90 protein-coding genes and 3 pseudogenes (2 of these 93 cut by a window edge) are annotated in these 115,343 nt (G+C 61.8%); 39 read left to right on the forward strand and 54 right to left on the reverse strand.

What is annotated here, in order from left to right:
- The 4 genes from AB7C87_RS07025 to AB7C87_RS07040 all read left to right on the forward strand — a co-directional run.
- Positions 1–667: the 3' portion of a signal peptidase I gene (locus AB7C87_RS07025; RefSeq protein WP_369728718.1), read on the forward strand. It extends 503 nt beyond the left edge of the window; 667 of the gene's 1,170 nt are visible here — the last part of the coding sequence; its start codon lies beyond the left edge, outside the window; the stop codon is at positions 665–667.
- 135 nt (positions 668–802) lie between these two features.
- Positions 803–1,987, forward strand: a complete 1,185-nt coding sequence (locus tag AB7C87_RS07030) for a DUF5305 domain-containing protein (RefSeq protein ID WP_369728719.1) — start codon at positions 803–805, stop codon at positions 1,985–1,987.
- 338 nt (positions 1,988–2,325) lie between these two features.
- Positions 2,326–2,619, forward strand: a complete 294-nt coding sequence (locus tag AB7C87_RS07035) for a MarR family transcriptional regulator (protein WP_369728720.1) — start codon at positions 2,326–2,328, stop codon at positions 2,617–2,619.
- 354 nt (positions 2,620–2,973) lie between these two features.
- Positions 2,974–3,390, forward strand: coding sequence for a hypothetical protein (locus AB7C87_RS07040; RefSeq protein WP_369728721.1), 417 nt, complete (start codon positions 2,974–2,976; stop codon positions 3,388–3,390).
- A 248-nt stretch (positions 3,391–3,638) separates the two neighbouring features.
- Here the strand turns inward: AB7C87_RS07040 and AB7C87_RS07045 are convergent, their stop codons facing one another.
- From AB7C87_RS07045 to AB7C87_RS07055, 3 genes are all read right to left on the reverse strand, one after another.
- Entirely contained in the window at positions 3,639–4,529 is an 891-nt protein-coding gene (locus AB7C87_RS07045; protein WP_369728722.1) for an NAD+ synthase, read from the reverse strand.
- Positions 4,530–5,026: 497 nt separating this feature from the next.
- Positions 5,027–6,904 carry a PINc/VapC family ATPase gene (locus AB7C87_RS07050; protein ID WP_369728723.1) on the reverse strand — a complete coding sequence of 626 codons (1,878 nt, stop codon included), beginning with the start codon at positions 6,902–6,904 and terminating at the stop codon, positions 5,027–5,029.
- 78 nt (positions 6,905–6,982) lie between these two features.
- Complete coding sequence (locus AB7C87_RS07055; protein ID WP_369728724.1) at positions 6,983–7,783, reverse strand: helix-turn-helix transcriptional regulator; 801 nt, start codon at positions 7,781–7,783, stop codon at positions 6,983–6,985.
- A gap of 534 nt (positions 7,784–8,317) precedes the next feature.
- Here AB7C87_RS07055 and AB7C87_RS07060 point away from each other — a divergent pair.
- Entirely contained in the window at positions 8,318–9,973 is a 1,656-nt protein-coding gene (locus tag AB7C87_RS07060; RefSeq protein ID WP_369728725.1) for a protoglobin domain-containing protein, read from the forward strand.
- A 9-nt stretch (positions 9,974–9,982) separates the two neighbouring features.
- On the opposite strand, the gene AB7C87_RS07065 is transcribed toward AB7C87_RS07060, so the two are convergent.
- On the reverse strand, positions 9,983–12,055 hold the full coding sequence (locus tag AB7C87_RS07065; RefSeq protein ID WP_369728726.1) for an ATP-binding protein: 2,073 nt from the start codon (positions 12,053–12,055) through the stop codon (positions 9,983–9,985).
- 283 nt (positions 12,056–12,338) lie between these two features.
- Between AB7C87_RS07065 and AB7C87_RS07070 the strand changes: the two genes are divergently transcribed.
- Together AB7C87_RS07070 and AB7C87_RS07075 are read left to right on the forward strand one after the other, a co-directional pair.
- A complete protein-coding gene (locus AB7C87_RS07070; protein ID WP_369728727.1) occupies positions 12,339–13,463 on the forward strand; it encodes a M20 family metallopeptidase in 1,125 nt (374 codons plus the stop codon).
- Positions 13,464–13,732: 269 nt separating this feature from the next.
- Positions 13,733–18,364, forward strand: coding sequence for a PGF-pre-PGF domain-containing protein (locus tag AB7C87_RS07075; protein ID WP_369728728.1), 4,632 nt, complete (start codon positions 13,733–13,735; stop codon positions 18,362–18,364).
- A gap of 86 nt (positions 18,365–18,450) precedes the next feature.
- Here AB7C87_RS07075 and AB7C87_RS07080 read toward each other — a convergent pair whose 3' ends face one another.
- Positions 18,451–18,774 (reverse strand): zinc ribbon domain-containing protein, encoded by a 324-nt coding sequence (locus AB7C87_RS07080; protein WP_369728729.1) that lies wholly within the window; start codon positions 18,772–18,774, stop codon positions 18,451–18,453.
- A 47-nt stretch (positions 18,775–18,821) separates the two neighbouring features.
- The gene (locus AB7C87_RS07085) at positions 18,822–19,178 is read right to left on the reverse strand and encodes a hypothetical protein (protein WP_369728730.1); all 357 of its coding nucleotides are present in this window, start codon (positions 19,176–19,178) and stop codon (positions 18,822–18,824) included.
- Positions 19,179–19,309: 131 nt separating this feature from the next.
- Between AB7C87_RS07085 and AB7C87_RS07090 the strand changes: the two genes are divergently transcribed.
- Positions 19,310–20,881, forward strand: a complete 1,572-nt coding sequence (locus AB7C87_RS07090) for a carboxypeptidase M32 (RefSeq protein WP_369728731.1) — start codon at positions 19,310–19,312, stop codon at positions 20,879–20,881.
- A gap of 136 nt (positions 20,882–21,017) precedes the next feature.
- Here AB7C87_RS07090 and AB7C87_RS07095 read toward each other — a convergent pair whose 3' ends face one another.
- Positions 21,018–21,956 carry a DUF7351 domain-containing protein gene (locus AB7C87_RS07095; protein ID WP_369728732.1) on the reverse strand — a complete coding sequence of 313 codons (939 nt, stop codon included), beginning with the start codon at positions 21,954–21,956 and terminating at the stop codon, positions 21,018–21,020.
- A gap of 340 nt (positions 21,957–22,296) precedes the next feature.
- On the opposite strand from AB7C87_RS07095, the gene AB7C87_RS07100 reads away from it, so the two are divergent.
- The 5 genes from AB7C87_RS07100 to AB7C87_RS07120 are packed head-to-tail and all read left to right on the forward strand — an operon-like array spanning position 22,297 to position 25,338.
- Positions 22,297–23,529 (forward strand): translation initiation factor IF-2 subunit gamma, encoded by a 1,233-nt coding sequence (locus AB7C87_RS07100; RefSeq protein ID WP_369728733.1) that lies wholly within the window; start codon positions 22,297–22,299, stop codon positions 23,527–23,529.
- A 23-nt stretch (positions 23,530–23,552) separates the two neighbouring features.
- Positions 23,553–23,939, forward strand: a complete 387-nt coding sequence (locus AB7C87_RS07105; protein ID WP_369728734.1) for a type II toxin-antitoxin system VapC family toxin — start codon at positions 23,553–23,555, stop codon at positions 23,937–23,939.
- Complete coding sequence (locus AB7C87_RS07110) at positions 23,940–24,509, forward strand: DNA-directed RNA polymerase (RefSeq protein ID WP_369728735.1); 570 nt, start codon at positions 23,940–23,942, stop codon at positions 24,507–24,509.
- A 2-nt stretch (positions 24,510–24,511) separates the two neighbouring features.
- Positions 24,512–24,709, forward strand: coding sequence for a transcription elongation factor subunit Spt4 (gene spt4, locus AB7C87_RS07115; protein ID WP_369728736.1), 198 nt, complete (start codon positions 24,512–24,514; stop codon positions 24,707–24,709).
- A gap of 2 nt (positions 24,710–24,711) precedes the next feature.
- Positions 24,712–25,338: a GTP-dependent dephospho-CoA kinase family protein gene (locus tag AB7C87_RS07120; protein ID WP_369728737.1), complete on the forward strand. Its 627-nt coding sequence runs from the start codon at positions 24,712–24,714 to the stop codon at positions 25,336–25,338.
- 142 nt (positions 25,339–25,480) lie between these two features.
- Here AB7C87_RS07120 and AB7C87_RS07125 read toward each other — a convergent pair whose 3' ends face one another.
- Positions 25,481–25,699: a HalOD1 output domain-containing protein gene (locus AB7C87_RS07125; protein WP_369728738.1), complete on the reverse strand. Its 219-nt coding sequence runs from the start codon at positions 25,697–25,699 to the stop codon at positions 25,481–25,483.
- A gap of 611 nt (positions 25,700–26,310) precedes the next feature.
- On the opposite strand from AB7C87_RS07125, the gene AB7C87_RS07130 reads away from it, so the two are divergent.
- Together AB7C87_RS07130 and AB7C87_RS07135 are read left to right on the forward strand one after the other, a co-directional pair.
- A complete protein-coding gene (locus AB7C87_RS07130; RefSeq protein WP_369728739.1) occupies positions 26,311–26,589 on the forward strand; it encodes a ribbon-helix-helix domain-containing protein in 279 nt (92 codons plus the stop codon).
- Positions 26,582–26,845 (forward strand): type II toxin-antitoxin system RelE family toxin, encoded by a 264-nt coding sequence (locus tag AB7C87_RS07135; RefSeq protein ID WP_369728904.1) that lies wholly within the window; start codon positions 26,582–26,584, stop codon positions 26,843–26,845. The genes AB7C87_RS07130 and AB7C87_RS07135 overlap by 8 nt, the downstream gene beginning before the upstream one ends.
- Positions 26,846–27,433: 588 nt before the next feature.
- Here the strand turns inward: AB7C87_RS07135 and AB7C87_RS24245 are convergent.
- The 3 genes from AB7C87_RS24245 to AB7C87_RS07145 form a co-directional block, all read right to left on the reverse strand.
- Positions 27,434–27,610 carry a glycine zipper domain-containing protein gene (locus tag AB7C87_RS24245; protein ID WP_502260076.1) on the reverse strand — a complete coding sequence of 59 codons (177 nt, stop codon included), beginning with the start codon at positions 27,608–27,610 and terminating at the stop codon, positions 27,434–27,436.
- Between the two features lie 186 nt (positions 27,611–27,796).
- Positions 27,797–28,183: a hypothetical protein gene (locus tag AB7C87_RS07140; RefSeq protein WP_369728740.1), complete on the reverse strand. Its 387-nt coding sequence runs from the start codon at positions 28,181–28,183 to the stop codon at positions 27,797–27,799.
- Between the two features lie 260 nt (positions 28,184–28,443).
- Positions 28,444–29,988 carry an ABC transporter substrate-binding protein gene (locus AB7C87_RS07145; protein ID WP_369728741.1) on the reverse strand — a complete coding sequence of 515 codons (1,545 nt, stop codon included), beginning with the start codon at positions 29,986–29,988 and terminating at the stop codon, positions 28,444–28,446.
- A 192-nt stretch (positions 29,989–30,180) separates the two neighbouring features.
- On the opposite strand from AB7C87_RS07145, the gene AB7C87_RS07150 reads away from it, so the two are divergent.
- From AB7C87_RS07150 to AB7C87_RS07160, 3 genes are all read left to right on the forward strand, one after another.
- Complete coding sequence (locus AB7C87_RS07150) at positions 30,181–31,008, forward strand: alpha/beta fold hydrolase (protein WP_369728742.1); 828 nt, start codon at positions 30,181–30,183, stop codon at positions 31,006–31,008.
- Between the two features lie 129 nt (positions 31,009–31,137).
- Complete coding sequence (locus AB7C87_RS07155) at positions 31,138–32,223, forward strand: geranylgeranyl reductase family protein (RefSeq protein ID WP_369728743.1); 1,086 nt, start codon at positions 31,138–31,140, stop codon at positions 32,221–32,223.
- A 157-nt stretch (positions 32,224–32,380) separates the two neighbouring features.
- Positions 32,381–33,811, forward strand: coding sequence for an MATE family efflux transporter (locus AB7C87_RS07160; protein ID WP_369728744.1), 1,431 nt, complete (start codon positions 32,381–32,383; stop codon positions 33,809–33,811).
- A 50-nt stretch (positions 33,812–33,861) separates the two neighbouring features.
- On the opposite strand, the gene AB7C87_RS07165 is transcribed toward AB7C87_RS07160, so the two are convergent.
- From AB7C87_RS07165 to ahaH, 11 genes are all read right to left on the reverse strand, one after another.
- Positions 33,862–35,292, reverse strand: coding sequence for an FAD-binding oxidoreductase (locus AB7C87_RS07165; RefSeq protein WP_369728745.1), 1,431 nt, complete (start codon positions 35,290–35,292; stop codon positions 33,862–33,864).
- Positions 35,293–35,491: 199 nt separating this feature from the next.
- Positions 35,492–35,884: a hypothetical protein gene (locus AB7C87_RS07170; protein ID WP_369728746.1), complete on the reverse strand. Its 393-nt coding sequence runs from the start codon at positions 35,882–35,884 to the stop codon at positions 35,492–35,494.
- 227 nt (positions 35,885–36,111) lie between these two features.
- Positions 36,112–37,647 (reverse strand): stage II sporulation protein M, encoded by a 1,536-nt coding sequence (locus AB7C87_RS07175; RefSeq protein ID WP_369728747.1) that lies wholly within the window; start codon positions 37,645–37,647, stop codon positions 36,112–36,114.
- A gap of 338 nt (positions 37,648–37,985) precedes the next feature.
- Positions 37,986–39,404 carry an ATP synthase subunit B gene (locus tag AB7C87_RS07180; RefSeq protein ID WP_369728748.1) on the reverse strand — a complete coding sequence of 473 codons (1,419 nt, stop codon included), beginning with the start codon at positions 39,402–39,404 and terminating at the stop codon, positions 37,986–37,988.
- 2 nt (positions 39,405–39,406) lie between these two features.
- On the reverse strand, positions 39,407–41,164 hold the full coding sequence (locus tag AB7C87_RS07185; protein WP_369728750.1) for an ATP synthase subunit A: 1,758 nt from the start codon (positions 41,162–41,164) through the stop codon (positions 39,407–39,409).
- A gap of 10 nt (positions 41,165–41,174) precedes the next feature.
- Positions 41,175–41,510: a V-type ATP synthase subunit F gene (locus AB7C87_RS07190; RefSeq protein ID WP_369728752.1), complete on the reverse strand. Its 336-nt coding sequence runs from the start codon at positions 41,508–41,510 to the stop codon at positions 41,175–41,177.
- A complete protein-coding gene (locus AB7C87_RS07195; RefSeq protein WP_369728753.1) occupies positions 41,507–42,583 on the reverse strand; it encodes a V-type ATP synthase subunit C in 1,077 nt (358 codons plus the stop codon). The genes AB7C87_RS07190 and AB7C87_RS07195 overlap by 4 nt, the downstream gene beginning before the upstream one ends.
- Positions 42,580–43,164, reverse strand: coding sequence for a V-type ATP synthase subunit E (locus AB7C87_RS07200; RefSeq protein ID WP_369728754.1), 585 nt, complete (start codon positions 43,162–43,164; stop codon positions 42,580–42,582). The genes AB7C87_RS07195 and AB7C87_RS07200 overlap by 4 nt, the downstream gene beginning before the upstream one ends.
- A gap of 15 nt (positions 43,165–43,179) precedes the next feature.
- Entirely contained in the window at positions 43,180–43,467 is a 288-nt protein-coding gene (locus tag AB7C87_RS07205; RefSeq protein ID WP_149081137.1) for an ATP synthase subunit C-like protein, read from the reverse strand.
- 475 nt (positions 43,468–43,942) lie between these two features.
- Positions 43,943–46,252, reverse strand: a complete 2,310-nt coding sequence (locus tag AB7C87_RS07210) for a V-type ATP synthase subunit I (protein WP_369728755.1) — start codon at positions 46,250–46,252, stop codon at positions 43,943–43,945.
- A complete protein-coding gene (gene ahaH / locus AB7C87_RS07215) occupies positions 46,239–46,571 on the reverse strand; it encodes an ATP synthase archaeal subunit H (RefSeq protein ID WP_369728756.1) in 333 nt (110 codons plus the stop codon). The genes AB7C87_RS07210 and ahaH overlap by 14 nt, the downstream gene beginning before the upstream one ends.
- A gap of 152 nt (positions 46,572–46,723) precedes the next feature.
- Here ahaH and AB7C87_RS07220 point away from each other — a divergent pair, with 152 nt between their 5' ends.
- Positions 46,724–47,347 carry a methyltransferase domain-containing protein gene (locus AB7C87_RS07220; protein WP_369728757.1) on the forward strand — a complete coding sequence of 208 codons (624 nt, stop codon included), beginning with the start codon at positions 46,724–46,726 and terminating at the stop codon, positions 47,345–47,347.
- An 89-nt stretch (positions 47,348–47,436) separates the two neighbouring features.
- On the opposite strand, the gene AB7C87_RS07225 is transcribed toward AB7C87_RS07220, so the two are convergent.
- Together AB7C87_RS07225 and AB7C87_RS07230 are read right to left on the reverse strand one after the other, a co-directional pair.
- Positions 47,437–47,931 (reverse strand): type IV pilin N-terminal domain-containing protein, encoded by a 495-nt coding sequence (locus tag AB7C87_RS07225; RefSeq protein ID WP_369728905.1) that lies wholly within the window; start codon positions 47,929–47,931, stop codon positions 47,437–47,439.
- Positions 47,932–48,108: 177 nt separating this feature from the next.
- Entirely contained in the window at positions 48,109–49,350 is a 1,242-nt protein-coding gene (locus AB7C87_RS07230; protein WP_369728758.1) for a DUF7096 domain-containing protein, read from the reverse strand.
- 157 nt (positions 49,351–49,507) lie between these two features.
- Here AB7C87_RS07230 and AB7C87_RS07235 point away from each other — a divergent pair, with 157 nt between their 5' ends.
- Positions 49,508–50,761: a helix-turn-helix transcriptional regulator gene (locus AB7C87_RS07235; protein WP_369728759.1), complete on the forward strand. Its 1,254-nt coding sequence runs from the start codon at positions 49,508–49,510 to the stop codon at positions 50,759–50,761.
- Positions 50,762–51,016: 255 nt separating this feature from the next.
- On the opposite strand, the gene AB7C87_RS07240 is transcribed toward AB7C87_RS07235, so the two are convergent.
- A complete protein-coding gene (locus AB7C87_RS07240; RefSeq protein WP_369728760.1) occupies positions 51,017–52,012 on the reverse strand; it encodes a radical SAM protein in 996 nt (331 codons plus the stop codon).
- A 156-nt stretch (positions 52,013–52,168) separates the two neighbouring features.
- Between AB7C87_RS07240 and AB7C87_RS07245 the strand changes: the two genes are divergently transcribed.
- On the forward strand, positions 52,169–53,281 hold the full coding sequence (locus tag AB7C87_RS07245) for a DUF373 family protein (protein WP_369728761.1): 1,113 nt from the start codon (positions 52,169–52,171) through the stop codon (positions 53,279–53,281).
- Between the two features lie 2 nt (positions 53,282–53,283).
- Here AB7C87_RS07245 and AB7C87_RS07250 read toward each other — a convergent pair whose 3' ends face one another.
- The 6 genes from AB7C87_RS07250 to AB7C87_RS07275 form a co-directional block, all read right to left on the reverse strand.
- Positions 53,284–54,126: a polyprenyl synthetase family protein gene (locus AB7C87_RS07250; RefSeq protein WP_369728762.1), complete on the reverse strand. Its 843-nt coding sequence runs from the start codon at positions 54,124–54,126 to the stop codon at positions 53,284–53,286.
- 49 nt (positions 54,127–54,175) lie between these two features.
- On the reverse strand, positions 54,176–56,758 hold the full coding sequence (locus tag AB7C87_RS07255; RefSeq protein WP_369728763.1) for a methyl-accepting chemotaxis protein: 2,583 nt from the start codon (positions 56,756–56,758) through the stop codon (positions 54,176–54,178).
- Positions 56,759–56,884: 126 nt separating this feature from the next.
- Positions 56,885–59,515: a methyl-accepting chemotaxis protein gene (locus AB7C87_RS07260; protein ID WP_369728764.1), complete on the reverse strand. Its 2,631-nt coding sequence runs from the start codon at positions 59,513–59,515 to the stop codon at positions 56,885–56,887.
- Between the two features lies 1 nt (position 59,516).
- Entirely contained in the window at positions 59,517–60,788 is a 1,272-nt protein-coding gene (locus tag AB7C87_RS07265; RefSeq protein WP_369728765.1) for an ABC transporter substrate-binding protein, read from the reverse strand.
- Positions 60,789–61,049: 261 nt separating this feature from the next.
- Positions 61,050–62,003, reverse strand: coding sequence for an electron transfer flavoprotein subunit alpha/FixB family protein (locus tag AB7C87_RS07270; RefSeq protein ID WP_369728766.1), 954 nt, complete (start codon positions 62,001–62,003; stop codon positions 61,050–61,052).
- A complete protein-coding gene (locus AB7C87_RS07275) occupies positions 62,000–62,785 on the reverse strand; it encodes an electron transfer flavoprotein subunit beta/FixA family protein (protein ID WP_369728767.1) in 786 nt (261 codons plus the stop codon). The genes AB7C87_RS07270 and AB7C87_RS07275 overlap by 4 nt, the downstream gene beginning before the upstream one ends.
- A 111-nt stretch (positions 62,786–62,896) precedes the next feature.
- Between AB7C87_RS07275 and AB7C87_RS07280 the strand changes: the two genes are divergently transcribed.
- The 7 genes from AB7C87_RS07280 (at position 62,897) to AB7C87_RS07310 (ending at position 70,848) form a co-directional block, all read left to right on the forward strand.
- The gene (locus AB7C87_RS07280; RefSeq protein ID WP_369728768.1) at positions 62,897–63,658 is read left to right on the forward strand and encodes an IclR family transcriptional regulator; all 762 of its coding nucleotides are present in this window, start codon (positions 62,897–62,899) and stop codon (positions 63,656–63,658) included.
- Between the two features lie 346 nt (positions 63,659–64,004).
- Positions 64,005–65,102, forward strand: coding sequence for an amidohydrolase family protein (locus AB7C87_RS07285; RefSeq protein ID WP_369728769.1), 1,098 nt, complete (start codon positions 64,005–64,007; stop codon positions 65,100–65,102).
- A 214-nt stretch (positions 65,103–65,316) separates the two neighbouring features.
- The gene (locus AB7C87_RS07290) at positions 65,317–66,111 is read left to right on the forward strand and encodes an enoyl-CoA hydratase/isomerase family protein (RefSeq protein ID WP_369728770.1); all 795 of its coding nucleotides are present in this window, start codon (positions 65,317–65,319) and stop codon (positions 66,109–66,111) included.
- Between the two features lie 213 nt (positions 66,112–66,324).
- Positions 66,325–67,878, forward strand: a complete 1,554-nt coding sequence (locus tag AB7C87_RS07295) for a class I adenylate-forming enzyme family protein (RefSeq protein WP_369728771.1) — start codon at positions 66,325–66,327, stop codon at positions 67,876–67,878.
- A 108-nt stretch (positions 67,879–67,986) separates the two neighbouring features.
- Complete coding sequence (locus tag AB7C87_RS07300) at positions 67,987–69,213, forward strand: acyl-CoA dehydrogenase family protein (protein WP_369728772.1); 1,227 nt, start codon at positions 67,987–67,989, stop codon at positions 69,211–69,213.
- A gap of 4 nt (positions 69,214–69,217) precedes the next feature.
- Positions 69,218–70,399, forward strand: coding sequence for an acyl-CoA dehydrogenase family protein (locus AB7C87_RS07305; RefSeq protein WP_369728773.1), 1,182 nt, complete (start codon positions 69,218–69,220; stop codon positions 70,397–70,399).
- A 125-nt stretch (positions 70,400–70,524) separates the two neighbouring features.
- Positions 70,525–70,848 carry a hypothetical protein gene (locus tag AB7C87_RS07310; protein ID WP_369728774.1) on the forward strand — a complete coding sequence of 108 codons (324 nt, stop codon included), beginning with the start codon at positions 70,525–70,527 and terminating at the stop codon, positions 70,846–70,848.
- A gap of 301 nt (positions 70,849–71,149) precedes the next feature.
- Here the strand turns inward: AB7C87_RS07310 and AB7C87_RS07315 are convergent, their stop codons facing one another.
- The 3 genes from AB7C87_RS07315 to AB7C87_RS07325 all read right to left on the reverse strand — a co-directional run bounded on the left by AB7C87_RS07315 (position 71,150) and on the right by AB7C87_RS07325 (position 74,565).
- Positions 71,150–72,379, reverse strand: a complete 1,230-nt coding sequence (locus AB7C87_RS07315; RefSeq protein WP_369728775.1) for an FAD-dependent monooxygenase — start codon at positions 72,377–72,379, stop codon at positions 71,150–71,152.
- Positions 72,380–72,497: 118 nt separating this feature from the next.
- On the reverse strand, positions 72,498–73,196 hold the full coding sequence (locus AB7C87_RS07320; RefSeq protein ID WP_369728776.1) for an acetate--CoA ligase family protein: 699 nt from the start codon (positions 73,194–73,196) through the stop codon (positions 72,498–72,500).
- Positions 73,189–74,565 (reverse strand): CoA-binding protein, encoded by a 1,377-nt coding sequence (locus AB7C87_RS07325; RefSeq protein WP_369728777.1) that lies wholly within the window; start codon positions 74,563–74,565, stop codon positions 73,189–73,191. Before AB7C87_RS07325 ends, AB7C87_RS07320 begins: the two co-directional genes overlap by 8 nt.
- Positions 74,566–74,898: 333 nt before the next feature.
- Between AB7C87_RS07325 and AB7C87_RS07330 the strand changes: the two genes are divergently transcribed.
- Together AB7C87_RS07330 and AB7C87_RS07335 are read left to right on the forward strand one after the other, a co-directional pair.
- Entirely contained in the window at positions 74,899–75,072 is a 174-nt protein-coding gene (locus tag AB7C87_RS07330) for a hypothetical protein (protein ID WP_369728778.1), read from the forward strand.
- Between the two features lie 165 nt (positions 75,073–75,237).
- Positions 75,238–76,323, forward strand: a complete 1,086-nt coding sequence (locus AB7C87_RS07335) for a cupin domain-containing protein (protein WP_369728780.1) — start codon at positions 75,238–75,240, stop codon at positions 76,321–76,323.
- A 469-nt stretch (positions 76,324–76,792) separates the two neighbouring features.
- Here AB7C87_RS07335 and AB7C87_RS07340 read toward each other — a convergent pair whose 3' ends face one another.
- Genes AB7C87_RS07340 through AB7C87_RS07350 form a run of 3 tightly spaced genes read right to left on the reverse strand, consistent with a single transcriptional unit; the run spans position 76,793 to position 79,703 of the window.
- Positions 76,793–77,698: an ABC transporter permease gene (locus AB7C87_RS07340; RefSeq protein ID WP_369728781.1), complete on the reverse strand. Its 906-nt coding sequence runs from the start codon at positions 77,696–77,698 to the stop codon at positions 76,793–76,795.
- 6 nt (positions 77,699–77,704) lie between these two features.
- The gene (locus AB7C87_RS07345) at positions 77,705–78,604 is read right to left on the reverse strand and encodes an ABC transporter permease (RefSeq protein WP_369728782.1); all 900 of its coding nucleotides are present in this window, start codon (positions 78,602–78,604) and stop codon (positions 77,705–77,707) included.
- Positions 78,597–79,703 (reverse strand): ABC transporter ATP-binding protein, encoded by a 1,107-nt coding sequence (locus AB7C87_RS07350; RefSeq protein ID WP_369728783.1) that lies wholly within the window; start codon positions 79,701–79,703, stop codon positions 78,597–78,599. The genes AB7C87_RS07345 and AB7C87_RS07350 overlap by 8 nt, the downstream gene beginning before the upstream one ends.
- A 586-nt stretch (positions 79,704–80,289) precedes the next feature.
- Here AB7C87_RS07350 and AB7C87_RS07355 point away from each other — a divergent pair.
- From AB7C87_RS07355 to AB7C87_RS07365, 3 genes are all read left to right on the forward strand, one after another.
- The gene (locus AB7C87_RS07355) at positions 80,290–81,384 is read left to right on the forward strand and encodes an ABC transporter substrate-binding protein (RefSeq protein WP_369728784.1); all 1,095 of its coding nucleotides are present in this window, start codon (positions 80,290–80,292) and stop codon (positions 81,382–81,384) included.
- A 117-nt stretch (positions 81,385–81,501) separates the two neighbouring features.
- Positions 81,502–82,659, forward strand: coding sequence for a thiolase family protein (locus AB7C87_RS07360; protein WP_369728785.1), 1,158 nt, complete (start codon positions 81,502–81,504; stop codon positions 82,657–82,659).
- Positions 82,660–82,797: 138 nt separating this feature from the next.
- A complete protein-coding gene (locus tag AB7C87_RS07365; RefSeq protein WP_369728786.1) occupies positions 82,798–83,871 on the forward strand; it encodes an amidohydrolase family protein in 1,074 nt (357 codons plus the stop codon).
- A 1,353-nt stretch (positions 83,872–85,224) separates the two neighbouring features.
- Here AB7C87_RS07365 and AB7C87_RS07370 read toward each other — a convergent pair.
- From AB7C87_RS07370 to AB7C87_RS07410, 9 genes and pseudogenes are all read right to left on the reverse strand, one after another.
- Positions 85,225–86,301 (reverse strand): amidohydrolase family protein, encoded by a 1,077-nt coding sequence (locus AB7C87_RS07370; RefSeq protein WP_369728787.1) that lies wholly within the window; start codon positions 86,299–86,301, stop codon positions 85,225–85,227.
- 231 nt (positions 86,302–86,532) lie between these two features.
- Entirely contained in the window at positions 86,533–87,270 is a 738-nt protein-coding gene (locus tag AB7C87_RS07375; protein ID WP_369728788.1) for a 3-hydroxyacyl-CoA dehydrogenase family protein, read from the reverse strand.
- 99 nt (positions 87,271–87,369) lie between these two features.
- Positions 87,370–87,819, reverse strand: coding sequence for a MaoC family dehydratase (locus AB7C87_RS07380; RefSeq protein ID WP_369728789.1), 450 nt, complete (start codon positions 87,817–87,819; stop codon positions 87,370–87,372).
- Positions 87,820–88,615: 796 nt separating this feature from the next.
- Positions 88,616–89,458, reverse strand: a pseudogene (locus AB7C87_RS07385) (IS630 family transposase); the annotation flags it as partial.
- Complete coding sequence (locus AB7C87_RS07390; protein ID WP_369728790.1) at positions 89,459–89,602, reverse strand: hypothetical protein; 144 nt, start codon at positions 89,600–89,602, stop codon at positions 89,459–89,461.
- A 931-nt stretch (positions 89,603–90,533) separates the two neighbouring features.
- A complete protein-coding gene (locus AB7C87_RS07395; RefSeq protein ID WP_369728791.1) occupies positions 90,534–91,448 on the reverse strand; it encodes an N-acyl homoserine lactonase family protein in 915 nt (304 codons plus the stop codon).
- 362 nt (positions 91,449–91,810) lie between these two features.
- Positions 91,811–94,678, reverse strand: a pseudogene (locus AB7C87_RS07400) (UvrD-helicase domain-containing protein).
- Complete coding sequence (locus AB7C87_RS07405) at positions 94,675–97,341, reverse strand: PD-(D/E)XK nuclease family protein (protein WP_369728792.1); 2,667 nt, start codon at positions 97,339–97,341, stop codon at positions 94,675–94,677. Before AB7C87_RS07405 ends, AB7C87_RS07400 begins: the two are co-directional and overlap by 4 nt.
- 123 nt (positions 97,342–97,464) lie before the next feature.
- On the reverse strand, positions 97,465–98,430 hold the full coding sequence (locus tag AB7C87_RS07410; RefSeq protein WP_369728793.1) for a TIGR03885 family FMN-dependent LLM class oxidoreductase: 966 nt from the start codon (positions 98,428–98,430) through the stop codon (positions 97,465–97,467).
- Between the two features lie 594 nt (positions 98,431–99,024).
- Between AB7C87_RS07410 and AB7C87_RS07415 the strand changes: the two genes are divergently transcribed.
- Entirely contained in the window at positions 99,025–99,795 is a 771-nt protein-coding gene (locus AB7C87_RS07415; protein WP_369728794.1) for a helix-turn-helix transcriptional regulator, read from the forward strand.
- Between the two features lie 7 nt (positions 99,796–99,802).
- Here the strand turns inward: AB7C87_RS07415 and AB7C87_RS07420 are convergent, their stop codons facing one another.
- From AB7C87_RS07420 to AB7C87_RS07435, 4 genes are all read right to left on the reverse strand, one after another.
- Positions 99,803–100,522, reverse strand: coding sequence for a hypothetical protein (locus AB7C87_RS07420; RefSeq protein ID WP_369728795.1), 720 nt, complete (start codon positions 100,520–100,522; stop codon positions 99,803–99,805).
- 29 nt (positions 100,523–100,551) lie between these two features.
- Positions 100,552–102,300: a cytochrome c oxidase subunit I gene (locus AB7C87_RS07425; RefSeq protein ID WP_369728796.1), complete on the reverse strand. Its 1,749-nt coding sequence runs from the start codon at positions 102,298–102,300 to the stop codon at positions 100,552–100,554.
- Positions 102,297–102,842 carry a cupredoxin domain-containing protein gene (locus tag AB7C87_RS07430; protein WP_369728797.1) on the reverse strand — a complete coding sequence of 182 codons (546 nt, stop codon included), beginning with the start codon at positions 102,840–102,842 and terminating at the stop codon, positions 102,297–102,299. Before AB7C87_RS07430 ends, AB7C87_RS07425 begins: the two co-directional genes overlap by 4 nt.
- A gap of 210 nt (positions 102,843–103,052) precedes the next feature.
- Positions 103,053–103,496 (reverse strand): DUF3054 domain-containing protein, encoded by a 444-nt coding sequence (locus AB7C87_RS07435; RefSeq protein ID WP_369728798.1) that lies wholly within the window; start codon positions 103,494–103,496, stop codon positions 103,053–103,055.
- A gap of 166 nt (positions 103,497–103,662) precedes the next feature.
- Between AB7C87_RS07435 and cyoE the strand changes: the two genes are divergently transcribed.
- Positions 103,663–105,072 (forward strand): heme o synthase, encoded by a 1,410-nt coding sequence (cyoE, locus tag AB7C87_RS07440; RefSeq protein WP_369728799.1) that lies wholly within the window; start codon positions 103,663–103,665, stop codon positions 105,070–105,072.
- Positions 105,073–105,692: 620 nt separating this feature from the next.
- Positions 105,693–107,084: an ATP-binding protein gene (locus AB7C87_RS07445; protein WP_369728800.1), complete on the forward strand. Its 1,392-nt coding sequence runs from the start codon at positions 105,693–105,695 to the stop codon at positions 107,082–107,084.
- A gap of 63 nt (positions 107,085–107,147) precedes the next feature.
- Here AB7C87_RS07445 and AB7C87_RS07450 read toward each other — a convergent pair.
- A pseudogene (locus AB7C87_RS07450) lies at positions 107,148–108,398 on the reverse strand (ATP-binding protein); the annotation flags it as partial.
- 63 nt (positions 108,399–108,461) lie between these two features.
- Between AB7C87_RS07450 and AB7C87_RS07455 the strand changes: the two are divergent.
- Both AB7C87_RS07455 and AB7C87_RS07460 read left to right on the forward strand, forming a co-directional pair.
- Positions 108,462–110,921 (forward strand): heavy metal translocating P-type ATPase, encoded by a 2,460-nt coding sequence (locus tag AB7C87_RS07455; RefSeq protein ID WP_369728801.1) that lies wholly within the window; start codon positions 108,462–108,464, stop codon positions 110,919–110,921.
- Between the two features lie 124 nt (positions 110,922–111,045).
- Positions 111,046–111,954 (forward strand): DUF6159 family protein, encoded by a 909-nt coding sequence (locus tag AB7C87_RS07460; RefSeq protein WP_369728802.1) that lies wholly within the window; start codon positions 111,046–111,048, stop codon positions 111,952–111,954.
- 158 nt (positions 111,955–112,112) lie between these two features.
- Here the strand turns inward: AB7C87_RS07460 and AB7C87_RS07465 are convergent, their stop codons facing one another.
- Together AB7C87_RS07465 and AB7C87_RS07470 are read right to left on the reverse strand one after the other, a co-directional pair.
- Complete coding sequence (locus AB7C87_RS07465) at positions 112,113–112,340, reverse strand: helix-turn-helix domain-containing protein (protein ID WP_369728803.1); 228 nt, start codon at positions 112,338–112,340, stop codon at positions 112,113–112,115.
- A 15-nt stretch (positions 112,341–112,355) separates the two neighbouring features.
- Complete coding sequence (locus AB7C87_RS07470; protein WP_369728804.1) at positions 112,356–112,679, reverse strand: helix-turn-helix domain-containing protein; 324 nt, start codon at positions 112,677–112,679, stop codon at positions 112,356–112,358.
- A 246-nt stretch (positions 112,680–112,925) separates the two neighbouring features.
- On the opposite strand from AB7C87_RS07470, the gene AB7C87_RS07475 reads away from it, so the two are divergent.
- Positions 112,926–114,542 carry a sensor histidine kinase gene (locus tag AB7C87_RS07475; protein WP_369728805.1) on the forward strand — a complete coding sequence of 539 codons (1,617 nt, stop codon included), beginning with the start codon at positions 112,926–112,928 and terminating at the stop codon, positions 114,540–114,542.
- Positions 114,543–114,741: 199 nt separating this feature from the next.
- On the opposite strand, the gene AB7C87_RS07480 is transcribed toward AB7C87_RS07475, so the two are convergent.
- A protein-coding gene (locus AB7C87_RS07480; RefSeq protein WP_369728806.1) for a heme-copper oxidase family protein crosses the window boundary here: on the reverse strand, positions 114,742–115,343 show its 3' end. Its footprint extends 775 nt past the window's final position; the window shows 602 of its 1,377 coding nt (coding positions 776–1,377); its start codon lies beyond the right edge, outside the window; the stop codon is at positions 114,742–114,744.

A 115,343-nucleotide genomic window follows, 5' to 3' on the forward strand; every position in this document is an offset into this window, starting at 1 on the left:
CGGCGCGCTGTTGGTCGGCGCCGGCGTCGCGTTGCTCGGCTTTGGCTTCCTGCTCGAGGGGTTCGGCCCCGCCCGTCGGGAGACCTCCAGGCGCCGCTCGCGCGAAAACGTGATCGGGTTCTGGGTCGCGGTTGGCCTCGTGTTGCTCGTTCTGACGACGTTCGCGACCGCGGCGATGGTGATCCCCGCCGGAACGACCGAGTACGGACTGGTAAGCACTGAATCACCGACCGACGATCCGCAGGTGATCGCACCCGGTGAGACGAGCGACCTCACGCGGACGTCCGACAACGCCGGTTACGTTCCGGTCGTCACCGTCTACGAAGCCGAGAGCGCTGGCGTCGAAATCGATCCCGGCTGGCAGACGGTCGGCACTCGCTCGAGCGCGGAGACGACGGTCTCACTCACCGCGCCATATTCGACGGGCGAGTACACTCGCCACGTGGGCGAGTACCGATATCTCGCCGTTCTCCCGCCGTCGGTGCTCGTTTTCCTCCACGGCGTTCATCCGCTGGTCGCTATCGCGGCCGTCAACGGCGTCGTGGTCGGAATCGTGGTCGTCGTGATGATCGCCGCGTTCGGCACCGCCGACTTCCGTCTGCGAAGCGCTGGCGATCACGTCCCGTTGACGACCAGAGTCCAGCGGAAACTCCGAAAGTGGCTATGAGAGGCGTCTTCGAACCAGTATCGTTATATTGTTCGCTACCTTGCATCGAGTTATACATCGTTTCGCCGACTTATCGACTTCGTAACTCGATCAACCGTCGACCTCGACGGATCGGCGAGCCTGGGGGTGGGAAGAGTGATCGATAATCCGCGTCTCGACCTGTTGCTCGCAAAGCACGGCCGTTCGGTTGCCATTGCACTCGTCGTGATCGGGATCGTCGCGTTCGTCGCGACGGGATGGGTCGTCGCCAATCCGGAGACCGAGACCATCTCTCAGAACGCCGAAACGGAGGTCACCACCGACGTCCGAACGAGTTCCTCGGTCGTCGACGGCGGGAGTCTCTGGGAGGAAGGCGACGAACTCTCCAATAGCGCTGTTTACGTGATGAACGCGTCGCCGGAACTCACTATCGCACCCGAAACGAGGCTGACGAATCAGACCGCCGGCGCACCGATCGACGACGCCGAGGTCACACACCGACTGCGCTTGGAGTTCGAGGCGAGTCGCGACGACGAGACGTTCTGGAACGAAACCCACGAGGAACTACACGCCTCGCCCGACGTTGAAGACGGCGTCGCGCGATCACAGACCACGATCGACGTCGAATCGTATCTCGAGCGCCAGCGTGCCCTCGAAGAGGAGATCGGTACTGTGGGATCGATCTCCCTTCAAGTGACCCTCGTCACGGAGTACGACACCGGAAATATAGCGGGTACGCATACGGACTCGACGACGCTCGTCCTCACTGACGAGGCCTACTGGCTCGAGGAGTCGATCTCGATTTCGGACGAGAACCCTCACACTCACACGATCGGGACTCGAGAGGTATCCGAGCCGCGGAGTCCGGCCCTCGTCGGTGCGCTCTCGTTGTTGGGAACGCTGTCGGTCGTCGGCGGGGCCATCGTTGCGAGGCGCTCGCCGGTCGACGTGGAAGCCGCCAGACGGGCAGTCCACGAACGGCGGTACGCCGAGTGGATCTCGCGCGGGTCGATCCCGATGTGGGTCGGTGATCACCACATCGCACTCGATACCTTGGAGGACGTCGTCGACGTCGCGATCGACGCGAACGAACGGGTGGTCCACGACCGACAGCGGAGACTGTTCGCGGTCGTCAACGGGTCCGTAGTCTACTACTACAGCGAGCGGGGGCTGTGGGAACAGACGACCTGGCCGACGATGGAACTGGCCAGGGGTGAATCCGCGGTCACGCCGGAGCAGGTCCCGTCTGCGACCGATCTCTCGGAGTTCGAGGGGGGCGGGGAGTTCGACGACGGTGACGAGCCCGACTTCGACGACGAGGACGTCTGGGAACGGCTATAGCGGTGTGCAGAGCGGGTGTCTGAGACGAACTGCTGGATCGGTTTCCCGGTCGGACCGCCGCTCGGGTCGTAGTCTGTGAAAGTAACATTCAGATACCAGTACGAATTCGTAATACTTTCGGCTCAGCTATAGTACTCGTCGAACCGATTTCCCCCTCGCCCATCCACGTTCGAGAACCGAACCACGACTCGGAAGCTGACTGCTTGGTCAAAAATAAAAATGGCCGTTTTAGTGGGGTGAGTGCGTAATTTACGCCACGATATTAGTAGAATTATTTTCGCTCGCTCGGAAGGGGTAAGGCTCAACTTTTATACTGCTGGGGGATTTCGATTCGTAATATGGGAGAGACCGACGGGGAGGAAATCGAAGACCTGCCACCGAGCGCGAAACTCGTCTTCAAGGTTCTCGAGTACGACGGCCCGCTGACCCAGAAACAGATCGTCGAGGAATCGATGCTTTCGGCCCGGACGGTCCGATACGCCCTCGAGCGCCTCGAAGAGATCGGAATCGTCGACGAGGACATCTACTTCGCCGATGCCAGACAGAGCCTCTACCGGCTTCAAGAGCCGGTTGCGGCGGACGGAAACGGCGTCGAGGAGTGTGCGAAGAAAGACGCCTGCTGTGCGGAGTAACTGAGTTCGCGGCGATACCGCTTTTTGTAACCGCTCGTTCCGTCGATTCGGTCTCTCCCAGCGGTTGGCTTGCCAGCTGTCGCAGTCGTCGAACGTCACTGCACACCTGATCGAACGAAAGTATAGTAGCCACTGAACGTCATTGCACACCTAATCGCCAGACGTATCGGCGATCAGTGTGTGAATCGTTTCAGTTGTTACTATAGGTGGGTTCGGAGCGTGCGCGGTTCTTGCTCACTCCGTTCGCTCCGAACGGCGACGTCCGAACAACGAGTTAATTGTTACAGCCGTTACACTACTCGGGCGGCAACCGGGAACGGCAGGATTATTTCGCCGCGGTGACCGTCTCCATCCATGGAAAAGGAGCGATTACCGCGCTGGGGCTGGTTGCTGGTCGGGTTGTTCTCGGTGACGATCCTCGCGAATATGCTCAACGTAGCCGTCCTCGAACCCGCAGGTCTGGCCGAAGAGTACCACGTCGTCACCGTTATCGCGGCGATGGCGCTCGTCTTGATATACGTCGGCGTCTGGTACGACGAGGATCGACAGGAGTACTGGGAGTTTCGAACGGAACGGATCGTCGGCGACGTGATTTTCGTCGTCGTCGGAGCGATCGCCGGCTCGGGACTCGCGGTCGTCGCGATCAGCGACTTCGGCTTCTCGCGTATCCTTCAGGATGTCCTCGCGATGGTATCGGGTTTCGTCGTCGCCTGGGGGCTGTTCTGGTGGCGCAATCCCGAACTGTATCGAAGCGAGGACGACGGGCGCTGATACGGATTCCTGTACCGATATATCGGCGCAACCGCCGCACGGGTCGCGGATGCGCCCGAAATGACTGACAATAAACCGTATGAGACAAATTATCGGACCGCTTCGTCGTTCGAACCCATCGCGTGTACACCGGTGTGGACACCAGTCCCCACGAACGTCAGTCTCGCTCGAGTCGGATTTACCGCCGGTCGGACCGGCGACTTCTCCGACGCCCGCCACACTCGAGGCGACGATCACTCACCTCGGCGTCACCGTTTCGGATCGACCCGAGCCACGGCGCCCGGCGTCGGCGAGTGATCTCGCTTGTGGGCCGATTCGATGTATCGGTCCGCGATGCCGGCGGCCGTCTCGCGGTCGAGTCCGAGCGTAGCCGTAGCGTCCTCGAGGTCTTGGCCATCGTCGACGATTCGAGAGAGCAACGGATCGATGACGTCGTACGGCGCGCCGAGTTCGCCGGCATCGGTCTGGCCGGCCCAGAACCCGGCGGTCGGCTCCTTGCAGACGATCCGCTTTGGAACGCCGAGGCGTTTTGCGAGCGCGCGTACTTCCGTCTTGTAGAGATCTCCGATCGGATAGGTGTCAGCCGCACCGTCACCGTGTTTCGTGAAGTAGCCGAGCATCAGTTCCGAGCGATTCGCCGTCCCGAGGACGAGCATCGATCGGCGATTCGCCACGTAGTACGTACAACTCATCCGGAGGCGCGCGATGACGTTTCCGACCGCGTGGTTTCGCTCGTTCGGGCGATCGGTCTCCCAGACCGACTCGAGTGGCTTTGCGAACGTCTCTTCGAACGCCTCGAGCATCGGCCGCAACTGGATCTCGTGGAACTCGATACCCAGTCCGTCGGCGATCGTTCGGGCGTCGTCGACGTGGCTGCGATCCGCCTTGTGACAGGGCAATCCAAGTCCGATCACTCGATCGCTTCCGAGCGCTTCGACGGCGATCGCCGCGGTGACAGTCGAGTCGATCCCGCCACTCATCGCGACGACGATTCCCGTCGCGTTCGCCTCCTCGACGGTCGACTTGACGTCGTCGACGATCCGTGAACGGACGCGCTCGAGCGTCTTCGCGTCGGTCACGAATCGTTCGCTTTCGCCACCGACTCCCTGGTAGACGATTGTCTCGTTGTCAACGCTCATTCGATCCAATCACTGTGTTGTTCACGACATATCCAAACATGTGTCTCGTATAAATCGATTATCCTTAAACAGCTAGTAGCCGTAGTTTGGGCATCAGTCACGTGCCCGATTTTTCCGATCGATCGCACGCGTCCCGTTTTCTCGTCGGGTCCGCTCACGTCGTTCGCGAACCCCTCCTGCAAAAATCTACGCTAAAAAGCCACTCGCTCACGTCGTTCGCTCGCGGTTTGGTATCTTACGACGGAACGACCGTGATCGGGTCCTTCGCGATGCACCTTTTTCCGCTCGGGTTCACTCCGTTCACCCTCACGCAAAAATCTGCACCAAAAACCGCTCGTTCGCTCCGCTCACTCCCGGCAGAACGACTTACGACGGAACGACCGTGATCGGGTCCTTCGCGATGCACCTTTTTCCGCGCGGGTTCACTCCGTTCACCCTCACGCAAAAATCTGCACCAAAAACCGCTCGTTCGCTCCGCTCACTCCCGGCAGAACGACTTACGACGGAACGACCGTGATCGGGTCCTTCCGATCGATCGCGGCCTCGAGTTCGTCCGCGATCGCACTGCCGCGTGAGACCTGAATCTCGCCGCCGCGGCTCACTGTCGCGGTGAAGAGGTACTCGCCGCCGGCCTGTACCTCGACGGTCTCACCGTGATTGCCGTCGACGGGGACGACGATGTGTCTCGAGGTGATCTCCGGCGTGACCATCTGGCCGGCCTGCTTGGCGTTGCTGGCGCCGCCGTCGGCTGTGGTTCCGCTACCCCCGCCGCCGGAGCCGTAGTGGGGATTTTCGTCGTGAGTGCGGACGTCGATGTCGATCCCGAGTCGGTTCTCGATGTCGGTAATTCGACCGCCGCCCTTGCCGATGACCGTCGAGATGTCGTCTTCCTCGACGTAGACGACGGCTCTGTCCTGACTCTTGAGTTGGACGTCGACGTAGCCGCGTGCGACGGAGCGGATCTCGCGTTCGATTTCCTGTTTGGCGATTCGATCGACGCCGCTTTCGCTTCCGGGACCGTTCTCCTCGTCGACGAGCGGAACGGTGACGACCTGGCGGTTGAACGTGTAGATCTCGTACTCCGGCTCGCCGGTCTGGAAGTCGGTGACGAGGATCACGGGCCGGGCGAGGTCTTCCTCGGTGAGTCCGGCGGGCACCTTCACCTCCGTCTTGACGTCGTACACCTTCGCGATCTCCCCGGCGTCGACGTAGACGACCGTGTCGACGACCTGCGGGATCATCCCGAGTTCGACCCGGCCGATGAGCCGCTGAAGCGCGTCGATCGGACGGGTCGCGTGAACGACGCCGATCATGCCGACGCCCGCCAGTCGCATGTCCGCGAAGACCTCGAAGTCGTCGGTCTTTCGCACCTCGTCGTATATGGTGTAGTCCGGTCGAACCATCAACAGCGCGTCCGCGGTCTTGGCCATGTCGCCGCCCAGTTCGGTGTACTGGGTGATCTCGGGGCCGACCTGTAGGTCCCGTGGTTTCTCCATCGTCTTGACCGCGTACTCGTGGCCGTTGAGATAGCGCGCGACCGCCTGGGCCAGCGTCGACTTCCCGGCACCGGGCGACCCGGAGATGAGGACGCCGCGCTGGCGCTCGAGCAACCGCTCTTTGAGTTCGTCGGCGTGTTCGTACTCCTCGAGGTCGGTCTGGGCGATCGGCCGAACGGCGGTGATCTCGATCCCGTCGGAAAAGGGCGGTCGGCCGATGGCGATCCGGTAATCTCGGAACTGGACGATCTTCATCCCCGGCTCCGAGAGTTCGATGAACCCGCCGGCGGCCTCCTTTGCGCCGTCGACGACCTCACGGGCGTACTCGTCCATCGTCTCCTCGTCTATGGGTTCGTCGGCGAGTTCCTCGTAGCGCATCTCGCCGAGTTCGCCCCGTTTGGCCATCGGTACCGCGTCAGTCTTCAGGTGGACGCTCATCGTCGTCTCGTCGAAGAACTCCTCGACGGCGAGCGTCCCGACGTCGCGACTCTCCGGTGAGACGTGGCTGACGTCGAGACCTTTCGCCTTCGCTACTTCGGCTTGGACGATGTCGCTCGTCAGAAACGTCGCCTCGAGATCCTCCGCAATATCGCGGATGAGCGCGTCGATCTCGCCCTCGGAGGCGTGTCCCCGTTCGATCGCGTTTGGTCGCTCGCCGACGTACTCGAGGTCGACGACGCCGTCGTCGGCGAGAGTTGCCAGGCGCTTTAGTTCCTCTAACCCGTCCCAGCCGGTCTCGATGCCGTCGTTGGCCTGCGCCTCGAGTTCCGCGACCACCGCTTCCGGTACCGAAATCGTCGCTCCCTCGAACTGCCCGTCTTCGATCGTCTCCGAGACGCGGCCGTCGATGACCACGCTCGTATCCGGCACGACGTTCATTGTGCCGTGCGTTGGTCGCGTACGCGTAAAAGGGTGCGGGAGATCACCCGGGAACCCGCTGGCGTCGACGGAGCGCGATCACTCCGACGGCTCGAGCCCGGATTGCGGAGCGCCATCGCTCGCCGCCGTCTCGAGTGGAACCCGGGTCGCCCGTTCGCGATAACGGTCGTAGAGGCCGGTCGCCCACTCGCGAAAGGCCGGTTCGGCGCTCTCGATACACGCAACGAACGTTCCGTCGTCGTAGACGCCAACGAGGACGGTCTCGTCGGTCACCGTGACGCCGAAATCCACCGTCTCCTCGAGTGTATAGAGCGTGAACGCCGAGGAGGGGACGTCCTCGGGCGGCGGTGCCGTCTCGAGGACCGACTGCGGCGCCACGACCTCCGTCTCCGTTCCCCCTTCGAGGAGTTCGTGGTGGACTTCGATGAGCAGTTCGCTAAACACGGGGAGGATACCGCGGACGGCGGTCGTGTTCGTCTCGGTCATCGCGTTTCGGTAGTGGATGATCGGATCGTGTGGGCTGTTTGGTTCGGCGACCGAAATCCTGGCGTCGGCGAGCAACAGCGGATCGAACGAGTCGTCGACCGCCGCGAGCGTTCGAACTGCTTCCTCGTGGTTTTCGAGGACCGTCAGCCGGTCGAGAAACGCGGTTGCGGCCTCGCAAACGTGTTCGCCGACCGGCGTGAGTTCGTAGCGCCCGTCGCTCTTCCGAACCCACCCGAGCTCACAACAGCCGTTCGTGTGACGCTGGACGGTGACGCGCGAGATGGAGAGCTCGTCCGTGAGCGCCTTGGTGTCCGCGGGTTTCGACCGAAGCGCTCGAAGCAACTCGAGGCGATGTGGCGAGGAGAACAGCTGTTTCCCCCTGTCGTAACCCATTACGTGTTCCTGGCGTTCACAGTCTATTAGTCCTTCTGGGTCCTCTGGATTGGATATCCGTTCGAACGACGGCGTTTCGGGCGCTGTCGGTAGCTAATTCTTCGTTGGTCGTGGAACTGTTGACGTTCATACATTGTTCGTTCCACCACTCTCGTTCACCTGTTGAATGAACATTCACACGGTAAGGTAAGGTCGATTCGCGGTGACCGATCACGTGCACCACGACAGTCGCCACTCAACGGCTCGAGTGTTGCGTGCCCGAACGATCGAGTTCGTACGGACGTTGGTGATGTCGTGTGCCTCTGACACTGACGTATCCCGGTAGGGCGTTCGAGATTGCCCGATCCGAACGCCTCATCCGCGCGTCGCACTCGTAATCTTACTACATACCGTAACTCTCCCAGCATACGTCGTCCCAGCGACCGCAAGCGACTCGTCACGGCCGACCCGTCGTTCGACTTCGCTCGCGAGATCGTTCCCATCGAGCGGGAAGACACGATTCTCCGAAGGGTATCGGTCGAGCACGTTCCGCTCATGAACCCGGAACGCTCGTTCGGAAACGGGGGGTTGAACCGCTTCGTCGACGTCGACGAACTCATCGGAAATATCGGTCTCGACGACGACGAAATTGCCTGGCGAAAGGAGTTCGTCGGGTTCGACGAAGACGACCAACGACGACTGGCTGACCTCGAGTCACTGCTCGGTGCGAACAGCGATCGAATCGCCGAGGAGTTCTACGAGAACCTCCTCGAGTACGAGGAGACGCGAGCGATCGTCGACCGTTCGCCGAAGGGGGTGGAAGCGTTGAAACGAACCCAGAGTGCGTACCTCGTTTCGCTCGCGACCGGCACGTACGACCGGGCGTATTTCGAAAACCGTGCCAGAATCGGAAAACTTCACGAAATTCTCGATATGCCGTTGAAACAGTACGTGGGTCAGTACGGCGTCTACTACGAACTGCTGTTGACGCGGCTGAGCGACCGCGTCCAGCAACAGGTCGTCGACGCCGTCGAGGAGTGGATCACCGAGCGCGAAGCGGACGAGGCGGAGCCGACTGGTACGATCGACGACCTGATCGGTGCGTTCGGCTTCGGCGGTGGGAGCGACGATCGGTCCGCTGGGGGCGAACTCACCCTCGAGCAGTCGTTCGAGCAGACGATCAGGGCCGCCATCGACGACGGGATGATGGACGTCCTCGCACTGTTGCGAATCATCAACCTCGATTTGCAGGTCGCAGTCGACACGTACGTCGACTCCTACGCGAGGGATCTCGAGCGGGCGACCGAGCGTCGCCGACAGCTTGCCCACGAGGTCGAAGCTGACGTCCGGGACCCGATCGAGGAGTTGTACGACGCGAGCGAACTCGTCGCCAACCGGGCGGAGGCGATCAGCGGTCACGCGTCGAATCAGGCGTCGGCCCTCGGTCGGGTTTCGGGCGAACTCGAGGACCAGAGTGCGGCCGTCGAGGAGATCGCGAGCACCGCCGACGAGGTGCGTGCGGAAAGCGCCCGAACCGAACGACTCGCCGCGTCGGGCGTCGAGTCGGCCGACGGCGCGCTGGCCGACCTCGAGGCGATCGACGAGGCAGTCGAGCGGACCGAGACCGCCGTCGACCGCCTCGAGGAACGAATCGACCGAATCGACGACGTCGTCTCTCGACTCGAGAGCCTCTCCGAACGGACGGAGCTGTTGGCGACGAACGCGAAGATCGAGTCGACTCGATCCGATGACGACGCCACGATGGGCGTGATCGCCGAGGAGGTTCGGACGTTCGCACAACGAACGAAACGCGACGTAACGTCGATCGAGGAGGCTCTCGAGGACGTCCGTGCTGATGCCGTCGAGACGATCGAGGCGACGGAGGAAACTGTCGATCGGGTCGACGCCGGTACGGACCGGGTTCGTGAAACGGTCGACTCACTCGAGGGGGTCCACGAAGCCGCGCGGTCGACGGCGGCTGGAATGGAAGACGTCGCGGCCGCGACCGACCAGCAAGCGCGGAGCCTCGAGGTAACCGTTGAGACGGTCGAAGGCGTCTCGACGGCCGCAGACCGGATCGCCGACGCAACCGAGTCCCTCGCCGCGGCGAGTCAGGAACAGACGGCGAGTCTCGGGGAGGTCGGCGACACCGTCGGCAGGCTCGGCGACGATCCGGAGCCGGAGCCGCCAGTGTACGATCGGATCGAGTAACGACGCGCGTTACTCGGCGGTTCGCTCGAGTTCGACGACGGTCACGTCTTCGAACGTCGCCTCACAGGAGTGGCCGGAGACGACGCTACAGACGACGAGCCCGACGTGGACCGGTGTCGTTTGCTCGATCCGGCGTTGATCGATCGGCGTCCACTCCCGGCCGTCTCGAGAGACGAAACACGTCACGTATCCGTCCAGGAGGTCGACGCGGAACCACTCCGAACGCAACTCCTCTCTGAGCTGTTGGCTGATCCCGTCCTCGCCCCGTCGGGTTCGCCAGAGGACTTCGGTTCCGAACCCGGGCGTCGCCCCGACGAAGCCGTACGTCGACGCGTCGTCGAGCCCGTCACGAATCATGACTCCGGCCTTGCTGAACGCATCAACCTCCTCGATGTCGGCGACGCGGCCGCGGATGCTGACGGGATCGTCGACGGTCGTGTGGACGAAATAGAAGTCGTTCCAGTGGCGCCAGATGTTGGCGCCGTCTGCGTTGACGGTCCATCGGTCGTGTATCGGATCGTACTCCGCGTTTGCGTCGGTCTGGAGCGTCCCGACCTCGGTCTCGTCGGTGAGTTCGAGCACTCCGCCGGGGTGGACGTCGGACCGGCCGTCCGCCACGGGCTCGAGCATCATCGGACAGTTCGTGATCTCGAATCGAGCACCGCCTTCGGGACTCTTCCCGACGTCCAGACGCCATCCGCGCTGGATGCAGACGTCCGCGACGATGTTCAGCCCCATCCCGCTCCCGTCCGACTCGGTCGTATACCCCGACTCGAGAACCGCTTCCCGTTTCGATGTCGGGATTCCCGATCCGGTATCTTCGACGTAGAAGCCGTCCTCGAGCGATCCGACCCGGACGGTCACGTCGGAGCCGCCGTGGGTGACTGCGTTTTTGAACAGGTTCTCGAAGATCGGCCGGATCGTCTCTTTGGCGGTGTAGACGCTGGCAGAGGCCGGAAACTCGTTCTCGAGGGTGGCATTACGCGTATACAGCACGTTCCAGACCGAGTCGGCGATGTCGGCGAGGTCGTTTGCCCCTCGCTCGGGGGCGTTCGACTGGTCTTTCGCGATCGATTCGAGATCGGTGACGATCTCCTCGATCCGCTCGAGTGACTCGAGGACGGCGTCGAAGGACTCGTCGGTTCCGCTCTTTCGGGCGAGTTGGAGGTGTCCCATCGCCACCTGCAACGGGTTCTTGAGGTCGTGTCTGACGTTCGTCGAGAACTTCTCGAACTGATCGCGGAGAATCTCGAGTTCCAGTTCCGTCCGCTTGAACTCGGTGATGTCGACCGTCATGCCGATCAATCCCTTCTGCGTTCCGTCGTCGTCGACCCACGGCACCTTCGTCGTCCGCATCGCGTACGCCGTCTTGCCGTCGCCGTACTGTTCGTCACGTTCGCGTATCGGCTCGCCGGTCTCGATGACGCGAATGTCGTCTTCGTACGTCTGGCGTGCCATTTCCGGATTGGAATCGCCGTAGATCTCGACGTCGGTTTTTCCGAGCGCATCGGCGGGAGCGACGTTGTCGGGAACGGACGCGACGCGGAGATATCGTCCCTGCTGGTCTTTGACGTAGACGTTCGTCTCGATCTCCTCGAGCAGCGTCGTGAGGATCTCGCTCTCTTCGCTCACTTTTCGGCGTCGGTCGTACGCCTCGATCGCATCGTCGACAGCCCGCCGAAACGTTTCGGCGGAATTCGACCGGGTGTAGTATCCGCTCGCACCGGCGTTGAGTGCTTGCCGTACGGTTTCGCCATCGTCGCCAACATCGTCGACGTAGAAGACGACGGGGAGTTCACTCTCGAGTTGGCGAACTCGACGACAGAGATCGACCCCCGTCGTATCCGAAAGCGTCCGATCGGTGACGACGCAGCCGACGTCCTCGCGTTCGTCGATCGTCTCGAGAGCGCTCGCGCTCGTCTCTTCGAACAGAACGTCGGTGGCGGCTCCCTCGAGGAGCGCCTCACGGATTTCTCTCCTTCGGACCGACTCGCCGACGCCCACGACGACCGTCGGCTCCTCGAGCAACGGGCTCATCGGCCCCCCCACCTCGACTCGTCGGTCTCCGCGGCGTTCGGTCATCGTCTCGCGTCGCCACCGGTTGCCGACTGGAATGCGTCGATCTCGTGGCTTGGTAGCGTCGCCGGACCGTCGTGTGCCGTTCCCATCCGTACGAGTACTCTCTCGGGTTCGACGCCATTATCGTTAGCGGCTCCATGGACCGTTTTCCCACTCGTTGTGATTAATACACGAATATGTTCACCCAGTATGCGAGCCACTCGAGTCCGTTCTCGGCCCTTCTACGGACCTCGCCGATTGCTTTCGAACCCGACAGTATCAGGACCCTGGCGACGAATAATCGACTATGAGCGCCCCGGTTGCCGAGTTGACCCGCGAACTGGTTGCCGTTCCGAGCCACGACGACGAAACCGCCGCCGGTGACGTCATCGAGCGCTGGCTCCGCGAGGAGACGACCGCCGGCGTGACTCGAGACGGCGTCGGAAACGTACTCGCGCGCAAGCGTGCGGATGGGGCGCTACCAGAGGAATCGGACGACCGCCGATCGCTCGCGTTCGTCGGTCATCACGACGTCGTCCCGCCGGACGATTCACAGATCCGAGACGCCCCGGAGCCAGGCGAGTACGAGTACGTCGTCGAGGAGCGAAACGGTCGCATCTACGGGCGCGGGGCGGCCGACATGAAAGGTGCCGTCGCGGCCGCGATGCTCGCCTTCCGGGATGCAACGGCGCCCGACGGATCCGATCTCGTCTTCGCGAGTTTCGTCGGCGAGGAGGTCGGCGGCGTCGGCGCGCGCCACGCCATCGAGGAGGGGTTCGTCCCCGACTACGCCGTCGTCGGCGAGGGATCGACGAACTACTCGAAACCCGGCGTCACCGACGTCGTCGTCGCCCACCGCGGTCGCCGCGGGATCACCGTCACCTCCCACGGCGTCGCCTCCCACGCCAGCGAACCAGAAGCCGGCGAGAACGCCATCTACCGCGCCGCCGAGGCCGTCGAGCGCGTCCGCGACCTCGAGTTCCCGTCAGTCGAGGTGGCCGGCGAAAGCCTCTCGGGAAGCGTCGCCGTCACCGAGATCGACGGCGGCTCCGCCATCAACGTCGTTCCTGACCGGTGCTCGTTCACCGTCGACGAGCGGACCGTCCCCGGTGAACGGGCCGACCTCGAGGTCCTCGCGGAGATTCCCGACCTCGAGTGGACCGTCGACCAGGATCTACCGCCGATGCAATGCGACGACGAGGCGTTCGCCCAGGCGGTCCTCGAGTCGGCTCGAGACGTCCACTCCGGCGAGCCCGAACTCGTGACGAAACCCCACGCGACGGACGCCGGCTGGCTCTCTCAGGCCGGGACGGAGTGTGTGATCTACGGCCCCTCCGAACCCGGCGAGGCCCACACGAGAGACGAGAGCGTCTCGATCGCCGTCCTCGAGCGTTGCCAGGAGACCTACCGAGCGATCGCGGAGTCGTGGTGACGTCGAATTCGGTGCGTTCCGAACGACGCTGTCCATCCCGGACCTGCCAGACGACGCGTCCGACGCAGGACGTAGGTCTCACGCATAGTGTGCGCGAAAATAATATCAAGAATAATAAAACAGAAATCTATAAATTAACGCCCGCTGACTGACGGACAGTATGACTGATGGGGATGGGGAAAGTCATCGAATAGAGGGACGAACGACCGAGGGGGGACAGCTTCCGTCCTCGGCGTCTATTCATCGAACTAGTGACACGGTGTGTGTCGATGGGTGACGGCCGCGACGGACATCGGCCGAGCGTCCGAACGCTGGTCTGTCTTTCGGTGCTCGGTCTGTTGGTTCTGACGGCGGGGACGGCGATCGCACATCACGGCTCGGTATCGTTCGAGGACGATACGCCCGATCCGGACAACCGGGGCGTGAAATCGACGTACGTTCTCGAGTTCACCGAAGACGGAAACTGGCAACAGGGGAGCGTGGAGGAAGTTCGTCTCTTCTTCGGCGACGAGGCCGATCTGAGTCACGTCGACGAATCGTCGGTCTCGTTCGACTGGTACCTCTACGATTTCACGGGCGGTTCGTGGCACGAACAAAACGTCGTCGACGTGACCCACGGTTCGCCGACCGCGGCCGAACAGGACGAGACCGACACCGAGTGGGAGCAGGTGCTTCGTATCAGGATTGATCAGAACATCGGGCTCATCAATCCACAGGACTTCCGCGTGACGATCGACGATATCGGAAATCCGACGTCGACGGGAACCCACGAACTGGTGCTCAACACGTACTTTCAGGACGAGATCGTGACCAACCGGGATGGACCGGACGAGTCACACGACGAAAACGAGATTACCGCGTTTACGATCTCCGACTCAGAGGCGACCACCGTCGAGGTCGACGGACAGCCGGGGACGACGGCGGCCGGAGAGCCTATCGCCGGTCCGCCGACAGTGAGCGTGACCGACGCAGCAGGCGATCCCGTCTACGGCGTCGACGTTACCGCAACCGTCGTCGACGGAAGCGTCGACGGCGGCACCGAGACCGTCCCGACCGACTGGGTCGGAACCGCGACGTTCGACGACCTCTCGATCGAAGCCCCCGGCGAGTACGAACTCGAGTTCTCGATCGACGATGCCGATTCGGACGTCGCAGACGGCGACAGCGCTCGAACCGACCGGTTCACCGTCGAGCCCGGTCCCGCGGATTCGGTGATCGCTGACGCTCATCCGACGGCGACACAGACCGCTGGTGAACCGATCGACGGTGAGCCGAGCGCAGTGGTGACCGACTCGTTCGGAAACCCTGTCTCTGCGGTCTCAGTTTCCGTCGAAGCCGTCGTCGCGGACGGAAGCGTCGAGGCGGGGACGACGACGGTCGACACCGACGCCAACGGGACTGCCACGTTCGACGATCTGACGATCGAACACGCAGACGAGGGGTATCGCCTCGAGTTCTCGATCGACGGCGGGGACGGAAACGTCGACGCCAGCGCCAGCGACCGGACCGACGCGTTCACCGTCGAGCCGGCCGACGCGGCGTCGGTGTCGGTCGAAACCCAGCCCGGAAGCACTCAGGTAGCCGGCGAGATAGTCGACGACGAGCCGAGCGCGCTCGTGACCGATCCGTTCGGCAATCCGATCGCCGACGTCGCGGTCTCCGTCGCGAGCGACGGTGATGGCGCGTTAGCCTCCGGCACCACGACCAGAGACACCGACGCCACCGGGACTGCCACGTTCGACGATCTGGTGTTCGAGTTCGCGGCCGACGAGTATCGTCTCGAGTTTACGATCGACGGCGACGACGGTGGCGTCGCGAGCGACGATAGCGCACTATCTGATGTGTTCGCCGTCGAGCCGGCCGATCCGATCGAGTTCGATCTCTCACCGACGACCGCGACGGCGACCGCTTCGGACGAGTTCGGCGACGGCGACGAACTCGCCTACACGGTCGTCGTTCGAGACGAGTTCGAAAATCCCGTCCCCGGCGTCGAGTTCGAGTTCACCGACACCGGGACCGCGATCGCCGTCGATGGCGATCGAACTCTCGAAACTGACGGAGACGGAACTGCAACCGTTCGCCTCCAGTCGACGGTTGCACAGGCGAACGTGACGATCACCGCCACTCCCACGTCGGGAACGGAGCCGACGCTGACCGCCGTTGGAACCGTCGAACCGGCACCGCCCGACCTCCTCGAGGTGAGCAACGAGGTCGAGACTGCTGGCGATTCCGGGCAGATCGCGCTCACGCTCGAAGACGAGTTCGGAAACCGCCTCGCAGACGAGCGGGTCGACGTGGTAGACGACGACGGACTTTCGGGACTCGAGACGCCGATCGAGACGAACGAATCTGGCGAAGCGACCGCGAGTTTCCGGGAGGAGACGGCCGGCGAGTACGACGTCGCGTTCGAGGCGGGCGACGCCGACGCCGCCGCGACCGTACAGGTCGAGGCGGCCGACCCGGTCGGACTCGCGATCGTCGGCCAGCCGACGACGACCGCGGCTGGCGAGGCGATCGAAGACGACACAGGCAAGGAGATTGCCGTCGAGATTCGAGATTCGTTCGGCAACCGGGTCGGCGGCGAGACGACCGAAGTGACGCTGTCGCCGTCGGCGAACGACGTCGACCTCGTCGGTGACGCGTCAGTGACCACCGTCGGCGGCGTCGCGACGTTTTCCGGGCTCAACATCGAGACGGCGGGAACGTACGTTCTCGAGGCCGAGGCCGAGGGACTGGCCGGCGACGCGACGTCGCCGTTCACCGTCGAAGCCGCCGCCACCGAAAGCGTCGTCGTCACCGCCGACCCCGACGGGACGCAGACCGCTGGCGAGGTCATCTCGGACGATCCGACGGTTCGGGCCACGGACGCGTTCGGTAATCCCGTCGCTGGAGTCGCCGTCTCCGTCGAGGCGATCGACGGCGCGGGCGGGCTCTCGGGCGGCGAGACGACCGTCGAGACGATCGACGGCGTCGCGACGTTCGACGACCTCCGAATAACGGTCGCCGACGACGCCTACCGTCTCGAATTTTCCGTCGACGGCGACCACGGCAACGTCGCGGCCGACGGGGTGGTTCGAACGACACCATTTGACGTCGAACCTGCCGACACGAACTCGGTTACAGTCGTAACCGAACCTGACGGGACACAGACAGCCGGCGAGGCGCTGACCGACTCTCCGACAGTTCTGGCGTCCGACCGCTTCGGGAACCCCATCGCGAACAGATCGGTTACCGCGACGGTAAACGCCTCGACGTTCGCGAACGGCACGACGCAGGTGACGGCCCGTACTGGGTCCGACGGACGGGCGACGTTCGAGGGGCTGACCCTCGAGGCAAGCGGGACGTACGTCCTGCTGTTCGCCGCGGACGCCGGGGATCTGGCGACCACCGAGCCGTTTACCGTTGCGCCGGCGGCGACCGAAACCGTCCTCCTCGAACCGGCGGTCGAACGGTCGGTCGTTAGCGGTGAGACCCTCGAGTTCGACGCGACTGCCGTCGACGAGTACGCGAACGTCGTCGAGGACGACGAGACTGCGTTCGACTGGACGAACGCGACGGCGAACGGAACGTTCGACGAGACCGACCTCGGCACATTCGACGTGACCGCGGCGTTCGATGGCGTCTCGAACGCGACGACCGTGACGGTTCTGAAGCCCGCGAACTACACGGTGTCGATCACCGGAACGAACGCGCCGGTACGATCGGGGCGGACGCTGACGGTCGATGCGACGATCGAAAACGTCGGCGAGGTGTCCGGCGTGACGCAGGTGGAACTGATCGAGGGAGCGAACGCCACCGTCGACGATCGCAAGATCTCACTCGCGGCCGGCACACACGAGAACGTGACGCTCGGATGGGTGCCGACTTCGACCGACGTCGGATCGACGAACCTGACCGTTCGAACGGCGACCCACTCGACGACGACCGACGTCGAGGTCGAATCGCGGCCGCGGTCGTCCTCCGGCGGTGGTGGTGGAATGCCCATGGGCAGTCGTGACTCGCCCGAGGATGGCGAGACGGAGACGGCGGTCACCGTCGACGTCGAGGGAGCGAAATCGGGCGACGAAATCAGGGCCGATACCAGCGACCTCGAGACGGACGTTCCGTTCGACGGTCTCACGCTCGAGTTGGCTACGGATCGAGACGTCCGGATCACCCTCACGGGCGATAATTCCGAGGAGAAGGTCCCTCGTACCGTCGACGCGTTCGAAACCCAAACGGGAACCGTCTCGGCGGGGCACCTCGACGTCGAACACGATCTCACGCCCGAGGACGTCTCGACGGCCACCGTCGAGTTCGCTGTTCCGTTGTCGGTACTGGCCGAGCTGGACGTCGACCCGGCGGACGTCGAACTTCACCGACAGACAGGTGAAACCGGGAACTGGCAATCTGTTCCGACGACACACGTCGGATCCGACGGGACGGACGCCAGGTTCGAGGCGAGTTCACCTGCGGTCTCGTCGTTCGTCGTCGGAACCGGGGCGCCGATCGTCGAGGTTACCGACGCGACCCTCGAACACTCCCGAATCGACGTGGGTGAGTCCACGACGGTGAGTGCGACCGTCGAAAACCGCGGACGGAGTGGCGGCGATCGAACGCTCACGCTCACCGCGGACAGCGAGGAAGTTGCGACCCAGACGATCGATGTCGGCGAGGGGGCATCGGAGACGGTTACTTTCACATTCGAGCCGGCGTCGGCCGGGGAGTACGATCTCGCGATCGAATCGAGCGACGTCGGCACGCTCGTCGCCGAATCCCCGAACGCCGACGAGAACGGCGCGGAGCCGGACTCGGATGCGGATTCCGTCCCGGCCCCCTGGGCTACGCTCGTCGCGCTCGGCATCGTCGTGCTTTTCGTCGCCGGCCTCGGGTTGCGACTCGGGGCTCGTGAACTCGACTGACCGACGCGAGAGACTCCGTCAGTCACCACTCGAGACGAGTGCATCGGGCCGTCTACGGGTCGATCTGTCGAGGCAGAAAAACGCCGCTACTCGAGTGCGTCCTCGTCTTCGTCCGTTCTCGATTCGGCTTTCTCCGAATCTTGCGACTGGTCGACGCAATTTACCGGCTCTCGATCGGACGAATCGTCGGACGTACCACGGCCCGAATCCGTCGCTTCGGAGTTCGATCCGTCCACCGTTTCATCACGTTTGACGACCGCCTCGGCGCCACACTCCGGACACGGATCCTGTTCCGTATAGAAGCGCTCGCCGCAGTTCCGGCAGACGTAGGGTGCTCCCTCGTCGGCCGCCTGTTTCGCCTCGTGCGTGAACTTACCGACCTTTCGCCCGAGATCCTCGAAGAGCCCCATCGTCTCTGACTTGTCGCTCGAGCCGGAAAATGGTTCCCCGGGACGCCCTACGTTCCCGGGACGCCGACCGCACCGAACCCGGTGAGCCCGATCGCGGCGAGAACCCACAGCACGATCAGGACGGTGACCCAGGCGACGAGGCCGATCATCGCCGCGGCGGTCCAGTCGGCGGGATACCGGAGGTTGATGACCGCGACGTACACGAGCAACGCGAGTAGCGGCCCCAGAAACGGAATCCAGCCGACGAAGAAGCCGACGACCGCCCAGACGACCGCCCCGATCAGGGCGGTGACGACCGCGTGATCGAAATCGCCCGCACCGACGATCACGCGTGCGCCGACGTAGATGCCGACGGCGCCGAGTAACAGGCTTACGACGAATACGACTGCCGAAGCGAGAACCATACGCCAAACACGTCAACGAGTCGGAACAGGCTACGGCTTGCACGTTCCAGACGAGTTTACGCCTCGAGTCCCCGCCGAACCCGGTTCCGGAACCACGACGTTGATAGCGCCCGCTGTGCTATGGCCAAAAAATGGCAAGCGAGCAGACGCCGACCGAGACGGAGACGTCCGACGCGTTCGACGAGTTCGACAAACGCGTTCGGCGGCTATCGAACGTATCGAACGCCGCCGGTATCCTCCGCTGGGATCAGGAAGTCGTGATGCCCGAAGGCGGGACGCCCGCCCGCGCGAAACAGCTGTCGACGCTCTCTTCGATCCACCACGAGTTACTCACCGACGAAGAGACCGGACAGTTACTCGAGGAGCTCGAATCCAGCGATCTCGACGGCGAACGAGCCGCCGTCGTCCGCGAGACCCGCCGCCAGTACGACCGCGAGACCAGCGTTCCACAGGAACTCGTCGAGGAAATCTCCGAGACCACCGCCAACGCCCACCCCACGTGGAAACAGGCCAAAGCGGAGGACGACTTCGAAACCTTCGCGCCCGTCCTCGAGAAACTGGTCGACCTCAAACGGGAGTACGCCCACCACATCGATCCCGACGCCGACCCCTACGAAGTCCTCTTTTCGGACTACGAACCCTACATCGACCTCGAGACCGCTGAACGCGTCCTCGAGCGCCTGCGCGACGAACTCGTCCCGCTGATCGACGCGATCGACGACAGTAGGGAGGCGCGACGCGCCTCGGACAGTCGGACGCAGTCTGACGACTCCGACCTCGAGACCGACGCGTTCGCGGGAACGTTCGACGACGACGATCAGGAGGCACTCGCACGCGACGTGCTCGACTCGCTGGGCTACGACTGGGATCGCGGTCGGCTCGATACGGCACCGCACCCGTTCTCGTCGGGGACCCAATTCGACGCCCGCGTCACGACGCGATTCGAACCCGAGGATCTGCTCGGCTCGATCACGTCGACGATCCACGAGTTCGGGCACGCGAACTACACGCTCGGGCTCCCCGACGAGGGGTACGGAACGCCACTCGGCCAGGCTCGAGATCTCTCGGTCCACGAATCGCAGTCCCGGCTCTGGGAGAACCACGTCGGTCGCTCCCGGCCCTTCTGGGAGCATTTCCTGCCGATCGCCCGCAAGCGGTTCCCCGAACTCGAGGACGTGACGCCCGAGGGGGCCTACGAGTCCGCAAACCAGGTGTACGACGACAACCTCATCCGCGTCGAGGCGGACGAACTCACCTACCACCTCCACATCGTGATCCGCTTCGAGATCGAACGCGACCTGATCTCGGGAGATCTCGCGGTCGAAGACGTCCCCGAAGTCTGGAACGACAAGTACGAGGAGTACCTCGGCGTCCGGCCCGAGACCGACGCCGAGGGCTGTCTCCAGGACATCCACTGGTCTCACGGCTCGTTCGGCTACTTCCCGACGTACTCGCTTGGCTCCGTCCTGGCGGCCCAGTTGTACGCCGCCGCCGAGGACGAGCTTGGTGACCAAACCGACCACATCCGCCAGGCCGACTTCGAAGCCCTGAACGGCTGGCTCCGCGAGAACGTCCACCGCCACGGAAAACGGTACACGACCCAGGAACTGATCGAACGGGCCACCGGCGAGGAGCTCGCGGCCGATCCCTTCCTCGAGTACGTCGACGCCAAGTACGGCGAACTGTACGATCTCGAGTCCTGATACGGTTTACTGTCAGTCAGTTCCGGCGCACCCGCGAACTGGCGGCGGTTGCAACGGTGGACTCGCCGCACTCCTCCACCGAGACTCGTCTCACACGGTTCGACTCACCGCCGGGACATCGGTACAGGAATCCGTATCAGTCGCACGTTCGGACGTCCGTCTCGAGAACGTTCAACTCGTCGTCGATCTCGACACGGAGTTCGTCGCCGGCGAGCGGGATGCTCACCGCGAGGCGGTAGGGATCGCGCTCGAGGACGGTCGTGTGTCGGTCGGAGACACACCAGGGAAGCGTCCAGTAGGGGCGCTCGTCGAGGTAGACGCCGCGTTCGCGGTGGAAGGTGACGACCGCCGAGTGATCGAGCAGTCGGAGGCCGACCGCCGAACAGAGCATGTGTCCACACTGCTGGCACTCGTTGTCGACTCGGACGCCGACACCGAGACAGCACTCCCCCTCCTCGTTGATTTCGGCGCTCATCCGGCCGTTGCACTCCGGACAGACGCCGTCGGCCGCGAGACAGTGAAGGTGGCGCACCCGCTGGTCGAACGCTTCGGCGATCTCCTCGCGCGTTCGGTCGTTTAGGCCGCCCGGCGGGAACGGGTACTCGCCGTGACACTGCCCGCAGTCGAGACACTCGATGCCGAGCTGTTCGTCCGCGTAACTCGCCTGCAGGGGGCCACCACAGGAGACACAGGATCCCTGGACCGGGAACGGCTCGAGCGTCGGCGACTCGGTGAACGAGCCGGCCAGGATCGACCGGACGACCTTCTCGCCGGCGTGTTTGAACTCGTAGCCGTCGGTGGTCTCGCTGTCCTCCCCGTCCCCTTCGACTTTCCTGACGAAGTGTCCCGTCAACTGCTGGAGGTGGTAGTTAAATTGTGCGGAGTCGCGCATCTCGACGGCGCGTCGAAGCTCCGAGAACGAAACGGGGCGCTCGTCGGCCGCCCACAGCGCCTCGAGGATCGCGAGTCGCGTCTCGTTGCCGATCAACGCGAACGCCTCCGCCGGTTCGAGACAGTCGGTACACTCGAGCAGACCCTCGTCGCCGGGTTCGCTCGAGACGTCGGATCGACTCATACTCGATACACGACGGCAACCGTAGAAAACGTTCGCTCAAATGCATTTTTGTAACGTAGGAGACACGAAGACGCGAGAGGCGTGTTTCGAGGACGCTGGCGTCAGCGAGTTCGCGACACGAAGCGTCTCGACTCGCGACAGGGCGTCTCGGGCGCGGTCTCGGGCGGTCAACTCCGGCGAAACTGGAAGCGAGCACGGTCAGCATCGACACTCGTGGCTCGACGACGGTCGTGATGGATGGCAGGTATTCGTCGGCAATCGTCGTGGACTCGAGCGCTTTCAGAACAGTAGGTTTATCAAGCGCACGGCGGAACCTCTATCTAAGATTACTCACCGTCTTATGGCAGGAAATCGACAACCGGAGGTGAACATCGGGCTCGTCGGTCACGTCGACCACGGCAAGACGACGCTAGTGCAAGCGTTGAGCGGCTCGTGGACGGACCAGCACTCAGAGGAGATGAAACGCGGCATCTCCATCCGGCTGGGCTACGCCGACGCGACGTTCCGCCACTGTTCCGGCGTGGACGAACCCGAGTGTTACACCGTTGAGGAGGAGTGTCCGGACGGCTCAGAGAGCGAGCCGCTTCGGACCGTGTCGTTCGTCGACGCCCCGGGGCACGAGACCCTGATGGCGACGATGCTTTCTGGTGCGTCGCTGATGGACGGCGCGGTGTTGGTGATCAGCGCCAGCGAGCCGGTCCCCCAGCCCCAGACCGAAGAACACCTGATGGCACTCGACATCATCGGGATCGACAACATCGTCATCGCCCAGAACAAGGTCGACCTCGTCGACAGCGACACCGCACGACAGAACTACGAGGAGATCCAGGAGTTCGTCGAGGGAACCGTCGCCGAAGACGCCCCCGTCGTCCCGATTTCGGCGGGCCAGGAGGTCAACATCGATCTGTTGATCCAGGCGATCGAAGCGGAGATCCCCACGCCGGATCGCGATCCGGACACCGATCCCCGGATGCACGTCGCCCGCAGTTTCGACATCAACAAACCGGGAACGAGCGCCGCCGACCTCACCGGCGGCGTCCTCGGCGGGAGCCTGATCCGGGGCGAACTCGGAGTCGACGACGAGATCGAGATCCGCCCCGGCCGCGAGATCGAAGAGGGCGGCAAATCGGAGTACGTTCCGATCGAGACGACCGTCCGTTCGCTCCAGGCGGGCGGCGAAAGCGTCGAGACGGTCACGCCCGGCGGATTGCTCGGCGTCGGCACGGGACTCGATCCGTCGCTGACGAAAGGCGACGCGCTCGCGGGCCGGATCGCCGGGCCGCCGGGATCGCTCCCACCCACCTGGGACAGCTTTACGATGGACGTCGATCTGTTAGAGCGCGTCGTCGGCCTCGACGGCGGCGAAGCGGTCGAGGAGATCAGCACCGGTGAACCCCTGATGATGACCGTCGGGACGGCGACGACCGTCGGCGCGGTCACGAGCGCCCGCGAAGGCGAGTGCGAGGTCAACCTCAAGCGACCCGTCGCGGCCGAACCCGGCGCGAAGATCGCGATCAACCGTCGGATCGGCGCACGCTGGCGCCTCATCGGCCTCGGAACGTTGCAAGGTTAAACCGGATACCCGAGAAGACTGAAATGAGTACGCGGGTCGCCCTCGATACGAGCGCATTGATGATGCCAGTCGAACTCGACGTTCGACTGTTCGACGAACTCGAGCGACTCCTCGAGGCGTTCGAACTCACGACACCACAGTCGGTTATCGAGGAGCTTCGGCGGCTCTCGGAGAAAGGGGGGACGGAGGGGACGGCGGCGAACGTCGGCCACGATCTGGCGACCGAACGCTGTCTCGTCGTCGACACCGAAGCGTCGTACGCCGACGACGCGCTCGTCGAACTCGCCCGCGAGGGCAACGTCGACTACGTCGTCACGAACGATCGCCCGCTTCGCGACCGGATCCTCGAGGCAGGTGTACCGGTAATTGCATTACGCGGGAGAAACAAGCTAGCGATCACTCGACCATAGATGTACAAACGGGTCAGATTGAAGGATACGGTGGAAGTACCGCCCGAGGAGCTCGGCGACGTCTCGCCGAACCTCGTGAAGCGACTGCTACAGGACAAACTCGAGGGGCGCATGGACGAGGAGGTGGGAAGCGTCGTCTCCGTCACCGAGGTACACGACATCGGTCAGGGGACGGTCCTGCCGAACCGCCCCGGCGTCTACTACGAGGCCGACTTCGATGCCGTCACGTTCGACCCCCAGATGCAGGAGGTCGTCGACGGCACCGTCGTCGAGGTCGTCGAGTTCGGCGCCTTCGTCGGGATCGGTCCCGTCGACGGCCTGCTCCACGTCTCCCAGATCTCCGACGAGTATCTGGCATTCGACAGGGACAATCAGCAACTCGCATCGAACGAGTCGAACCGCACGCTCGGCGTCGAAGACGCCGTCAGAGCCCGGATCGTCACCAAGAGCATCGACGAGCGGAACCCGCGTGACTCGAAGATCGGGCTCACGGCGAAACAGCCCGGACTCGGCAAGCACGGCTGGCTCAAAGACGAACACGAGAAGCAGGAAGCGACCGCAGGTGAGTAACGATGGCCTCGAACCGCATCGTCTGTCGTGAGTGTCACCGGGTCAACGATCCGGACAACGAAACCTGCGACGCCTGTAACTCGTCGTCGCTGACCGAAGACTGGGCCGGCTACGTCGTCATCGCCCACCCCGAGGAGAGCGAAATCGCGACCGAGATGCAGGTCACCGAACCGGGCGCGTACGCGCTGAAAGTCCGGTAACCGTGACCGCAGACGACCGGACGCCGTCCGACAGTCCAAACCGTAATTCGACGACGGCCGCTGTCGCGACGGACGGCGCTGGCGACGACCGCGGATACGAGCCCCTGCTGTTCCTTCCGAACGACCTTCGCGACGAGTTCAAAGAGCCCTTCGGGCCGCTCGAGACCGACGCCGAAATCCTCCTCGAGTCGGTCGACGGCCCGCTGGTCGCGGTCGGCGACGTCGTCACCGACCACTTCTTGCGGGCGGGTCGCGAACCCGACGTCGCGCTCGTTGACGAACGCACCAAGCGCCGCGAGGTGGACGAGGAAATCCGCGAGCGCGTCGCCGCGGAGCCGGATCTCGAGGCCGAGAACCCGCCCGCCGAAATCTCCGCGGACGCCGTCCGAACGTTGCTCGAGGCGCTCGCACTCGAGGAGCCGACGACCGTCCTCGTCGATGGCGAAGAGGATCTGCTGGCGCTCCCGGCGATCGTCGCCGCCCCCGAAGGCGCGAGCGTCGTCTACGGCCAGCCCGACGAGGGGATGGTCCACGTTCGCGTCTCCTCGGAGAGGAAATCGGAGATGCGGGCGTTGCTCGAGCGCTTCGAGGGCGACACGGAGCGGTTCTGGCGACTGCTCGAGCGCTAGCCGGCGGTGGTCACGGTCCGGCTGATCACGATTTGTCTCGTACTGACGGATAGCGAACGCGCTCGAGAGTTCTCGGACGGAGAGCGCACCGATCCGAGCCGAGGAGAAAAAAACTGTGGACAGCACTGCCGACCGGCGGTAGTTACCGATCTTCGTCGATCACCTCGACCTCGAGCGGCCGAGGACCGATCACAACCTCGTATCCCTCGTACTCGAAGCGAACCGTGACGTCGGCGGGAGACTCGAGCAGCGCGGTTAGCGCGTCGGTATCGACGGCTTCGTACAGCGGCGGGAGGCTCGTCCCGCGACGGCCCTCACGGGCCGCGACACGAGCGAGTGCCGTGGCGAGTGCTGGGTGCATCGTGATCGGGGGTGAACGCGATGATCGTCGTCTCGAACGCTGCCTCGCAGTCGGGGCAAGTGATCGTCCCGTCGGTGGTTGCCGTGCGTATGTCGGTGCCACAGTCGCAGTGTATCGTGAGTCGTGTCATGCGTAGCTCCGTCTCGAGACCCACGTAACGGAGCACAACTCACCGTAGAACCAGCAGTATGCGACATTGACTCGGTAGAACCGAGGGATTAGACTGGTTCGGCGACACGTCGGCAGGTCTTTATTTCGCCGCCGACAATCGTGAGTTGCCTCCGCTACGCGGAGGTCGTAGCGAGCCGGAGTCCTGGTTGGAGCCACTGACTCCGGCTCATGCGCACTTTCAGTGCGCGTCTATTGCTTGTTCAACCAACGTAAAGAACGTTAGGATACTGACTGTTGGCTGTGCTGGGATGGTAGCGTAGACGGCGGGCGGGCGGACGCTCGAGTTCGTCGGCTCTTTCGAGGCGCGTCGGCTTCGTTCCTGATTCAGTTGAGCGACCCGGGATTTGTGGTCGGTATGAAATAGTCTTGCTCGTATCGACTATCACGGGCTGGCAGAACAAGGCAAAGGTCTATTTGTGAGACGCTCGTCTCACACAGTGATGAGTACTGACACCAGGGACACCGACGACAACGGCACCACCAAGATCGATGTCCGTGTTCCGAAACGGCTCCTCGAGGAGATCGACGAGGAGTACGAGCGTCGGGGTTACACCTCGCGGTCGGAGGCGATCCGCGACGCGCTTCGCGACTGGACCGATCCGCCGACGAGGCTCTCCGAAGAGACGCTCGAGGCGCTCGAGAAGAGTCGCGAACAGCGAGAGCAGGATGAAACGCAGTCAGCCGACGACGTTCGCGAGCGCCTCGGTCTGGATGACTGACGTCGAGTACACCGAACAGGCGATCGCTCACCTCGAGAGTCTCGATCCACAGGCGGCCGATCGCGTGATGAACAAGGTCGACGAGGCGACTGACTGGACCGAGCACCGACTCGAGCGACTCTCCGGCTACCCATACTACAAACTCCGCGCCGGTGACTATCGTGCGATCATTACGTGGGACCGCGACGGCGACGTTCTCATCGTCGAGGCGGTCGGCCATCGGCGGAACGTGTACGATCGACATCTGCCACCGTGACTGACCTTCCGCTCCGGCTCTGCGGACTTTACGTGCACACCCATACATTATTCAACCAACGTGTGGAATGTTAGGATTCTGACTCTTGGTTGTGCTTGGGATGATGGCGTCGACAGCGGGCAGACGGATGCTCGAGTTCGTTGGCTCTTTCGAGGCCACGTTGGCGTCGTTCCTGATCCAGGTGAGCGACCGAGTATTCGTGGTCGTTCTGAAATAGTCTGGAAGAGGCTTGCCTGTCTCGACTATCGATACCACGACGAAAGCCCTCGCCGCGCTCGCGCGGCCAGATGGCGCGCTGGCGAGGGGGCCGGACACTGCGAGGACGCCCCGCTGATCCGCGTGGTCTTCGCGAACGGAGTGAGACGAGGATCGCAGCGAGTCTCGACTCGATCGAATCGGGGCGTTCTCCATCGTGTACTTCCCATCACATCTCGAGAAAACGGGACTCGAGGCGTGTACAACCGTCGGTTTTCGCGTACTGGGACTCGAGACTCGAGACACTGTGAATATATAATAAACCCAATAGGTGTCCCAGTATGGACACTCCGCGTGCGACGTGACCGCGACGAGGTTTTGGAGGTGATTGAACTATCCACCTGCTTGACTCCATGCGGCACCGAGCGCAATTCCGATCCCCATTCCCACAGCGATCCACAATGCCATATCATCCATTGCAACGCCGAGAGCCACTCCGATACCTGCCCCAACTGCAATTCCTAGCCCCATCTTATTCCGGGGTCCGTTTTCGCCCTCCTCGTTAGACATGCACGTTACACTCGATTCATCGGTCGATAACTGTATTCTCTGCCCCTCCCGTTCGTCGGATACTCACAGGGAGAGTGTCGAACTGTTTCCAGCTCGAAGAGGACGTCTACGAGTGGTTCAAACCGAACGATGAAATTCCCGCGACTCTAATGCGGTTGCGCCGGAAATGACGTCCAGCAGATCATTTCAATCGTTGAGAAGCACTACAGAGGCTACCTGGGACAACGTCATTCCCCACAAAAATGCAACTCCAAAGTGGGCAAGAGGCGCATACTGAACAACTGGCAGAAAGATCCAGGAGAAGAGATACACCGAACCGAGAGCAATCAAGAGCGCCAGCAACTGCTGTCGTCCAGTGAATCGATCAGTGTCTATGCGGGAAAGTGTGACGTCCACAGCAACGCCGAAGAACAATCCTCCAGTGACAGTAGCAATCATCACTTCGTGTGAGACGACTGTTCGTGCGTCACTCGGAATGAACAAGAGTGCGGAGACTCCGGCGATAAAGAACACCTGTCGCCAGACACGTGATCTGCCTTTTGTATGGCTCCTTGAAAGTGTGTTTGATGCCATTATTTTCACCTTTATTGATTACTCCCATCATATTTCATTGGAACTGTGGAATTCGTTTCGCTATTATAAATCAATTGGTACACACGTATTCGCCGTGTCTTATCGTCATCTCCTTCAATATTACGTCCCCACCACACATGAAATTTGATAGTGATGGTTGTGCGTCTTCCGGTGGGCGAGTGAGCGAGTGCAACGAGCGGCGAGTCGATCGAGACGGACGCGACGGGGGCGTCGGGCTGGCTACCGAACGGATTCGACGATCACTGAAGCTCGACGCGCTCGAGGTGGAACGAGTACTCGGTCGGGTGGTGATCGTAGCCCGAAAGCTCCGATCTCGTCGCGACGACCATCTCGTAGTAGGTCAGAAACGAGATCGGCGCTTCCGCCATCGTGATCGCCTGGACCTCGTCGTAGATCTCCGTGCGTCGCTCTCGGTCACCGACGGCGGCGCGGCCCTCCTCGAGTAACTCGTCGACGGTCGAGTTCTCGTAGCCGTGGTGTAAGCCGCCTTCCTCGGAGTGGTACATGTAGGCCAGCCGGTCCGGATCGGCGGGCCAGCCGTAGACGTTCGCGGACCAGATGATCGCGTCGGCGTCGCTCTCCGCCCGGTCGTGAATCGCGGACACCTCCAGAACCTCGACGTCGACGTCGAAGCCGACGTTGCCGAGTTGATCTTGAAGCACCTCCCCGATATCCGGAAGAGCCGGCCGGTTAGGATACGTGATGATGGTGATCGCGAGGTCGTCGCCGTCCTTCTGCCGAACCGAACCCTCCTCGCCGGTCCACCCCGCTTCTTCGAGGAGTTCGCGCGCACGATCCGGCTGGTACCGATGCGGGTCGAGATCGTCGTTCGCCCACTCGATCGTCGGCGGGTACGGTCCGATCGCCGGCTCGACGTATCCCTCGAGCAAGTCGTCGGCGATGGCCTCGCGATCGATCGCGTAGCTGGCCGCCAGTCGAACGCGCTGGTCGTCGAACGGTTCGAACCGGTTGTTGAACTGGACACACCGCATTCGGGGAATCTCGTAGATTTCGACGTCGACGTCGTCGGCCGACTCGAACCGATCGACCGCGGAGACGGGTAGCACCTGCCCCATCTCCACGTCACCGTTTTCCACCTGTAACGTGCGCGTCTGATTGTCTGGAACACCCTCGTAGACGGCACCGTCGATCGACGGCACGGTCCCGTGGTACTCCTCGTTGGCCGTCACGGTCACGCGTTCCCCCGACTCCCACGAGTCGAACGCGAAGGGGCCCGTTGCGACGAGCGTCTCGATATCCCCCTCGTCGTCGAACGACTCGGGGCCCACGATCGCCGCTTCGTGACGAGCGACGTGTGCCGGGAGCGGTGCGAAGGGCCGTTCCGTCCGAACCTCGACGGCGTCCTCACCGTCGGCACGAATCGAATCGATCGGTACCTCTGCCATCGTCGGATCGTCGAACGTTCGCTCGAGTGCGGTGGCCGCCGCCGCGGCGTCGAGCGGTTCCCCGTCGTGAAACTGGACGTCGTCTCTGAGCTCGAACACCCAGGTGAGATCGTCGTCTTCGACGTGCCAGGAGTTCGCTAGACTCGGCGCGAGTTCGGCGTCGAAATCGATCCGCAAGAGCGACTCGATGACACCGATTCGGCGCAGAATCGTGCCATCGACGATCGGGTCGATCGACGAGGGCGTCAGCCGGGATGCGACGCGGACGATGCGCTCGTCGGACCCGTCACCAAACGCGGTACATCCCGCAAGAGCGGTAGCGGCTCCCGTCCCCGCAGCGAGTGCAAATCCGCGGCGAGAAAGGGTATTGCTCGTCACTCGATGAGTCTCGTCTTTCCGCTGAGATCGGTCTGTCTTTCGCACTATTAGCAAATATCTATACTAGAGTAATAAGAACTATTATTCTATATCCGTCTCCTAACAATATTCGAACCCCCCTTCGAGCGGTTGTACCCGAAATACGAGTCCCCCCGGCGGAGAGTTTACGGTTACACCTAGCGTGTTATAAATGTGTCACGTAGCGAACCCACTGCCGACTGGGGCGATCCTCACGTCCTCGAGCGGTCGGGGTCGCGGGTTCACTACTGGATCGTCGGACCGACCGACGGGCCGGTCGTGGCGTTCACGCACGGCGCGTCGGTGGATCATCGCATGTTCGAGTCACAGCTCTCCGCGCTCGTCTCGGCGGGATACCGGATGCTCGCCTGGGACGTCCGGGGCCACGGTCGATCGAAGCCGATCGGAGACGAGTTCACGATCCCGGCCGTCACGAGCGACCTCCTGGCGATCCTCGAGCGCCTCGAGGTCGACGAGGTGACCCTCGTCGGCCACTCCTTCGGGGGGTACGTCTCCCAGGAGATCGCGCGCCGCCGTCCCGACCGAACGAACGCGCTCGTGGTCGTGGGCGCAACGGACGGCAGTCACCCGCCGTCGACGCTCGAGCACGCCACGCTCCGACTCTCGCCGTACCTGTTCCGGATTTGGCCGGACGGACACCTTCGGCGAGTCATCGCGGAGAACACGGCGGAGACGGACGCGACCAGAGAGTACGCAGCGACCCGACAGCTCTCGAAAGCCGAGTTCCTGACCGTCTGGAAAGCGGTCGCCACCTACTTTCAGTCGGCGTCGGACGCCCCTCTCCGGGTTCCCTTGCTCGTGGTCCACGGCGCCGAGGATTCGACGGGGACCGTAGCGAGAGACGCCGCCGCGTGGGGCGAACGGGAACCGGATTGCTGGTACGAGGCGATCCCCGACGCCGGACACAACGCGAACCAGGACGACCCCGAACGGTTCAACGCCGTCTTGCTCGAGTTCCTCCGCGAGCACGTGACGCCGTGAAATGACGCCCTACTCCTCCTCGCGAGCACGTGCCATCCTGAGCGTCGCCGTAGGTGTGCGTCGCCGCGGTCGAGACGAGCCGTGTAAACGCAACAAGGATATTTACCGACCGGCGTGAACGTGACCGGTATGTACGATTTCGTCGTCGTGGGCGTGGGACCGGCCGGAGCGCGATTTTCGAGGCGGGCCGCGGAGAACGACTACGACGTGCTGGCACTCGAGAAGGGGGAGATCGCCAGGCCGCTTGCCTGCTCTGGTCACGTCAGCACCGATCTCTGGAACTTCACCGGCGCGGGGGCACGCGAGGAGCTGTTCCAGAACGAGGTCTACGGCGCGCGGTTTCACGTCGGCGGCCCCCACAGCGACGCCCATCCATTCTACAAGCGCGAGGTCGCTTCCAACGTCATCGACCGCGTCGGACTGGATCGACACCTCGCCGACCTGGCGCGCGAGGCGGGCGCCGACGTCCGCGAGGAACACACCGTCACCGACGTTCGCGAGCACCGCGATCGCGTCGAGGTCGTCGCGAACGGACCCGACGGCACCGAGACGCTCGAGGCGAAGATGGTCGCGGGCTGTGACGGCCCCCGCTCGCGGGTTCGAGACGAACTCGGACTCCCGCAACCGGGCGAGTTGCTCCACGGCGTCCTCGCCTTCTCCGAGGAGGACGATCACGACGACTTCGTCGACGTCCACCTCACCGCACCGACGTTCTTCGCCTGGCGCATCCCCCGCGGCGAGGCGGGCGTCGAATACGGACTCGCGGCGCCGCCGGGCGTCCAAGTCACCAAACACTTCGAAGAGTTGATCGACGGCTACGAGATCGACGTCTCTCACCGGTGTTCGGGCGCGATTCCCATCGGCGCACCCGAGCGGGTGACGAGCAGACGGGCGTTCCTGATCGGCGACGCGGCCGCTCAGACCAAACCCTTTACCGGCGGCGGCATCCTGTACGGGATGACCAGCGCCGACCACGCCGCCCGCGAGATCGATCCCGACCGACCCGCGACGCTCGCCGCGTACGAACACGCCTGGCGGGCGGATCTCGAGCGGGAAATGGAACTCGGCCACCTGATCCGTCGAACGTACTCGTTTCCGGAACCGATCCAGCACATCGGGCTGTCGGCGGCCTCAGGCGAGATCGGCGTCCACATGGATCGGCCGACATCACTGGCATCGATCGATCACGTCAAGGCCGTACTCTCGCGACTCTGACGGTCGACCGACTACTCCCGAATCAGCGACCGCCAACTCACAGTCGTGCCCACGCTCGTAATCGGACCCACGCTCGTAATCGGACCGAAACCGACGTGCCCAGGAGAATCGACGGCAAGCGATAGATGGAAGGCGGCGGTGGCGAAACGGTCCGACGATGGAACGTCGGGATGGGGCCGTGATCGCCGTCGTCGGCAGGCTCCTCGAACGAATGGGGATCATCGACGCCGAGCGCTTTCGGCGAACGGCGGACCTCGCCTGGCCCCGGATCATCACCGGCTTCGCGATCATGTCCAAGCAGACGGCCGACCTAGCGATGGTCGGAATTGCCGTCGGGACGGCAGGAACCGCGGGGATGGCGTTCGCACTCGCCTACTGGGAGATCGTGACGATGATCGGGCTGGGGCTTGCGGGCGGGACGGTCAGTCTCGTCTCACAGAACTACGGCGGCGAGGAGACCGAGCGCGCGTCGCTGGTGGTCGGACAGAGCGTCCTTTTGGTGTTCGTCCTGGCGACGCCGATGATGGCCGCGTTCGTCTTCCTCGCCGGACCGATGATCGGCCTGTTCAGTCCGAGCGCCGAATCGTTCTCCCACGGCCGCACCTACCTCGTCTTCGTCGCACCCGCGATCGGTTTCGAGATGCTCAACCTGATCGCCAGTCGCACCTACACCGGCGTCGGCGACACGTTTACCGAGATGGTCGCTCGAGCCGGCGGCGCCGTCCTCAACATCGTCTTGAGCGCCGTTCTCATCTTCGGCTTCGATATGGGCGTCGCGGGGGCGGCGATCGGCACCACCGTCTCGACCGGCGTCGTGACGGTGGTCCTCGGCTGGGGAATGGTCGGCCGGTCGTACGGCAGTCTCGGCATGGAGCCGAGTCCCGTTCCGATCACGCGCGCCGCGGTCGGATTCGAGCCGGCCATCCTCCGCCAGATCGTCGAAATTTCGGCCCCGGAGATCGGACGCCGTCTCGCCCAGGGGATCATCGTCTTCCCGCTCCTGTGGATCGCCGCCACGTTCGGCCCGGTGATCGTCACGGCCGTCGAGGTCGGCCGCCGGATCCGGAGCCTGCTCAACAGCGTCAACTGGGGGCTCGGACTCGCCTCGAGTTCGCTCGTCGGTCAGCGACTCGGCGCCGGCGAGGAGGACGAGGCCGGCGCCTACGGTCAGGCGATCGTCCGGCTTTCGCTCGTGATCTACGTCGGGCTCGCCCTCGTGGTCGTCGTCCTCGCGGAGCCGATCGCGAGCCTGTTCGTCGGGAGCCCGGAAGAGGCCGCCCAGGCCGGCGCGTTCGTCGCCGTCGGCGCGATCAGCGCGATCGGCATGGGCGTCGACGGCGCGGCGGCCGGCGCGCTCCTCGGCGCGGGCGACACCCGCCTGCCGTTCGTCGCCTCGTTGATCGGGCGCTACCTGTTCGCGTTGCCGGTCGCCGCACTCGGCCTCGTGACGCCGCTTGGCGTCGCCGCGCTCTATCTTGCGTTCTTGCTCGAGACGTACGTTCCCGGCGGGATCAACTACTGGCTGTTCCGACGGGGGCGCTGGAAGGAAGTGAGCCGGCGCTACCGCACCTCGGCGGAGTCGAGTTGAGGTAGACGTGCGAGGAGTTGGGACGGAACCGGCTCGAAACGGACGAACGCTTACTCCTCTGCTCGCGGAGCGATAGCACCATTCGCGGGGAACAGGGTCTCCGGATCGTACGTCGTCTTCAGGTCGACCAGTCGCTCGTAGTTCTCTCCGTAGAGCTGTGTGGCGGGATCCTCGTTCAGCCCCGGAAAATTTCCGTACCCGCCGGAGGCGGTCGAGAGTTCTCGAGCCTCGGCGATCCCTTCACGAGCCCAGTTGACGTTCACGTCGTCGTCATCGGACTCTGGCCAGTTTGCTTCGAAGTTGAGCATGTAGGGTTTATCCCGGTGCCAGAACGCGGTCTCGTTCCGGGAGACTTCGGCGACCGCATCGCCCAGGTGCCAGAGATCGATCGTCGAGAGCGACGACGGTGCGTCCTCGGTGTACCGGATCACGAGGTCGACCACCTCGTCGGTGATCTCGGTGAGGTAGACCGACTTCCAGTAGTATCGCAACCCATCCGGATAATCCTCGTCGAGCATCGACTGGAGGTCGACGTACGCCATCGGCCCGCTAAGGTCCGCAATTGGTGTCGCGGCGTCTACCAGCGGCCGGAACACCCTGTCAGCATCGTCGAGATCGCCGCGGAACGAGCCGAAAAATGCAAGCGCCGGGTCGCCCCACGACCCCTCGGGAAACTCCTCGAGTTCCGGGACGTGGGCGGTAAACGCGAGAACGCCCGCTTCCCGCGGGGCGGCTTGGATCCACTCCCGGTAGGCGCTTATCACCGGCGCCGCGTCGTCGACGTCGAACCACGTGAACAACGCGTACACTTCGGGTCCGACGTCGTGAAGGGCGTACTCGAAGGAGGTGACGACGCCGAACGCACCGCCTCCACCGCGAATCCCCCAGAAGAGATCCTCGTTTCGGTCGGCACTCGCCGTGTGGACCGTCCCGTCGGCCGTCACGACGTCGACGCTAACCAGGTTGTCGAGGGCCAGTCCGTACTGGCGGCTCAGGTGACCGTAGCCGCCGTTGAGCGTCAGCCCGGCGACGCCAGTCTGGGAAACGGCACCGAGCGCCGTCGCGAGGCCGAACAGCTGGGTTTCGGCGTCGACGTCACCCAGCGTCGCGCCGCCTTCGACCCGCACCGTCCGCGCCTCGGGGTCGACCCGGGCACCGTTCATGTCGGTGAGATCGACGACGATGGCGCCGTCGCGGACGGCCGTTCCGGCGACGTTGTGGCCGCCGCCACGAACCGATACCTCGAGACCCTGCTCGCGGGCGAAGTTTACGGCCGCCACGACGTCAGCGGTGCCAGCACAGCGGACGACAATCGCCGGATACCGGTCGATCATTCCGTTCCAGATCTGCCGGCTTCGATCGTACTCCTCGTCCGTGGGGAAGACGAGGTCGCCGGAACAGTCGGCTTCGAACGATTGAATCGCGTCGCTCGGAAGATCGGCGAGTACTCTCGCTCCCGGTGTACTATCCGTTGTAGCCATGCATCACGGTACGTCGCCGAAGACGATAATAGAGTTTGGAAATTTATATGATAATCAATTATTTAGATAGGTGGCGGTTACGATGGGGCGCCAAATCGAACGCCGGCGAGAGAACGAGGTGGCCTGACAGCCTCCGTTGACACGGCCCGACGAGTGTCCACGAGTTTCGATGCGGTGTCCTCGGCGCACGACGGGACCGTCACCGATCTCCCAGTATCCCGCACGCGATCGCCTCGGGGTCGACGATCTCCTCGTCGTCGACCGCATCGGGGGATAACAGGAGGATCGTATCGTCTGGCATCCCCGCCTCGACCCGGACCGGGCGTCCGAGTCGCTCCTCGAGTTCCTCGCGGTCGTCGATCTCGAACTCCCGCTCGGTGAGGAGTTCGGCGTTCGCACGCGAGAGGACGAAGACGAGTTCGCCCGATGTTCCCCCCTCGCTCTCTGCCGTCTCGAGCAAAATCGCGAGCGAGTCGGGTTCGACCGACTCGAGCGAGCGGATCGTCACGCGCTCGGTGTCGGAGCCGGCGGCGTCACTCGACTGCGTGCGAACCCGTGACGTGAGTTCCTCGAAGTCGGTACTCGAATCCATACCGATGGTCGAACCGCGCCGTCCTTCAGCGTGTGGCCGGCCAGTTCCGGTCACGGGCGAATTTGGTTGTTCTCGTCACGGGCGGTCTGGCTGTTCCGGTCGCGGGCGAGTGATAGTACCAACTGAAACGATTCACACACTGTGCCGATTCGTCTGCCGATCAGGTGTGCAAGACCTGCAGTGGCTATTAGCGGTTTCGAGAACGCCCGAAAGGCGATAACGGTCGCTTAGAGGAACAGTCGGAAGTAGTAGGGGCTGACGAACGCTTCGACGACCGCCGCGACTGCGAGCAGGATGCCGATCCCGATCAGGATCCAGAACGATCGCTCGAGCGCGTCGGCGAACGTCGGCCGATCGATCCGGCCGCGATACGCACGCCAGGTCACGAGCCCGATCCAGATACCCAGCGCGCTCGCGACGAAGATCGCCGGAATCTCGATGATACCGTGGGGAACGACGAACGCGAGCAACGTGGTCGGATCGACCTCGAGCTGGGCGATGATCCCCATGTAGACGCCGTTGAACAGCAACGAGACGATCGCTGGAATCGCGAGGACGATGCCGCTGAACGCGGTCGTGATCGCGACGAACCAGTTGTTGCCGAACAGTTCGAGCGCGAACGCCGGCGGGATGATCCCATCGAGGCGAGCGAGGATCGACGCCTCGACGGCACCCTCGTAGGGAGCGGCGATCATCCAACCGACCCAGAACGAACCGACCGCGAGGGCGACGACGGCCGCGTGGAGGCCGGGCGTCTCCCGGACGAACGACGTCATCTCCCGAAAGCCACGGCCGAGACCGGCCCGGAGCTGTCCGCGGACCGACCGCTCGGGCATCGCCGGTGGCCTGAGTGTGTCACGATACTGGCTGTAGAGTGCGGTCTTCAACAGGCCGAGGCCGGGAAGCAACACCAACGCGACGACAACCGTCGTCAGCGTGAATATTTCGACTATAACGAGGAAACTCGAGATGACCGAGACGGCGAGCAACGAACCGACGGAGATGGCGTAGTAAAAGCCGGCGTGAATCGGCCTCGACCGGACGAAACCGACGGTTTTCGACAGCGACGCAAAGACGCCGGCGTCGTCGACGACGACCGCAACCGGTGCGAACGCAAACACCGCCCGAACGGCGACGAGGAGCGCAAAGAGGACCAACACGACGAGCGCGGCGACGAGGACGGCGACGATCGGAGAGACGGCGGCGAGTACGAGACTGACGACGAAGGCGGCGAATCCGGCGAGGAGTATCGACACCGTCCACAGCAGGAACTCGAGGGCGAACAGCCCGAGAAACCGGAGCCAGTACCGCCGAACACCCGCAATTCCGGCGACGACGCCCCGTTCGTCACGAAGCCGGGCGTAACAGGTCGCGAGCTGGCCGGCCGAGACGATCGCGTAGAGGACCAGTCCGACCACCACACTCAGGACGAACGTCACGAGGACGAGTGCGCTCAGAACGAACGCGACCGTCGGCGTCAGAAACTCCTCGAAGACCGGCACGAGCGCCTCGGCCCAGGCGTCGAACTCCTCTTCGCTGGCATCGGGATCCGGCGGTGCGACGTCGACGTCCGCCAGGGCGTCGGGCAGTCCCTCGAGGTGGCCGGCCGCCTCGAGATAGAGGTAGCCGACGACGATAGCGGCGAAGGGGACGACCCGGACGATCGCGGGGACGGCCGCCCCGAGGAGGTAAAACGGGAGGAGATCCCCGGGTCGGTTACGGAAGGCGGAAACGACTGCGGAGGCGGAATCTGACAGCGCCATACCACGACGTACGAGACACTGTCAGATAAACGAACCTGTCCGGAGTTCGAACGCAACACTCGAGCGGTGGCGATCGATGCGAGGCTGTGCGTGATACCAGCTTGCGATGGCCTCGGCGACCGAAGTTCGGACGGGAGTCGGCATCGATCAGCGTACGCGTTCGATCCAGCGCGCTCGAGAAGCGGAAACGTGTTCGGGAATGGACAATATGCCCGAGATCCGGCAACACCGCCGAGAGTCGGTTGGCGTCGCTTCTTACCCAAGAACGAATATTCACTTGCGGAAAAACCGCGGTCGGGAACACAACTATCGAACCGGAATCGATGAACCGTCCGCGATCAGTCGGCGGCCGCTTCGACCGTCTCGCCTTCGTCTTCGCGGTAGTGTTCCTCGATGAGGTCCTCGCCGATACGGTTGAGTTCCTCTTTCGGGAGCATCGAGAGCAGATCCCAGCCGATCTCGAGGGTTTCCTCGATCGTCCGGTTGGTGTCGTAGCCCTGCTGGGCGAACTCGTTCTCGAAGCGGTCCGCGAAGTCGAGGAACTTGTTGTCCCGTTCGCTGAGCGCTTCGCGACCGACGATGTTCACGAGGTCGCGTAAGTCCTCACCCTCCGCGTAGGCGGCGTACATCTGGTCGGAGACGTCGCCGTGGTCCGCGCGGGTGAGTCCCTCGCCGATCCCGTCGTCCATCAGCCGCGAGAGGCTCGGCAGGACGTTGATCGGCGGCTCGATCCCCTGACTGTTCAAGTCGCGGTCCATCACGATCTGGCCCTCCGTGATGTAGCCCGTCAGGTCGGGGATCGGGTGCGTGTCGTCGTCGCCGGGCATCGTGAGGATCGGAATCTGCGTGACCGATCCCTCGCGCCCTTCGATCCGACCCGCACGCTCGTAGAGCTGAGCCAGGTCGGTGTACATGTATCCGGGGTAGCCACGCCGACCCGGAACCTCCTCGCGGGCCGCACCGATCTCACGAAGCGCCTCACAGTAGTTCGTGATGTCGGTGAGGATGACGAGCACGTGGTAATCCTTCTCAAAGGCCAGGTACTCCGCCGTGGTGAGCGCGAGTCGCGGCGTGACCGTCCGCTCGACTGCGGGGTCGTCCGCTAAGTTCATGAAGACGACCGAGCGCTCGAGTGCGCCGGTGCGTTCGAAGTCCTGCATGAACTCGTTTGCCTCCTCCTGGGTGATCCCCATCGCGCCGAAGATGACAGCGAACTCCGACCCCTCCTCGTCGTCGCCCTCTTCTTCCTCTGGCACGGTCGCCTGGCGGGCGATCTGGAGTGCGAGTTCGTTGTGGGGCAGTCCCGATCCGGAGAAGATCGGGAGCTTCTGACCGCGAACCAGCGTGTTCATGCCGTCGATGGCGCTCACACCGGTCTGGATGAACTCTTCGGGGTACTCCCGGGAGTAGGGGTTGATCGCTTCGCCGACGATGTCGATGCGGTCGTCGGGGACGATATCCGGACCCCCGTCGATCGGGTTTCCGGAGCCGTCGAGCACGCGTCCGAGGAGGTCCTCGGTAACGGGCATCTTCATCGTCTCGCCCAGGAATCGAACGGAGGCGTTGCGGTCGATACCGCCCGTCCCTTCGAACACCTGGATCGAGACGAGGCCGTCGCTCGACTCCAGTACCTGCCCGCGCAGGGTTTCGCCTGCCGGCGTCTCGATCTCGACGATCTCGTCGTAACCGACGGGCTCGTCGACCTCGGCGAACACCAGCGGGCCGCTGACTTCCGTGATGGTCTGGTACTCTTTCATTGTTAGTACAGACTCCGAATCTGTTCTTGGAGGTCCGATTCGAGTTCGTCGATGAACTCGTTCCACTCCTCGGCGGTCCCCATCCGATTCAGGCGGGGTACGGCGTCGACGTCCGCGATCTCCTCGACCGGAACGCCCGCCTCGAGCGCCTCGAAGGCCTCGTCGTTGAAGGTCTTGATCGCACCGAGCATCCGGTAGGTCTTCTTCGGTTCGCAGTAGGTGTCGACGTCGTGGAACGCGTTCTGCTGGAGCCACGCCTCACGGAGGTAGCGAGCGACCTCGAGGGTCAGCTGCTGGTCTTCCGGAAGCGCGTCCTTGCCGACGAGCTGGACGATCTCCTGAAGCTCGTCCTCTTCGTCTAACACGTCGACGGCCCACTGGCGCCGTTCCGGCCAGTCCTCGGCGACGTTGTCGCGGAACCAGGGGTCGAGTTGCTGGCGATACAGCGAGTAGGACTCGTTCCAGTTGATCGACGGGAAGTGTCGCCGTTCGGCGAGGTCCGCGTCCAGCGCCCAGAACGTCTTGACGATCCGCAGGGTGTTCTGGGTGACCGGCTCGGAGAAGTCCCCGCCTGGCGGCGAGACTGCACCGATGACCGACACCGAACCCTGCGTGCCGTTGATGTTCTGGAAGAGGCCGGCGCGCTCGTAGAACTCCGAGAGCGACGCCGCGAGGTAGGCCGGATACCCCTCCTCGCCGGGCATCTCCTCGAGTCGACTCGAGATTTCGCGCATGGCTTCGGCCCATCGGGAGGTGGAGTCGGCCATCAGCGCGACGTCGTAGCCCATGTCGCGGAAGTACTCTGCGATCGTGATTCCGGTGTAGATACAGGACTCACGCGCCGCAACGGGCATGTTCGAGGTGTTCGCGATGAGACACGTCCGGCTCATCAGCGGCTTGCCCGTCTTCGGGTCCTCGAGTTCCGGGAAGTCCTCGATGACTTCCGTCATCTCGTTTCCGCGCTCGCCACAGCCGACGTAGACGACGATGTCCGCGTCGGCCCACTTTGCGAGCTGGTGTTGGGTGACGGTCTTCCCGGAGCCAAAGGGTCCGGGAATCGCCGCGGTCCCGCCCTTGGCGATCGGGAACAGACCATCGAGGATCCGCTGTCCGGAGACGAGCGGGATCGTCGGGGTTTCTTTCTCCTCGGCCGGCCGGGCGCGACGCACCGGCCACTCCTGGTGCATCGTGATCTCCTCGCCGGAGTCGAGTTCGGCGACCGGTTCCTCGACCGTGAACTCGCCCGCTTCGATCGAGGATATCTCGCCGCCGTCGTAATCCGGCGGCACCATCACCTTGTGGGTGATGCTCGCGGTCTCGGGCACTTCGCCGACGACGTCGCCCGGGGAAACCGCGTCACCTTCCTCGACTGTGGGTTCGAACTCCCACTCGCGCTCGAAGTCGATACCCGGCGCGTCGACCCCGCGGTCGAGAAACGCCGATCCCATCTTCTCCTCGAGTTCGTCGAGGGGACGCTGGACGCCGTCGTAGATAGCGTTCAACATCCCCGGTCCGAGGTCGACGGAAAGCGGCTCGCCCGTGTTCTCGACGGGTTCGCCCGGACCGACGCCCGAAGTTTCCTCGTACACCTGAATCGTGGTCAGGTTCCCTTCGATCTCGATGACCTCACCCATCAGTCCTTCGTCGCCGACGTAGACGACGTCGTTCATCCGGGCGTCGAGGTCCGCGGCGGTCACGACAGGACCGCTCACGCGTTCGATTACACCGTCTTCGTCGACGGTTTCGATTGCCTGGCTCATAGTTGTTGTCTCACTCGTTGTCTCCGTCCTCGTCCATCAGATCGATACCGATCGCGCGCTTGATCTGATCGCGCAGTCCGCCGCCACCGGTGCCGGAACCGATGGTGACGACGACCGGTTCGACGCTCGTTTCGACGTCCTGTCTGACGTTTCGCGAGAGTTGCTCGAGGTCGTCGTCGTGCATCACGACGATGCCGACGTCCTCGTCGTCTAGGACCGTCGTGACGGCGTCGTCTAACTCTGTCCCTTTCTGCTCGTCGGCGACGTTCTCGAACCGGCTGACGCCGGCCAGTCTGAAGCCGGTCGTAAACTCGGGGTCGCCGACGACTGCGATTTCCTGGCTCATAAGATCACCAGCTCCTCTTCGATCTCGCTCTCAGACAGGCCGACCTCCCGGCCACGAGCGATCGCGCGAATGTTCTCGACCTCGCGTTCTTTCGCGAGGATGTACGATAAGACGGCCGAAACCGACACCGGATAGATACTCGAGAGCGTATCCGAATACTCGAGCAACGCCGCGTCGAGTGCGTGTTCGAACTGGATGAGACTCTCCGCCTCACGCAGTCGTGTCAGGGCACTCGAGAGTCGGTCGCCGTAGCGTTTGCTCTCGGCGATGTGGTCGACGAGTTCGTCGTAGTCGGTGACCAGCCGCGAGAGCTCCGAACGGTCGAAGAGGACGCCCCCTTCGATGTAGTACTCGGCGGGCTCGAGGTCGGCGCCGCTTCGGGCGAGGCGCAAGGCGTTTCGGGCGTTCCGGAAGTCGATCTCGGCCTGGAGGAACTCGACGTACAGCGCTTCCGGACCCGACTGTGGCTCGGTAAACGACAGATCGTACGATCCGCTCAGATCCTCGATGAGGCGTTCGTAGAACTCCCGGTCGAGGGCGTTCTCGAGGGGAACCAGCGCGCCGGTCTCCTCGTACTCCTCGTAGGCCTCCTCGAGGGCGTCGTGGAAGATCGTCCGGTTGAAGATCTCGACGACGTCTTCGACGGTGTCGGCCTCGAGTGCGCGATCGAGCGTCGCGTCGTCGATCTCGCCGGCGCGGATGAGGTCGGATTCGATCTCGTCGGCCGGGGTCTCAGTGTAGACGCCGCGGATGATCGTCTTGATGTTCCAGACGTCGAACTTCCGGAGGTAGCGGGCGATGAGGTCGTAGAGTCGACCTTCCGACCAGTCAAGCAGGTCGTCGAAGTGTTTCGCGAGATTCTGATTCAGCGCGTACTCGATCAGGTCAACTCCCGAAAAACGCGTGCCGAGTTGATTGATCTCGCGTTCGTACTCCGATTCCTCCATGAACCGTGCGATCCCGCTTGGCCCCATCCGGATCAGCTTGCGGTAGTCCTCGTCCGCAAACAGCGACGCTCGACGCGATCGAACGCGGCCGTTTACGTACTCCGGATTCGAGGCACCGAAACTCATTGGTCGAAGAGGCGGTTGCTGATCTCCCGAAGGTTGTCTTCCCAGACGTCTTCGAGGACCGAGTCGAAGGTGTTGTTGACCCGGACCCGCGATCCCTCGCTCTCGACGACGACGCCGCCGAGGCAGTCGTAGGAACCGGCGTACTCGTAGTCGGCGTACGCCTCGTCCTCGAGGATGGATGCGATCAAGTCGGCGTCTCCCTCGCGACCGTAGACACTGACGTCGTCACCTGCTTCGAACTCGACGCTGGCGCCGTCGAGCAACTCGCGAGTGAGCTGTTCGCGCTCGTCTCCGAGCGTCGCGAGTTCGTCTTCGACTGCTTCACGGACGTCCCCGAGGACGTCACGCCGGGCCTCCAGGCGTTGTTGTTTCGCCTCCAGTTTCGCACTGGAGAGTCGCTGTTCGCGAAGCTGTTCGATCTCGCGATCGACCTCGCGCTCCGCGCTCTCGAGGATCTCGTCGGCATCCGCTTCGGCCGCGTCGACGATCTCCTCGGCGCGGGTTTCACCCTCCGATCGGATGTTTTCCGCACGCGCGCGGGCCTCGTCTCGAATGTCTTCGACGACTGTGTCCAAACTCATTGTGGGACGGTTGGGTTACCCAACCAGGAAAATAACGACGATCGCGAAAATGACGAGCGTTTCGGGTAACACCGTCATAACGATCCCGGGAACGAACATGTCGTCGTCCTCGGCGATGGCGCCGACGGCGGCCGCACCGATCCCCCGTTCGGCGTACCCCGATGCGAGCGCGGCGAGACCGACGGAGATCGCCGCCGCCGCTTCGGCGTAGTTCTCCGCGACCGCGACGTCGGATTCGTTCGTCTCAGCGGCCTCCGCCGCCTGCAGTGCGATATCAGCGAGCTCAGGTGCGTTTTCGATCATGATTAGTGCGATATGCGGATTGGATTGCTCCGAACAGGCGTATCTGTCGCTGCTCCCCTCATAAAACTCTCGAAAGAATTCGACATAGCTAAACCGTATCAACAGATTTCACCGGATCGTGCTACCTATTAGCAGAGATCGATTCTGACGGATTCGACACAGTACGGGATGAAACGAACGCAGTTCCGTTACTCGCCCATCGTCGTCCGACCGTCGCCACCCGCTGACGCCGATCGATCGGTGCTGATACGGGTTACTCTCAACCGCCTCTGGCGCAACCGCGACCCCTGGGGCGGGTGCAGCGGTGGACTCGCTGCACTCCTCCACCGAGACTCGTCTCACACGGTTCGACTCACCGCCGGTATATCGGGACAGCAATCCGGACGAGAGACCGAAACAGGTCGGAGAAGACGACGTCTCGAGACCAAGCGAATACCGAAACGAAACCGAACGGAAACGAGGGTGCCGAAGCCGATCAGTCCGCGGGTTGGACCGACTGCTCCTCACCGAAGGGTTCGTACTCCTCGCCGCCGCCCTGGTAGAACTTTTGGAAGAACTCCACGTACTCGAGGCGGAGCATCTGGATCCCTGCGGCGGTGATGCCGAGCAGGAGAACCAGGATGTGCCCGAGGATGAAGACGACGATGGCGGCGATGATCGCGATCGCCGAGACCAGGACGCCGTCGCCTGCGTGGATGAGGCCGACGAACTCCGGCGAGAGCTCCCCGTACTCGTATCCCGAAATGTCGGTGATGTGCAATCCGGGATAGTTGAAGTACGTGTAGCCAGCCGGCGTTTCGTAGGCGCCAAAGACCAGCAGGTTGACCGCAAACGCCATCCCACCCTTCGCGAGCAGGACCGCGACCATCCGCAGGTACGAGAGGACGTGGCCGAACGCCCACGCCGGAATCTCGAAGACGCCGGCGATACCCTCGCCAACACCGACCATCACGCTGCCGACGAGGAACATCGCGATGCCGGCGATTCCGACGATCTCCGGAAGGCCGGCGAAGCCGAGGAACTCGTACAGAACGGCATCAGGGCCGGTCCCAACGAGGAAATCTGGTTTCGTCTCGCTGAACGCGAGGTCGGCGGGCAACGCGGCGATGCCGTGTTCGATGCTCCCGGCGTCGCCGTGAGAGAAGATCCAGATGAACAGCCCGTTCATCGCGAGGACCCACGACAGCCGCTCGTAGACGGCCGCCTTCAGCCCGTGGCTGAGGTCGTTGACGAAGCCCATGATGAGACCGATGTTGAGGTGGATCAGACCGAACGCGATGCTCAGGATGATCCACAGCAACGCCCACTCCGAGAGCTGGAGCCCCTTCGAGAGCGAGCCGGCAAGCGGCAGGAAGCCGAGCCCGACGTCGGCCATGTGGATGCCGAAGAAGTCGTCGTACAGGTAGCCGAAGATGACGGTGAACGCACCGGCCCAGATGCCGATCGTCCCGAGCGCCTTCCCGGCGTCGGAGTCGAAGACCTTCCAGCAACCGTAGCCCATCAGCATGTAGAGGATCCCGTAGCCGATGTCCCCGATCATGAACCCGAACGCGAACGGGTAGGTCAGGAACACGAGCAACGTGGGATCGAGCTCGCTGTACTTGGGCTGGCTCACCATCTTCACCAGCAGTTCGAACGGCTTCGCCGGCGTCAGGTTGTCGAGGATAACCGGCGGATCCTCGTCCATCGTGACGGCGCCACTCGAGGCACCTGCCGCGCCTGCGGATGTGGCCGACGTCCCGCCGTCGGTCGCGGCCTTCTGGCGCGGCGGCTGTGACGTCTCCGCCTCGTCGTCTTCGCCGTCGTCGTCACCGCCGCTTCCCGTGTGGGCTTCGGCGCCGTGTTCGTGTTCTTCGTACTCCGCGATCTCGAGCTGTTCGATTTCGACGCTGTCGCCGACCGCATCGGTGACGGCGTCGACGAGTCGATCGTACTCGGAAGCGGGAATCCAGCCCTCGGCGATGAAGGCGTTGTCCGTCGTCGCAAACTGCAACGGCGCCTCCGCACGCTGGACCTCGATACTCAGCTCCTCCTCGAGACGCACGAGGAAGCCGCCGTCGTCGAGTTCGATCTCCTCCATGTCGGCGGCGATTCGATCGAGTTCGCCCTCGAGGTCGCGTTTCTCGTCAGTGAGTTCGCGGACGTACTCCTCGGGGCTCTGTTCGGTCTCCGGCACCGGATGGCGGGTGAACTCGATCCCGACGAGCGAGTCGTCGACGAGTCCCTCCGTAGACTCACCCTCCGCGGGCGCGGCGACGATCGCGACGACGTCGCCGCCGGTCAGGATCTCGAAGGTACGGATCTCGTCGGCCGCCTCGAGGGCCGATTCGACCTCGGCGTACGATCCCTCGCCGACGAGGACGTCGACGCTGTCGTAGCCCGAGAGCAGATCGAGGTCGATCCCGAGTTCGGCGAAGGGTTCGACGCGATCGATCTTCTCCTCGACGATCCGTAGCTCCTCGCGAATCTCGGAGTGTTGATCGTCGAGTTCGTTCACCCGCGTTCGAATCTCCTCGAGGCGTTCCGCCCAGTTGTCGTCGACCGTCCCGGCCGCCGTCTCCTCGCGGGAGATCTCGAGCGTACTCTCGAGTGCGCGGACGGTCACCAGCTTCTCGGAGGCGTCGTCGGCACCCTCGATCGGGTTGCCGTTGTCGAAGCCCTCCCAGGAGCCGTCGTAATCCGAGAGGTGAACCAGGTTCAACTCGTGGATCGTCTCGATGACCGTGGGCATGACGCCCTTCGATCCGGCCATCGAGACCTTGCTCATCCGCTCAGGTCTGAGCATGGACGTCCTCCTGGAACAGGGACACGACGTGGTCGGTCACTTCGTCGACCCGATCTTGTGCGCTCTCCGCGAGCGCCGCACGCTCCTGTTCGCCCTCTTCGAGGACGCGCTCACACTCCTCATCGATCTCCTCGCGAGCCTCCTCGAGGCGTCGCTCTTTGAGATCGCGCGCTTCCTCTTCCGCGTCCGTGCGAATCTCCTCGGCACGTTTCCGGGCCTCGGCTATTCGCTCGTCGCGGTCGTCTTCTGCCTCTGCGACGATGTCGTCGGCATCGTGCTCCGCCGACTGAATTCGTTCAAGAACCTCTGGCCTCGGCATACTCTAAGCAGGCGAACGTTTGCGACAGCGCGTATATGGTAGTTGCGAAAGTCCGCCGCTACGCGGACGCCCGCCGGAGCCAGTAGTCCCGGATTAGCACGGTGCCGACGAGAACAGTAGACATATCCCGATCGCCGCGAAACTCGTCGCTAATGGGAGTTCTGGAACACAAGGCCCGGGCCCGGCTGTTCTACAAGTACCTCTCGAGGGTCTACGACCAGGTGAACCCCTTTATCTGGAACGAGGAGATGCGGGCGGACGCGCTCGAACTCCTCGATTTCGAGCCGGGGATGACCGTCCTCGACGTCGGCTGTGGCACCGGGTTTGCCACCGAGGGGTTACTCGAGTACGTCGACGAGGTCTACGCACTCGACCAGAGCGAACACCAACTCGAGAAAGCCTACGGGAAGTTCGGCAAACGAGCGCCGCCGGTTCAGTTCCACCGCGGCGACGCCGAACGACTGCCGTTCGCCACCGACACGTTCGACGTCGTCTGGTCGTCGGGGTCGATCGAGTACTGGCCGAACCCGATTCTCGCATTGCGGGAGTTCCGACGCGTCCTGAAACCCGGCGGCCAGGTGCTCGTCGTCGGACCTAACTATCCCGACGGCCTTCTCGCTCGCAAACTCGCAGACTCGATAATGCTCTTTTACGACGAGTACGAGGCCGACCGGATGTTCAAAGGTGCCGGCTTCGAGGAAGTCAAACACGCATTTATGGGCCCCTCCTACGATCCGGACGTCGCGATCACGACGATCGGTCGTGCGCCCGAGTGATCGACGCTCGAGAATCGATCCACGCTCGAGAACCCCACCGTTCTGCCCGATGGCGACTCCCGTCGTCCAGCCGAGAGACCGTCACCTCATCAGGCCGCTACCGCCTCGAGGCTCGCAATCCGCCGATCGTCGACCGCGAGTCGAACCGTCACCACGTCGCCCGCAGTCGGCACTGGGTCGTTCGTTTCCGCGACGAAGATGCTCGCCCGCTCGCCGCTTCGCCACTCCGGATCAGCCTTCTCGTTGAACGGCCCCGTCGGGGTCCCGTTGAATCCACTCGCGCCCGCGGCCGGAACGGGCGGCTGTTCGGCCAAATCATCCCCGTCGACGGCGATTTCGACCGAAAGCTCTCGAACGTCGATCGAATCACCCGCGACGTGGTCGATCGCGATTTCGACGTCCTCGGCGTCTGCGTCGACCGAGAGATCGAACGCGGCGTTCGGCCCCGTCGACTCGAGCGACCACGTGGCCGCGCCGACCGCGACGACGCCAGCCAGACAGACGGTGATCGCGATCAAGATGACGACGCCGACGAGCGGGCTGAGAGCGCGCCCGCTCCCGAGGGGGCGATCGCCGCTCGACATCGACGACTCGTTGTTCGACGTCACCGATCCTCGATCGGTCCCGATCACGCGCCTCCCTGGCCGCGCCTTCCGATATAAACGTCCGGACCGGTTCTCGTCGCCAGCACCGTGGCTGTGTCGTTCGATCTCCCCAAAGCCGCCGGAAATATGTTCGACGGACGCGGCGTCCGTCGGCGGTCAGTACTGCCAGTTCCCGTCGACCGTCGCTTCGACGGTGCCCGAGGAGGTCTCCGCGGTCAGTTCGTACGTGTCGTCAGGCGGCATGATCCAGCGGGTACCGTCCGGACCGGTCTGGCCGACTTCGCGGTCGTCGATTACGATCGTCGCCGGGACCGGTTCGCCGGTCGACGAGTCGGTAACGTTCACCTCGGCCGGTCCGTTCGCCGGCGTCTCGTTGAGCGTCATCTCGAGTCCGTCGTCGGTCCAGCTCTGGGAGGAATCGACCGGGAGCGAGCCGACCGACAGCTCCTGGAGCTCGCGGTGGACCTCGCCTGAGCCGCCGTCGAGGTAGATCTCGAGGTGGTGGTCGTCGAGGACCAAGCGAACGAGATGCGGGCCGGAGCCGAGTGGGTAACTCGGGCTTCCAGTATCACTGGCCCACGGATACAGCTCCTGGCCACGCTCGAACGCGGGGTTCGTCTGGTCTTCGATCTCCGCAAACTGATCCGAGGAGTGTGGTTCCCGATTGTCGAAGCGTGTCGTCTCTGAAACGTAGGTCGATCCGTCGAGGACCGAGACTCGATAACCGTGTTGGGACGTCTGCAATCGAATATCGTACTCGGTATCTGGGTCGAGTCGTTCGCTCGCGAGAGCCATATTCGACCGAATCGGCGTCCTGTGGAACCCGAGGGTCGCTTCGGTCGCATCTCGTTGTTGATTCGACAGCGAGTAGCCCGGCACACGGTCTGCGTGCTGGTTCAGGTCGTCGAGTGCGTCCTGCAATGCGAGGGCTTCGTTGTAGTTTCGCAAGAGCATCCGGACGACCTCTCCGTCCGATCGCTCGCCGTTTGCGTGAGCCCGAACGATCACTTCTTCGCGCTCCTCGAGTTCGAGTGCGCGCTCTTCGATCCTATCGTGTGCGTCCTCGATCATCTCCTCCTGTTCGTCCGGAGTGGCGGCGTCGAACTCTCGTTCGGCGATCACGTACTGTTCGTGATCGATCCGCAACTGGTCGTCGCCGCTCGCGAGGACCGTTCCGAGATCGGTTCCGACGTGCGTGTAACTGGTCCCGGCGTCGCCGATCGGCAGGCGGTTCGTCGTCTCAGCTACCTCGACCGGCGTTTGTTGGGGGGACTGGTCCTGGACGCTTCCCGCCGGTCCTCCATCCGCAAAACCACTCGAATCGGCGGCAACGAGCGTCATTGCGGGGAGCGAGCAGACGAGAAGCAACGCGAGGAGGGCAGCAGTCGCGCTGTTCATCGATCCGCGGTACGCGTTCCTGATACAAAAGCGGGTCGCACTCGAGACGGGCGCTACGGAACGATTCTCGGACGGCGAGACCGGCTACGGCGCGCAGTAAGGACGTATTTTTGTATGGAAAGTGTTTTTTCCCCCGGGAAACCACCCGTTGTTAGGTATGCGGTTATCCACCGCTGTCACAGTCGCCCTCACAGCCCTCCTCGTTACCTCGATGCTCGGGATGGCGGTCGTCTCACCGTCGGCCGCACTCGAATCCGGGCCGGATTCGACGGTCGCCGGGAACCCAGCGACGCCGTCCGTCGCCGATTCGGGAGACCACGCGAGCGTCCAGCATCCCCCCGCCTCGATCGCCGCCGACGGGTCACCGCTTTCCCCCGCAGATCCCTCCCAGGTGATCCGGATCAACCTCACCGACGACGGTGACGCCCGCTGGTCGATCGAAACGCGGTTTCTCATCACCGACGACGAGGAAGAAGCCATCTTCGAAGAGTATGCCGCCGAGGTCGCCGCCGGCAACCGCGACGTCGGCTACGAGAGCTCTCAGTTCAATGCCGTCGTCGACGACGCCGCCGCCTCGACCGGACGCGAGATGACGATCGAAGACGACGGCTGGGACCAGCCGCGAATCGAAGAAGCCGAAGCGGAGTACGACGACGATGACGTCCGTATCGGCGTCGTCTCGTACTCGTTCACCTGGACGGAGTTCAGCCGGGTCGACGAGAATCGAATCTACTTCGAGGATTCGCTCCAGGGATCTAACGGTTCCTGGTTGGATCTCGGGGACGGCCAACGACTCGTCGTCGAGTCGCCGTCGGGCTACTTCCTCGAGACGCCTACGGACCTCGAGTGGGACGGCCCACACGAGTTCGAAGAAGGCGAACTCGACATCATCTTCGTCCAAGGCTCTCAGGGACCGGTAGGACTCTCGCTCGAGTACCTCCTCGCCGGTCTAGTCATCGTGGTCGTAGGTGGCGTTCTCCTCTATCGCGTCTGGCAGTCTGCCGACGAAGAGGACCTCCCAGACTGGCTTCCTGCACCCCGGTCCCCGAACGCGGAGGACGGTTCGTCCACTCTCGCACCGACGGACCCGGACGGTGGGCAGGCGATCCCGACCGACCGCGGGCACGTCGATCCCGCGGACCCGTCTCACACCAGCGTCGAGTTCGATGAGGAACTCGACGACGACGTCGACCCCGAGCTGTTGAGCGACGAGGAACGCGTCCTCAGGATGCTCAAACGGAACGGCGGCCGGATGAAACAGGCGAACATCGTCAAGGAAACCGGCTGGTCGAACGCCAAGGTGTCACAACTGCTCTCACAGATGGATGACGACGACGCCATCGAGAAGCTTCGAATCGGTCGGGAAAATCTCATTACCCTCCCGGAAGTCGACCCGACGGAGATCGACTGACTCAGACGATCTGCTGTCCGTCAGTTCCGCCGCGACCGCAGGACGGGGCGCGGTTGCAACGGTGGACTCGCTGCACTCCTCCACCGAGACTCGTCTCACACGGTTCGACTCACCGCCGGGACATCGGGACAGCACTCCGTATCAGACCGTTTTTGCCGATCCTCGCCGCCGGTTGGACGACTCCGCTCGAGCGACCTCGATCGAAACGTTTCCGTCGCTTAATTCCGACGCCAACGGCGTTCGCTCGCGGTACGATTACGCAAGCGGCGTCCGTTCAACCACCTGCCCGTCGTAGCTCGGATACTGCTCGACGATCTCGCCATCCTCGAGATCACCTTCCTCGATCATCTCCTCTAAGAGCCACCAGGCGACCTCGACGTGGCTGGTCTTGACGGTGTAAAACTCCTCGGGGACACCGAGTTCGACGAAACGATCCGGATCGGCGTGCGTCTTCCCGTAGACGAGCGTGCCGTCGTCCGTGACGTCGTCGAACTCCCGGCGGACGTTCCGTGCCATGCGCTTGAGCCGACGGCGATGTTGGGCGGCGTCCTTGAAGACGGAGGTACAGAAGTAGACGCGCTCGTGATCACCCATCACGTCGAGGATCTCCTCGCGGGTGCCGTCGACGGCGCTCATGTGGTCTTCTTTGAGCTCGAAGCCCTTCTCTTGCATCCGGCGGTAGTTGCCCTGGGACATCTCGAACTCGTTGACGTTGCAGAACTCCGCCGCGCCCTCGTCTAAAAACTCGAGGAACTCCGCTTCCGCGCGGATGCCCGGAATCTCGAAGGCGGGAGTCAGCCCCTCCTCGCGAGCGACGTAGAGAATATCCTCCCACTCGGTGCCGTGGAGCTCTCCCCACTGCTCGAGTGGGGGGTGGAATCGGATCTCGTCGAGGCCGGCCTCCGAGAGCCGGCGCATGTTCTCCCGGCCGCCGGTGATGCCGGTATAGAGGTGGGTGTGGTGGTCCTCGCCGAACTCCTCGGTCAGGAGCTCGAGGTAGTGACAGGTCCGGTCCAGGGCTTCCTGGGGCTCGCCGCCGGTGATCGAGGTGCCGAGGGCGTCCATCCGGCGGGCCTCGGTGAGCACGTCCTCGTCGTCCTCGACGAGGCGCTCGTTCGCGTAGACGTCGGTGACGTTCTTGCGGTTCTCGCCGAGCGGGCAGTAAAAGCAATCGCGCTGGTCGCAGTAACCGTAGACGAACAGAACCATCTTGCCGCCTTTCGCACACTGCTCACAGCCCCTGGAGATCATTCGAGTACACGTACCCGGTCGAGCCTCAAAAGCCGTGCGAAACGAGGCTGGCCGTCCGTTCGGACCGATCGTATCCGAGTCGTCACCGATCGAGTGCCCGATATCGGTTTTGGTTCTCCAGAAGACGGAAATACCGTCGAGTGCAACCACGAATCGATGCTGCTGGTCCTCTGTGTCGATCTCGACGACGACCTCGGCCGGAAGACCGGCTTCTCGACGCCAGTTATCGGTCGCGAGCCGGTCGAGGAGGCCGCGGTCGCGCTCGCGACCGCCGACCCCGAGGACTCCGACGTCAACGTCATCTTCCAGGGACTGCACGTCTACGACGACCTCACCGAACGCGACGAGAGCGTCGAAGTCGCCGTCGTCACCGGCAACGAGGAAGACGACGTCAGCGCCAACCGCGAGGTCGGCGACGAGGTCGACACCGTCCTCGCGAGCCTCTCGACGAGCGAGGACGTCACCGCGCTGGTGATCACCGACGGTGCACAGGACGAGTCCGTCATCCCGATCATCAGATCGCGGGTTCCGATCGACGGCGTCCGCCGCGTCGTCGTTCGACAGGCCCAGAACTTAGAGTCGATGTACTACACGATCAAGCAGGTACTCGACGACCCCGAAACACGGGGGACGGTGCTCATCCCGCTGGGCATCCTCCTGTTGATCTATCCGCTCGCGCTGATTGGGAGCGCCCTCGAGATGCCAGGGTTCGTCCTCGGGACGACCTCCGCGTTGCTCGGGCTCTATCTCATCTCTCGAGGGCTCGGTCTGGGTTCCCGTCTGGACACCGCCGTCGAGCGGGGCCGACGGTTGTTGTACGCCGGCCGGACGACCCTGCTCGCGTACGTCGTCGCCGCCGCGCTGGTCGTCCTCGGCGGCGTCCACGGACTGAACGAACTCGACGCCGTCCGAGACGCGACGCCCGGCACCGTCGGTGCACTCGCCACGGCGGCCGCGATCGTCTACGGGTCGGTCCAGTGGGTCGCCGCCGCCGGCGTGACGACGAGCCTCGGGCAGATAACCGACGAGTACATCGCCGACACCCTCGAGTGGCGATACCTCAACGCGCCCTTCTACGTACTCTCGATGGCGATCGTCCTCCACGCGGTGAGCGCGTTCTTCCTCGATCGCGTCGACGTCACGTATCTCGCGACGGCGCTTACGGCCGGGACGTTACTTGGCATCGTGAGCACGCTGACGTTCGCCGTCGTCGAATCGCGGTTTTCGGAACCGGACGGCCGCGAGGCCCACCCGTCCGAAAGCGCGTAGCGTTATCGCTCGCGTTCGACGACGAACTCGGCCAGATCGAGGAGATACGACCGCGCTTCGGGGTCGGCGACGTCGACCCGCTCTAAGGCGTCGATGGCTCGATCGGCCTCCGAACGTGCGCGGCGGTTCGCTTCTTCCGGCGTGAGATCCGTCACCTGAACGACCGACGGGCGTTTGAGCGCCGCGTCGTGTCCGGTCGGTTTGCCGAGGTCCTCGGCGTCGGCGACCGCGTCCAGTACGTCGTCTCTGATCTGGAAGGCGATTCCGACTCGCTCGGCGTACTCGCCGAGCGCTTCGACGGTGAACGGATCCGAACCGGCGGCGATCGCACCGAGTTCGGACGCCGCACGAAAGAGCGCGCCGGTCTTCCGTCTGGCGAGAGTCATGTACTCGGCCTCGTTCGCCGGCTTGGCGGCGAGTTCGGTCGCCTCGCCGACGCCGAGTTCGACCATCGCTTCGGCCACGACGCGGGTCGCGTCCGGGTCGGCCGAAAAGAGCGCGAACGCCTCGCCGAGTAAGCCGTCGCTGGTGACGATCGCCGGTCCGTGGCCGAATTCAGCCCAGGCGCTTTCCGTGCCACGCCGGAGTTCCGATCGATCGATGATGTCGTCGATGACCAGCGAGGCGTTGTGGACGAGTTCGATTCCGACGCCGAAATCGACCGCGTCCTCGGGCGTTCCCCCGACCGTCTCACAGGCCAGTACGGTGATCATCGGTCGCACGCGTTTCCCCCCCGAAAGCGCCACGTGGCGAACTTCATCGTTGAGCGTCTCGGGGTCGACCCCGTCGACGACTTCGACGAGACGCTCCTCAATCAGCGCCCGACGGCGCTCCAGAAGTTCCATTGGCGGTTCTTAGGAGGGGGTAAAAAAGTAGGTGACGGTTCGCCGAGCCTTAGGTCTCGTCCTCGACCTGCTCGAACGTGAACGTCTCGTCGAGCGGATCGTCTCCCGACGATCGATCCCTCGCGTCCACACCGTCATCGCCTCTCGCGTCGGCAGCGCCGTCAGGTTCGGAATCGTCGGCAGCGCTACCGGTGGTCCCGTCCCCGGAGGTATCCGTATCGGATACGTCCTCGCCGTCGTCCATTCTCTCGCCGTCGCTTTCCGTTCCACCGTCACCGCCCGTTTCGCCGTCGCCGATCTGGCTCCCTCCACCGGCCTCGAGCGTGGGGACCCGCTCCTCGCTGACACCCTCGTCGGTCTCGAACTCCTCGAGGGTGGCCGAGAGATGTCCGGCGCGACCGGCGAGGTCGTCCGCGCTTCGTGAGACTTCGGTGAGCGCCGTCGTCTGTTCTTCGGCGGCGGCCGCGACGGTCTCGCTTTCGGCGCTGGTCTCTTCGGCGATCGCCGCGACGTCGTCGACCATTGCGACGACCTCCTGGGTCGAACTCGCCTGTTCGTCGCTGGCCTCCGATATCTCCTGAATCCCGCCGTTCGTCTCCTCGGCGTAGTCTGCGATCTCTTCTAAGGCGTCGGCGGCCCGTTCGACCGAGTCGGTGTGTTCCGTGACTCGATCGCTCGTCTGCTGGACTTCCTCGGCGGCCCGGTCGGTCTGGGACTTGATCCGCTCGAGGCGGCGTTCGATGTCGGCGGCCGCGTTTTTGGTCTCCTCGGCGAGATCCTTCACCTCGCCGGCGACGACCGAAAAGCCCTCACTCGAGTCGGCGGATCGGGAGGCTTCGATGTTGGCGTTCAGCGCGAGCATGTTCGTCTGCTCTGCGACCTCCGTGATGAACTCGAGGAGTTCGTCGATCTGTTCCATCTCGCGTTCGAGGCGGGCGATCTCCTCGACGGCCGCCTCGGACCCCGTCTCGATTTCGGTCATCCCCTCGAGGGCGTCCTGGGCCGCCTCCCGGCCGCGTTCGCCCGTTTGGGCGGTGCGTTCGGCGAGGTCGGCGACCTCGTTCGAGGAGGCGGCGATCTCCTCGATCGTCGTCGAGAGCCCGTCCATCTCGTAGGTGACCGACTGGAGGTTCTCGCTCTGTCGATCCGCCCCTTCGGAGATCTCCTGGACCGACTCGGTGACCTGCTCGGAGGCCGACCGGACCTCCTCGCTCGAGGCGGTGACCTGCTCGGAGGCGGTGGCGACTTCGGTCGCGAACGATTTGACCGTCGCCGTCGTTTCTTCGATCTCCGCGATCATCTCGTTGAACTCGGTCGCGATCGACGCCATCGCCTCGTTCTCGCTTTCGGGGTCCATCCGCGCGGTCAGATCGCCCTCCGCACACACTCCCATCACCTCGCTATACTCGTCGGCTTTCGTCTCGAGGTGGCGGTTGATGCGTTCGGTTTCCGTCCGCGCCCGCTCGGCCTCCTGGCGCGCCTCCGTCGCTTCCGTGATCTGGGTCTTGAGCGAGTCGCGCATGTTGTCGAAACCGTCGTACAGCCGACCGATGCTGTCGATCCGTTCGGACTCGAGGTCGACGTCGAGATCGCCTTCCTCCATCCGCTCTGCCTTTCGGGTGAGCCGATCGATCGATCGCGAGGTGTTCCAGCCGATCACCGCGCCGACGCCGCCGATGAGGACGACGGCGGCGACCGTCGCCAGCGAGCCGTACAGCCTGACGTCGTCGACGAACCCGTATGCGAGTTCGGTCGGCGTGTGGACGAGGACGACCCAGTCGGTCCCCGGCACCGCCGAGTAGCCGACGACGTACTCCTCGGGACCGAAGAAGTCCTCCGACAGGAAGGCACTCGCCGGGCCGACCTCGGTGGCACCCGCCCCGTCGGAGGAGATGCCTCGAGCCGACTCGATCGGCGCGGCGTCTTCGTCGTACGTTTCGAGCGTCGCGCTGGTCGCCGACTGCAAGACGTCGCTTCCCGGCTCGTCGAAGACGATCGTCTCGCGTTCGTCGACGACCATCGTATAGGTCCCGTCGGCGCTGCTGACGCCGTACTCGTCGATCGGGACCGTATAGACCAACACCGAGTCCTCGGGAACGCCACCCGCGTCGGTCACGTAGGCGATCCGCCCCACGTTCCCGTCGACGTCCCCGCTTTCGTACGCACCGGTCACGTACGTTCCGTCCGTCTCGAGTTCCTCGAGCCAATAGCCCTCGAGTTCCGCTCCCTGCTCGACTTTCGAACTCGCGATCACGTCTCCGTCGACCTCGAGAAGGTGGAGGTGACGCTCGCCGAGGTCGCCGCCGCCGTGGTCTCGAATCTCCGCCTCGAGATACGTCTGTGCTTCCTCGGGGTCTTCGTCTAACGATCCGGTTCGGGAGATCGCTTCGACCGTGCGTTCGTTCTCGCTGTGGAACTCCCCGACCGACTCCGACTGCTGGTGTGCGAGCACCGCGTGATCCTCGTAAACGTTCGATTGCACGCCGTCTTGGATCTGGGCAGTTCCGACGAACCCGATCGTTCCGACCGCGAGTCCGAGTACGAGCAACGCGATTCCGAACTTCATCGCGTAACTTCGTCGGACGAACTGTGGGACGAGTTTTCTGAAGACCCCGAGCATGACCGATGACATTAGTACCTACCGATACATGTCTCTTATGAATTAAGTAAAAAAGTATTACAAAACGATGTCCGCGAGAGCAGAACGACAGATAGCCCGAACAGAACGGTGAAAACCAGAAACGTATTCTGGAATCGCCTACTTTCCGTCCTCGACTTCTTCGAACTGGAACGGATCGTCCAGTGGATCGTTCATCGGATCGACCTCGTCGGATTCTCCATCGTCACCGTCATCGTCTGGAGTCGGTTCGGAACCGTTCTCGTCCGCTCGTTCGCTCGATTCGTCCGACTCGTCGAACTCGAGGACCGTCTCGTCTCGCTCCGATTCGTCGGCTCCGAGTTCGCCCTCACCCGTACTCGTCTCGTCGGCTTCGTCTCCGGTCGTACTCGTGTCGTCGGATTCCCCGTCGCCCCCACTCGAGTCGGCGTCCCGATTCTCACCGTCATCACCCGCACCATCGCCGTCGTCATCACCCGCTCCGTCGCCGTCACCCTCGAGTGCCGGAGTGTATTCGTCTGCATCGTCGAGTACGGGGGTGAGTCCCTCGTCGGCCGTCTCGCCGGTTTCGAAGCTCTCGAGGGTGGCCGAGAGGTGGCCGGCGCGGCCGGCGAGGTCGTCGGCGCTCTGTGAGACTTCGGTGAGCGCCGTCGTCTGCTCTTCGGCGGCGGCCGCGACGGTCTCGCTTTCGGCGCTCGTCTCCTCGGCGATCGTCGCCACGTCGTCGACCATCGCGACGACCTCCTGGGTCGAACTCGCCTGTTCGTCGCTGGCTTCCGATATCTCCTGGACGCCGACGTTCGTCTCCTCGGCGTAGTCTGCGATCTCATCGAGGGCGTCGGCGGCCCGTTCGACCGAGTCGGTGTGTTCTGCGACCCGGTCGCTCGTCTGCTGGACTTCCTCGGCGGTCCGATCCGTCTGGGACTTGATCTGCTCGAGGCGGCGTTCGATGTCGGCGGCCGCGTTTTTGGTCTCCTCGGCAAGATCCTTCACCTCGCCGGCGACCACGGAGAATCCTTCGTTGGAGTCCGACGATCGCGAGGCCTCGATGTTGGCGTTCAACGCCAGCATGTTCGTCTGATCGGCGATCTCCGTGATGAACTCGAGGAGTTCGTCGATCTGTTCCATCTCGCGTTCGAGGCGGGCGATTTCCTCGACGGCCGCCTCGGAGTCCGTCTCGATCTCGGTCATTCCCTCGAGGGCCTCCTGAGCCGCTTTCCGGCCGCGTTCTCCGGTTTGGGCCGTCCGCGCCGCGAGGTCGGCGACCTCGTTCGAAGAGGCGGCGATCTCTTCGGTCGTCGTCGAGAGGCCGTTCATCTCGTGGGTGACCGACTGGAGGTTCTCGTTCTGGCGGTCAGCACCTTCGGAGATCTCCTGGACCGACTCGGTGACCTGCTCGGAGGCCGACCGGACCTCCTCGCTCGAGGCGGTGACCTGCTCGGAGGCGGTGGCGACTTCGGTCGCGAACGATTTGACCGTCGCCGTCGTCGCCTCGAGTTCGGTGATCATCTCGTTGAACTCGGTCGCGATCGACGCCATCGCCTCGTTCTCGCTTTCGGGGTCCATCCGCGCGGTCAGATCACCCTCCGCACACACTTGCATCACCTCGCTGTACTCGTCGGCTTTCGTCTCGAGGTGGTCGTTCATCGCTTCGGACTCGGCGCGGGCCTGTTCGGCCTCCGTCCGCGCCGTCTCGGCCTGGTGGATCTGCACTTTCAGCGACTCGCGCATGCTGTCGAGGCCGTCGTACAGCCGGCCGATCTCGTCGGTTCGAGACGTCTCGAGTTCGACGTCGAGGTTTCCGGCCTCGATCTCGCCGACCCTGTCCCGGAGTTGGCCGAGCGGGACGACCGTCTGTCGACCGATGACGACGCCGACGACGCCCAGTGCGATCAGGCTGGCGAGCACCATCTGGACGACGTTCGATCTGACGTCGCTTGCGACCCCGTAGGCCTGATCGATTGGAACGCTCGTTACCGCAACCCACTGCGTGTCGGGGATCGCAACGTACGCCTGGACGTACTCCTCGCCCTGAACGTGAGTCGCGTGACCGGCAAGTGCGGCGTCGACGGCCTCGTCGTCGAGCGAGCCGTCCTCGAGCGTGACGCCCTCCGCTTGCAACACCTGCGTTCCGTCGCCGTCGACGATCGTGGTCGACATCGCCGCCTCCTCCTGGTGGAGTTGATCGACTCGGTGTTCGAGCGTCGTGACGACGACGATCACCCGGTCGTCTCGTTCGGTGACCGGGCTGGCAAACGCCATCACCTGATCGTCGAGCGCCGACGACTCGTAGGCCCGATCGGAGTACCAGACCGCTTCGCTGAACGGGAACGCGTCGTCGAAGTCCGTCTCCGTCCACGGCTCGTCGATCTCTGCGAGATCCGTATCTCGGTGCTGTGCGTCGGTGCTCGTGACGATCGTTCCCGCGTCGGTGTCGACGTAGTGTATCGCCCGAACGTCGGCGCTCATCCTGGCTTGCTCTTCGACGAGTTGCCCCTGGATGGCCGGCGGATTGTCCTCCTGAAGCGTCGGCGTGGACGAAACCGCCCGCGTCTGGATGCGCATGTTTTCGATCCAGTCGCCGATCGCGTCGGCCTGTAGTTCGGCCGTCGATTCGATCTGCTCGTCCGAATCCGTTCGGACCGTTTCGTCGATCTCGGCGTAGCTCACGGCGCCGACGGCACCGATGACGAGAACTACCGCCAGAATCGAGATCACGAACTTCACCAGATATCGCCGCCTGATAAACGATGGAACGAGTTTTGCGAACATATTACGTACTCACCCTGTCGACTTCGGTTACTCCGCTTCCCGCTGTGTCGTCGAACCGCCAGTATTCGAACGTCGCGTCCGTTACGTCTCCGTTCTCGTCGAATCCGAGCGGACTCGAGGCGCCACGGTATTCGACTTGCTCGCCTCGAGCCGCGAGGTCGATCCCCTCGGCGAGCGTCTCCGGGCCGACCACTTCACCCGGCCCCTCGGTGACGATCCGCATGGCGTTGCCGATCGCCGCGCCGTCGTTCTCTCCGGCGAACGCGTTCGCGAGCAACATGACCGCCGTCGCGTCGTACGCGTGGGCCGTAAACACCCCCGGATCGACGCCGTAGCGCTCCTCGTACAGCTCCGCAAAGACGTCTTCGCCCGGTCCGGCCACCAGGGGCGCGGTTCCGCGGATGTGATTGATCGTGTTCTCGGTCATTTCGTGGAGCGAGCCATCGCGCAACCCGTCGGTTGCCAGAATGGAGATCCCCGGATCGTGATCGATCAGACCGTCGAACAACCTCGCGCTCGTCTCCGGATAGCCGATCACGACGACGAGGTCAGGATCGGCGGCCGCCACCGACTCGAGTTCGTCGTGGTAGGCGTCTTCCCCTTCGTCGAACGAAACCTGTTCGGTCACCGTCCCGTCGTGATTGCCACGAAACGCGCGGGCAAACGCCCTGCTGAGTTGCCAGCCGTAATCGTTGTTCACGTACAGCGTCGCCGCGTTCCGGGCGTTGCGTTCGGTCGCTGCCCGCTCCGCGAGAACGATCGCCTGTAACGAGTCCGACAACGCGGTTCGAAACAACAATCCGGCGTCGTTCACCGTCGAAATCGTCGGCGTCGTCGACGCCGGCGAGCAACAGACGGTTCGGTGGGGGATGAGCACCTGTTGGGCGACCTGTAACGTCACGTCAGAGGCCGACGCCCCGTTGACCATCGGATAGCCGGCGTCGACCAGACGCGACGCCCCTTGGACGCCCGTCGACGATGACGTTTCCGTATCCACCACCTCGTACTCGATCTCCGGATCGATCTCGTCTCTAATCTGTTCGACCGGCAACAGTGCACCGTCTTTGATCGGTTCACCCACCGATCCGAGGTCCCCACTGAGCGGATGCATGACCCCGAGCCTGATCGTCCGGTCGGTCGGACGGGTGTCCACCTCGCTTTCGACTTCGCCCGTCTCCGACCCGGGGACCCCCTCGAGACACCCTGCGAGGCCGCCGACACCGGCGGCGACGCCACTCGAGATGAGTCCCCGTCGCGTCTTTCGATACGGCATACGCGTTTCCTCTCAGTACGGGGGTATAATTATGGTGCTACGTTCCTGAGTAATTATATGACCGTGTTCTAAAAATCCGTGAAATAAATAACCGGAATCCACTCCGAATCCCTCGGAATATTTCTCAGCGGAGAGATCGGGACACAGCCGCACTCGTCCGAGAGGACGGTGTGGCAGTGGTCATGCTCTGTCGCGTCGGGTGCTCGAGGGCCGATATCAGTACTCGTGCACCTCGAGGATCGACCCGCGACTGTCCGGCGCTCACTGGAACTGTTCGGTGAGCGCGGGAACGACGTCGAAGAGGTCGTCGTGGATGGCGTAGTCGGCGATGTCCATGATCGGCGCGTTCGGGTCCGTGTTGATCGCCACGATCGTCTCCGACCCCTTCATCCCGGCGACGTGCTGGACCGCACCCGAGATGCCGATCGCGATGTAGACGTCCGGCGTCACCACTTTCCCCGACTGGCCGACCTGGCGGTTCTTCGGGAGCCAGCCGTTGTCGACGATCGGACGCGACGACGAGACGGTCGCGTCGAGCGCCTCCGCGAGGTCGTGGATAATCTCCAAGTTCTCCTCGTCGTCGATGCCACGCCCCACGCTGACGAGGACGTCCGCGTCCGCGATATCGACGTCGCCGCCGGCGACCTCCTCGAAGCCGTTGACCGTCGACCCGATCGTCGCCTCGTCGATCTCGGCGTCGAACGACCGGATCTCGGCGTCGCCCGTTCCCTCCGCTTTCGGCCACTCGGCTCCCCGGATCGTGACGACCGCCGGCCCCTTGAGTTCGACGGTGGTCTCGACCTTGCCGCCGTACATCTCGCGGGTAGCGACGAGTGTTTCGCCGTCGCTCTCGAGGCCGATCGTGTCCGTGACGATCGGGCGCTCGAGGACGCCGGCGAGGGCGGGGGCGTAGTCGAGGCCGTTGACGCTGTTCGGGACGAGGACGTACTGCGGATCGAGCTCAGCGGCGAGCTGTTCGATCGCTTGCGTGTAGACGCCGTGGTTGTACTCTTCGCCGTCGGCGACGGTGTGGACGACGTCGACGCCGTCGCGGTCGAGTTTCCCGGCGAAGTCGTCGACGGTGCCGCTGATGACGACGAGGTGGAGGTCGCCACCGAGGTCGTCGGCGAGTTGTCGGCCGGCGGTGGCGATCTCGTAGCTGACGTCGCGGAGCTCGCCGCGGCGGTGGTCGGCGACCGCGAGGACGTCGCTCATTGTGCCACCCCCTTCTCGCGGAGCATCTCAGCGAGTTCGGTCGCCGTCTCGTCGGCGCCGCCCTCCCAGACGGTGACGTCGCTCTCGCTTTCGGGTTCGTACATCGCCGTCAGCGCGTACGCGGACTCGACGCCTTCGAGCCCGAGGTCGTCGAGCGTCTGCACTTCGAGGGGTTTGCGCTGGGCCTGTCGAATGCCCCGGAGGCTGGCGTAGCGGGGTTCGTTGATTCCGGTCTGGATGGTGAGGACGGCGGGGAGGTCGACGTCGGTGAGTTCCTCGACACCGCCTTCGAGTTCCCGGCGGACCGACGCGACGCCGTCGGCGAGGTCGTGCTCGAGGTGGTTGACGACGGCGGCCCACTCGTAGCCGACGCGGTCGGCGAGGGCGACGCCGGTGGCGCCGAAGCTGTCGTCGCCGGTCTGAACTCCCGAGAGGACGAGATCGGGCTCCTCGCGGTCGACGACGGCGGCGAGGACGTCGGCTTTGGTGGCGGGATCGAGGAGTCCGGCGTCGGCGATGTCGTCGTCCCAGACGCGGAGGGCGCGGTCGGCGCCTTTCGCGAGGGCCTGACGGATGGTCTGTTCTGCGTCCTCCGGTCCGATAGTGACGGTGACGACCTCGTCGGCGAGGCCGGCCTCCTGAAGCTGGACGGCCTCCTCGACGGCGTAGTCGTCCCACTCGTTCAGGTCGGCGCCGAGGTACTGGTCGGCGATTGCTGTCCCGTCGATCTCGAACTCGTCTTCGACGGTGGCGACTTCGGAAACCGTGACGAGGATCTTCATCGGCGACGATTTCGTTCTTAGCCAGATAAACACTCCGGTCCGAATGAACGCCGAATCGTTCTCGATTGGAGAACACAACGCTTTTTATTGGCGCAGATTAATTCTCGGTCAATGGATGACACGGGCTCACAAACGGTAAAATCGGTCGAGACGATGTTCGAGATCGTTGACGTCCTCGAGGAGGAAGGCGGTGCGGGGGTCACACAGATTGCGTCAGAGATCGGCCACTCGAAGAGTTCAGTCCACAAACACCTGGCGACGCTGGCGAACCGACGGTTCGTCGTCCAACGCGACGATGAGTACTACCTGGGACTGGGATTTTTCCGGTACGGTTCGTTCGTTCGGAATCGGTACGATGTCTTTCACAAGGCCAAACCGGTCGTGACGGAGTTAGCTGACGAAACGGGGGAGATGGTGTGGTTGATCACTGAGGAGAATGGAATCGGTATGTATCTTTACGGTGACGGTGGTTCGCTCGATATAAACGTCGATTCGCTCGTTGGAACGTGGACACATCTTCACCTGAACTCCGGAGGAAAGGCGATCCTCTCGGAGCTCCCTGCCGATCGCGTCGACGAAATAATCGGCCAACACGGGCTACCAGAGCAAACTGACCGGACTATCACGGACAAGGACGACCTATTCGACGAACTCGAGACGATTCGTGAACAGGGATACGCGTTGAATCTCGCCGAGGATATGGAGGGGATTCACGCGATCGGCGTTCCGATTATGTACAACAATCAGGTTCAGGGAGCGCTTTCGATCGCCGGCGCCGCGAATCGGCTCACTGAAGAGCGCTGTCACGACGAATATGCAGACCGGTTACTTACTTCCGTCAACGATCTCGAGCTCAATCTCACGTACAAATAATCACCACAATTCGTTATCTATTGGCGAACGAATTTCTATCCAGACCACGATCTGGTAGTAAAATTACACGGGTATGATTGTAATGTACAGTACGTTCTTATTGGATTCTGGGACGGTTTGTCGGTGATCGTGTGGTCTGGGGTTGTTGTTCCCTCGTTCGTCGTAGCCCGTTCTGTCTTTGTTGCCGGTCAGATGTCGGAAAATCTGTTCTCTGATAGAGAACGTCTGGGGCGGCCATAGCGACCTTGTTTCGGTCGATGCCGCGGTGGGGTTGGCGCTGAAAGTGTACAGCGTTTGTCTACCAAGACAAGAGTTATTAGACCGTGTGCAACATTGTGACCCGTACATGAAATTAGGTCGATTCGTGGTCGACACTCACGTCCACGCCCAGCGCCACGCGGTACGATTTCAGCAGAGCGAGGAAGACGAACAGTATTCCCGACTCGGCGAACTCATGCACACCGCGACACCGGCCGATGAGGCCGACGACGATGATGGGATCATCGTCTACGACAATTCCGAGCGACTCCTGTACGACATGGACGCGTACGGCGTCGATATGTGTATGTTGCTTCCGGCGTTCGGGATGAACAACGACATCAATCGCCAGATCATCGAGAAACATCCCGACAAGTTCGTCGCCAGCGCGTATCCCGTCCAGACCAAGAAGAAAGCGCTTCGCGGCGAGGAGGAGTGGACGGTCGAGGCGGCCGTCGACGAACTCGAGGAGGTGCTCTCCTGGGACGGCTTCGTCGGAATCGGGGAATTTCTTCCGCACGACCCGAACCTCGAGGAGCGAATGACCTGGCAGGAACGAAAGAAACAGCTTCGGCCGTTTTTCGACCTGGCCGCGAAGTACGATGTTCCGATTCGGTGGCATCCCGGCGCGGCGTCGGGCTATCAGGGTGGTGGGCTTCGCGAACAGGACAAACTTCCGGACTTCCGAGACCCGTACAACGCGGCGGATATCCTCGCGGAGTACCCCGACGTCGATCTGGTGTTCGAACACGGTGGCATCCAGGGCCACTGGAAGTACAACGTCGAGCGTGCGTGTATGGTCGCCTCGCAGTACGATAACGTCTACCTCGAGGTCGGTCTCTGGTGGGAGGACATTCTCCGCCGGCCGATGAACGACCCGAACATCGGTCCCGATCAACTACTCTGGGGAACCGACTGGGGCGCCTCCGCGGTCGCGGAGGGCCACAACTCGAAGAACGACCTCGACTTCCCGTCGATGCGCTGGGAACAGTACAAAGACCGAGGCGTCCCCGCACATATGGCGGACTACTGGGGGACGTGTCTGCGCGAACTCGATAAGTTCGCCCGCGAGGACAACGTTCCACAGGACGAACTCAACCTCATTTTGGGTGGCAACTTCTGTGAGATTTACGACATCGAGCCGCCGCACACGCGGCTGTTCCCGGAGTACCTCGATCGGGACTAGCACTGACTGCAATGAGTCTTTGCCGGTCGATTGTAGAACGGCGACCAATCCCACCGGCAATAACAGATCGTGTGGCTCTTCTTTCGACCACTCACGTCCGGTGGCCCCCCGACGGATGACGTTCCGGTATCGCCGTGAACGGTTCGTGGTGTCCCCACGCTATCGTGGCAAAAGCTAACGTTATTTATGGGAGGACTGACAACGGAGGACGTACATGCGAACAGAACTGGAGACTGCAATCGTCGAGTTTGACGACGAGACAGGTATCGCCACGTTGACACTCAACCGTCCCGAGGCGTTGAACACGCTCAACGGCCAGTTGCTCGAGGACATCGTTGAGGGACTGCGACTCCTCGAGGAACAAAACGACGAGGTCGACGGCGTCGCGCTCAGGGCGGTAATCATCGAGGGCGCGGGCGAGAAGGCGTTCTGTGCGGGTGCAGACGTCGGTGGATTTTCGGACTCGGCGGGAGAGACGTCGTCACGGTCGGCACTCGAGTTTCTCCACGAGTTCCCGACTCCCGTGATCGCGAAGATCCAGGGATACTGTCTTGGCGGTGGGCTCGAGACGGCGTTTGCCTGTGACTTCAGGTTTGCAAGTGAAGACAGTACCTTCGGGCTCCCCGAGGTGACGCTAGGACTCCTCCCCGGTGCGGGAGGAGTACAGTACGCCACTCATATCGCCGGACCTGCCGTCGCCAAGGAACTCGCGATGACCGGTGATCACTTTGAGGCGTCCTGGATGGCAGAGAACGGGCTAATCAACGGCGTGTACGCGGCCGACGAACTCGACGACGAGGTCGAGGCGTTCGCCGAGAACCTCGCGTCCAATGCGCCGTTGGCTATACAGTCGATCAAGAAGTCCGTCGACATCGCACAGCACGCTGGGCTCCGAGAAGGGATCGAGTTCGATCGAAACGCGTTCGGAACGCTCCTGAATACGGACGACGCAAAAGAGGGCGGTGCCGCGTTCGCGGAGGATCGCGAACCGGAGTTCGAGGGTAAGTAGCCGGATCGCTCGCAACGGGCGAGCTTCCCGAAACAAAAAGCTATTAACCAGCAATTACGATACCACGTGTATGGTGTTGTCTCCCAAGATGAATACTGGTCATCTTCTTCGTTACAGACGGCTGTGGCATCGGCGACAAACGACTTCGCGTTCGGTACGAACGCTGCCGACGAGAGAAAACGGGACCTCCCATCGACTGACACGGTGAATACTATGCACACGTACTCTACACCACAGATTACGACGGTAAAGGATCTCTCGACAATCGCGGCGGAGAGCAACCCTGACTCGACGGCGTTCGTCGACGAACATCGACGGGTTACGTGGCCCGAGTTCGACTCCGAGAGCAAACGGGCGGCTAACGCCTTCCAGGACCACCTCGCACAGGGGGATCGAGTGGCGTTTATTTGTGAGTCGTCGGTCGATCATATGGCCACGATGGTCGGTGCGATGAAAGCCGGTGCGATCCCTTCCAACCTTCACCTTCGGGCGTCCCCCGAAACGTTCCGGTATTGCATCGATACGATTCGTCCGCGTGTCATCGTCCTCGACGAGGAGTACTCCGAGTTCTTCGAAGAACGCGTTTCCGAAAAGATCACGACGGATCTCTCGACGGTCGTCACTCTCGGCGAACCACGAACCGAGTACGAACAGTCCCTCGAGGAGTTCGTCGCGGAACAGCCGGAGACGGAGCCGGACGTTCGGGTCCAGCCGGAGGACATCGCGGCGATCTGGTGGACCTCGGGAACGACCGGTCGACCGAAAGGCTGGTGTCACACGAACCGCGGGATCACTCTCAAGGCGATGATGAGTTCGTCGACGTCGGATCGACTTTCCCGGAGTCTGACGGTATTGAGCCCAGGATTTGCGGCTTGGTGGGGGAACACGATATCAACGCTACTCACGGGCCAAACCGTCGTCTTCCGTCGCAACTGGGACCCCGAGGAGGTAGCCCGACTAATCGAGGACGAACGAATCACACACGTGGGCCTCGTCACGACGATGTGGCGGGAAATCCTCGAACTGGACAGGCTCGAAAAATACGATCTGAGTTCGCTCGAGGAGATCTTCTCGACCGGAGAGAAACTCGACAAGACGACCGTACAGCGACTCGAGAAGAATATTTGTGAGCGGATCTGTAACGGCTACTCGTCGACCGAAATACACGGCACGCAGATTACCAACGAGGAGATGGACGGTGACCGAGTCGAGAGCGTCGGAAAACCGTTGCTCGGACAGCGAATACGGATCGTCGAGGAGGATGGGGACCCGACCGACACGCTCGACCCCGGCGAAGTCGGCGAGATCATCATCAAAGGGCCCGACGCACCGGTCTGGGCGTGGGGGGACACCGGAAAAACCGAGAACGCGTTCGACGATGGCTGGTGGCGGTCTGGCGATCTCGGATACAAAGACGAGGACGGCTACCTCTACATCGAGGGCCGGTCGGACTTCATGATCACGTCAAAAGGGATAAAAGTCTTCCCGGCGCCAGTCGAGGAGCGCCTCAACGCCCACCCCGACGTCGAGGATGCGGTCATCGTCGGTGTCTCTGACGAGGAGTACGGCGAACGAGTGACTGCGATCGTCGCCCGTTCGGATCCGTCGGTCTCGAGCAACCAGCTCGACGAGTGGTGTCTCGAGTCAGATAAACTGGCACGCTTCGAGCGACCGAGGGTGTACGAGTTCATCGACGGGCCGATCAACCGAACGGCGAGTGGCAAACTCGACCGCCAATCCGCAAAGGAACAGCACATCGATGAGTGACGATCGCTCCATCCGAGAGCAAATCGACACGATCTGTGTCCGAGATCGCTCGACGGCGATAGGCGACCGCTGTGGCGACCGACTGACAACGAGAGTAAGCTGATTACCATGAATTTCGAATTCACAGACGAACAACGTGCGTTTCGTGACGAGTTTCGCGAGTGGCTCGAGACGACTCTTCCCAGTGGATGGATTCACGGCGACTGGAACCTCCCCGAGGAGAAAGCCGAGCGGATCGAGTTTTTGATCGACTGGCAGAAGACAAAATACGAGGACGGCTGGGCCGCACCCAGTTGGCCCGAAGAGTACGGTGGGATGGGCGCATCGGTCGTCGAAGAATTGATCTACGACGACGAACTTGCCCGGGTGAACGCACCGCCGAACATCAACGGTATCGGCGAACAGTTCGTCGGCCCCACCCTAATCGAACTGGGTACCGACGCTCAGAAGGAGCGATTCATCCCGGAGATCTTGAATTGTGAAGAGATCTGGTGTCAAGGGTACTCCGAACCCGAACACGGCTCCGACATCGCTGGCCTCGAGACGGTCGCCGAACTCGACGGCGACGAGTGGGTAATAAACGGCCAGAAGATCTGGACGAGTTACGGCGATATTGCGGACTGGTGTCTGCTGATGGCCCGAACGGACTCCTCGGGGACCAAACACGAGGGGATCACGGCGCTTATCGTCGACATGAATCAGGAGGGGGTCGACGTCGACGAGATCAACCAGATCTCCGGCGATTCGGAGTTCAGTCAGGTATTTTTCGACGACGCGCGGGCGCCGGAGGCACACGTCGTCGGCGAGGTCGACGAGGGCTGGACGGTCATTCGAACGATGTCCGCGTTCGAGCAGACCGGTTCACGCGCGTTCGACCTGCAACGGCGACTCAACGAGCTATTACACTTCTGTCGCACAACCGAACGTGGCGGCCGTCCGCTGACCGACGATCCACACGTCTCGCGGAAACTCGCGGAGTTCGACATGCGTCTCCAGGCGGCACGGGCTACACGTTATCGCCAGGTATCCGAACGCCTCGACGATCCTGTCCCCAGCCCAGAGGGGGTCATCGACACAATCACCAGCAACGACCTCGCCGTCGATCTCGAGAACTTCGCGATGACGCTTCGTGGTCCCGATGCCACGCTCTGGGAGGACGGTCCCGAGGACGGCCGCTGGGTAGCAGACTACTTCGAGAGCTACGGGATGTGGATCGCTGGCGGAACCGGCGACATCTATCGAAACATAATCGGGGAACAGGTGCTTGGTCTTCCCAAGGACGAGAAGAGCAAGTACACGCATCGACGAGAGAACGCTGATCGAGACACGGAGTGATACAATGGATGCCCGCTTAACGGACGAACACGTACAGGTTCAGGAGACTACCCGTGAGTTCCTCGAGGGACACGACGGGATCGAACTCGCTCGCCGGATGGGAGACGGCGACGACGGCGTCGTCGACGAGGTCTGGAGCTCGATGGCGGAGCTTGACTTCACCACGATCACCGTGCCCTTCGAGTACGGCGGGTTCGGTGAGGGACTGCTGTACCTTTCCGTCCTTCTCGAGGAGCTGGGACGGTACGCAACGCCGGGTCCGTTCCCGGAGACGCTCGCATTTTGCGTCCCGCTGATCGAGGCGTTGGGTGACGACGATCAGCGCGAGCAACAGCTGTCGGCCGTCGTCGAGGACGACCGTAAACTCAGCTTCGCGTTGTACGACGACCGAACCGATCACCTCCCCAGCGCGATCCGGATGGACGCGGAGCCAGTTGACGACGGATACCGTCTCTCGGGGAGAAAGACGCTGGTTCCGTACGCGGGTGACGCCGATAGACTCGTCGTCGTCGCACGTACCGGCGACGGCGAAGGATTCGACGGGCTCTCGGCGTTCGTGGTCGACCCGTCCGCCGCCGCCGTCGACGTCGAGGTCCTCGACAGTCTGGACCGAACACGCCCGATGTACGACGTGGCGTTCGACGATCTCGTCGTCGGAGAGGACGCGGTACTCGGCGACGCCGGTGTGGCCGGACAGGCGGTCGAACGCGCGATCGATCGGTACACGACCGCCGCCTGCATCATGCTGACCGGTGGCGCCGATCGAACCGTCGAACTGTCGACCCAACAGGGGACCCAGCGAACCCAGTACGGCAAGCCGGTCGGGCACTTCCAGGCGGTCAAACACCGGATCGCGGAGATGTGGATCGATACGGAGCATGCCCGATCGCTCGCCTATCGCGCCGCGTGGGCGCTCGACGATCCCGAAACCAGCGGTGACGACGCCGCGCTCGCAGTCTCGAGTGCGAAGGCGTTCGTCGGCGAGAACGTACACCGCGTGTTCGGCGACGACATCTGGAATCAAGGCGGAATGGGCTATACCTGGGAACACGACACCCACATCTACCTCAAGCAAGCCACAGCCTGGAGGGAGTTTCTGGGTTCTCCCGAGTATCACCTCGACCGGATCGCGGAGTTGCGTGACTACGAGTCCAGTCCGCTTCCGGGATACCCCGAACTGGAGTAAGCGGTCGTCGATCCGCCCTCGATTCGATTGACGTTCCGTCCGGATCACTGTACTTTGCTTCGATTCTTCCCGAGACTCGAGTCGTATGGTATGGATTTACGTTATTCGAGTTCCAACTACGCCGTATGGTACTGCGAACAGATCTCGAGTCCGCAATAGCGAACGAAGACGACCTTCCGGCCGTCGACGACGTGTACGACGAGTCCGAGGAGATCCCGCTGTCAGCGACGTTCGACGATGCGTTCGTGATCGAACACACCGAGTTCGAGTCGTTCGACGACCTGGTCGAAGCGAGTCCATCAGACGCGTCGTCCGCCGACGAACTCGGTGAGGTCGAGCCGGGATCGTGGGACGAGTTCGTCGCTGAGACGACCGACTTCGCCGACGAGGAGCAACTGGTGATGGCCGCCCGCGACAACTGGGTCGCGAAGAAACTCGGCCTGGCGTAGTTCGCCGGTTCACACGGTCGTTTCGGTCCCGAACGCCGGGACTCCGAGGCCACACGACTTGCTAAAACCGGTCGCTATCGTTCGAATTCCCAAGAATTCGACGCACTGAACAGCATCGGCCAACGACGGATCGTTCTCACAGATTGTACTGTCCTCCTCGAGTGCCGGTGTCGTCCGTCGGTGAACCGTCCGTCGTCGGTTCCATCGCCGAATAGTACGGTTTAGACCGATCGGCAAGCGGTCTCACGTGTACCCGAACTCGTTACACGCGTCGAACAGATCCGATCGTCGTCCACCACCGTCAGTACTGGCCGGTCGTAACGATCGGCGGCGCGCCGTGGGGGCCGTAGGGCGAGTCGTCTAAGTACTCTCCGGCGGAGTCGAAGTGATCCGCCAGCGAGGCGGCAACCTCTTTTCGGAGCACCGTCACCGGGTCGTCGCCTTGCAGGTACTCGAGCGCCTGCCCGGCGGCGTTCAGGTTGTACTCGGTCGCAGTCTCGCGGCGCGCGGCGAAGAGTTCGATTTCGTCGCGGGCGACCGCCTCGATTCGGGCGTCGATCGCAGCCGCGATGGCCGATGCGGCCTCGTCCGCGTCGGCGATCCCCGAGTTCATCCCTCGGGCGCCAAACGGCGCGAGCAAGTGGGCAGCCTCGCCCGCCAGCAGGACGCGTCGGTGGCTGTCGACGAACGTGTCAGCCATCACCTGCAAGAACCTGTAGCTCGAGACCCAGGTCGTGTTATCGGCGTAACGCTCTCCCATCACGGCACGGACGAACTCGCGCATACGTTCGTCGGTAACCAGTTCGTCGGGGTCGTCGTCCGGGAGACACTGAATGTCGAGGCGCCAGCCGCCTGTAAACGGAACGAGCATGACGTTTCGTCCGTCAACCTCGGGCGCGTCGTAGTGAAACAGTCGCTCGAGGGGGCGCGGGTCGTCCTCGACCTCCGCGACGTCAGCGACGATGAAGGAGTTCTCCGACTGGCTACCGTCGAATGACGCACCGATCTCCTTACGGACCGTCGATCCGCCGCCGTCGGCGCCGACCACGTACTCGGCTTCCCACTCGCGCCCGTCGGTGGTTTCGACGCGGACTCCCGCTTCGGAGGCATCAACCGTTTCGACCTCCGACTCCCAGTGGACGGGAATATCGGCGTCAGCGAGCGCCTCGTGCATATACTCTTCCGTATCAACCTGCGGAATGCTCGTGAAGTGGGGGATCTCGCCGGAGCCGCCGGGATTGTCGTACGTTCGCTTGAACACTTCCTTGCCCCGCCATCGAGTGTGTCGAGTCGGCCAGACGATCCCGTCTTCGACGAGGTTCATCCCGAGACCTGGATGGATTCGTTCGAGCGTCCGGAGCGTCGCTCCGTGGACGTAGATCGCGCGGCTTCCTGACCGGTCTCGATCCTCGGAATCGGCCTCGAGGATCTCAGCGTCGATGCCGCGGGCGTGTAATGCGAGTGCGGTCGTCATTCCGACTGGACCAGCGCCCGCAATGAGCACCGGTGCATCCGTGTCTCCTGTAGCCATGATGGACGATTTCCCCTTTCGGTAGCACCGTCAAAGTAGTTGCGGTCGTTCCCAGTATCGGGATAGTCGTGTGAACGCGCTCTCCGACTCGGTGTCTCTTCGTCGCCCCCGTTCCGTTTCACCCGTCCTCGAGAACGACGAGCGCGTCCAGCGCTGTTGCCCCGTCAGGTGTGACCAAAACGGGGTTGAGGTCGACCTCGGCGATCTCCGGACGGGCGACGAGTACGTCTCCGGTCGCCTGCACGACCTCGACGACTGCGTCGAGGTCACCAGCAGGCCGATCACGGTACCCAGATAGTAGGGGCGCCGCTTGCAAGGATTCGACAGCGGCCCGTGCTTCCCGCTCGGAGACCGGTGCGAGTCGGTGAGCGGTGTCCTCGAACACCTCGGTGAACACGCCGCCCAGTCCGACGAGCGTCACCGGGCCAAACGATGGATCGTCCATTCCACCGACGATCAGCTCCGTTCCACCGTCGAGATCGGCTTCCGCCTCGATCAGCACGTCGGCGTCAATACCCTCCTTTCGTGCGGCGATCGAGATTGCCTCTGCCGCGTCGCGGACTGCGTCCGCCGACTCGAGGCCGACGGCGACGCCGGCTCCGTCCGCCCACTCGCTCTTGTGGGTGACGGACGGGGACGAGACTTTCGCGACGACCGGGTATCCGATTCGGTCGGCCGCCGCGACCGCTTCGTCGGCGCTTTCTACCACGTCGAACGCCGGCGTCGAGACGCCGAACTCGGCGAGGAGCCGTTTCGATTCGGCCTCCGTGAGTACAGTTCGATCGTCAGCGCGTGCGGCTTCGATCGGCTCAGACATCAGTGTTCACCTCCGACTCGACGTCACGACCCTCGAGCGACCCGTATTCGGCAAGGACGCTCACCGCGTCCGCTGCACGCTCGGGTGAGAGGAACACCGGGACGCCACACTCCTCGAGGGCCGCGACGTCCTCGTCGAACGCCGCTGGTGGCCCGTCGGTCGCGAAGACGATGGGCTTCTCGATCTCATCGACGAGCGTTTGTATCCGATCGACCGGGAGACCGATGGCGGCCTCGAACAGCTCGTAGACGAGGACGATGTCGACAGCGTCGTCGTCGGCCACGATCGCGATGACCTCGCCGAACTCGGGCATCGGACGACCCGTGTCGACCGGGTTTCCGGCGTAGGTGATCCCGGGAAGCAGTTCCGCCAATTGCTCCTGTGTCGTCTCATTCAACTCGGGGAGGATGCCGTCCGCCCGCTGAATCCTGTCGGCAATGATGATGCCAGGGCCCGCCTGGGCAGTGACGACGCCCACGTTTGGACCGTCCGGGTGGGATTGATTCGAGAGGATCGCCGCGCCGTCGAGCAACTCGGTCGTCGAATCGACGGCCGGAACTCCGTACTGTTCGAACCCAGCCCGATACAGCGCGTAATTTCCGGTGAGCGCGCCCGTATGGGACTCGGCGAACTCGCCGACGTCCGACTCACCGACGTTGTATGCGAGTATCGGTGTCTCGGCGCTTCGACAGCACTCCATCAGTTCGCGTGCGCGGTCCGTCCCCTCGACGTGGAGGACGATTGCGTCGGTGCCCTCGTGACCGTCGAAGTAGTCGATCACCTCGGGGAAGCCGACGGTGGCACGGTTGCCGAGACCGACCATGGCCGAGAGGCCGTCGCCCTCCCGAAGCGTCTGAAACGCGAGCGCGTGGGCGATGCCGCCGCTCTGTGCGATCACGCACGTTCCGCCCGCGGGAACGTCCTCGGCGCCGCTTGCGAACGAACCGAGCAATCCGTCGTCCGGAACGACGAACCCGCTCGTGTTTGGCCCGAGGATAGCCATTTCGTGATCCATCGCCGTCTCGACGATCCGTTGCTGGAGCGCTTTCCCGTCGTCGCCGGCTTCGGCAAAGCCGCCAGCGTAGACGACCGCGGCATTAACGCCTGCGTGTGCACAGTCGTCGATCACGTCGGGAACGACCGGTGCGGGAACCGCGATCAGCGCCAGGTCGACCGTATCGTCGATTGCGTCGACCGATTCGACGAACGATTCTCCGAACAGCTCCCCCTCCGAAGATGGATTGACAGGATACACGCTCCCGCCGAACGGCTCGAGGTTCGCCATCACCTCGTGTCCGATCTTCTCGGTCGAGTGCGAGGCCCCGATGACCGCTATCGACTCGGGGTGGAAGAGACTCTTTATCTCCATACGTCTCCTTGCGAGACGGCTTGTATATTCCTTTCGACGCACCCCGGTCGGGGAGTCGGTCAGGGCTTCCCGGCAAACTCGACAAACCGTTCGAGTTTCGCACTCGCATCCTCGGTTACGCTCTCGTCGTGAAAGACGAGTCCCACGTCGAATTCGTACCAAGGTGCCCCTCGAGGCTCGCGTCGGCTTCGTTCAAATTCGCCGAGAACTCCGGTGTGCCCGTTCTCGATCCGCCGCGTCGCCGGCCAAGCGGTAGTCGGTCCCCTCGAGTCCGTGCGCCGACGCGTCGTCGGTAGCGATATACTTTTATTTCAGCCACGGTGATAGAGGTGTATGGCCGAATTCGAAAACCCGTACGCATCCGAAGATCCGTTCGTTCGGGCACACTTTGACTGTCTGGACTGTGGCGGCAAGCTGTGGGAGTACGCGATCCAGCGACAGATGGTCTGTGAGGACTGTCGTGAGGTATTCTCGTCCGAGGACGTCTTCGATGCACACGTCTGTTGACGTCACTACGATTTGTTCGAAGGATCTGCTCCGGTGGACAACCCGTGAGTTTGTCTTCCCGGTCGATCCGCTGACAGTTTCGACCGGCGGGCACGTCACTCGAGACCAACTCTTCGGTCGGTCTCGTCCCATACACTTATTGTGTCCCTTTTCTCACACAGTAGTATGGGCCAGCAAGAGCCGGAGGACCTGTTAGAGCTGAGTCCCGACACGCGAACCATCCTCGAGGAGGAAGGTCTTCGCCCGCTGTGGGAAGTCGAAGACGATTTTGGCACCGTTATCGACGATCTCGAGGCAGATATCTGGAAGTGGGACGACATCCAGCGAGCGATCGACGCCGTCGAAGACGACGTTCCGATCGCCGAGTTACCCCCGGGGTTCCAGCGCCGGGTCGCGGTCCCTATCAACACCGCCATCGGTAACGCAATCTCCAATACGATCTACGTCGGCGTACAGACCGTCTCGCCGGGTGAGACCGCACCGTCTCACCGCCACTCCGCCAACGCGTTGCGCTTTACCATCGACGGCGCCGAGGAGATGAAAACCGTCGTCGCCGGCGAGGAGTTTCCCATGCACGACAACGATCTCGTCACCACGCCACAGTGGGAGTGGCACGATCACGTCAACGACTCCGACCAGACCTGCACCTGGCTCGACATTCTCGATCTCCCGCTGTTTCTCGATTCGCTCAACCGGAGCCAAGCGTTCGAAAACCACGAACTCGAGCGACAGCCGGTGGTCAAGAGCCAGGGCTACTGGGACTCCCAGTACGGGCGAGCACGCCCAGTAGAGACGACCGACGATGACTCGATTCCCGGCCCGTTCTCGGGGATTCGGGATCCGACGCCGCCGTATCGATTTCAGTGGACTGACGTCGAGGAGACCTTACACCAGCGGGCGGCCAACGACGATCCGGACCGACACGATGGCTACAATCTCGCGTATGTCAACCCCGAGAGTGGCACGCCGCCGCTGTTCCCGACGATGTCGTTTCGCGCACAACTACTGTCCGAAGGGGCGACCGATTCACACTTCCACAACGCGACGGAAATTTACTTCGTCATCGACGGCGAGGGCGCGACCCACGTCGACGACGACGTCCTCGAGTGGAACGAACGGGACCTGTTCGTGGTACCGCCGGACGCGGTCCACCATCACGATCCCGATGGAGAAGCGACGCTGTTGTGTCTGAGTGATCGACCGGTGTTCGAAGCGTTCAACTTCTACGCGGAAGCCGAACCCTCGTCGTAATTCAGAGAGGGCCTCGCTCTCTATCCGCCGTCGAACGGTGCGTCGATCCGCGATCGTTCGTCCCCCTTCGATCGGTGACCAATATCGTAACAACTGAAACGGTTCATACACCGATCGCCGATCCGTCTAGCGATCGGATGTGCAGTAACTTTCGGTGGCTACTATAACGGCTTTTCGGCGGCGTGACTCCGCCGCCGTTCGCTCTCGAGGCGAGCGCCCACCTCACGTTCAGTTGTCGGGCCGAATATCACTGTGAGCGACGGTTCGATCCGTGTCGTGCTCACTGATACGGTCTACTGTCCGTCGTTTCCGATGGGACCGCCGCCCATGTCACGGTCTTACCGGTACATCGGTACAGTCGTCCGTACGACGATCGCCTTTGGAACAGGCCGACGAACGGGAGTTCCACCGATATTATACGCAACTCGGTCGACAAAACATCCGGAAAAATGGCCGATAAGGCGTTACTTCACTCGTCGGTCGTCCCGGACCGACCACGTGTGATGATGCGTTCGGTGGACGTCGCCCCGACGGCGAGTGCGACAGCGAAGAGCGCGACGCCGATCAACAGGACACTGATGACGTTGATGATCGGCGTGACGCCGTGGCTAATCTCGTTCCAGATGTAGATCGGGAGCGTCGTCGTTTGCGTATCCTGGTTGAACAGCGTGTAGGTGAACTCGTTGAACGAGATGGCAAACGAGAGTAGCGTTCCGGCGATGAGACCGGGAAGAACGTTCGGGAGGGTCACCCGCACGAACGTCTGGAGCTCGTTTGCCCCAAGGTCGAGCGACGCCTCCTCGAGGGAATTATCGAACATGTAGAACGACGGGAGAATTGCGAGTGTGGCGAATGGGACACAGCGGACGATATGTGCGATGACGACACTCCAAAAGCCCGATCCGATCCCGATGGTGTGGAGAAACTGCATGAGGGCGGCCCCGGTTACGACGAGTGGGACGATGATCGGCAAGACGAGCAACAACATCAAGAGCGCCTTGCCGCGAAACGAATAGCGTTCGATACCGTACGCCGCCAGCGTGGCAAAGAGGACCGAAACCGGAACGGCGATGACACTGACGCGAATCGACGTCATCGTCGCCTCGCGCGCTCGCGGATCGGAAATGAAGTCGCGGTACCACTCGAGTGTCAGCTCGTTGGGCGGGAAGAAGTGGACCGAGTCAGCGAACGACATGAACGTGACGACGATCAGTGGGATCCACAGGAACAACAGTACGAGCGCGCTCATCCCCAGCCCCAGGTTGGTTCCGTATCGCTCGCTGAATCGTTCGATCGTATCGATGACGTTGTCCGGGACCACCCGTCCCGGGACTGCTTTACTCGAGTTGATCGCCTGTGTAATGTATTGTAACATATTCGTTCACCCCTTTGAAACCATTCCGACGTCGAAGATTTTGACGATGATTCCGAGAAAGATCAGTACCAGTGTCGTGAGTACGGTCCCCAGAGCGGCTGCGAACGGCCAGTTGTACCCCTGGTTGTAGTGGAGTTCGACGGCCATCCCGATCATCATCTGCCCGGTTCCGCCGAGGATACTCGGAGTGATGAACGACCCGAACGTCGGAATCGCAACGAGAATCGTTCCGATGACGAGTCCACCCGAGGTGAGCGGCAACGTGACGTTCGTAAACGTTCGAATCGGGCCCGCACCGAGATCTTTCGATGCCTCGATGAGATCCGTCTGCACGCCCGAAATCGACGCGTATATCGGAAGCGTTGCGAGCGGTAACCAGATGTATACGAGACCGATGATGACCGCACCCCAGCCGTAGAGATATCCCGACGGATCACTCGTCCCGAGGAACACGATCTGGAACCAGTTGACGACGCCGTCGTCCTGGAGAATGTTGATCCACGCGTACATCCGTACGATGTAGTTCGTCCAGAACGGCAAGACGAGCAACAATAGAAGGATCGTGGTCCGCCGAGAGAAACGGATAATGCTGTAGGAGAATGCGTACGCGAGCACGACCACGACCGCCGTCGTCACGACCGTTACCCAAAGGGAGTTCCAAATAACTCCCAGGTATTGCTCGGACGTAAACACCTGCTGGTAGTTCTCGAGCGTGTAGGACCCGCCCATCCCGTCCATCAGCGACAGGCGGAGCATCTCGAACAGCGGGAACAGGAAAAACACCACGAGCACTGCAAGCGGCAATCCGACGACAACGTACGGCCGAATTCGGTCGTTGTCTCGGACCGCTTTCGAAATCGATTCGAAGAACCTCGAATCCCGATCTGTGGGGAGGACGTTACGCATCGACTTTTCCCCCTCCCGTCGTTGGGTCCTCGGTGGGGAACACCATCGTCTCCTCGAGATCCCACGACACGTGGACGTCTTCGCCGAGGGTGCGCTTTTCGGTCACGTTGCCGACCTGCACGGTGGTCTCGTCGAGTTCGACCTGATAGTCGAAGCCCTCCCCTCCGAACGCCCGACTGTTCGTCGTCCCGGAAAGGATCGGTGCATCGTCTGCATTCGGATCGACTAGCTTCATTTCGCCAGGTCTGATACAGACGTCTACCTGATCGCCTTGGGCGATGGATGCGGTAAGCGCTGAACGCGGGACCGTCACGTTCGTCCCGCAAACTGAGAGGTCGATATCGGTTTCCGTCAGACGGGTTACCGTTCCCGGTAGTTCGTTGACGTCGCCGACGAAATCCGCCGCAAACGACGTTTCGGGCTCCTCGTACACTGTCTCCGGCGTCCCAATCTGCTCGATTTCTCCTTCGTTTAACAACAAAAGCGTATCCGAAACTGACAGCGCGATCTCTTGGTCGTGGGTCACGTACAGGAACGTAATTCCGGTTTTGGCTTGAATTCGCTGGAGTTCGGTCTGCATTCGCTGTCTCAACTTCCTGTCTAGGGACGCCAACGGTTCGTCGAACAGGAGCAGATCGGGTTCTTTGACGAGCGCTCGCGCGACCGCGATTCGCTGTTGTTCTCCACCGCTCAAATCCTCCGGATCGCGGTCTGCGTACCCCGACAACGCTACCATCTCGAGCATACTCTCGATCTTTTCTTCGCGCTCTTTTTTCGTAAAGTTCCGGTCGTCGTAACGGAGTCCGTACGCGATATTTTCACCAACGGTCATGTGTGGAAATAATGCCAGGTCCTGAAAGACCATGTTGACGTCGCGTTCGAACGGCGGCTCGTCCGTAACGTCCTCGCCGTCAATGAGGACGCGCCCGTCCGTCGGACTCTCGAATCCTCCGATCATCCGAAGGATCGTCGACTTTCCGGAGCCACTGGGACCGACGATACTCGTAAACGATCCCTCTTCGATTTCGAACGAGACGTCGTCGACCGCTACGATATCGCCGAATTCTTTGCGAAGTTCTTGAATCGATATGTGGCCCATGGTATCGTATCTCTGTGTGTTGTTTCAACCTGGTGTTTATATGCTTATCGCTGTCCGATTACGCGCTCGGTCATTGTAGGCGTATCCGGGTGATTCTGATCATCGTCCCGGTGTGTGGTTTGTCGACTCATTTGCGTTCTGAAGCTTGATACAGTCTGTGATGCTACCGCTGAAAAAGGTTTCTCTTTGGCACCCCATCTCACCCGCCAGTGCGGTGGCACTCACTATCTGGTTTCCTATAGTAACAACTGCAACAATTCACACACTGATCGCCGACACGTCTATAGTAGCCACTGCAATGACGTGCAGTGGCCACTATAGTACGGATTGTCGTTCGTCGGACGCGCTATAACCGCGTTTGTCCTATGGCTGTACGCAGTTCCGACGGTCAGTCTGCGGTGAATGTCTCCCCCCTCGGATATACTTCAGGAATAATTCTCTCGAATTTGTATGAATATAATGATTGTTGTGTGGCGAATTACCCAATGTTTATATATGTGGATATTCACCATGGTACTGTATGTCGAGACGTAATACTACTCGGCGGACCTGTCTCAAAGGAGCAGGTCTTGCCGCAACTGCGACAATGGGACTCACGGCAGGGTGTCTCAGTGGAAACGGTGACGACGAATACGTTCGCCCGATCGAGGTCGACGAGATTCCGCCGGCCGAGCACGAAGGAGAGGTGAACAACTGGAACTTCTTCAACGAGTGGATGGGGCCGCTCGCGGAACCGTTCGAGGAGGAGTATGGGATCACGGTCCACAACAACTTCATCACGTCGCCAGTCGAAGTCGATTCGGAACTACAGGCTGGGAACGAGGAGATCGACACGGTATTGATCTCGGAGCCAACGGTTTCGACGGGGATCGAGGAAGGCTGGTGGGAGCCGTTGCCGGTGGAGATCATGGATGCCTGGGACACCCTCCCTGACCGATTCAGAGAGGAAGCCGAAGAGCACTACACGCAGGACGGCGAAACGTACATGATGAGCGCGATCGAGCAGATGGAGACCGTTCTGGTCTACAACACGGATTACTTCGATTCGCCGCCGGACTCGTGGGACATCCTCTGGCAGGATGACCTAGCGGACGATATCGCGATGATGGACGGCTTCGAGTTCAACTGCTACGCCGCAGCGCTCTACACCGGACAGAACCCGCGTAATCCCGACGACTTCGAAGAAATCGAGGAAGTGCTCGAGCAACAACGAGATCTGAACCGGACGTACTGGTCGGACTACTCGGAGGGACAGGCGATGATGTCCCGCGAGGACATCGTCGTGACGGTCAATACTGGAGGCCGAGCGTACAACTCTCACTTCGACGACGGTGCACCGGTCGACTGGACGATCCCGGAGGAGGGGTGTACGATTTCGGACTCGCCACACGCGATCCCGACTGGTGCGCCACACCCGCGTGCGGCGCTGACCTGGTACGATTACTTCATGACTGGACAGGCCGCAGTTCAACTGTTCCTGGGGCACGGCGAAGTGCCGTCGATCGCTGACTGGGAGGAACAGGCGTCCGAGGCCGGCATTCCACAAGACGAAATCGACTTCATGGATCGCGAGGCGAAGAACCGCCACGACGCGCCGCTGTACTCGCCTCAGGACGGGTTCTCCCAGGAGACGATGGACAGGTACGTCGAAATCTGGGATCGGATCCGCGCCGGCGGATAACTGTTCGATCGACTACTGATGGGCCGGCGGCGACCGACTCTGTCGGCAGCGATTTTCGCTCCAATTTTCCCGATACTGAAACGCAACTACTAAATTCGAGGACGCTAGAGGGTCACTATGAGCACACCAGTAATTGTCGATGCAGTTAGAACACCGTTCGGCGCTCGGGACGGTTCGTTCCGTGATACACATCCCCAAGATCTTGCTTCCGAACCACTGAAAGCGCTCGAGGAACGAAACTCGTTGGATCCGGAACTGGTTGAGGACGTCATCTACGGCTGTGTTACGCCACTCGATGAACAGGGACTCAACATCGGCAGACTGGCGCCGATGATCGCCGGCTGGGGCGATCAAGTTCCTGGGGTCCAGCTCAATCGAATGTGTGGTTCGGGTCAACAGGCGGTGAACTTCGCGGCGCAAGCGGTCATGTCCGGCCAGCACGACGTCGTCGTCGGTGGTGGCGTCGAGCACATGACTCGCGTTCCGATGGGGTCGGACTACGACGACGAAACGGGCGTAACAGAGACGTACTTCGAGCATTTCGAGGAACGGACGAACCAGTTCGAGGCGGCCGAACGGATCGCGGAGACGTACGACATCAACCGACAGTACGTCGACGAAATCGCCGTCGATTCCCACCAGCGATGGAAGCGAGCGGACGACGAGGATCGCTTTGCTAGTCAAATTATTCCGGTCGAGACCGAACTCGACGGCGAGCCTATTACGGTCGACACTGACGGACATCCGCGTCCCGGAACCGATCTCGAGACGCTGTCGGAACTTCCGGTTCTCTTTCGTGAAGAGGGCAACGGCGTTCACCACGCTGGAAACTCCTCCGGCGTGGTCGACGGTGCATCGGCGACGCTCATCACGAGCGAGTCGTACGCACGCGAACAGGGCTGGGAACCGATGGCGAGAATCGTTCAGACCGAAGTCGTCGGGAGCGATCCGATCTTGATGCTGACCGGCCCCATCCCTGCGACTGAATCCATTCTCGAGAAAACGGACCTCGAACTGTCCGACATCGACCTTTTCGAGGTCAACGAAGCGTTCGCTTCGGTCGTCGCCGCGTGGCTCGATGAAACGGGCGCCTCCTGGGAGAAGACCAACGTCAACGGCGGTGCAATCGCACACGGGCATCCGCTTGGGGCGACCGGATCCGGGCTTATCACGAAACTCGCACACGAACTTCAGCGGACCGGGAAAGACTACGCACTCTCGACGATGTGTATCGGATTCGGAATGGGAATCGCGACGATTATCGAACGGATCTAACCGGCCTTGAACCCCGTTTCCGGTGTTACTTCTCACACTGGAGATGCGCTCTCGTTTTCTTCGTTCTAACTCCTCGCCGTGGTCGGATAAAAGCAAACCTTTAGTGGTTTCGACTGAGTTGTTCTACTCGCTATGAAAATGGGACGGTTCATCGTCGAGACGCATTGCCACGCACAACGACACGCAGCCCGTATCCAACCCGAAGGTGACGATCCGGACTACGGAAAGTTGGCCGATAAGATGGAGACGGCCGTGCCCGCCGACGAGGCCGACGACGACGCCGACGTCATCGTCTACAGTAACGCCGACCGGCTCAAGTACGACATGGACACCTACGACGTCGACATGTGCGTCCTCCTCCCTGCCTTCGGGATGACCAACGAGATCAACCACCAGATCATGCAGGAGGACCCGGACAAATTCATCTCCGCTGCCTACCCCGTTCAGACGAAAAAGCGTGCGCTCCGTGGCGAAGAGGAGTGGAGCTGGGACGCCGCCTGTGAAGAACTCGACGAGTGGCTCTCGAAAGACGGGTTCAAGATGATCGGCGAGGGCGTTCCGCTCGATCCGACGATCGACGAACGCGTCGAATGGCCGGAGCGCCGCGACGAGATCCGACGGGTGTTCGAGGTTGCGGACGATCACGATGTCCCCGTGCGGTGGCACACCGGCTACGTCTCTGGCTACGGTGGCGGCGGACTCTTCGAGTACTTTCCCGACTGGTCCGATCCCACCCTCGCCGGCGAGATCAAAGCTGAGTTCGACGACGTTCCCATCATCTTCGATCACGGTGGTATGCAGGCTACCTGGCGCGAAAAATACGTTGATGATTGTTGCCAGGTTGCCGCAACGTACGACGACGTCTACCTCGAGATCGGCCTGTACTGGAAAGACCTGATGAAAAAGCCGATGAACGATCCGAACATCTCGATCGAACAAATTCTCTGGGGCGGCGACTGGGGGGCATCGATGATCGAGCACAACCAACCGGGCGAGGAACCGCCGATGTTCTGGGATCAGATTACCGAGAAGGGATTGCCTGCTCACCAGGTTGACTACTGGGGCTCGAACCTCCGACAACTCTGGAAGTACGCCACCGAAACCGACCTCCCACAGGACGACCTCGATCTCATTCTCGGCGGCAATGCCGTCCGTCTGTTCGATCTCGAGATGCCCCACACCCGGATGTTTCCTGAATACATCGATACGTAATCTCGCTGGGAGCGCGTGTTATCGCAATTCCCGACCTGCTTTCGTTTTTAAGGTACGTGAAGAACTCTCTCGATTACCGGCCATTTGTTGAGGACGCACCAACCTCCGTTTCTCTCATCGGTTGAGCATGTTTTCGAATACGTCTTACTCTCGTCCCTTCGCGATTATACCGGTGGTCTTGTAAACCTAAACTACATTTTGGTTGGATAGTTTGTACGCAATAAGAGGTTGACTGTACGCTTGGAATCAGTGTTCTCTCTCGATTCGCTTTCGTTTTTCCAGGTATTGAACGTCGTATTACGCAGGGTGACGGTTGACCTTCATGACCGCCGAATCCGGCGTGCGAGCGTTTTTGACGAGTTGGCCCGAGAACCACGTTCTCTATAAAGAAACCACTGGGTCTCCTTTGGTAGATGCCAGACAGTCCCCGATTGATTCGTCACAACTACTCCGGCCAGAGATTATCGTCTGAAACCCTTCTCCGTGATCGAGCACACGCTCGGTGACACCGTCCGTGCGTAAGGTTGGTATCGAGAGTTCATGAAATTGACCTATAGTAACAACTGAAACGATTCACACACTGATCGCCGAGCTCACGGCTCACTGGGTTCCCGCTCGCTATTCCGCGGTTCTCGCTCATGGTTCGAAAATCGAAAATGTTCGTCATCACGAACGACCGCTGGTCGTTCGAACGACTCCGTTCGCTCACGGGTCACGTTCGTTCCCCGTTCGCCGTTCCGCGGTTCTCGCTCGTTTCTTGGCTCACGGGTCACGTTCGTTCCCCGTTCGCTTTCCCGCGGTTCTCGCTCCCTTCGTTCGCTCCGAACCGCGCACGCTCCGAACCGCGCACGCTCCGAACCGCGCTCACTCCGAACCGCGCTTTTCGTCTGGCGAGCAGGTGTGCAAGACCTGCAGTGGCTACTATATTGCCTCGAGTTGGTTCGTCCCCCTTTGGGTGATAATCGTCACGAGATTCGACTCGATTCAACGAGGTAGCACAGAATAAGCAGATCGACCATGATAAATAGTTCTCTCACAGAGAACAGTGGACCATCGAGGTGTCCGTGGTCGAAATGAGAGTACGTTCCCATTCAACCACAAGTAATTTTACATCCGTACTTTCGTAATAGTTGGCCTCGGAAATGGGTAATCATCGGAACACATTTCGTTCGATGTTTTTACGTTCTCTCACAGAGAACGTATGTTAGGTCTGTTGAGTGTGGAGGGTCGCCAACGGAGCAATGGCTCACCGGTGGCGGTTCGAATGTCTCCCGGTTAGTCGGTGGCCGATAGTGGGCGTGAAAGTCGACGTCGATAAGGGATTACGACGAATAACAGAACGCTGGCGAGCGACTATACTTCGATGTATTCCGAAAACAGTCGACTGTGAGGTGTCTCGAGGTCTAGTAGTCGAACGGCGTTGCCGCCGAGGATGAGGTTGAGGTCGTCCTGTGTCATGTCCGTCTCGAGGGCGTACTTCTGAAGCTGTCGCAGACTCGCTCCCCAGTAGTTGACCTGATGTGCTGGCAGTCCCCGTTCTTTGATTTGTTCCCAGTACGTCGGCGGGTACTCATTAGCCTGTGAGTGTTGAACCATAGACGCTCCCCAGTCGGTTCCCCAGAGAATTTGTTCGATCGAGATGTTCGGATCGTTCATCGGCTTTTTCATCAGGTCTTTCCAGTACAGGCCGATCTCGAGGTAGACGTCGTCGTACGTTGCGGCAACCTGACAACAGTCTTCAACGTATCGCTCGACCCATCCCGCTTGCATACCACCGTGGTCGAAGACGATAGGGACGTCGGGATACTCGGCTTTAAGCTGGGCCGCCAATGTCGGGTCGTCCCAGTCGGGATAAATGTCGTACAGCCGGTGGCTTCCACCGTAGCCGGATGCATATCCTGTATGCCACCGAACCGGTACGCCGTGGTCGGCCGCCACGTCAAAAACCCGACGAAGGTGATCTTTCCGTTTCCCCCACTCGATCGGTTCCGTCCGCGTCGGGTCACCTCTGATACCTTCGCCCGTCATAACGAAGCCATCTTTCGAGAGCCACTCGTCGAGTTCCTCACAGGCGGCGTCCCAGCTCCACTCCTCTTCGCCACGGAGCGCACGCTTTTTCGTCTGAACGGGGCCAGCGGCGGCGATAAACTTGTCCGGATCGGATTCGATGATCTGGTGGTTGATCTCGTTGGTCATCCCGAAGCTGGGTAAGAGAACGCACATGTCGACCCCGTGGGTGTCCATGTCGTACTTGAGCCGATCCGAGTTGTCGTAGACGATGACCTCGTCCTCGTCGTCGGCCTCGTCGGCGGGCACGGCGAGTTTCATCTTCGTCGGCAGTGAATCGTAACCGGCGTCGTCGTCCTGTACTCGTGCGGCGTGACGCTGGGCGTGGCAGTGAGTTTCGACGATGAAACGACCAAGCTTCATACGACCAGTCTCCGTTCCATCGAGTAAAGCGTTTTGAACCGACGCTCGGTTACGAGTCAGGGCGTGCCGAGTATTCGTTCATCAAAAAAAGCGTTCGTGGCGACTTCCTCGTACCGGATTACCTGTGAGCGCTCCTATAGCAACAACTGCAACGATGTACACACTGATCGCCGAACCGTCTGGCGGTCAGGTGTGCAAGACCTGCAGTGGCTACTATAGATCGGATTGACCTTACCACTCTTCGCCAATACCTGGTCCCTCGAGTGGACCAACGGGAAGGTTACGTCCCTCTTTCATCGCAAGGTTGACTTCCTCTTGTGTCGCAATACCCTCGTTGACCACTGCCTTCGCTTCGTCCATCATTGCACCCCAAATTCGGTTGACGATGAACCCGTACTCGGTTTGGCTGTCTTCGAGAACGACGGTAGTCTTACCGACGTCCTCGGCGAGTTCTCTGACGGCCTCGACGTACTCCTCGTCAATCTGTGGTGTTTTAACTACCTCTACGAGGCTCATTACTGGGACAGGACTGAAGAAGTGGGCGCCACCGACTCGAGATGGATCCTCGACGGCATTTCCGAGTGCTGCGATCGAGAAGCCGCTAGTGTTCGAAAACAGTGGCACGTCGTCGGTCAGTTCGTCGAGCTGGCGGAACACCCTTCCTTTGATATGGATATCTTCAGGGACCGCTTCGAAGATTACGTCTGCATCCTCAACTGCCTCTTCGATGTCGAGTGTGAACGTAATACGATCGAGTGCGGCTTCCTTTTCGTCTTCGGTAAGGTACCCCCCCTTGACAGCACTTTCAAGCCCGAACTTTCCGGATTTGACTCGCTCTTTCGTGTCTGCGATTGCATCTTCGTCGACATCGCGAATCGATACGGAGTAGCCGTGCTGGGCGAGCGTTTGGCCGATTCCGCCACCCATAATTCCACCACCGATTATACCGATGTGGTTAATCTCTACCATGCGTTGTAATCGATACGTGAGGATATTGATAACCGTTTTGGTCTCACTACATACCCGGCCCATCAGACTCGCTTATAGTGGCATCCACTTTCCGTTGTATCAACGCTTACCATGTAGCGATTTGCCCACGTAGGAGATGACAACGTCGTCGTTCTGGTTGATGCCCTCGATTCGTGCGTCGATATATCCGCCAGCCGTCTCACTTTCGACGGGACGCTTGTCGACGACTTCGCGTCGAATTCGGAGAACATCTCCCGGCTTGACCGGTTCGTGCCATCGTAGTTCGTCGACACCGGCACCTGCAAGGTTGTTCTCTGGTTCGTGTCCTTCGCGTTGTTTCATCTCAACGCTCAATCGCATGCAGATCGAAGCAGTATGCCAGCCGGATGCGACCAGTTCACCAAAATACGAGTTCCTTGCTGCCTCTTCATCAGTGTGGAACGGTTGTGGGTCGTACTTTCTGCCGAACTCGATGATTTCATCTTTCGTCACTTCATACGCACCGTACTCTTCGGTCTCCCCAACCGTGATATCACCGTAGTGTCGCATATACTATAAACACTTTTCTCTCGAGTATTAGCTGTTTGGAAACGATCAGCATCGCAATCCGGAGGCAATTAATACAGACTGTCGAACCGCGGTTCGGTCCGGTAGATCATGCTCACGGGCGAAGCTGAAATTGTAGGCGTGTTCGTCACGATAGAGCTGTCCGGTCAACGTGTCTATAGTGAGTTTGGCGCTGTCTGGACGAGAACTCGAGGAACGAGTAGGTGGTGGCGAGACCTGTCAATTTCTGAGGACGGCGTTCTGGCAGCAACTTACCGAGAAACACGATATCGACGGGACAGCGTTCCTCGTCGGTGTTGGTGGCTATCTGACCGCCCTCGAACGCCACGATTATCTCTGAATTGAAAGCCCCTGACGCGCTCGAGTCCTCCGCCTGGCGAGACGCACGCGTCTCGCTCGCCTTCGATTCACTCGCAAAGAGCTCGCTACGCTCCTCACACAGTTGTGATGCGTGCGTCGTCGGAATTTCCCGAGCAACGACTTGCTCTCGCTCAACGCATCAGCCCCTTTCTCACCCACGTGAGTCGATTCGGAGTCGTTTGAAGCGGTTGACTGTTGCGTTTACGGCCCGTACCGCTCGTCGCTGCCGCCGTTCACCTCGAGACTCGTCCGGTGGTCGCGCCTCCTTCGCTCGCGATTGACCTTCGGTGGATAAACGGGCATACGAACAGGCAGGCACTCGAGCGGAGTGTGACTCCGATGCGGAGTACGTCCTCGAGGAAACACCGGAGTTCCGGGCGACGGTCGAGATGGAGGTCTAGGCACCGGTGGATACGAATCAGCCTCGCGAGATCGCCGTTGTTAACTCCTCGAGTGAGTTAAAGAACCAATTTCTGAGAGCCGTTTGTACTTGTCTCCAGCACTCTTCGACCGAGTTTAGCTCCGGGTATACACCGCTAGCGTGAGGAAGGCGAGGTCGTCACGGGCCGCCAGGTCCGTGACGGTCAACGCCTGAAAGTACGGTATCTCATCTCACACGACGATTTGAATATCTCGATATTCTTTCTATACTGCGAAGGTGAAGTGTTTGCGTGATTGATGGTGACGAACTCTTCAAATCGAGAGAGAACGCAATCACCGTTCTCGGCGGTCGTGCGAAAAAGACACGTCCAATCACGTTGCCCGGATAATTCGACAGACGGCCGCGTGCCGTGTGGTTTCTCCGCGGCACGCGACTCGACGTGGATAGATTTCTTGATTCGATCGATACAGACTGTCGTGGCATCCATTTTCCGCCGCTATTTGAGATTTTCACAGAACAGTTCTTGCTCATCAGTATCAGATTCAGCGATTGTACGGCGAGGTTTTTGATAGCTCGATCCCGCTTCGTTGAGCAACCGCCGACTGCTCGGAATCGAGTACTCGACACCGTACATCCCGTCGAGATATTGCTGGACGAGCACTGGCGTCCACGCCAACTTCTCGAGGAGATTTATGGACGATCTCTTCGACACTCTTTTGTATCTCTTCTGTTATTATTTGTATCCTTCCAGGTTAGTGAACATCAGTTACAGCCAGCGCGACCGACTCGTTGGTGTCGAGTTGCCCGGCCCAGCTGTAGATCGTCCGTCGCTGAACGTCGTACCATTCGGCGAGGTTCAGTTTGTGTAAGACCGTCTTCTCACACCGAGTCGACGTTCGGTCGGGCCTCCCGTGTGAACTCGAGCATCCCAATGGCGGCGACGTAGTCGGGACAGTACGTCCTCGTGATGGATGCGTAGCGACCGGCGAGTTCGCGGCAGGGTTCGCTCGAGAGGGAGATCACCCGCTCGGCCGTGATCGGCTCGTCACACCGATCACAGACGGATTGTCTGAAGGTCAGCTGACGCTCGAGTCAAATGGACTCTGTTGAAATCCTCAGTAGACGACAAGAGTTGATTGCTGGATAGAGAGGATTGTGCAACACAACAGTCTCTTTGCTCTCGGTTGCTCTGAGCTGAATCATCCGATCAGTGGACGTACGAGTTTCTCGCCCGGAGAACCGGATGTTGATCTTCGAACGTCCAGTTTTCTGGCTGAGAAAACACCTGCGTTTCTTAATACAAACCGTTCCTAACTACACCCATGCGCTTACGAGACCCAAAAGAAATGGTTCTCATAATGGCTAAGATCAGTTTAGCATTGATTGGAGCAATCCTCATAACCGCTCTGGTGACCCTCATTCTCCCGTTGAGTGACTTCAGCCCACAAACACCGGGGAGAGTCGTTCAGGTCGGTGTTTTTTATACAGCCTGGGCGCTTCTAGCATTTAAACTCCTATTTGGAGAGTACGTTCCACGGGAAGCGTTCAAAACTAGTGAGTCGTAGCATTTGTTCGACCGGACCTACGATCAATTTTAGACGTGCCTGGATTCGATCGGGTTCTCAATACTGCTCTCCTATCGGGTCGGTTGAAAACGAAGAAATCTCTTCAGGGATACCACCGGGCGCTCGATGAGGAAAGCGAGAGAGATGAGCGCACAGTTGATCCCGAGAAAGCCCAGAATGAGGGACCCAATGGGTGTCGGCACTGGTGTGTGAAATGAGTGCAATAACCGGGCCGAACCAATATCGTAACAACTGCGATAATGTACGCACTGATCGCCGACTTCTCTGGCGATCAGGTGTCCAAGACCTGCAGTGGCTACTATCGTTTCCAACCCTCGAGACCGAGTTTCTTCAGGTCGGGCGCCTGCTGGAGGGTGGGCCAAGCGTGTTTACACTTCACCAGGTACCACATCTGTATCGTGATTAGCAAGGACGGCGAGACAATCGTCACGCTGAGAGAACTCAGCAACCCACCGGAGAGACGCTCTCGCTTCGTCGTCGTTATCAGTAACCCCTGGGAGAACGCCGTCAGCCCAAGCTCTTTCGGCGTAGCCGACATCGCTCGAGAGAAGGATCCATCCGATCCCGTTGTGAACGAGGACGGACAGTTGCCCAGCACTGTGTCCGGGCGTGAAGACGAGATAAACGCGTCCATCGCCGAAAAGGTCGAGGCCCTCGTTGTACGGACCGAACGGGATGTCTGTTAAGGCGAAGGGGTTGATATCCACTCCATCCCACATCGACGGACTATATCGAACGTCACCTCTTGCCTCCCACTCGGGCTGGCTGACGATGATGTTCGATGCATCCTTGACGTGCTCGACGCCACTCACGTGATCCGAATCGAGGTGTGTGAGAACGACGTCGGTGAGATCGCCCACTTCGACGTCCATCGCGGTTAACTGTTCGTGAATGGCTTCACCGGCAGGTAACCGACCCGTGAGCATCGTTGCAGGGAGGAACCCGAGATGGCTCCGCTGACTTTTTCGCATATCAGTATGCCAGCCAGTATCGACGAGAACGAGTCCATCCGGATGGTCAATCAAATATGCCGACACCGGAACCCAGAGCTTCTTTGCGTTTGATCGGAGCCAGCCAGTGTATGGCATCGGGTGGAGGGATCTTTCTCGAAATGCGAGTGCACGATCGATGTACACCGATCCGGTATGCAAGACATGGATACGGATCGGCTCTTTCTCACACTTCATCGGTGTCTCGATGCGTGGATTGTCGGTCAACGTATCAGTAAACGCATTTCCATAGCATAATACTCCTTCTATTGACCGGATCTGGTTAATCGCCATACTGCGTCGGGATAGACTGTCTCGCTGTCTTCTCGAGATCGGTCTTGCTGTGGGAGATTACGCCGCCCGAGGCCTCACGCTGGAACACTTGTGACTGCAATCTCGAGGAACCCAGTAGTGACGAACCGAGTTACAGGCCGCAGAGAGATAGTATAGTAGCCACTGCAGGTCTTGCACACCTGATCGCCAGACGTGTCGGCGATCAGTGTGTACATCGGTGTAGTTGTTACTATAGGACACCCCAACCCGACGCAGTATGGTGATTCACCAGAGCCGGGAGAGGACGTCACTGGGTTGGTCAGAAAAGCGACCACACGCCATTCCTTCAAACGTTTCTTTCACAGATTCGCAGTGACGGTCAGCTACACAGCCAGTTCGGCGAGTTCAGCCCTGGACAGCGGCTCGATCGTGACTCGATCGTTGTCGGCAGTGTATAGTATCGAGGCGGTCACGTTTCGATCGTCGTACCACTCCGCGAGGACGTGATAGTAGACGCTGAGCTGGATTCGATACTCCGACTCGGCGTGACGACCGAGATCCGTCTTGAAATCGATAATCTCCACAGTGTCGTCGGTCACGTGAACCAAGTCGATAATTCCGGACAGTGTGACCTGTGTCCCGTCGACCTCGAGCGGGAGGGACGCCCGCTCCTCGACCAGTAGCTCACCGGGCAGTCCATCGAGGAACGCTTTGACGTGTCGCTCGTCGTCACTGCTGGGTGTCCGGTCTTCGCCGAGAGCGTAGTTTTCGGCGAACTCGTGGACGCGAGACCCGAAGTCCATCCCTCTCCCATCGGAGACGTCCTCGTAGACGCTGTCGTCCATGAGCGAGTGTGGCGAATAGCCCCGCGGTCCCGCCGGTGCCGGAATGTCGACACTGAACGCCGTCTACGTCTCGCCGTCCGCGTCGACGGTCGAAACAGCCGGCTCGAGTTCGTCGATTTCGACCGGTAACTCCTCGAGGAACGTGTTCGGCTCCTCTCCCGCCGCGAACAACAGATGGTCTTTGGCGCGAGTCATCGCGACGTAGAGGAGGCGGCGTTCCTCGTCGTACTCGGTTGGCTGGCACTTTCGGAGGACGTCGGCTCGCCAGTTGTCGTAGACGTGTGGCTCACCGTGGACGTCGGCGTAACAGTTCCGCTGACGGAGACCGATCGGCTCGTCGTAGGTGATCGTTCCGCTGGATCCCCCGGACGGCGGGAATTTGCCACTGTTCATGTTTCCGAGGATTACGATCGGATGCTCGAGTCCCTTCACCGAGTGGATCGTCTGTACGGTGACCGAATCGGGGCCGGCAACGGCCTCCACTTCCTGGGTGTAGCCCTTCTCCACACCGTGTTCGATGATCCGGATCAGGTCGCCTCGCGTCATCGTCGTCGACCGGTGGATCGACTGGATCGTCGTGAGGACGACGTCCGCCGTCGCCCCGTCGTAGCCGTACCGATCGAACACGCGCCGAGCAACGGCCGCGTGGGTCTCGAGTGTTCCGAGTTCGGAGCGAAATGCATCCATTTCGCTCGGATAAGCGTCGTGTTCGAGGACGTACTCGATTTCGTCGAGCGTGTAACCGGCGCGCTCCAGTACGACCGCCCACCCTCGTTCGGCCCCAGAGTTGCCCTCGAGGATCCGTAACCAGGCGAGCAACAGTTTCGCCTGGTCGGTTCGGAAGAGTTCGATTCCTCCCTCGTACGCCATCGGGAAATCGAACGTCTCGGCGGTCGCGAGCAAGTCCCGACCGAAATCGCGAGTTCGGGTGAGCACTGCGATATCCCCGTACGTCGGCGCTCGAAGTTCGCCGTCTTCCTCGATTGCGTACTCGTCGTTGCCGACGATCTCCTGGACCTTCGTCAGGATTGCCTCGCGTTCGTCGGCGTGCTGGAACGCCTCGATTCGCGAGTGATCGTGGTCGGTGTTCGAGAACAGCGACACGATCCGGTCGTAAACCGACTCCCGGTCGATCGACTCTCGACTACTGCCCGGTGTCACGAGCGCGTGCTCGGAGAAGTCGAGGATCGACTGCGTCGAGCGGTAGTTCTGCTCGAGTTCGATCGTGGTGACGGGCTCGAGCGGAAACGACACTCGCTCGGCATCGTCGTTCAGCTCACCGGCAAAGCGCTGTAATCGAGCGTCGAACTCGGCAATGTTCTCGATCGTCGCGTACTGGAACGAGTAGATACTCTGTTTCCAGTCACCGACGACGCAGAAATTGTCCGTCTCCGAAAGCAGTAGTGCGAGCTTGAACTGGATCTCGCTCGAATCCTGGAACTCGTCGATCATCACGTACTCGAACGCCAGTGATTCGCGGAGCTCGCTGTCCTCACAACACAGGACGAACGCGAATAGCTGAAGGAACGAGAAGTTCAGATAGTTCCGCCCGAGCGCGAACTCGAGGTATTCGAAGTAGACGTCGTGGACGAACTCGATGAGGTGATCGCGGTCCTCGGTAAAGGCTCGATCGGCGACGTCTTCGGGGACGGACTTCGAGCCGTACTCACCACGGAGTTCGCCCCGGTCGGGTGCGTTCGGCAGATAGCACTTGTTCCTGCCGTATCGGCCGAGACTCGAACGGAGTTTCGACTGTTTGTTCCCCTCGTTTCGCGGTCGATTCAGCTCGTCGAAGACCGTTTTGAACGCGTCGAAGTCGCCCTCGAGTGTCTCTCTGGAGTCTCGATACCAGCCGTCTGCGGTCGGAAAGATGCCTTTCGACGCGAGATTGGTGACGAGCGAGAGCAGTTCCGTCGGATCCGAGAGACACCGAAACAGGTCGTCATATTCGTCGTGATCATCGTTAAATCGGTCGACGAACTCGCGGAAGTACTCCCGTTCGATCGTCTCGTTTTCGAGGACCTGCGTCGAGCCGGTAACCTCGTCGTCGATGCCGAGATACGAGGGCGCGTGAAAGCCGTGTTGATCGAGGATATCGTTACACAGGCTGTGGAAGGTCTGAATCGGGGCGTCGTTCAGCGCCCGCATATCGTAGTCGCAACTGGCGACGATCCTGTCTTTCATCTCCGTCGCCGCGTTGCGGGTAAACGTAATCAACAGGACGTCGTCGGGTTCGACGTCGTCCTGATCGACGATGTTCGCATACCGATGGGTCACCGTGAACGTCTTGCCGGTCCCGGCACCGGCGTCGACGAGGTACAGCCCATCTGTACTCTCGATGAGACGTTTCTGGCGTTCGTTCGGTGACAGCCTTTCGTCCACCGACGCGTCGGTCGCCGATGTCATCGACTCCCCTCCGTTTTCTGGGCCGTAGCTGAAGTCACAGGATCAGTCTGCGTGTCGTCTCGAGCGGACCGCGAGTCGGTGAGAAGCATGTCGCGGTTGTTCACGTAGCGGTAGTTCGGCTCGCCGGCGCGGCCGTCGACGGGAAATCGATCCTCGCCGCGGCGGTAACGGTTTAGCTCCTCTAGTTGCTCGTCGACGAACCGTTCGAAGTTGTCGAGATCTTCGACGAAAAAGCCGTCCGTCCGATATCCGCAGAGATGTCTGTACGCCTGCATACAGCCGTTTTTCACGTACTTGTAGTCGCCGACGTCGTCGATCATTCGCTCGAGGAGTGCTTCGCCGAACGGTGAGGCCGCCATCTCGTCTGCATCCCTCGTTCTGGGAATCTCGTGGGAATCGAACGCCGTCAGATACGTATCGTAGCTGGTCTTCGAAAACGTCTTGGTACAGTCGTTGGCGGCGTCTTCACAGAGCGCATCGAAGACCGGCCGGGACTGTGCGAACTCGTCGAACGCGGTTGGGTGGTACGTCACCGTCGTGAGACAGTCTTCGAGCGAGGCGTCTCCGGTGACGACGTCGTCGATCGTCTCGAGGAAGTGAACGAACGTAAACGCCAGTCGCTCGTCGGGCCGTTGGTGTCGCCAGTAGGTGAGATAGAGTAACGCCTGGAAGTTTGGCTCGTCGCTCGGCGGCTCGATCGAGGCGTGTTTCGTGACCTGGGAAGCAGAGTTCCTGCTTCCGCTTTTGAAATCGACCAGTCGCGTCGGCGACTGGACGAGGTCGATTTTTCCGTTGAGTCCCAGGCCCTCGTCCTCGAACCAGCGCTCGGTCACCCGTGAGTCGACCGCTCGATCGAAGTACTCCGCGAAGAAGTTTCGCCCCCAGCCACTCGAGGGGGTCAAGAACGCCGTTTCGGATGGTGCGTGCTCGTCGAGATACGCACAGATCGTCTCGAGTCCGATTCGGTATCGCGTTCGTCGCGTCTCGATATCGACGTTCCGGTGGAACGCACGCGTCTCCTCGATCATGACCTCGACGACCTCCTCGAGGCGATCATCGTCGACAGCCTCGGGATGATTCACGACGAATTCGGCGAAGTCGTGAAAGAGGTTCCCCTCGGCGAAGTAGTGTTTGTCAGGCGTCTCGACGAGTCGCCCGAAGAGGTAGTCTCGCGGGGAGTTCGCGTACGCGTTGAGACTCGACTGACTGATCGTCTCGACGGATTCGGGTTCGACATCCGCGGGAACTGGTTCCTTCTCGAATCCGTTCCCCGTCGTTCGGCCCGGTCGCACGTGGCGAATCGACTCGAGATCGCTGAAGCGCTCGAACTCCGTCTCGAGGAGATCTTCGAAGTACAGACACGGCGTGACGGGCGAGCCGCCGGCTGAATCCTGGACCAGATAGTACTGTTCGACGCCGCTCTGGAGGAGCGACTGGAAGCTCTCGATGTTTCGCTCGTACTCCTCGCCCCGATCGACCCATGGACGGTTCGGCGAGTCGTGCGTCCAGCGTTCGTCGAGGCCCAGATAGAAGACGACCGGTCGGTCGACGAACGAAGCCGATTTTGCGTCCGCCAGGAGGGCCCCCTCGTTGTCCCGATCGATCGGCACGTCGTAGGTCTCGAGATAGAACGCGAGCTGATCGATCGCCTTCGAACTGATCGACTCCTCGAGTAAATTCAACTTCTCGAGTTCGTCGCGAAACGCCTCGAGCGTTCGTTCCGTTCGATCTTCGTACGCGTTCACCGCCTCCGCGAACGTGACCTCGCTTGCCCGACTGGTGAACTCCTGGAGCCAGTCGACCGCCGAGTCGTCGACGTCGGAGAGGCACTTCTCGTCGTGTTCGACCGGAACCGTCACACCGAGACACGAGAGCAAGGACTTGACGGACCGGATACGGGTATCGGAGCCGGCAGTCGTACAGCGGAGCAACTGGACGAACGCGCGGTGGTCGCGCTCGTCCATGAAGCCAGGACCACCGTAGTACGGAATATCGGCCGTCTCGAGTGCTGATTCGACGAGTGGCGAATACTCGCTCCCGGCGTCGAGTACGACCGCGACGTCTGCGGCGTTTTCACGCGTTACGGTATCGAGTACCGCGTCGACGATGGCCGCTGCTGACTCGAACATTCGGAATGGCGGCATATCGAAGGGAGCCTCGGTGAGTCGGCCGATCGAATCGTACTCCGCGGGAAGAATCGAACGCTCGAGGTTCGTTAGTTGGCGTTCGCCGACGACCGCGATCGACTCGTCTGAACTGACGTCGATCTCGTAGTCCGTGAGCAGTCGCGAGGACGTCTGCAGCGAGTCGACGATATCGACGACCGTCCGCGTCGCCGGCGTATCGAACGCCTCGTGCTCGAAAATTCCGTTCGCGGTTCCTTCGTACTCCCAACACTGGAGGACGTTCCCAACCGTGTAGGCGATCTCCTTCCAGCTCAACTCGGTTTCGTCGACCACCTCGAGAAATGCGGTTCGGTCCTCTGCAGTTTCTCGCCGTCGCGTTGCGAGCCGTCGGGGTGTAATCGCGAACGGACCAAAATGTGGGCGCTCGAGGCGCCGGTTGAGTGCGTCCGCGAGCGGTGAGTCGGGAACGATCACGAGGTCGTAGTCGGCGACCTCCTGATACAGCCGATCGATCGGTTTCGACTGCTTGAATAACACGATGCATAGCGGGTTACAGTACTAGACAATAAGTTTGTATGTCGGCTGTTACGGATTGTCTGCTCTGAGACGAACAACGTCCTGTGGCAGACGAGAAGCAGGACGTCGATCGTTCCGGCTCTTTCAACTCTCACTGACCGCAGGGAGAACCGTTTCTCCGAACGCTTCGATGAACGCCGGTTGATTCGTGTTGACGTTGTGGACGAAGACCCTGTCGACGTCGAGTTCGAGGTCCGCCTCGAGCCAGTCGACGTGATCCTCGAGGGTCGCCGACACGCGGACGTGTTCTTCGACGTGCTCTTCGGACAGTTGTGCACCGAGTTCGTCGTAATCGTCGGGAGTCCGCAGCTCCTGGGTTACCGTTCCCGGCACGCACTGGGTGCGCCACTGGTCGTACGCCCCCTCGAGTGCGGCGTCGTCGCTCTCGTCGTAGGAGTGTTGTGCCTTGAGGTAGACCGGCTTCTCCGGGGCGTTCTCACGGAACGCCTCGACCCGGTTTGCGTCGGCCTCGTGGTCGGGCGTTGCGATGGTGATCATCCCGCCGGCCCAGTCGGCGAGCCACGCGGCGGTCTCCTCGGAGAGCGCCGCACCGATCACCGGCGGCGGCGTCTCGGGGCGCGAGTAAAGCGTCGCTTGCTCGACGTCGATGTGGCCGTGGTGGGTCACCTCTTCGCCATCCCAGAGCCGTCGCATTACGTCGACACACTCCTCGAGTCGCGCGTTCCGCTCCGATTTGACGGGCCAGTTGACGCCCGTGATGCCCTCGTTGAGGAGCTGGCCGCTTCCGACGCTGAGCCAGAATCGCTCGGGATACATCTCTCGAAGCGTTGCCGCGGCCTGTGCGACGATCGCCGGGTGATAACGGTAGCCGGGCGCGTTGACCGTCCCGAACGTCAGCTCGGTCGCCTCCATCGCCGATCCGAGCCACGACCAGACGAACCCCGACTCGCCCTGTTGTTCGCTCCAGGGGTGAAAGTGATCGGAGGCGAGTGCGTGTTCGAACCCGGAGTCGTCGGCGAGTTGAACCCACTCGAGGAGTTCACTCGGCGCGAACTGTTCGTGTGAGGCGTGGTAGCCGATCGCTGTCATCGCCGAACCAACTCCGTGTTCTCGGACCCAAAATTCGACCGCGGTTCGCTTCGAGCTCCGACCGCCGTCTCGAGTGTTCGTGAATTCGGTGGTGACACGGTGCAATACTCCGGAAATAATCACTTAGGTTCACAGCAAGCACATGCCTGATCGACCGCCCCTCGTTTGGGGCCAAGGTCGCTCGGTGGCCTCCGGCAACTGCCGAGCCAAATCAGCTCTCGAGAAGGTATAGTAGCCACTGAACGTCACTGCACACCCGATCGCCAGACAAGTCGGCGATCGGCGTGTGAATCGTTTCAGTTGTTACTATAATTCCGGGACGCTCCCGGATTTCCTGTGGAAGAACGACGCATCCTTTCGAATCCACCATGACTATGTTCCCACGTATGGTGGGACTGGACATATCCGTGCGGTCGGTACGCGTTCGGTGGCGTCCGACAGACGGACTGATACAGCCTGCCGTCCGTCAGTTCCGGTGGACTCGCACCCGTCTTGGGAGGTCACCGGTAGATCAGTTCCCCTTTCGGTACGGGAAACGTCGTCCGAAGTTGGTCCGTCCCGAATATTCAATAGCTGTTTGAACAATGCACGGGCATGAACCATCAGTCAACGACCGATCTCGCTTGTGAAGCGATCAACCGCAAGGAGCTTCTCGAGACCGTCGTCGCCCGGTCGCCGATCGCGACACGCGACCTCGCGGAGGAGATCGGAACGTCCGTCTCGACCGTCAATCGCATCGTTAGCTCCTTTTCGTCGGCTCATCTCGTCGATCGAACGGACGACGGTATCGTGGCGTCCGAGGCCGGCGAGGTCGTTCTCGAGGAGTTGTCGGCGTTTACGGAAACGATCGAACGGGCGCAGTCGCTCCAACCCGTGTTTGCGTCGCTTGCGGCCGCACCGGTCGAGTTCGACCGAAAGTGGTTTCTCGAGGCGACCGTGACGACGTCGTCGCCGAAGCGACCGTACGGTCCGTTGACCCGGTACAGCGAACTGTTCGCGGGCGCCGAACACAAACGACTGCTCGGCGACCAGTTCGTCGTTCCGGAGTACGGCGTCGACGCCGCGATGGAGGCGATGGAGACCGGCATCGCGTGTTCGTGTGTCTGGAGCGAGCGCGCACTCGAGCGGATGACCGATCAGTATCCCGACGTCGTGGACTGGTCGGCCGGCAGGGATGACCTCGAGGCGGCGATCTCGGAGACGGTCCCGTTCGATCTCGCGCTGTTCGACGATCATCTCCTCGTCTACGGCTTCGACGAGAACGGCGTCATGTCGGTCCTCGCGGATACCGACGATCCGGCGGCAGTCGAGTGGGGCCTGTCGGTGTTCGAGACGTGTTTCGACCAGGGGGAGAGACTGGAGTAGTCGTCGTTCACGCCCCCGGTGCGGTCTGGACGTACCGACGCATCGCGTCGCCATCTTCGTCACGAAGCTCGACGGTAAACTGGTGCTGACCGACGACTTCCTCGGCTTTGGTTCGCTCGAACTCGAGTGCAAACGGCGGTGTGCCGTCGGCGCGCTCGATCTCTCGGTCGCCGGAGACCACGACGACGTGGTCGACCCTGTCGTCGGTCTCGACGATGCAGGTGATCAGTTGACCGTCGGTCTCGCAGTCGACGTCGGCGCTAACGTCCGGACTTCCGTCGCCGCCGACGACCCCGGTTACGTCGAGCATCATGGGGCCGATCGTCACCGTCCCGAGGACGACGACGATGGCGAGAAACACGGAGAGATTCATCTTCGAGGCGTGTCTGGCGAACGCTCGCGTGACCGGGTGAGTCGCCGTCCGCCTGAGCCTGATCGCGAGCGGGACGACGACCATGTGCGTAAGCGGGCCCCAGAGGATGAGGACGAACCCGTAGGCCATCACGTACGTCAGCCACCCCCACCCCGACTGAAACGAGTAGAGGAGCGAACTCGACACCCACAGGAAAAAGCCGAGGAAGACGAGCGTTCCGCTCTTCAGCCACCGCCAGACCGGCGTGTTCGTGTAGTAGACGCTGAGCAGGTCTCGCCACAGGCGTCGTGGGATCCGCTCGAGTCGTGCAAGAACTGATCTGACGGTGTTCGACGTGTCGTCGTTCGAATCCATTGGGTAGTGAACCGGGGTGGAATTGGTGGTTAGAGGCCGATCGACCACAGCTGCGAGAGCAGATACCAGTTGAGCGCCCAGGTGACGACGAAGACCCCCATGAACACGAGCGTGAGGACGAACGTCCCTCGCATTTCGTAGGCGTGTACCGGATCGCTGGTGGCGCTATCGGGTTCTATGGTTCCGTCGGGGAGCAACCGATCGGCGGCGTCGCCGTCGCCGTTTCGATTCCCCAGAAGCAACGTTGCGAGCGCGATGACGACGAACAGCGCACCGGAGACGACCGCGAGCATCGCGGACACCCCGAAGACGTTGAACAGCGGGGCGGCCGATGCGAGGCTGAACTCGGTTCCGGGGATGTTCTCGACGACCTCGGAGACCCGACGTGGAACGCCGTACAGCAGGCCGACGTACATCATCATCAGCGCCGTAATGCCCATCGTCGACGCGAAGAGGTAGGGCCAGACGCTGGCGAGGCGCGGAAACGCGAGTTCCCGGTCGAACGACGTCTGGAGCAAGAACAGTATCAGTCCCATGAACGCAAACGTCGTGCCGAGGACGACGGTGCCGTGGAAGTGGCCGACGGTCGCGAACGTGTTCTGCCAGGTCATGTTGAGCTGGAGCTGTCCCATGACGACGCCGGTGATCCCGCCGATGAATCCGAACAGGATCACCGACAGCACGACCGACGAGAAGACGGGATTGTGCCACGGTGCGGAGGTGAGCCAGCCGAACAGCCCGCCACCTTTCCCGCGTTTTCGACGCCCGGCCTCGAGTCCGGCCGGGATCGCGAACGCGTGGATCATGCTCGCGAAGGCGGCGCCGTAGAACGCGTAGGAGGTGTTGAACAGCCGCCAGCCGAGTTCGACGACTGGCTCTGAGAGCAGGTGGTGGGCGGCGCCGAGGTTGATGAAGAACAGATAGAGGATAAATGCGGTGCGAGAGACCTTCTCCGAGACGACCTCGGCTCCGCCGACGACGTGTGTCAGGAAGTACCAGACGGTGATCATCGCGACGAGATTTATCTGCTGGGTGCCGTGGCCGACGATCCAGTAGACGTGGCGGTACACCGAGGCGTCGATCGACGAGATGAGTTCGACCCGCCAGAGGAGCGCGTAAGTGAAGACGGCCAGCCCGCCGAGGATCGCCTGGACGGCGATGATCGACGTGACGAAGGCGCCGAATGCGACCAGCGGGAGCGTGCCATCTGGTTTCTCGCGTTTTTCCTGCCACATCGCCAGGAAGAACGGGAGGGCGGCGACCGTCGTCCCGAGGAGGAACACGACCGCACCCGCGTAGAACAACGGTGCGGACGGAAGCGGGGCGTAGGAGGTGAGCAACGGCGCCTGATCCGGCGGCGTAGTCGTCCAGATCGCGTAGTTGACCAACACCGCACCGCCGACCATGGTTCCCCATCCGGCTTTCGCGACGGTCGTGATCGGGAGTTTACGCCCGAGAACCAGCGGCCCGCCGACGTAGAGGATCGCGATCTCCATGAACACCATCCAGAAGATCAGCAGGTTCCAGGCGTGCATGCTGAGGTGGATGTAGAAGTCGGCCGGCTCGAGCAAGCCGACGAGTTCCCACCGAGTCAGCGGAACGGTGATTGCGAACAGTCCGCCCACGAGCAACGCGACGACCGCCGTGAGTCCGAACAGTTTCGCGTGATTTTCCGTCGAACTGTGAATCTCGAGGCCCGTCACCGAACACGTCCGCCATCCCTCCTCGTCGTATTCGTGGTCGAACAGCCCCAAAACGTCGAGTCTCGAGGCGTTCATCCGCCGTCTACCACCGTGAACGTGCCGTGCATGGTTCGGTGCCCGTCGCCGCAAAACTCCGAACAGATGACGTGGTACTCGCCGGGTTCGTCGAACGCCATCGGCACGACCCACTCGTATCCGGGGAGGATGTCGAAGTTCATCTGCGCCGAGAGATTGTGCTCGGGTCTGATGTTCGTCGCGTGCTGGACGTCGTAGGAGCTAAAGTGAAACTGGTATCGCGTTCCGGACTCGAGGACCGCCGGCAGACCGTCCCACTGGAACCGCTGGCCGGCGACGTAGACGTGCTCGTCGGCCGGGACGTAGCCGTCGCCTGTCTCCTCGGCGGCCTCCTTGTACTCGTTGACCTTCTCGCGGAACTGCTCGGGAGAGACCTCGTAGGTCTCGCCAGTCGGATTCTGGTCGCCGGCGCGGACCCAGCCGCTCATCCAGCTAAACAGAAACAGCGACCAGGCGCCCGCGATACCGAGCCAGATCGTCTCGCGTCGGTTGACGGGTTCGCTCCACCAGTTGCCGTCCGGGGGATCGATCGGTGACGTCACGGAATCACCCCGAGGGAACCGCCGCGATATCGATCATGGCCCACCCGAGATAGACGACGAAAAAGAAGATCGTCGCCAGCACCGCGAGGAGCCAGATCCGGTTGTACACCCGCTGCATTAGCGGTATTTCGTCGGTACGCTCGTGTGTCATCTTCGTCGGAAGATGAACGCTCCGGACCCTGGGTATTGTCACGAATATATTCGTCCGAATCACGTGAGACGTGTAATCGACACCGCGACCAGTATTCGCCACGGGAGTACGAACCCGAGTCCGACGACCAGGTTGACGAGTACGAAATCCGCGGGTGCACCGCCGTGAAAGAACGGCGTCGACCGGATTCCGGCCCCGAGCACCGAGGCGACGACCCAGGCCAGCGAGGCGACTGCGAGCGTCCGTCGGACGGACCGAAGCGTTCTCGGGGCGTACGCGCCGACGATCGGCGCGACGATCAGCCACGCGAGGATGAACGGAAGCGCGGTTAGAACCGCGTACAGGGGGTGCGACGTCGGGGAGATCTGGTGCATCAACAGTCCGAGAACGACGAACCCGGAGACGATCACGACGTCTCCCGCGGCGACCAATGTGGCGGATACTGGCGGACGAAACGAGTCACGTGACGGCGCTTTCCCCGTCTGCAGTCGGCGTCGAAGCATACTCGTTGTAGGTTGATCGACCGTCTCCTCGGTTGCCCCGAACCGGTTCGCCCGCACCGAGTCGGCGACATGTTGGTGACATCGGACCGGCGAATGTGTTGGTGACATCGGACCGGCGAATATGTTCGCGGGAAAGCACGGGATGTTTCCGCCGAGAAATGCGACCATGAACCGACCGTCGTTTACGTCGCTTCTCCTCTGGTTGACCGTCGGTACCTACTTGCTCGTTGCACTCGGCGCGGCCGGTGCGGGAACGTCGCTTCCGGCGTCCGTGACGGTCACCCACCACGCCACCGCCGTCGTCGTTGGCGTCCTTCTCGTCGGTGTGGCCATCGTCGCCTGGACGCAACGAGTATCGACGCCGGTTCGATACGGCGTGACGCTCGCGCTCGTGTTGTATCCCGTTCAGGCGGCCGTCGGCTATCTCCTTGCTGGCTCCGGCACGGACTCGTTCGCCACTGGTCACCTGCTCGGCGGGGTCGCGATCTTCGTCGCACTCCTCCTCGCGCTGACGTGGCACCTCGACAGCGCCGAGTATCGGTCCACGGGTTCCTCCGAATCGGACACACCCACACCGCTCGAGACGGTGGCGGACCTCCCAGAACCGGCGACCGGACCGGCCGAACGGGCGGGTCCGACGTCCGAGGGGGTCGAGGCCTCGAGCGCCGAAACGTCAGTCGAGACTACCGAGAGCCGACTCCACGCGCTGGGACGAACGGCGCTCGCGTACGCCGAGTTGATGAAGCTTCGTCTCGCCTGGTTGCTGTGTCTGCTCGCGCTTGCAGGGATGGGACTCGCGACGGCGACCGGCACAGCCCTCGAGGGGCTGACGGTCGTGACGACGCTCACCGCCGGCATCCTCGCGATCGGCGCGAGCGGGACGTTCAACCACGTCTACGAACGAAATCGCGATCGGAAGATGTCGCGGACCGCCGACCGACCGGTCGTTACCGATCGGGTCTCGCCCCGCCGCGCGTTCGTTTTCGGGCTCGGCCTCGCCATCGTTTCGCTCGCGTTGATGGTCGCGCTGGTGAACGCACTCGCCGCGCTGTTGACGGCGGCCGCGATCGTCTACTACAGCCTCGTCTACACCGTGATGCTCAAGCCGAACACCACCTGGAACATCGCGATCGGCGGGGGGTCGGGGGCGTTGCCCGCACTCATCGGGTGGGCGGCCGTAACCGGTGGGATCGGCCTCCCCGCGATCGTGCTCGCGGCGATCGTCGTCCTCTGGACGCCCGCTCACTTCTACAACCTCGCGATCGCTCACGTCGAGGACTACGCGGCCGGCGGCTACCCGATGTTACCGGTCGTTCGAAGCGTGGATCTGACGCGGCGGCGAATCCTCTACTCCATGGGAGCGACGCTCCTGGCGACCGTGGTCCTGATCGGGATCACCGACCTCGGATCGATCGCCGCAGTCGTCTCGGCGCTCTTCGGCGGCGCGTTCGTCTGGACCGTCGCCCGCCAGTACCGTGAAGCCGACACACGCGCCGCGTACCGGTCGTTTCACGCCTCGAACGCGTACCTCGGCGCGTTGCTTGTCGTCGTCCTCCTCGAGTTTCTCGTTCTGTGAGACAGTTCGCTGGCAGTCGTTTGGCCGTCGGGTACGCCGATATACAGTGACTACAGTCCACGTCCCGTACGGACTGGTTTGTGCGAGCCTCGCGAAACGCAGTCGGTGACTCGAGTCCGACGGTGCTATAGTAACAACAGAAACGATGTACACACCGATCGCCGAGCTCACGGGTCACTGGGTTCCCCGTTCGCTTTCCCGCGGTTCTCGCTCGTGGTTCGAAAATCGAAGATGTTCGTCATCACGAACGACCGCTGGTCGTTCGAACGACTCCGTTCGCTCACGGGTCACTGCGTTCCCCGTTCGCCGTTCCGCGGTTCTCGTTCACTTCTTGGCTCACGGGTCGTTCCTCCCCGTTCGCTTTCCCGCGGTTTTCGTTCACTCCGTTCACTCCGAACCGCGCACACTCCGAACCGCGCTTTTCGTCTGACGATCAGGTGTACAAGACCTGCAGTGGCTACTATACAATTCGGAAGGCTCGTCGCCTCGAGTTGTCCACCGGTCCGATCGAGTTGAACCATGACGTCCGTCCACCGAGAGCAAATAACGTACTTTGAAGTACGATACTTCAGAGTACGATTATCGAAAGTACCTTATCTGAGGCCGAGGGACTAGAGGCCGTGACTGGGTTCGTCAATCGAACGGAAGAACTCTCGCGCCTTTTCGAACTCTACGATTCGGACGAGGCTGAGTTGGCAGTGATCTTCGGTCGGCGGCGTCTCGGGAAAACCGAACTCGTCAAACAGTCTCTCGACGGACGCGACGACGCGGTTCTGTATCAGGCAAAGCAGAAAACGAGCGCGTTACAGCTTCAGCAGTTCGTCGACGTCGCGTCGAACGCGTATCCCGAAATCGGACGGATTCGCGAGGACTGGGAGTCCATTCTCGGATATCTCGCCGAGCGGGATGCGATCGTCGTCCTCGACGAGTTTCCGTACCTGGTCGAACAGGACGACAGCCTCCCCTCCGTGTTGCAGGCGATGTTCGACCACGAACTCGACGACTCCAGTGTCACGTTCGTCCTCGTCGGCTCGTCGATCAGCATGATGGAAGAGGCCGCGTTGCTCGGAAACAGTCCGCTGTACGGCCGCTCGTCGTTGAAATTGGACATCAGGCAGCTCCCGTTCGGGGCGGCGATGGAGTTCGTTCCGGAGAGCGACACGGCCGAGGAGCAGGTGTTCACGTGGGGCGTCTTCGGCGGCGTTCCGTACTATCTCGAGGAGGTGGACCAGGAGCGGAGCCTCGGAAAGAACGTTCAGCGAACGATCCTCTCCCGGCACGGAACGTTGCACGACGAACCCGATTACGTGCTCCGGATGGAACTTACGGAACCGACGCGTTACTTTTCGATTCTGGAAGCGATTGCCGGCGGAAACACGAGTCGAAACGAGATCGCCGGAACGACGGGGATCGATTACAACCAACTGTCGAAGTACGTGAATCGTCTCTCCCGATTACGACTGGTCGACCAACACGTGCCGGTTACCGAACGAAAAGAACGGAGCAAGCGAAGCCGCTATCGCATCCGCGATCAGTTCTTCCGGTTCTGGTTCCGCTTCGTCTACGGAAGCGGCGACAGATACGAGGACTTTGGGGACGACGCGTTCGAGACGCTCATCGAACCCGAACTCGCCGACTTCGTCAGCCGCTCGTTCGAGGATCTCTGTTGTCGCACCCTTCGAACGCTGTACCCCGAATACACGATCACGGACGTCGGTCAGTGGTGGTACAGGGAACACGAAGTCGACGTGGTGGGGCTGACGAACGAGGACACCCTGATCGCCGGAGAGTGCAAATTCCAGCGGTCGCCGCTGGGCTACGACGCGTTCTCGAGGCTCCGAACCCACGTCGAGGAACTTCGATGGACGCCACCTGCGGGCGGAGAACGGGACCTCGAGTACGCGTTGTTCTCTCGAAGCGACTTCACACCGGCCGTCGAGGAAGCGGCGGAGAAGCGGGACGATCTCCGTCTATTCACCGTCGACGACGTCGTCACGGCGCTGAAATCGTGATGCGGATAGTAACGGATTTGAATCCGGAGACGTCCTCACTCCACCAGTGCGGAAACGTGTCGATCACTCCGTCGTGAAAATTCGATCGAGATCCTCGAGGTCGAACAGCGACCAATCGTCGGCGAGACCGTCGACGAATCCGCTCTTCGAAAAGAGGGCGAATCGTTCGGATCGATCCGGAGGGCCCCATCGGACGCTCTCTGCTTTCGATCGGAGGTTTTCGACCAGTCCGTAGCCTACCGGATCGCTGGTCCACTTGCATTCGGCGAGGAGAGCGCGGTCGTCCGCGGGCGCGAGGCCGACGATATCGATCTCCGCTTCGCCGTACCACCAACGGCCCACCTCCGAGTACGGCTCGAGGTCACCGCGTCTCACCAGTTCCCAGACGGCTTCTTCGCAAACATCTTCGAACGTGGTCGCAACGTGGGTCGGCAGATTCGGTTCGATGGAGGTGTCGTAGACGATCGCCGGGGCTTTTTCGATACTGGAGCGGTTCGGTTCGACGTAGCGAAACCAGAAGCGGAGGGATTCATCGACGACGCGATACCGGGAGCGTTTGGACTTCTGGCTGGCCGCCGTGACCGGGACGTCGCGGTCGAGCAGCCGAAGCCGACGAAGCGTCTGGAGATCCTTCGAGAGCGGACCCGAATCGATCCCGGTCGCCCCGGAAATCTCGTTCGGCGTCGCGTGCCCGAGCGCGACCGCCTCGAGGATGCTCAGATATCGCGCCGGATTGCGCAGTTCGATTCGAAGCAGGAACTCCGGTTCGTTGTAGAGTACCGCCGTCGGTGAGAGAACGTGAGATCGGATGTTTTCGGCGAGCGATCGGTCGTAATCGAACAGCGTCAGATACATTGGTGTCCCCCCGGTGACCGAGTACGACCGGATCGCGTCGACGGTGTCGTCGCTACTGACGTCTCGAGCCTGTCCGAACGAAAACGGCTGGAGATCGATCTGCCCGGTTTGGCGACCGTACAGCGGACTCTCGTGGCCGAGCACCTCGGATTCCATCGTACTCACGCTCGACCCGCAGAGGACGAGCATCGAGTCGGTGTCGCGGAGTCGGTCGTCGACGAACCCCTGGACGTAGGACGGAAGCGAATCGTTCTCGTCGACGACGACCCGATCCTCCGCCGTGAGCCGATCGCCGAGGTACTCGAACGCGTCGTCCCATCCGTCGATTCGCGGAACGCGATCGTCGAACGAATCGGCCACCTGCTCGAGGAATTTCTCGCGCTATCGGTGCTCCGCCTCCTGGGCGGCGAGGTAGTAGCGGTGTGGCCGGTCCGCGCAGAACTCCTTCAGGAGTTCTGTCAGTACCGACAGTCGAATACGTTCGGGGGAGCCTACAGGCGGCGAGAAAACGTATTACGAGCAATGAGCGATTGCTCGCTGTGTGAGTTACCCACGCCGGACCCGCCGGTGACGGCTTCCGCCGTCGACGGCGAGTTCTGCTGTCGCGGCTGTCTGGAGGTCGCGGACGTCCTCGAGGCGGCCGACCTCGAAGAATCGGCGATACGCGAGCGCGCTCGTGAGGACAGGGACGATGGGACCCACACCGACGCGGGCGGCCCCACCGATACCGACTCCGAGCGGCCGGTTCCCGACGGATTTCGGGAGACGTTCCTTTCCGTCTCCGGGATGCACTGTACGACGTGCGAGGCGTTCGTCTCGCTCTCCGGCGAGCGCCACGACGGGATCGATCGGGTCGACGTCAACTACGCGACCGAACTCGCCAGAGTCGTCTACGATCCGGAGACGCTCGCGGAGGACGATCTCCTCGATACGTTGAGCGTCCACGGCTACCGTGCGAGCCTCGAGACGAACCCGGATACCACGCGGGCCGACGACGACGTTATCCAGCGTCTTCTCGTCGGGGGGTTCTGTGCGATGCTGGTCATGCCGTGGTACGTGTTTTACCTGTATCCGAGCTACGTCGGCATCGAGACGGGCATTCTCTCTGTCGACTCGAGTCCGGCAGGCTACTACGTTCCGATGGGGATGATGGGGCTGTTGACGACGGTCGTCATCGGCTACACCGGTCGTCCGGTGTTACGAAGTGCGTACGCCAGTCTGCGAACCCGCCGGCCGAACATGGATCTGCTGATCTCGGTGGCGGCGCTCTCGGCGTACGCGTACAGCACCGTCGGGCTCGCTTTGGGCCAGACCCACCTCTACTACGACGTCTCGATCGCGGTGATCCTCGTCGTGACGCTCGGTGGATACTACGAGGGGAAGATCAAACGTCGGTCGACGGAGCGACTCGCGGCGATCACGACGACGACGGTTCGAGACGCGACCAGACGAACGGCGGACGGAACGGAGATCGTTCCGGTGTCGGAGCTCTGTGCCGGCGACGAGGTATTGGTCCGTGCAGGTGATCGGATACCGGTCGATGGAACGGTCGTCGACGGGACAGCGCCGGTCGACGAATCGCTTCTGACGGGCGAATCGCTCCCGGTGACGAAACGACCCGGCGACTCGGTCGCCGGCGGGACGATCGCTCACGAACCACTGGTCGTCGACGTCGGTGCCGATGTTACGAGTACGTTGGATCGTATCGGAGAACTACTGTGGTCGATCCAGACGACGAAACCGAGCGCCCAGCGGTTCGTCGATCGCCTCTCGACGGTGTTCGTCCCCCTCGTCTTCGTCGTCGCAATCGGCGCTGGAACCGTCCAACTTCTGGTCGGCGAACCCCCCTCGAGTGCACTGCTCACCGGGTTGACGGTGCTCGTCGTGTCCTGTCCCTGCGCGATGGGGCTTGCGACGCCGCTCGCCGTCGCCGGTGGCCTCCGAGACGCCTTAGAACGTGGGATGGTCGTGACCAATCACTCCGTCTTCGAGACCGCACCCGACGTGGATACGATCGTGTTCGACAAAACCGGAACGCTCACCGCCGGTGAGATGACCGTCCGAGATGTTCTCGGCGACCGCAATGCACTCACGCTCGCGGGAGCGATCGAACGTCGCGATCGTCACCCGGTTGCGGATGCGATCGTCGATGCCGTCGACGACGCCCGCATCGGACCGTCGTCAGTCGAGCAGTTCGAACGCCATCCCGGACGAGGGGTCGAGGGCATCGTCGATGGCCGACGAGTCGTCGCCGGGTCGGTCGCCTTGCTCGAGGATCGACTCGGTCGCTTCCCCGACGAACTCTCCGAGGCCGCAGTCGGCGTTCGTGCCGACGGGTACCTCCCGATCGCAGTCGGCGTCGAACCGTCCCTGGAAACCGACGGGGGTGTGGTCGATCCTGGGAGGGACCCGACCGCCGGACCTGCCGATTTCGGTGCCCCGTCGTTCGCGCTTGCGGTCGTCGGCGATCGCGAACGAGACGCCTGGCGGGACGCGATCGAGTCGGTCGACGGCCGCAAACTGATCGTTCTCACGGGTGACGACGAGTCCGCTACCCGGCGGTTCCAGGCACACGATTCCGTCGATCGGGTCTTCGCTGGCGTCCCACCGGACGGAAAAGTCGAGACGATCCGTCGGTTGGCCAGCGATCGAACCGTCGCTATGGTCGGGGACGGAACGAACGACGCGCCGGCGCTGGCGGAAGCGGACCTGGGGATTGCGATGGGGGGTGGTACCGACAGCGCGGCGGAGGCCGCGGACGTCGTCGTCCTCGAGGACGATCTGTTGGCGGTCGAAACGACGTTCGCCCTCGCGTCCGGAAGTCGCCGACGGCTCCGTGAAAACGTTGGATGGGCGCTTCTCTACAACGCGATTGCAATTCCACTCGCGGCCACGGGAGCGATCAACCCCCTCTTTGCGGCACTCGCGATGGCCACGAGCAGTATCCTCGTCGTGACGAACTCGAGACGACCGGTCTGTTGATCGACTGCTGTGCGAGGTTGATGCGTCTCACACGTAGATTACGGAGCGAGATGGGTATAAAAGAATTCCAGATAATGGCATGAAAACAACAGCACTTAAGAAAGTGCGCTTCTCACGGTTGTTCATGTCACCAGGACTAGGCTCTAGTCGGATGGGGTTTTTCGATCGCCTCAAAACCGGCTGGACGCTCACGAAAGATAGTATTGGCGTCATCCGAAACCATCCACAGTTGTTGTTGTTCCCCCTCCTCGCGGGAATGACGAGCATCGCGTTCTTCGTGCTCTTTTTCTTCCCACTTCTGATCGCAAATCTCGTCGGGACCGGCCTCGAGTACGCCATCCTGTTCGTCCTGTACTTCATCACGACGTTCTTCAGTACGTACTTCTCGGCCGCGCTCGTCTACGGGGCGAACGAGGCGTTCCACGGACGCGAACCCGGTGTCGTTGACTGCCTGAAAGCCGTCAGCGATCGCATCGGTCCGATCGTCGTCTGGTCGCTCATTTCGGCGACCGTAAGCGTCATCCTAAAATCCCTCGAGGAATCCGACAACCCGGTCGCATCGATTCTCGCCTCGCTGTTTGCTATCGGCTGGTCGATCATGACCTTCTTCATCGTCCCGGTGATCGTCTTCGAAGACGTCTCGGTGACGTCGATGTTCAAGCGCAGTGGCGTGACGTTCAAAGACACCTGGGGAGAGACCCTCGGTGCCGGATTCGGTATCACCCTGATTGTGACGGTACTCGGCATCGTCCTCGCTGGCCTCGCACTCGTCGTTTCGATTCCGGTTGCGGCCGTGTTCCCCGGACCCGGAATCTTGCTCGCGGTGCTCCTGGTCGGCGGCGCGATCGTCTTTACGTACCTGCTCAGCCAGACGATCTGGGGAATCGCCAAGACCGCACTCTACGTGTACGCCGCCGAGGGCGTCACCCCGGAAGAGTTCGACAACTTCGACTTCGAGACGCTCGGCGGTCGAGCGGAACGGCCTGCCCAGACCGGATCGGCGCGCAAGTCGGAGCCGTGGGCTGACGACTGAGACGGTTTCCTGTCAGTCAGTTCCGACGCAACCGCGACCCGGGCGGCGGTTGCAACGGTGGACTCGCTGCACTCCTCCACCGAGACTCGTTTCCCACGGTTCGACTCACCGCCGGGACATCGGTACAGGAATCCGTATGAGACGGTTTCGGGACGACCTCACTCGGCGCAGGCGGTGACGAAACCGCTCCCGGAATCCGGGCGAATCCGGTTACAGGTGTCCTCACGCGGTTTCTCGATGCGTTGTTCAAACCGCTCGATCGCCTCGGACGGGAGGCTGAATCCGATTCGGTAGGCCGTTTCCCCGTCGATTTCGTAGCCGACGACGCGATCGAAAAACGCCACGACGACACACTGTCGCCACGCGAGCGATTCGGCGCCCCTCATACGGACTACTGTCAGTCATTGACGGTGCAACCGCAGGACGACTCGCGGTTGCACCGGTAAATCGTCACAGCAGACCGTATCACGCCTCGAGTCGTCGTCTCGACGCCGTCTGTACTTCTCGTGGTCGACGAGGCCGGCCGTCGACAGTTCCGTCACCATCTCGGTGGTGCTTCCCGGAGTGATCTCGAGTTCGGTGGCGAGCTCCCCGGTTCGGATACAGGCGGTGTTCTGACTCGAGAGCCAGTAAATCGCGAGCAGGTACCTGCCTTCGCTGTCGTTGAGCGACTCGGGAAGGGGAGCGTTTTCGCCGATATTCGTCGACGAATGTGTGGTAGCCATCGTTCGATACAACGTGGTACGAGAGGCCGTGAGTCTCGTTTCCCGAACACCTTCGTTGGATTCGTCGGTCGACTACTTTGGAACGGTGACGTGGGATTCGGCATCTGATACGATCGTCACAGAAGCAGACGGACCGCCGTTCTGGATACCAATACTCGACCGTTGATCGGTCGACGACACCTCGCCGCGTTGGGTCGTGAGACAAAATCGTTAACCGATACAGGTGAGTATCTTCGAGAAGGCTCGATGACGAACCAGTTGCTGTTCTTTCACGTGGTCGTTTTTGCGGTTTCCGCGCTGGTTTGTCTCGCCAGTATTCCACGGGCGAGAACGATACAACACCAGGGAACTCGAGAGGGATTCGTCGTCTTTCTGCTCGCGGTGGGACTCTGGTCGCTTGGCTACGTTGGCTATCTGATTGCGCCGTCGGTGTTCCTGAAAGAGGCGTTGTATCTCGTCGGATTCAGTGCCGCATTCGTCGCCGTCGGTGCCTTTCTGTACCTGGCAGCCGCGTACACTGGCCGCCCGCCCCGCCAGATGCCTTACCGGAGAACTATCGTTGGAGTATTTCTCGTAGTGATCGTGACGAAATTCACAAATCCGTGGCACCAACTGTACCTGACGACGGAATGGGCCGCTGATCCGTTTCCACACCTTGCCGTCGAGTACAACCTCCTCTACTGGGTGCTTTTGGGGCTGTCGTACGCAGTGGTCGCCGTCGGCTTTTTCATGATTCTCGAGCGATTCTACCATACTGGCACGGATACCCGCCCGCTTCTCTTCCTCCTCGTGTTGACCGGGATTCCAGCAGTCGGGACGATCGTTGCAGGCGAAATTCCACAGCTACTGCCGTTCATGTACGAACCGCCGGGGGTAGCGATCTTCGCTGTCGGCACGCTGTTCGTGTATCTCGACCGCTTCGAGAGCGTACAGTTTACGAGTCAGACTGATTCGCCGCTTATTTTTCTCGGGGGGGATCAGCGTATCCTGTCTTACAATCGGGCCGCAGTAGACGAGTTTCCCACGTTACAGGGGTCGTTCGGAAAGTCGATCCAAACCGTCGACCCGGAACTCACGACTGCACTGTCCGATCCGGCGACGTTGGTGACCAGCAAAACCACCGATGGAGATCGATCCCGAATTTACCAACCGTTCAGTCGTCCGGTGACGGAAGGGGAAGGTGGTGCAGGCCAGGTGATCACGCTCACGGACGTCACCGAACGCGAACGGTACCGCCGGGAGTTAGAGGAGACGAACCAACAGCTAGAGCAGTTCGCCGGCGTCGTCTCCCACGACCTGCGGAACCCGCTCAACGTCGCCCAGGGACACCTCGAGATAGCACAGGAAACCGACGACAGTCCCCAGCTCCAACATATTTCTGAAGCGCTGACGCGGATCGAGACGTTGATCGAGGATCTCCTCACGCTCGCCCGTGAGGGCGAACAGCTGGGGGACGTCGAACGTGTCGACCTGGCTGAGGTTACGAGGGCGTGCTGGCAGTCGGTCGAGACTGCGCACGCGACCATCGTGGTAGACACCGATTGGTCGGTCGAGGCGGACCGCTCTCGTCTCCAGCAGTTGCTCGAGAACCTCTTCCGGAACGCCGTGGAGCACGGCGGAACGGAGGTTACCATCACCGTCGGTGAACTCGACGATGGGTTCTACGTCGAAGACGATGGCCCCGGCATCCCAGAAGAGCGTCGTCAGAACGCGTTCGAAATCGGGCACTCAACTGCAGTGGATGGGAACGGCCTCGGGTTGGGAATCGTCGAGCAAGTAGTCGACGCCCACGGGTGGGAACTCGCGATTACCGAATCCGCCGAGGGTGGTGCACGGTTCGAAGTTCACACTGAACGTCAGTGAGTGTCGTGTGGTTCGGATACGCCACTTGCGTGGCCTCCTGTCCGTCAGTTTTGGTGGGCTCGCGACCAGCGATGCAGTCCATCGGGATATCGGTGCGCCAGTCCGTACAATCCGCCACAGCCCGTCACCATCTCAGACTGCCCGTCACCAGCCTCCACAGTCCGTTTCAACCCTACACAGCTCGTCTCATCCCCTCGAGTCAGGGCTGTGAGTGAGACGATTCGGGCCTGGTTTGGGATTTTTCGCCGTCCTTCCTCACGGCGAATCGGTCGAAGAGAATCCCAAGGAGGGGTTGTGGACTGTGGCGTCGAACGACGAGCACCATGTTCGCGACGAAAATCGCGGCCCCGACGATCACGGCACCACCGCCGACGAGCGAAATCGTCGCGGGGAGAGAAACGACGTCCGTCAGGACGACGATACCGACTCCGGCGGTGAGCAACGCGAAGTCAGCCGCCGCCAGCGTGTCGTCGTAGAGATCGTCGATCATCGGGACGTCCTCGAGGCCGAGGCGGTCGCTGTACCGGTGAACCCAGATGATAAACGGGATGATGTGATAGAGCGTTCCAAGAACGACGAACCCGATGAGGCCAAACGCCAGCAGGTGGACCGATCCGGGGGCGCCAAAGAGCGTCGCCGGATCGAGCGGATCCCGAACCCAGTAGACCGCAGTCCAGAGCGGCCAGATCAGCATCGCCACCGCGACGACGACGTACCGGCTCAACATCGGGGTCCACGGGACCTGCGCTTCGTACAGTCGTCGAGCGAGGAGAACGCCGAACCCGAGAACGCTCACGAGGA

The sequence above is a fragment of the Natrarchaeobius versutus genome (genome assembly GCF_041205745.1).
Taxonomy (GTDB): Archaea; Halobacteriota; Halobacteria; order Halobacteriales; family Natrialbaceae; genus Natrarchaeobius; species Natrarchaeobius versutus.

Bases quoted from the DNA above. Each gene is read 5' to 3' on its own strand.
- AB7C87_RS07230 (WP_369728758.1), bottom strand. From the start codon at position 49,350: ATGAACAGCGCGACTGCTGCCCTCCTCGCGTTGCTTCTCGTCTGCTCG.
- AB7C87_RS24245 (WP_502260076.1), bottom strand. From the start codon at position 27,610: ATGTCTAACGAGGAGGGCGAAAACGGACCCCGGAATAAGATGGGGCTA.
- AB7C87_RS07255 (WP_369728763.1), bottom strand. From the start codon at position 56,758: ATGTCATCGGTCATGCTCGGGGTCTTCAGAAAACTCGTCCCACAGTTC.
- AB7C87_RS07325 (WP_369728777.1), bottom strand. From the start codon at position 74,565: ATGGAGATAAAGAGTCTCTTCCACCCCGAGTCGATAGCGGTCATCGGG.
- AB7C87_RS07260 (WP_369728764.1), bottom strand. From the start codon at position 59,515: ATGTTCGCAAAACTCGTTCCATCGTTTATCAGGCGGCGATATCTGGTG.
- AB7C87_RS07410 (WP_369728793.1), bottom strand. From the start codon at position 98,430: ATGACAGCGATCGGCTACCACGCCTCACACGAACAGTTCGCGCCGAGT.
- AB7C87_RS07380 (WP_369728789.1), bottom strand. From the start codon at position 87,819: ATGCGACACTACGGTGATATCACGGTTGGGGAGACCGAAGAGTACGGT.
- AB7C87_RS07065 (WP_369728726.1), bottom strand. From the start codon at position 12,055: ATGACCGAACGCCGCGGAGACCGACGAGTCGAGGTGGGGGGGCCGATG.
- AB7C87_RS07100 (WP_369728733.1), top strand. From the start codon at position 22,297: ATGGCAGGAAATCGACAACCGGAGGTGAACATCGGGCTCGTCGGTCAC.
- AB7C87_RS07245 (WP_369728761.1), top strand. From the start codon at position 52,169: ATGCTGCTGGTCCTCTGTGTCGATCTCGACGACGACCTCGGCCGGAAG.
- AB7C87_RS07370 (WP_369728787.1), bottom strand. From the start codon at position 86,301: ATGAAGCTTGGTCGTTTCATCGTCGAAACTCACTGCCACGCCCAGCGT.
- AB7C87_RS07425 (WP_369728796.1), bottom strand. From the start codon at position 102,300: ATGAACGCCTCGAGACTCGACGTTTTGGGGCTGTTCGACCACGAATAC.
- ahaH (WP_369728756.1), bottom strand. From the start codon at position 46,571: ATGCCGAGGCCAGAGGTTCTTGAACGAATTCAGTCGGCGGAGCACGAT.
- AB7C87_RS07315 (WP_369728775.1), bottom strand. From the start codon at position 72,379: ATGGCTACAGGAGACACGGATGCACCGGTGCTCATTGCGGGCGCTGGT.
- AB7C87_RS07275 (WP_369728767.1), bottom strand. From the start codon at position 62,785: ATGAAGATCCTCGTCACGGTTTCCGAAGTCGCCACCGTCGAAGACGAG.
- AB7C87_RS07055 (WP_369728724.1), bottom strand. From the start codon at position 7,783: ATGGGTTACGACAGGGGGAAACAGCTGTTCTCCTCGCCACATCGCCTC.
- AB7C87_RS07135 (WP_369728904.1), top strand. From the start codon at position 26,582: ATGACTGACGTCGAGTACACCGAACAGGCGATCGCTCACCTCGAGAGT.
- AB7C87_RS07415 (WP_369728794.1), top strand. From the start codon at position 99,025: ATGAACCATCAGTCAACGACCGATCTCGCTTGTGAAGCGATCAACCGC.
- AB7C87_RS07220 (WP_369728757.1), top strand. From the start codon at position 46,724: ATGGGAGTTCTGGAACACAAGGCCCGGGCCCGGCTGTTCTACAAGTAC.
- AB7C87_RS07435 (WP_369728798.1), bottom strand. From the start codon at position 103,496: ATGCTTCGACGCCGACTGCAGACGGGGAAAGCGCCGTCACGTGACTCG.
- AB7C87_RS07175 (WP_369728747.1), bottom strand. From the start codon at position 37,647: ATGGCGCTGTCAGATTCCGCCTCCGCAGTCGTTTCCGCCTTCCGTAAC.
- AB7C87_RS07180 (WP_369728748.1), bottom strand. From the start codon at position 39,404: ATGAAAGAGTACCAGACCATCACGGAAGTCAGCGGCCCGCTGGTGTTC.
- AB7C87_RS07075 (WP_369728728.1), top strand. From the start codon at position 13,733: ATGGGTGACGGCCGCGACGGACATCGGCCGAGCGTCCGAACGCTGGTC.
- AB7C87_RS07460 (WP_369728802.1), top strand. From the start codon at position 111,046: ATGTCACCAGGACTAGGCTCTAGTCGGATGGGGTTTTTCGATCGCCTC.
- AB7C87_RS07105 (WP_369728734.1), top strand. From the start codon at position 23,553: ATGAGTACGCGGGTCGCCCTCGATACGAGCGCATTGATGATGCCAGTC.
- AB7C87_RS07350 (WP_369728783.1), bottom strand. From the start codon at position 79,703: ATGGGCCACATATCGATTCAAGAACTTCGCAAAGAATTCGGCGATATC.
- AB7C87_RS07060 (WP_369728725.1), top strand. From the start codon at position 8,318: ATGAACCCGGAACGCTCGTTCGGAAACGGGGGGTTGAACCGCTTCGTC.
- AB7C87_RS07375 (WP_369728788.1), bottom strand. From the start codon at position 87,270: ATGGTAGAGATTAACCACATCGGTATAATCGGTGGTGGAATTATGGGT.
- AB7C87_RS07085 (WP_369728730.1), bottom strand. From the start codon at position 19,178: ATGGTTCTCGCTTCGGCAGTCGTATTCGTCGTAAGCCTGTTACTCGGC.
- AB7C87_RS07310 (WP_369728774.1), top strand. From the start codon at position 70,525: ATGGTACTGCGAACAGATCTCGAGTCCGCAATAGCGAACGAAGACGAC.
- AB7C87_RS07165 (WP_369728745.1), bottom strand. From the start codon at position 35,292: ATGGCTACAACGGATAGTACACCGGGAGCGAGAGTACTCGCCGATCTT.
- AB7C87_RS07300 (WP_369728772.1), top strand. From the start codon at position 67,987: ATGAATTTCGAATTCACAGACGAACAACGTGCGTTTCGTGACGAGTTT.
- AB7C87_RS07465 (WP_369728803.1), bottom strand. From the start codon at position 112,340: ATGAGGGGCGCCGAATCGCTCGCGTGGCGACAGTGTGTCGTCGTGGCG.
- AB7C87_RS07395 (WP_369728791.1), bottom strand. From the start codon at position 91,448: ATGGCGATTAACCAGATCCGGTCAATAGAAGGAGTATTATGCTATGGA.
- AB7C87_RS07045 (WP_369728722.1), bottom strand. From the start codon at position 4,529: ATGAGCGTTGACAACGAGACAATCGTCTACCAGGGAGTCGGTGGCGAA.
- AB7C87_RS07455 (WP_369728801.1), top strand. From the start codon at position 108,462: ATGAGCGATTGCTCGCTGTGTGAGTTACCCACGCCGGACCCGCCGGTG.
- AB7C87_RS07195 (WP_369728753.1), bottom strand. From the start codon at position 42,583: ATGAGTTTCGGTGCCTCGAATCCGGAGTACGTAAACGGCCGCGTTCGA.
- AB7C87_RS07270 (WP_369728766.1), bottom strand. From the start codon at position 62,003: ATGAGCGACGTCCTCGCGGTCGCCGACCACCGCCGCGGCGAGCTCCGC.
- AB7C87_RS07110 (WP_369728735.1), top strand. From the start codon at position 23,940: ATGTACAAACGGGTCAGATTGAAGGATACGGTGGAAGTACCGCCCGAG.
- AB7C87_RS07345 (WP_369728782.1), bottom strand. From the start codon at position 78,604: ATGCGTAACGTCCTCCCCACAGATCGGGATTCGAGGTTCTTCGAATCG.
- AB7C87_RS07225 (WP_369728905.1), bottom strand. From the start codon at position 47,931: ATGTCGAGCGGCGATCGCCCCCTCGGGAGCGGGCGCGCTCTCAGCCCG.
- AB7C87_RS07420 (WP_369728795.1), bottom strand. From the start codon at position 100,522: ATGGATTCGAACGACGACACGTCGAACACCGTCAGATCAGTTCTTGCA.
- AB7C87_RS07170 (WP_369728746.1), bottom strand. From the start codon at position 35,884: ATGGATTCGAGTACCGACTTCGAGGAACTCACGTCACGGGTTCGCACG.
- AB7C87_RS07250 (WP_369728762.1), bottom strand. From the start codon at position 54,126: ATGGAACTTCTGGAGCGCCGTCGGGCGCTGATTGAGGAGCGTCTCGTC.
- spt4 (WP_369728736.1), top strand. From the start codon at position 24,512: ATGGCCTCGAACCGCATCGTCTGTCGTGAGTGTCACCGGGTCAACGAT.
- AB7C87_RS07365 (WP_369728786.1), top strand. From the start codon at position 82,798: ATGGGACGGTTCATCGTCGAGACGCATTGCCACGCACAACGACACGCA.
- AB7C87_RS07285 (WP_369728769.1), top strand. From the start codon at position 64,005: ATGAAATTAGGTCGATTCGTGGTCGACACTCACGTCCACGCCCAGCGC.
- AB7C87_RS07050 (WP_369728723.1), bottom strand. From the start codon at position 6,904: ATGAACGTCGTGCCGGATACGAGCGTGGTCATCGACGGCCGCGTCTCG.
- AB7C87_RS07040 (WP_369728721.1), top strand. From the start codon at position 2,974: ATGGAAAAGGAGCGATTACCGCGCTGGGGCTGGTTGCTGGTCGGGTTG.
- AB7C87_RS07185 (WP_369728750.1), bottom strand. From the start codon at position 41,164: ATGAGCCAGGCAATCGAAACCGTCGACGAAGACGGTGTAATCGAACGC.
- AB7C87_RS07155 (WP_369728743.1), top strand. From the start codon at position 31,138: ATGTACGATTTCGTCGTCGTGGGCGTGGGACCGGCCGGAGCGCGATTT.
- AB7C87_RS07205 (WP_149081137.1), bottom strand. From the start codon at position 43,467: ATGATCGAAAACGCACCTGAGCTCGCTGATATCGCACTGCAGGCGGCG.
- AB7C87_RS07355 (WP_369728784.1), top strand. From the start codon at position 80,290: ATGGGACTCACGGCAGGGTGTCTCAGTGGAAACGGTGACGACGAATAC.
- AB7C87_RS07280 (WP_369728768.1), top strand. From the start codon at position 62,897: ATGGATGACACGGGCTCACAAACGGTAAAATCGGTCGAGACGATGTTC.
- AB7C87_RS07360 (WP_369728785.1), top strand. From the start codon at position 81,502: ATGAGCACACCAGTAATTGTCGATGCAGTTAGAACACCGTTCGGCGCT.
- AB7C87_RS07265 (WP_369728765.1), bottom strand. From the start codon at position 60,788: ATGCCGTATCGAAAGACGCGACGGGGACTCATCTCGAGTGGCGTCGCC.
- AB7C87_RS07095 (WP_369728732.1), bottom strand. From the start codon at position 21,956: ATGAGTCGATCCGACGTCTCGAGCGAACCCGGCGACGAGGGTCTGCTC.
- AB7C87_RS07320 (WP_369728776.1), bottom strand. From the start codon at position 73,196: ATGTCTGAGCCGATCGAAGCCGCACGCGCTGACGATCGAACTGTACTC.
- AB7C87_RS07130 (WP_369728739.1), top strand. From the start codon at position 26,311: ATGAGTACTGACACCAGGGACACCGACGACAACGGCACCACCAAGATC.
- AB7C87_RS07160 (WP_369728744.1), top strand. From the start codon at position 32,381: ATGGAACGTCGGGATGGGGCCGTGATCGCCGTCGTCGGCAGGCTCCTC.
- AB7C87_RS07190 (WP_369728752.1), bottom strand. From the start codon at position 41,510: ATGAGCCAGGAAATCGCAGTCGTCGGCGACCCCGAGTTTACGACCGGC.
- AB7C87_RS07140 (WP_369728740.1), bottom strand. From the start codon at position 28,183: ATGGCATCAAACACACTTTCAAGGAGCCATACAAAAGGCAGATCACGT.
- AB7C87_RS07330 (WP_369728778.1), top strand. From the start codon at position 74,899: ATGGCCGAATTCGAAAACCCGTACGCATCCGAAGATCCGTTCGTTCGG.
- AB7C87_RS07295 (WP_369728771.1), top strand. From the start codon at position 66,325: ATGCACACGTACTCTACACCACAGATTACGACGGTAAAGGATCTCTCG.
- cyoE (WP_369728799.1), top strand. From the start codon at position 103,663: ATGAACCGACCGTCGTTTACGTCGCTTCTCCTCTGGTTGACCGTCGGT.
- AB7C87_RS07240 (WP_369728760.1), bottom strand. From the start codon at position 52,012: ATGATCTCCAGGGGCTGTGAGCAGTGTGCGAAAGGCGGCAAGATGGTT.
- AB7C87_RS07475 (WP_369728805.1), top strand. From the start codon at position 112,926: ATGACGAACCAGTTGCTGTTCTTTCACGTGGTCGTTTTTGCGGTTTCC.
- AB7C87_RS07125 (WP_369728738.1), bottom strand. From the start codon at position 25,699: ATGCACCCAGCACTCGCCACGGCACTCGCTCGTGTCGCGGCCCGTGAG.
- AB7C87_RS07340 (WP_369728781.1), bottom strand. From the start codon at position 77,698: ATGTTACAATACATTACACAGGCGATCAACTCGAGTAAAGCAGTCCCG.
- AB7C87_RS07090 (WP_369728731.1), top strand. From the start codon at position 19,310: ATGGCAAGCGAGCAGACGCCGACCGAGACGGAGACGTCCGACGCGTTC.
- AB7C87_RS07070 (WP_369728727.1), top strand. From the start codon at position 12,339: ATGAGCGCCCCGGTTGCCGAGTTGACCCGCGAACTGGTTGCCGTTCCG.
- AB7C87_RS07305 (WP_369728773.1), top strand. From the start codon at position 69,218: ATGGATGCCCGCTTAACGGACGAACACGTACAGGTTCAGGAGACTACC.
- AB7C87_RS07470 (WP_369728804.1), bottom strand. From the start codon at position 112,679: ATGGCTACCACACATTCGTCGACGAATATCGGCGAAAACGCTCCCCTT.
- AB7C87_RS07290 (WP_369728770.1), top strand. From the start codon at position 65,317: ATGCGAACAGAACTGGAGACTGCAATCGTCGAGTTTGACGACGAGACA.
- AB7C87_RS07035 (WP_369728720.1), top strand. From the start codon at position 2,326: ATGGGAGAGACCGACGGGGAGGAAATCGAAGACCTGCCACCGAGCGCG.
- AB7C87_RS07200 (WP_369728754.1), bottom strand. From the start codon at position 43,164: ATGAGTTTGGACACAGTCGTCGAAGACATTCGAGACGAGGCCCGCGCG.
- AB7C87_RS07235 (WP_369728759.1), top strand. From the start codon at position 49,508: ATGCGGTTATCCACCGCTGTCACAGTCGCCCTCACAGCCCTCCTCGTT.
- AB7C87_RS07335 (WP_369728780.1), top strand. From the start codon at position 75,238: ATGGGCCAGCAAGAGCCGGAGGACCTGTTAGAGCTGAGTCCCGACACG.
- AB7C87_RS07080 (WP_369728729.1), bottom strand. From the start codon at position 18,774: ATGGGGCTCTTCGAGGATCTCGGGCGAAAGGTCGGTAAGTTCACGCAC.
- AB7C87_RS07210 (WP_369728755.1), bottom strand. From the start codon at position 46,252: ATGCTCAGACCTGAGCGGATGAGCAAGGTCTCGATGGCCGGATCGAAG.